The organism is Amycolatopsis sp. NPDC006131 (genome assembly GCF_040614175.1).
GTDB lineage: Bacteria > Actinomycetota > Actinomycetes > Mycobacteriales > Pseudonocardiaceae > Amycolatopsis_E > Amycolatopsis_E tucumanensis.
In genome coordinates, this window is record NZ_JBEXTX010000007.1 from 55,792 (window position 1) to 157,325 (window position 101,534).

At 72.7% G+C, this 101,534-nt stretch carries 88 protein-coding genes and 1 pseudogene (1 of these 89 running past the window's edge); 51 read left to right on the forward strand and 38 right to left on the reverse strand.

The annotated features are described in order from the left end of the window. Positions 1-64: the final stretch of an amidohydrolase family protein gene (locus ABZ215_RS06570; RefSeq protein WP_354948236.1), read on the forward strand. The gene continues 794 nt to the left of window position 1, outside the view; only the last 64 of its 858 coding nucleotides appear in the window; its start codon lies beyond the left edge, outside the window; the stop codon is at positions 62-64. On the opposite strand, the gene ABZ215_RS06575 is transcribed toward ABZ215_RS06570, so the two are convergent. Together ABZ215_RS06575 and ABZ215_RS06580 are read right to left on the reverse strand one after the other, a co-directional pair. Beyond that, positions 61-444, reverse strand: coding sequence for a VOC family protein (locus tag ABZ215_RS06575; RefSeq protein WP_020417005.1), 384 nt, complete (start codon positions 442-444; stop codon positions 61-63). The genes ABZ215_RS06570 and ABZ215_RS06575 overlap by 4 nt on opposite strands. Before the next feature lie 63 nt (positions 445-507). Beyond that, positions 508-960 carry a MarR family transcriptional regulator gene (locus ABZ215_RS06580; RefSeq protein ID WP_020417004.1) on the reverse strand — a complete coding sequence of 151 codons (453 nt, stop codon included), beginning with the start codon at positions 958-960 and terminating at the stop codon, positions 508-510. Between the two features lie 94 nt (positions 961-1,054). Here ABZ215_RS06580 and ABZ215_RS06585 point away from each other — a divergent pair, with 94 nt between their 5' ends. From ABZ215_RS06585 to ABZ215_RS06595, 3 genes are read left to right on the forward strand one after another with little or no spacing between them, the layout of a single operon-like run. Continuing rightward, positions 1,055-2,008 (forward strand): ring-cleaving dioxygenase, encoded by a 954-nt coding sequence (locus ABZ215_RS06585; protein WP_237336452.1) that lies wholly within the window; start codon positions 1,055-1,057, stop codon positions 2,006-2,008. Then, positions 2,005-2,607: an alpha/beta hydrolase gene (locus ABZ215_RS06590; protein ID WP_354948238.1), complete on the forward strand. Its 603-nt coding sequence runs from the start codon at positions 2,005-2,007 to the stop codon at positions 2,605-2,607. The genes ABZ215_RS06585 and ABZ215_RS06590 overlap by 4 nt, the downstream gene beginning before the upstream one ends. Before the next feature lie 50 nt (positions 2,608-2,657). Beyond that, positions 2,658-3,059, forward strand: a complete 402-nt coding sequence (locus ABZ215_RS06595; protein WP_020417001.1) for a DUF4259 domain-containing protein — start codon at positions 2,658-2,660, stop codon at positions 3,057-3,059. 557 nt (positions 3,060-3,616) lie between these two features. Here ABZ215_RS06595 and ABZ215_RS06600 read toward each other — a convergent pair. The 3 genes from ABZ215_RS06600 to ABZ215_RS06610 form a co-directional block, all read right to left on the reverse strand. Then, a complete protein-coding gene (locus ABZ215_RS06600) occupies positions 3,617-4,150 on the reverse strand; it encodes an SDR family oxidoreductase (protein WP_354948241.1) in 534 nt (177 codons plus the stop codon). 190 nt (positions 4,151-4,340) lie between these two features. Beyond that, positions 4,341-5,492, reverse strand: a complete 1,152-nt coding sequence (locus ABZ215_RS06605) for an NADH:flavin oxidoreductase (protein ID WP_354948243.1) — start codon at positions 5,490-5,492, stop codon at positions 4,341-4,343. Next, positions 5,489-6,061 (reverse strand): TetR/AcrR family transcriptional regulator, encoded by a 573-nt coding sequence (locus tag ABZ215_RS06610; RefSeq protein ID WP_237336457.1) that lies wholly within the window; start codon positions 6,059-6,061, stop codon positions 5,489-5,491. Before ABZ215_RS06610 ends, ABZ215_RS06605 begins: the two co-directional genes overlap by 4 nt. 62 nt (positions 6,062-6,123) lie before the next feature. Here ABZ215_RS06610 and ABZ215_RS06615 point away from each other — a divergent pair, with 62 nt between their 5' ends. From ABZ215_RS06615 to ABZ215_RS06665, 11 genes are all read left to right on the forward strand, one after another. Then, the gene (locus tag ABZ215_RS06615; RefSeq protein ID WP_354948245.1) at positions 6,124-6,939 is read left to right on the forward strand and encodes a methyltransferase domain-containing protein; all 816 of its coding nucleotides are present in this window, start codon (positions 6,124-6,126) and stop codon (positions 6,937-6,939) included. Between the two features lie 42 nt (positions 6,940-6,981). Beyond that, a complete protein-coding gene (locus ABZ215_RS06620) occupies positions 6,982-7,326 on the forward strand; it encodes a lipopolysaccharide assembly protein LapA domain-containing protein (RefSeq protein ID WP_027933766.1) in 345 nt (114 codons plus the stop codon). A 33-nt stretch (positions 7,327-7,359) separates the two neighbouring features. Next, the gene (locus ABZ215_RS06625) at positions 7,360-8,136 is read left to right on the forward strand and encodes an Abi-alpha family protein (RefSeq protein ID WP_020416995.1); all 777 of its coding nucleotides are present in this window, start codon (positions 7,360-7,362) and stop codon (positions 8,134-8,136) included. A 210-nt stretch (positions 8,137-8,346) separates the two neighbouring features. Continuing rightward, positions 8,347-8,847: a diaminobutyrate acetyltransferase gene (gene ectA / locus ABZ215_RS06630; protein ID WP_237336459.1), complete on the forward strand. Its 501-nt coding sequence runs from the start codon at positions 8,347-8,349 to the stop codon at positions 8,845-8,847. 68 nt (positions 8,848-8,915) lie between these two features. After that, positions 8,916-10,169, forward strand: coding sequence for a diaminobutyrate--2-oxoglutarate transaminase (gene ectB, locus ABZ215_RS06635; RefSeq protein WP_020416993.1), 1,254 nt, complete (start codon positions 8,916-8,918; stop codon positions 10,167-10,169). 24 nt (positions 10,170-10,193) lie between these two features. Then, positions 10,194-10,607 (forward strand): ectoine synthase, encoded by a 414-nt coding sequence (locus tag ABZ215_RS06640; RefSeq protein WP_020416992.1) that lies wholly within the window; start codon positions 10,194-10,196, stop codon positions 10,605-10,607. Between the two features lie 57 nt (positions 10,608-10,664). Further along, on the forward strand, positions 10,665-11,567 hold the full coding sequence (thpD, locus tag ABZ215_RS06645) for an ectoine hydroxylase (RefSeq protein WP_020486749.1): 903 nt from the start codon (positions 10,665-10,667) through the stop codon (positions 11,565-11,567). Between the two features lie 245 nt (positions 11,568-11,812). Next, entirely contained in the window at positions 11,813-14,518 is a 2,706-nt protein-coding gene (locus tag ABZ215_RS06650) for a BTAD domain-containing putative transcriptional regulator (protein ID WP_354948247.1), read from the forward strand. Positions 14,519-14,721: 203 nt separating this feature from the next. After that, positions 14,722-14,919, forward strand: a complete 198-nt coding sequence (locus ABZ215_RS06655) for a hypothetical protein (RefSeq protein ID WP_354948250.1) — start codon at positions 14,722-14,724, stop codon at positions 14,917-14,919. 496 nt (positions 14,920-15,415) lie between these two features. Next, positions 15,416-15,715, forward strand: coding sequence for a hypothetical protein (locus ABZ215_RS06660; RefSeq protein ID WP_237337859.1), 300 nt, complete (start codon positions 15,416-15,418; stop codon positions 15,713-15,715). A gap of 56 nt (positions 15,716-15,771) precedes the next feature. Next, positions 15,772-16,560: an SDR family oxidoreductase gene (locus ABZ215_RS06665; RefSeq protein WP_354948252.1), complete on the forward strand. Its 789-nt coding sequence runs from the start codon at positions 15,772-15,774 to the stop codon at positions 16,558-16,560. Here ABZ215_RS06665 and ABZ215_RS06670 read toward each other — a convergent pair. After that, positions 16,554-17,819 carry an alpha-amylase family protein gene (locus ABZ215_RS06670; protein WP_354948254.1) on the reverse strand — a complete coding sequence of 422 codons (1,266 nt, stop codon included), beginning with the start codon at positions 17,817-17,819 and terminating at the stop codon, positions 16,554-16,556. The two genes, ABZ215_RS06665 and ABZ215_RS06670, sit on opposite strands and share 7 nt — an antisense overlap. Positions 17,820-17,876: 57 nt before the next feature. On the opposite strand from ABZ215_RS06670, the gene malQ reads away from it, so the two are divergent. The 9 genes from malQ to glgB all read left to right on the forward strand — a co-directional run bounded on the left by malQ (position 17,877) and on the right by glgB (position 36,645). Further along, positions 17,877-19,817 (forward strand): 4-alpha-glucanotransferase, encoded by a 1,941-nt coding sequence (gene malQ, locus ABZ215_RS06675; protein ID WP_354948256.1) that lies wholly within the window; start codon positions 17,877-17,879, stop codon positions 19,815-19,817. Between the two features lie 58 nt (positions 19,818-19,875). Further along, positions 19,876-21,993 carry a glycogen debranching protein GlgX gene (glgX, locus tag ABZ215_RS06680; RefSeq protein ID WP_027936239.1) on the forward strand — a complete coding sequence of 706 codons (2,118 nt, stop codon included), beginning with the start codon at positions 19,876-19,878 and terminating at the stop codon, positions 21,991-21,993. Further along, positions 21,990-24,260, forward strand: coding sequence for a malto-oligosyltrehalose synthase (gene treY / locus ABZ215_RS06685; RefSeq protein WP_354712851.1), 2,271 nt, complete (start codon positions 21,990-21,992; stop codon positions 24,258-24,260). The genes glgX (ABZ215_RS06680) and treY overlap by 4 nt, the downstream gene beginning before the upstream one ends. Next, positions 24,257-25,963, forward strand: coding sequence for a malto-oligosyltrehalose trehalohydrolase (gene treZ, locus ABZ215_RS06690; RefSeq protein WP_354948258.1), 1,707 nt, complete (start codon positions 24,257-24,259; stop codon positions 25,961-25,963). Before treY ends, treZ begins: the two co-directional genes overlap by 4 nt. 475 nt (positions 25,964-26,438) lie before the next feature. Beyond that, entirely contained in the window at positions 26,439-28,574 is a 2,136-nt protein-coding gene (glgX, locus tag ABZ215_RS06695; RefSeq protein ID WP_237337865.1) for a glycogen debranching protein GlgX, read from the forward strand. Positions 28,575-29,169: 595 nt separating this feature from the next. After that, entirely contained in the window at positions 29,170-31,155 is a 1,986-nt protein-coding gene (locus tag ABZ215_RS06700; RefSeq protein WP_354948261.1) for a maltotransferase domain-containing protein, read from the forward strand. Positions 31,156-31,257: 102 nt separating this feature from the next. Beyond that, positions 31,258-33,069 (forward strand): maltose alpha-D-glucosyltransferase, encoded by a 1,812-nt coding sequence (gene treS, locus ABZ215_RS06705; RefSeq protein WP_027936240.1) that lies wholly within the window; start codon positions 31,258-31,260, stop codon positions 33,067-33,069. Position 33,070: 1 nt separating this feature from the next. After that, entirely contained in the window at positions 33,071-34,462 is a 1,392-nt protein-coding gene (locus ABZ215_RS06710) for an aminoglycoside phosphotransferase (protein WP_354712848.1), read from the forward strand. Further along, entirely contained in the window at positions 34,459-36,645 is a 2,187-nt protein-coding gene (gene glgB / locus ABZ215_RS06715; protein WP_354948263.1) for a 1,4-alpha-glucan branching protein GlgB, read from the forward strand. The genes ABZ215_RS06710 and glgB overlap by 4 nt, the downstream gene beginning before the upstream one ends. A 63-nt stretch (positions 36,646-36,708) precedes the next feature. Here glgB and ABZ215_RS06720 read toward each other — a convergent pair whose 3' ends face one another. Then, complete coding sequence (locus ABZ215_RS06720) at positions 36,709-37,449, reverse strand: TetR family transcriptional regulator (protein ID WP_027936241.1); 741 nt, start codon at positions 37,447-37,449, stop codon at positions 36,709-36,711. A 122-nt stretch (positions 37,450-37,571) separates the two neighbouring features. On the opposite strand from ABZ215_RS06720, the gene ABZ215_RS06725 reads away from it, so the two are divergent. Then, positions 37,572-38,024: a hypothetical protein gene (locus ABZ215_RS06725; RefSeq protein WP_237337868.1), complete on the forward strand. Its 453-nt coding sequence runs from the start codon at positions 37,572-37,574 to the stop codon at positions 38,022-38,024. Between the two features lie 477 nt (positions 38,025-38,501). Here ABZ215_RS06725 and ABZ215_RS06730 read toward each other — a convergent pair whose 3' ends face one another. Then, positions 38,502-38,819, reverse strand: a complete 318-nt coding sequence (locus ABZ215_RS06730) for a nuclear transport factor 2 family protein (protein WP_354948267.1) — start codon at positions 38,817-38,819, stop codon at positions 38,502-38,504. 9 nt (positions 38,820-38,828) lie between these two features. Beyond that, on the reverse strand, positions 38,829-40,385 hold the full coding sequence (locus ABZ215_RS06735; protein ID WP_354948269.1) for a helix-turn-helix domain-containing protein: 1,557 nt from the start codon (positions 40,383-40,385) through the stop codon (positions 38,829-38,831). Between the two features lie 96 nt (positions 40,386-40,481). Here ABZ215_RS06735 and pruA point away from each other — a divergent pair, with 96 nt between their 5' ends. After that, the gene (pruA, locus tag ABZ215_RS06740; RefSeq protein ID WP_354948271.1) at positions 40,482-42,107 is read left to right on the forward strand and encodes an L-glutamate gamma-semialdehyde dehydrogenase; all 1,626 of its coding nucleotides are present in this window, start codon (positions 40,482-40,484) and stop codon (positions 42,105-42,107) included. An 11-nt stretch (positions 42,108-42,118) separates the two neighbouring features. Continuing rightward, complete coding sequence (locus tag ABZ215_RS06745; RefSeq protein WP_354948273.1) at positions 42,119-43,027, forward strand: proline dehydrogenase family protein; 909 nt, start codon at positions 42,119-42,121, stop codon at positions 43,025-43,027. Here ABZ215_RS06745 and ABZ215_RS06750 read toward each other — a convergent pair. From ABZ215_RS06750 to ABZ215_RS06770, 5 genes are read right to left on the reverse strand one after another with little or no spacing between them, the layout of a single operon-like run. Then, the gene (locus tag ABZ215_RS06750; RefSeq protein WP_354948275.1) at positions 43,017-43,994 is read right to left on the reverse strand and encodes a serine hydrolase domain-containing protein; all 978 of its coding nucleotides are present in this window, start codon (positions 43,992-43,994) and stop codon (positions 43,017-43,019) included. The genes ABZ215_RS06745 and ABZ215_RS06750 overlap by 11 nt on opposite strands. Before the next feature lie 52 nt (positions 43,995-44,046). Further along, positions 44,047-45,204 carry an LLM class flavin-dependent oxidoreductase gene (locus ABZ215_RS06755; protein WP_354948277.1) on the reverse strand — a complete coding sequence of 386 codons (1,158 nt, stop codon included), beginning with the start codon at positions 45,202-45,204 and terminating at the stop codon, positions 44,047-44,049. A gap of 2 nt (positions 45,205-45,206) precedes the next feature. After that, positions 45,207-46,217 carry an ABC transporter substrate-binding protein gene (locus ABZ215_RS06760; RefSeq protein WP_354948279.1) on the reverse strand — a complete coding sequence of 337 codons (1,011 nt, stop codon included), beginning with the start codon at positions 46,215-46,217 and terminating at the stop codon, positions 45,207-45,209. After that, complete coding sequence (locus ABZ215_RS06765) at positions 46,204-46,914, reverse strand: ABC transporter ATP-binding protein (protein ID WP_020420597.1); 711 nt, start codon at positions 46,912-46,914, stop codon at positions 46,204-46,206. The genes ABZ215_RS06760 and ABZ215_RS06765 overlap by 14 nt, the downstream gene beginning before the upstream one ends. Then, on the reverse strand, positions 46,899-47,723 hold the full coding sequence (locus ABZ215_RS06770; RefSeq protein ID WP_354948281.1) for an ABC transporter permease subunit: 825 nt from the start codon (positions 47,721-47,723) through the stop codon (positions 46,899-46,901). Before ABZ215_RS06770 ends, ABZ215_RS06765 begins: the two co-directional genes overlap by 16 nt. Before the next feature lie 169 nt (positions 47,724-47,892). Here ABZ215_RS06770 and ABZ215_RS06775 point away from each other — a divergent pair, with 169 nt between their 5' ends. Further along, positions 47,893-48,231 carry a cupin domain-containing protein gene (locus ABZ215_RS06775; RefSeq protein ID WP_020420599.1) on the forward strand — a complete coding sequence of 113 codons (339 nt, stop codon included), beginning with the start codon at positions 47,893-47,895 and terminating at the stop codon, positions 48,229-48,231. Here ABZ215_RS06775 and ABZ215_RS06780 read toward each other — a convergent pair. Next, positions 48,224-48,640: a winged helix-turn-helix domain-containing protein gene (locus ABZ215_RS06780; RefSeq protein ID WP_020420600.1), complete on the reverse strand. Its 417-nt coding sequence runs from the start codon at positions 48,638-48,640 to the stop codon at positions 48,224-48,226. The genes ABZ215_RS06775 and ABZ215_RS06780 overlap by 8 nt on opposite strands. A gap of 88 nt (positions 48,641-48,728) precedes the next feature. Here ABZ215_RS06780 and ABZ215_RS06785 point away from each other — a divergent pair, with 88 nt between their 5' ends. The 3 genes from ABZ215_RS06785 to ABZ215_RS06795 all read left to right on the forward strand — a co-directional run bounded on the left by ABZ215_RS06785 (position 48,729) and on the right by ABZ215_RS06795 (position 51,705). After that, complete coding sequence (locus ABZ215_RS06785; protein ID WP_354948284.1) at positions 48,729-49,490, forward strand: IclR family transcriptional regulator; 762 nt, start codon at positions 48,729-48,731, stop codon at positions 49,488-49,490. Positions 49,491-49,573: 83 nt separating this feature from the next. Then, on the forward strand, positions 49,574-50,503 hold the full coding sequence (locus tag ABZ215_RS06790) for a PDR/VanB family oxidoreductase (RefSeq protein WP_354948342.1): 930 nt from the start codon (positions 49,574-49,576) through the stop codon (positions 50,501-50,503). A 14-nt stretch (positions 50,504-50,517) separates the two neighbouring features. Beyond that, complete coding sequence (locus ABZ215_RS06795; RefSeq protein WP_354948287.1) at positions 50,518-51,705, forward strand: cytochrome P450; 1,188 nt, start codon at positions 50,518-50,520, stop codon at positions 51,703-51,705. Here the strand turns inward: ABZ215_RS06795 and ABZ215_RS06800 are convergent. The 3 genes from ABZ215_RS06800 to ABZ215_RS06810 all read right to left on the reverse strand — a co-directional run bounded on the left by ABZ215_RS06800 (position 51,686) and on the right by ABZ215_RS06810 (position 55,384). Continuing rightward, the gene (locus ABZ215_RS06800; RefSeq protein WP_354948289.1) at positions 51,686-53,530 is read right to left on the reverse strand and encodes an FtsX-like permease family protein; all 1,845 of its coding nucleotides are present in this window, start codon (positions 53,528-53,530) and stop codon (positions 51,686-51,688) included. The genes ABZ215_RS06795 and ABZ215_RS06800 overlap by 20 nt on opposite strands. A gap of 2 nt (positions 53,531-53,532) precedes the next feature. Next, positions 53,533-54,303: an ABC transporter ATP-binding protein gene (locus ABZ215_RS06805; protein ID WP_354948291.1), complete on the reverse strand. Its 771-nt coding sequence runs from the start codon at positions 54,301-54,303 to the stop codon at positions 53,533-53,535. A gap of 226 nt (positions 54,304-54,529) precedes the next feature. Then, positions 54,530-55,384: a universal stress protein gene (locus ABZ215_RS06810; RefSeq protein WP_237338533.1), complete on the reverse strand. Its 855-nt coding sequence runs from the start codon at positions 55,382-55,384 to the stop codon at positions 54,530-54,532. 57 nt (positions 55,385-55,441) lie between these two features. Here ABZ215_RS06810 and ABZ215_RS06815 point away from each other — a divergent pair, with 57 nt between their 5' ends. Next, positions 55,442-56,380, forward strand: coding sequence for a zinc-binding dehydrogenase (locus tag ABZ215_RS06815; protein ID WP_354948293.1), 939 nt, complete (start codon positions 55,442-55,444; stop codon positions 56,378-56,380). On the opposite strand, the gene ABZ215_RS06820 is transcribed toward ABZ215_RS06815, so the two are convergent. Further along, positions 56,286-57,203, reverse strand: coding sequence for a DMT family transporter (locus ABZ215_RS06820; RefSeq protein WP_354948295.1), 918 nt, complete (start codon positions 57,201-57,203; stop codon positions 56,286-56,288). The two genes, ABZ215_RS06815 and ABZ215_RS06820, sit on opposite strands and share 95 nt — an antisense overlap. Before the next feature lie 52 nt (positions 57,204-57,255). Between ABZ215_RS06820 and ABZ215_RS06825 the strand changes: the two genes are divergently transcribed. Further along, on the forward strand, positions 57,256-57,924 hold the full coding sequence (locus ABZ215_RS06825) for a CGNR zinc finger domain-containing protein (protein WP_354948297.1): 669 nt from the start codon (positions 57,256-57,258) through the stop codon (positions 57,922-57,924). A gap of 170 nt (positions 57,925-58,094) precedes the next feature. On the opposite strand, the gene ABZ215_RS06830 is transcribed toward ABZ215_RS06825, so the two are convergent. Genes ABZ215_RS06830 through ABZ215_RS06845 form a run of 4 tightly spaced genes read right to left on the reverse strand, consistent with a single transcriptional unit; the run spans position 58,095 to position 62,023 of the window. After that, positions 58,095-59,129 carry a DNA polymerase IV gene (locus tag ABZ215_RS06830; protein ID WP_020420611.1) on the reverse strand — a complete coding sequence of 345 codons (1,035 nt, stop codon included), beginning with the start codon at positions 59,127-59,129 and terminating at the stop codon, positions 58,095-58,097. A 10-nt stretch (positions 59,130-59,139) separates the two neighbouring features. Then, positions 59,140-59,457 carry a hypothetical protein gene (locus ABZ215_RS06835; protein WP_027930615.1) on the reverse strand — a complete coding sequence of 106 codons (318 nt, stop codon included), beginning with the start codon at positions 59,455-59,457 and terminating at the stop codon, positions 59,140-59,142. Beyond that, positions 59,448-60,740: an acyclic terpene utilization AtuA family protein gene (locus ABZ215_RS06840; protein WP_354948300.1), complete on the reverse strand. Its 1,293-nt coding sequence runs from the start codon at positions 60,738-60,740 to the stop codon at positions 59,448-59,450. The genes ABZ215_RS06835 and ABZ215_RS06840 overlap by 10 nt, the downstream gene beginning before the upstream one ends. 8 nt (positions 60,741-60,748) lie before the next feature. Beyond that, positions 60,749-62,023, reverse strand: a complete 1,275-nt coding sequence (locus ABZ215_RS06845) for a citrate:proton symporter (RefSeq protein ID WP_354948302.1) — start codon at positions 62,021-62,023, stop codon at positions 60,749-60,751. Positions 62,024-62,122: 99 nt separating this feature from the next. Between ABZ215_RS06845 and ABZ215_RS06850 the strand changes: the two genes are divergently transcribed. Beyond that, the gene (locus ABZ215_RS06850; RefSeq protein WP_354948304.1) at positions 62,123-63,127 is read left to right on the forward strand and encodes a LysR family transcriptional regulator; all 1,005 of its coding nucleotides are present in this window, start codon (positions 62,123-62,125) and stop codon (positions 63,125-63,127) included. On the opposite strand, the gene ABZ215_RS06855 is transcribed toward ABZ215_RS06850, so the two are convergent. Next, positions 63,048-64,964, reverse strand: a complete 1,917-nt coding sequence (locus ABZ215_RS06855; protein WP_354948306.1) for a primary-amine oxidase — start codon at positions 64,962-64,964, stop codon at positions 63,048-63,050. The genes ABZ215_RS06850 and ABZ215_RS06855 overlap by 80 nt on opposite strands. 11 nt (positions 64,965-64,975) lie before the next feature. Continuing rightward, positions 64,976-66,376: an APC family permease gene (locus ABZ215_RS06860; protein WP_354948308.1), complete on the reverse strand. Its 1,401-nt coding sequence runs from the start codon at positions 66,374-66,376 to the stop codon at positions 64,976-64,978. Positions 66,377-66,618: 242 nt separating this feature from the next. Between ABZ215_RS06860 and ABZ215_RS06865 the strand changes: the two genes are divergently transcribed. The 4 genes from ABZ215_RS06865 (at position 66,619) to ABZ215_RS06880 (ending at position 70,286) form a co-directional block, all read left to right on the forward strand. Next, entirely contained in the window at positions 66,619-68,058 is a 1,440-nt protein-coding gene (locus ABZ215_RS06865; RefSeq protein ID WP_020420618.1) for an APC family permease, read from the forward strand. Beyond that, positions 68,055-68,801 carry an IclR family transcriptional regulator C-terminal domain-containing protein gene (locus tag ABZ215_RS06870; RefSeq protein ID WP_354948310.1) on the forward strand — a complete coding sequence of 249 codons (747 nt, stop codon included), beginning with the start codon at positions 68,055-68,057 and terminating at the stop codon, positions 68,799-68,801. Before ABZ215_RS06865 ends, ABZ215_RS06870 begins: the two co-directional genes overlap by 4 nt. Positions 68,802-68,870: 69 nt before the next feature. After that, on the forward strand, positions 68,871-69,356 hold the full coding sequence (locus ABZ215_RS06875) for a pyridoxamine 5'-phosphate oxidase family protein (protein WP_354948312.1): 486 nt from the start codon (positions 68,871-68,873) through the stop codon (positions 69,354-69,356). Between the two features lie 9 nt (positions 69,357-69,365). After that, complete coding sequence (locus ABZ215_RS06880) at positions 69,366-70,286, forward strand: ABC transporter substrate-binding protein (protein WP_354948314.1); 921 nt, start codon at positions 69,366-69,368, stop codon at positions 70,284-70,286. Here ABZ215_RS06880 and ABZ215_RS06885 read toward each other — a convergent pair. Then, entirely contained in the window at positions 70,241-70,744 is a 504-nt protein-coding gene (locus ABZ215_RS06885; protein WP_020420622.1) for an OsmC family protein, read from the reverse strand. The genes ABZ215_RS06880 and ABZ215_RS06885 overlap by 46 nt on opposite strands. A 150-nt stretch (positions 70,745-70,894) precedes the next feature. Between ABZ215_RS06885 and lysA the strand changes: the two genes are divergently transcribed. Genes lysA through ABZ215_RS06900 form a run of 3 tightly spaced genes read left to right on the forward strand, consistent with a single transcriptional unit; the run spans position 70,895 to position 73,079 of the window. Further along, positions 70,895-72,211, forward strand: a complete 1,317-nt coding sequence (lysA, locus tag ABZ215_RS06890) for a diaminopimelate decarboxylase (protein WP_354948316.1) — start codon at positions 70,895-70,897, stop codon at positions 72,209-72,211. A 23-nt stretch (positions 72,212-72,234) separates the two neighbouring features. Then, entirely contained in the window at positions 72,235-72,678 is a 444-nt protein-coding gene (locus ABZ215_RS06895) for a heme-binding protein (RefSeq protein WP_354948318.1), read from the forward strand. 17 nt (positions 72,679-72,695) lie between these two features. Next, positions 72,696-73,079: a VOC family protein gene (locus ABZ215_RS06900; protein ID WP_027936246.1), complete on the forward strand. Its 384-nt coding sequence runs from the start codon at positions 72,696-72,698 to the stop codon at positions 73,077-73,079. Here the strand turns inward: ABZ215_RS06900 and ABZ215_RS06905 are convergent. Then, positions 72,974-73,963 carry a LysR family transcriptional regulator gene (locus tag ABZ215_RS06905; protein WP_235716225.1) on the reverse strand — a complete coding sequence of 330 codons (990 nt, stop codon included), beginning with the start codon at positions 73,961-73,963 and terminating at the stop codon, positions 72,974-72,976. The two genes, ABZ215_RS06900 and ABZ215_RS06905, sit on opposite strands and share 106 nt — an antisense overlap. A gap of 86 nt (positions 73,964-74,049) precedes the next feature. Here ABZ215_RS06905 and ABZ215_RS06910 point away from each other — a divergent pair, with 86 nt between their 5' ends. From ABZ215_RS06910 to ABZ215_RS06930, 5 genes are all read left to right on the forward strand, one after another. Next, positions 74,050-75,837 carry a gamma-glutamyltransferase gene (locus tag ABZ215_RS06910; protein ID WP_354948321.1) on the forward strand — a complete coding sequence of 596 codons (1,788 nt, stop codon included), beginning with the start codon at positions 74,050-74,052 and terminating at the stop codon, positions 75,835-75,837. Positions 75,838-76,014: 177 nt separating this feature from the next. Further along, positions 76,015-77,655 (forward strand): ABC transporter substrate-binding protein, encoded by a 1,641-nt coding sequence (locus tag ABZ215_RS06915; RefSeq protein WP_354948323.1) that lies wholly within the window; start codon positions 76,015-76,017, stop codon positions 77,653-77,655. Between the two features lie 5 nt (positions 77,656-77,660). Next, positions 77,661-78,617 carry an ABC transporter permease gene (locus ABZ215_RS06920; RefSeq protein WP_354712960.1) on the forward strand — a complete coding sequence of 319 codons (957 nt, stop codon included), beginning with the start codon at positions 77,661-77,663 and terminating at the stop codon, positions 78,615-78,617. Beyond that, positions 78,614-79,486, forward strand: a complete 873-nt coding sequence (locus ABZ215_RS06925) for an ABC transporter permease (protein ID WP_354948325.1) — start codon at positions 78,614-78,616, stop codon at positions 79,484-79,486. The genes ABZ215_RS06920 and ABZ215_RS06925 overlap by 4 nt, the downstream gene beginning before the upstream one ends. Next, positions 79,483-81,066 carry an ABC transporter ATP-binding protein gene (locus tag ABZ215_RS06930; RefSeq protein ID WP_354948327.1) on the forward strand — a complete coding sequence of 528 codons (1,584 nt, stop codon included), beginning with the start codon at positions 79,483-79,485 and terminating at the stop codon, positions 81,064-81,066. Before ABZ215_RS06925 ends, ABZ215_RS06930 begins: the two co-directional genes overlap by 4 nt. Positions 81,067-81,070: 4 nt before the next feature. On the opposite strand, the gene ABZ215_RS06935 is transcribed toward ABZ215_RS06930, so the two are convergent. From ABZ215_RS06935 to cmk, 9 genes are all read right to left on the reverse strand, one after another. Next, positions 81,071-82,246: an ROK family transcriptional regulator gene (locus ABZ215_RS06935; RefSeq protein WP_020420632.1), complete on the reverse strand. Its 1,176-nt coding sequence runs from the start codon at positions 82,244-82,246 to the stop codon at positions 81,071-81,073. Positions 82,247-82,291: 45 nt separating this feature from the next. Continuing rightward, on the reverse strand, positions 82,292-83,722 hold the full coding sequence (locus ABZ215_RS06940) for an ABC transporter permease (protein WP_020420633.1): 1,431 nt from the start codon (positions 83,720-83,722) through the stop codon (positions 82,292-82,294). A gap of 14 nt (positions 83,723-83,736) precedes the next feature. Next, positions 83,737-84,510, reverse strand: a complete 774-nt coding sequence (locus tag ABZ215_RS06945) for an ATP-binding cassette domain-containing protein (RefSeq protein ID WP_017982028.1) — start codon at positions 84,508-84,510, stop codon at positions 83,737-83,739. 91 nt (positions 84,511-84,601) lie between these two features. Next, positions 84,602-85,720 (reverse strand): substrate-binding domain-containing protein, encoded by a 1,119-nt coding sequence (locus tag ABZ215_RS06950; RefSeq protein WP_354948330.1) that lies wholly within the window; start codon positions 85,718-85,720, stop codon positions 84,602-84,604. A gap of 243 nt (positions 85,721-85,963) precedes the next feature. After that, a complete protein-coding gene (locus ABZ215_RS06955) occupies positions 85,964-87,214 on the reverse strand; it encodes a M1 family metallopeptidase (RefSeq protein WP_020420635.1) in 1,251 nt (416 codons plus the stop codon). Continuing rightward, positions 87,202-91,062 carry a Pls/PosA family non-ribosomal peptide synthetase gene (locus ABZ215_RS06960; RefSeq protein WP_354948332.1) on the reverse strand — a complete coding sequence of 1,287 codons (3,861 nt, stop codon included), beginning with the start codon at positions 91,060-91,062 and terminating at the stop codon, positions 87,202-87,204. Before ABZ215_RS06960 ends, ABZ215_RS06955 begins: the two co-directional genes overlap by 13 nt. A 141-nt stretch (positions 91,063-91,203) precedes the next feature. Then, positions 91,204-92,628, reverse strand: a complete 1,425-nt coding sequence (gene der, locus ABZ215_RS06965) for a ribosome biogenesis GTPase Der (protein ID WP_020420640.1) — start codon at positions 92,626-92,628, stop codon at positions 91,204-91,206. After that, positions 92,625-93,302 carry a lysophospholipid acyltransferase family protein gene (locus ABZ215_RS06970; protein ID WP_020420641.1) on the reverse strand — a complete coding sequence of 226 codons (678 nt, stop codon included), beginning with the start codon at positions 93,300-93,302 and terminating at the stop codon, positions 92,625-92,627. The genes der and ABZ215_RS06970 overlap by 4 nt, the downstream gene beginning before the upstream one ends. Beyond that, positions 93,299-94,000: a (d)CMP kinase gene (gene cmk / locus ABZ215_RS06975; protein ID WP_237338570.1), complete on the reverse strand. Its 702-nt coding sequence runs from the start codon at positions 93,998-94,000 to the stop codon at positions 93,299-93,301. The genes ABZ215_RS06970 and cmk overlap by 4 nt, the downstream gene beginning before the upstream one ends. Before the next feature lie 114 nt (positions 94,001-94,114). Between cmk and ABZ215_RS06980 the strand changes: the two genes are divergently transcribed. After that, on the forward strand, positions 94,115-94,597 hold the full coding sequence (locus ABZ215_RS06980; protein WP_026153076.1) for a cation:proton antiporter regulatory subunit: 483 nt from the start codon (positions 94,115-94,117) through the stop codon (positions 94,595-94,597). Between the two features lie 4 nt (positions 94,598-94,601). Then, positions 94,602-95,801, forward strand: coding sequence for a cation:proton antiporter (locus ABZ215_RS06985; protein ID WP_020420643.1), 1,200 nt, complete (start codon positions 94,602-94,604; stop codon positions 95,799-95,801). 157 nt (positions 95,802-95,958) lie between these two features. Here the strand turns inward: ABZ215_RS06985 and ABZ215_RS06990 are convergent, their stop codons facing one another. Further along, on the reverse strand, positions 95,959-96,315 hold the full coding sequence (locus tag ABZ215_RS06990) for an arsenate reductase family protein (protein ID WP_237338555.1): 357 nt from the start codon (positions 96,313-96,315) through the stop codon (positions 95,959-95,961). Beyond that, positions 96,315-98,150, reverse strand: coding sequence for a DNA helicase RecQ (gene recQ, locus ABZ215_RS06995; protein ID WP_354948334.1), 1,836 nt, complete (start codon positions 98,148-98,150; stop codon positions 96,315-96,317). Before recQ ends, ABZ215_RS06990 begins: the two co-directional genes overlap by 1 nt. 138 nt (positions 98,151-98,288) lie before the next feature. Between recQ and ABZ215_RS07000 the strand changes: the two genes are divergently transcribed. The 3 genes and pseudogenes from ABZ215_RS07000 to ABZ215_RS07010 all read left to right on the forward strand — a co-directional run. After that, on the forward strand, positions 98,289-99,311 hold the full coding sequence (locus tag ABZ215_RS07000; RefSeq protein WP_354948336.1) for an RNA polymerase subunit sigma-70: 1,023 nt from the start codon (positions 98,289-98,291) through the stop codon (positions 99,309-99,311). 73 nt (positions 99,312-99,384) lie between these two features. Next, positions 99,385-100,141: pseudogene (locus ABZ215_RS07005) on the forward strand (DUF899 domain-containing protein). Next, on the forward strand, positions 100,138-101,534 hold a 1,397-nt coding region (locus ABZ215_RS07010; protein WP_354948338.1), incomplete at its 3' end, for a DHA2 family efflux MFS transporter permease subunit. The pseudogene ABZ215_RS07005 and the gene ABZ215_RS07010, both read left to right, overlap by 4 nt.

Here is a 101,534-nt window from a genome sequence, read left to right on the forward strand (position 1 = left end):
CGCCGTCGCGCGGGACGTGCTGTCCGGCAACGCCGCGAAGCTCTACCCGGGGCTGGGGATCTAACGCATCGCCTGGTGGAGGCAGAGCCAGTTGCCTTCGGTGTCGGCGAACCAGGCCGCCTTTTCCTTGCCGAGCGTGGCGATGTGCCCCTCGGTGCGCAGGTCGCCGGTGTCGTAGTCGGCGAAGCGCACCCCGCGTTCCTCCAGGTCGCGGACCTCCGCGGAGATGTCTTCGACCTCGAAGCTGAGGACCGTGTTCTCGCTCGGCTTGGTGTCCGGCAGCGGGCGCAGGCCGATCACGTGCCCGGAGCCTGCCTCGAAGTAGCAGGTGCCGTCGGGCCCCGTGTCGGTCTGGCGCAGGCCGAGCTGGTCACCGTAGAAGTGCCGGGCGCGATCGGCATCCTGCGCCGGGAGCATGTGCGTGATGGTCGACTTGGTGAGCATGGCCCGCCTCCTTCACGAGAGCACTAATCGTGCGCCGCGAATTCGCTGGAGGCAACGGGGGTTTCAGCTGGTGCCGTTCACTTCACGCAACGTCCGCATCGCGTCGGCGAGCGCCTGCGAGGCCTCCGGCCCCAGCGGCTCCAGCACACGGCGCCGCAGGATCTCGGCGCACGCCTGGCGCGCCTTTTCCGCCACCTCGCGCCCGTGCTCGGTGAGGCACGCGAACGTCACGCGCCGGTCGTCCGGGCTCGGCTTGCGGGTGATCAGCCCGGCCGCGACCAGCCGGTCCGCCACCTTCGTGAACCCGCCGCTGGACAGCGCCGCCTCGGTGGCCAGGCGCGTCATCGGCATCCGGTGGCCGGGCGTGCGCACCAGCCGCAGCAGGATGTCGAACGGCGCCGGCGCCAGGCCGAACCGCTCGGCGATCTCGCCCATGAGTCGATCCTGCGTGGCGAGGTACCCCTCGATCACGAGGCCCCACCAGGTCACGATCTCGTCATCGCCGGGAGTGGTCACCCCATGACTATACCGACCAGAACTCTTCTCGGAATATATCTTGCTGGCGAGAGGTTCTGCGGGTTAGGTTGAGGCCCCGGCAAAGGAGCAGACGATGTCCATCAAGACGAGCGGCTTGCACCACGTGACCGCGATCGGCGGCGACCCCCAGCGCAACGCCGACTTCTACCTGCGCACGCTCGGCCTGCGCCTGGTGAAGACGACGGTCAACTTCGACGATCCGGGCACCTACCACCTGTACTACGGCGACCAGTCCGGCAAGCCGGGCACGCTGATGACGTTCTTCCCGTGGCCGGACGCGCCCAGTGGCCGCCTCGGCACCGGCCAGGCCACCACGACCGCGTTCTCCGTGCCCGCCGACTCGATCGGCTGGTGGAAGGACCACCTCGCTGAGGCCGGCGTCACCACCGGTCGCATCGCCAACCGGGAGGGCGAGGACGTCCTGACCTTCCGCGACCCGGACGGCCTCCAGCTCGCGCTCGTCGCGCACCCGCAGGGCGACCCGCGCGACCCGTGGGACAACGGGCACGTCCCGGCCGAGCACGCCATCCGCGGCCTGCACTCGGTGACCCTCTCGGTCGCCAAGGAGGACGCGACCGCCGAGATGTTCGGCGAGCTGGGCCTGACCTTCAGCAGCCAGGACAGCAACCGCCTGCGCTTCACCGCCGGCGAGGGCGGGCCGGGCGCGATGGTCGACGTCCTGGTCACGCCGGACGCCCCGCGCGGGCTCGTCGCCGCGGGCACCGTGCACCACGTCGCCTGGCGCGCGCCCGACGAGGAGAGCCAGGCCGCGTGGCGCGAGGAGCTCGTCGACCGGGGCGTGAACGTCACCTCGATCCTCGACCGGCAGTACTTCCGCTCGATCTACTTCCGCGAGCCGGGCGGCACGCTGCTGGAGATCGCGACCGACCAGCCCGGGTTCGCCATCGACGAGCCGCTGCTGGAACTCGGCCGCGCGCTGAAGCTGCCGCCGTGGCTGGAGCCGGACCGCGAGCAGATCGAGCGCGCCCTGCCGAAGCTGGACATCCCGGGCGAGAACAACCGATGACGCTCGAGCACAAGTTCATCGAGGGCTCGCCGGATGCGCCGGTGCTGTTGCTGCTGCACGGCACCGGCGGCGGGCCGGACGACCTGGTGGGTCTCGCGCGGGAGCTGAGCCCGTCGGCCGCGTTGCTGGCCCCGGCCGGACCGGTGTCCGAGCATGGCGCCGCGCGGTGGTTCCGGCGGCTGGCGGAGGGCGTCTTCGACTACGACGACGTCCGCGCCCGCACTGAGGAGTTGGCGTCGTTCGTGCTCGACGCACGCCGGGAGTACGGACTGGACGGACGGCGGCTGGTCGCGGTCGGGTTCTCCAACGGCGCCAACATCGGCGGCGCGCTCACCCTGCTGCGGCCGGACGTGGTGCGGGAGGCGGCGTTGTTCGCGTCGATGCTGCCGGTGCCGGACCCGCCCGCGCACGACCTCAGCGCCACCCGGGTGTTCCTGTCCAATGGGGAACGCGACCCGATGGCGCCGTTGCCCTCGAACGAGCGTTTCATCCAGCTGCTGCGTGAGCGGTCGGCCTCGGTGACGGTGCACCGCCACCACGGCGGGCACCAGATCACGCTGGACGCCCTCCAGGCTGCGCAGGCCTGGCTGACAGCTTAGTTTTTGTCGGTGCCTCCTGCGAAGATCACGGCGACTTCGAGGAGGAACCAATGGGAACGTGGGGAATCGGGCACTTCGACAACGACGAGGCCGCCGACTTCGCGAACGAGCTGGACGACCTGCCTGCCGGTGAGCGCGGGGAGTTGATCCGGACGACGCTGGAGGCGGCGGCGGGCAACTCGGGGTACCTGGAGGCGCCCGAGGGAATGCTCGCGGTGGCGGCGGCCGCGCTCGTGGCGTCCCAGGTCCCGGGCGGCGATCCGGTGGACGACAGCTACGGGCCGGAGGAGCCGATCCCGGTGCTCCCAAGCGAGTTGAGAGCACTGGCGGTGCGCGCGATCGACCGGGTGCTCGCGGAGAAGTCCGAACTGGACGAACTCTGGGAGGCGCCGGACCGCCCGTCGTGGCTGTCGGAGATCGACCGGCTGCGCGAGGTGCTGGCGGGGGCTTGACGCCTCGACACTCGCAGCAGAGGCCGCCGCGGCAGCAGGCGGTTTGCCACTGGGGCGGCCTGCCACTGGGGCGGCCTGCCACTGGGGCGGCCTGCTAGTGGGGCGGCCTGCTAGTGCGGCGGCCTGCCAGTGCGGCGGCTTGCCAGTGCGGCGGCTTGCCACTGGGGCGGCTTGCTACTGGGGCGGCTTGCTACTGGGGCGGTTTGCTACTGGGGCGGTTTGCCAGTGGGGCGGTTTGCCAGTGGGGCGGCTTGCCAGTGGGGCGGCTTGCCAGTGGGGCGGCTTGCCAGTGGGGCGGCCTGTCAGTGCGGCTGCTTGCCACTGGGGCTGCCTGCCGCTGCGGGGGCCTGCCGCTGCGGCCGCCTGCTACTGCGGCCGCCTTCGGCGGGGTCGCCTGCCGCCGCAGCAGGGGGCCCGTTGCGCTGTGCTGGGCGCGAGCTGAGCCCGAGCAGCAGTGGCCCCCGGCCTGCTGCCGCTGTGGGGTGCGGCGAGCCCCTGCGGGCCGCCTGCCGCGGCAGGGCGCCGATCCTGCCGGTGCCCAAGCAAAGCGCCCCGGGTCAGAACTCCGTCGGCCGCAGCAATGCGTCCGATCCGCCGTCGATCATCAGCTGCGCTCCGTGGATGTAGCCCGCCCCCGGGCCGAGCAGGTAGCGGATCAGCGAGGCGATCTCCTCCGGCCGCCCCCGGCGCGGGATCGGCGCCTGGTAGTTCCGGATCGCGTCCCCGAAGCGGGATGCCAGGCCAGCCTGCAGCAGCGGGGTGTCCACCGCCCCGGGCGCCACCGTGTTCAGCCGCACGCCCGCCGCGCCCCACTGCGCAACCCGTTGCCGCACCGCGACCGTCAGCGCGTTCTTCGACCACGAGTACGCCAAGTGTCCCGCGAACTCGCCGGCCTCCGCCAGCGCGGCCGCCTCCTCGCCGCGCGCGATCGGGTTGTCCGCCCACTTCACCATCGTCGAGGCCGACGACGACACCGCCACCGCCGCGCCGCGCAGCGCCGGGAACAACCCGTCCAGCACCTCGACCGCGCCCCGGTAGTTGACCTCGACGATCCGCAGCGGATCCGGCACGTGCGGCCGAGCCCGGCGCACACCACGAGCCCGTCCAACGCAGGCGCCGCCGCGAGCACCCCGTCCACCGCCGCCCGCCGGCCGTCCGCAGTGGACAGATCCGCGCACACCTCCGCGTCCCGCAGGTCGACGCCGACCACCGAGTGCCCGTCCGCCCGCAACGCCGCCACCACGGCCGCCCCGATCCCCGAAGCGGACCCGGTCACGGCGATCACGTCAGCACACATCGCGTCCCCCGGTAGATCGTCGGCATGCAGCGGTTGCAGTGCACGCACAGCGAACGCGCCCCGGACCGCAAGCGCAGCGGCAGGTCCGGCTCACGCAGCAACGCCCGCGCCATCGCCACGAACTGGAACCCCTCGTCCATCGCCCGCTCCATCGTCTCCAGCCGCGTGATCCCGCCCAGCAGGATCAACGGCAGGTCCACCGCCGCGCGGAACTGGCGCGCCCGGTCCAGCAGGTAGGCCTCCTGGAACGGGTAGCTCTTCAGGAACGCCCCGCCCACGGCCCGGATGCCGAGGCGCACCGGCTGCGGGAACGCGGCCGCGAACTCCCGCACCGGCGCGTCCCCGGTGAACAGGTACATCGGGTTCAGCAGCGAACTCCCCGCGGTCAGCTCCAGCGCGTCGACGGTCCCGTCCGCCTCCAGCCACCGCGCGACCTGCACGCTCTCATCCAGCCAGAACCCGCCCGGCACACCGTCGTCCATGTTCAGCTTCGCCGTCACGGCGATGCGCGACCCGACCTCGTCCCGCACCGCCCGCGCGACCTCCAGCGCCAGCCGCGCCCGGTTCGCCAGCGACCCGCCGTAGTCGTCGCGGCGCCGGTTCAACCGCGGGCTGAGGAACGAGCTCACCAGGTAGTTGTGTCCGAAGTGGATTTCCACCGCGTCGAACCCGGCCTCGACCGCGAACCGGGCAGCCGACGCGTGCGCACGCACGACGCGCGCCAGATCGTCCACAGTGGCCGCTCGCGTCATCCGCATTCCCAGCGGGTTGGGGAACCGGCCGGGCGCCAGCGCCGGCAGCCGGTTCGACGCCGCGTTCGCGACCGGTCCCGCGTGCCCGATCTGCGCGCTCACCGCCGCGCCCTCCGCGTGCACGGCCTCGGTGAGCCGCCGCAGCCCGGGCAGCGCCTCCTCGCGCATCCAGATCTGGTGCCGGTCGGTGCGCCCCTCCGGCGACACCGCGCAGTAGGCCACCGTCGTCATCCCCACCCCGCCGCGTGCCGGCCGCCGGTGGAACTCGATCAGCCGGTCGGTGACCAGGGCGTCCGGGGTCGCGCCCTCGAACGTGGCCGCCTTGATGATCCGGTTGCGCAGCTCGACCGGCCCGAGCCGCGCGGGCGCGAAGACGTCGGTCATGACCCCGCCAATCCCGCCGCGACGAACGCCCGCAGCGTCTCCACCGGCACCTCGCCGGGCATCCCGTCGGCGAAGAACTGCAGCACCAGGCCGAACGCGAGCAGCCACCGCTGCGCCGCCTCCGCCTTCGCCAGCTCCGGCCGCGCGTCCCGGAGCAGCTCGATCCACGGACCGAGCCCGAACCACCGCGACGTCCACGCCGGCTCCCGCCTGCCCAGCACGAACCGCGCCAGCAGCCGCAGCCGCAGCGCTCCGACGGGGTCCGCGGCCAGCTCGGCCAGCGGGGTGACGACCAGGTCCACCAGTTCGGGCACCGTCGGCGTCCAGCCGCCGCGCCGCCGCTCGGTGACCTCGTCCAGCCGCCGCTGCCACACCGGTGCGAGCCGGGCCTCCAGCAGCGCGGCGATGAGCGCGTCCTTTGACCCGAAGTGGTAGTGCACCGCGGCCGGGTTCATGCCGGCCGCGCTGTTGATCGCCCGCACGGACACCGCGTCGTAGCCGGATTCGAGCAGCAGTCGTTCGGCGACGGTCAGCAGTCGCTCACGGGTGGAGGCGTCGGTGCTCGGCACTCCTCCAGGGAAGCACGGATCCATCACCGAATCAATCACTGATTGACCGGCACAATGAGGACATGGCCGACGCGTTGCGCAGGTGGTCCGAGCAGCTGGCGGACTGGGCGATCCCCGAGCACATCCTGGCCGCGGCGCCCGAATCGCCCTGGGTCGTGCCGAAGCAGGTGTTCGCCCGCCGCGCCGACCGCCAGATAGCGGCGGCCGCGACGCCGACCCACCAGGCCGTGCTGGACGCGTTGCCCGGCACCGTGCTGGACGTCGGCGCGGGCGCCGGGGCCGCGAGCCTGCCGTGCGCGCGGTCGATCACACGGGTCACCGCCGTCGACACCAGCGCCGGGCTGCTCGCGGAGTTCCGGCGGCGGGCCGAGGCGCTGTCGCTGCCGCACCACACCGTCGAGGGGCGGTGGCCGGACGTCGACGTCGAGCCCGCCGACGTGGTGGTCTGCGCGCACGTCATCTACAACGCCCCCGACCTCGCGCCGTTCGCCGACGCGCTGACCGCCCACGCGCGCCGGAAGGTCGTCGTCGAACTGGCCGAGGCCCACCCGCTGACCACCCTCAATTCGCTGTGGCGGCACTTCCACGGCATCGAGCGCCCGGACGGTCCGACAGCCGACGACGCCGTCGCCGCGCTGCGGGAACTCGGCCTGGAGCCCGCGGTCGTGCGCTGGCACAAGCCGGCCAGGCCGGAGTACGCCCGGTTCGATGAGCTGGTCGACGTCACCCGGCGGCGGCTCTGCCTGCCCGCGGACCGGGCGGGTGAGGTCGCCGAGGCGCTGCGTGGTCTCGGTGTCGACGAGCGGACGCCGCCGGACCTGGGCTCCTCGGGTCGCGATGTGGTCACGCTCAGCTGGCCGGTTAGCCGGTCCGTGTGATTTCGACCTGCGCGAATCCACCCACCCGAGCACAATCGGCGTATGACTCACGCGCAGGGGGACGAGCCGGCCACCGGCACCCCACCCCAGCCGCCCGTGACGGAACCCGCGCCCGCGAAGCCGGTCAAGATCAAACGGACCCGCGTCAGCGGGACCTGGGTCGCGATCATCGTCGCCCTGATCATCCTGGTCTTCCTGCTGATCTTCATCCTGCAGAACCTGGACTCGACGACGGTGGCCTTCCTCGGGATGGAGGGCAGCCTGCCGCTGGCCGTGGCCATGCTGTTCTCCGCGATCGCCGGCGCCGTCCTGGTCGCCCTGGTCGGCGGCGCGCGCATCTTCCAGTTGCGCAAGGCGACCCGGAAGGCGAACAAGGCTCTCCGTTGACCCGGCCGTAACATCATCCTGGGAAACGGGGTGATGTGGTTGACCAGCGAGAACCTGCCGAGTTCGCCGGAGGGCGGCGACGAGAACCTGCTGCGCCGGGCGGGCCGGTTCGCCGGGTGGGCCGCACGCACCGGGTTCACGATCGGCAAGCGGCTGCCGCTGCCGGGCCTCGAACTGGCCGGTGAGGGGCTGCGGCAGGTCGAGCGGCAGGTCCTGACCGGGCTGCGCCGGCGTCTCGACGAGGTCGACGACCCGTACGTGGTCGCGCTCAGCGCGGCCGGCACGGAGCACGCCCCGAACGGCGCCGGTGAGCTGGTCCCCGCGCGCGAGCCGCTGCGCGCCGCGATGAAGGAGCTGCTGGACCGGTCCGTCGGCTTCGGCCGCGAGCAGGCCCGCGAGTACCTCTACGCCACGGTGCTGCGCCAGCTCACCCCCGACGAGGCCCGCATCATCGCCACGCTCGCCACCGGCGCGGCGTTCCCTGTGATCGACGTCACTGAGCGTGGGTTCGGCGGCGGCCGCACGATCTTGCGCAACGCCTCCACGGTCGGCAAGGCGGCCGGCGTGACGCTGGCCGACGAGGTGCCCGGCTACCTGACGCGGCTGGCCGGGTTCGGCCTGGTCGAGCTGGACGACGAGTCCGCCGAGCTGGAGTCGCAGTACGAGATCCTGGCGACCGAGGACCTGGTCCGGTCGGCCGCGAAATCCGCGCGCCGCGCGCGGCTGGTGCGCCGGACCGTGCGCCTTTCGCGCTTCGGCGTCCGGTTCTGGGCGGCATGCGATCCCGGCGAGTGGACTCGCGTCCTGTGAGCGCTGCCACTACCGTGTAACGCGCAGCGCCGGACGAGCGCTCTACGTGATAAGGCCCCACCCAGGTAAGGGGCTATAGCACACCTGGGTTCCGCAGCGCCAGCTTTCTGTTGTCATTCTCACGTGTGTTTCGTCGTTGTTGCAGGTAGCCAGGCTGTGCGCACGAGGATGCGCTGAACGACGGAAACAACTCTGTTAGGTTGTTTTGACATGTCCGGAAAGCACTTGATCGAAAATCCGACCAAGGCCGACGGGGCTGCGCTTTGGCGAATCGCACGCGATTCGCAGAAGCTCGATCTCAACTCGCCTTATGCATATCTGTTGTGGTGCCGCGATTTCGCCGAGACCTCGGTGGTGGCGCGGGTGGACGGTGACGCGGTCGGATTCGTGATCGCTTATCGCCGACCAACGGCGCCGGACACCGCGCTCGTCTGGCAGGTCGCCGTCGACGCGTCGCAACGCGGGCAGGGGCTGGCCGGAGCCCTGCTCGACAACCTGTTCACGCGGTTGGTGGCCGACGGGGTGCGTCACCTGGAGACCACCATCACGCCCGACAACAAAGCGTCCATCCGCCTGTTCACCTCCTTCGCGGAACGGTGGGGAGCGGAGCTGGAGCGCACCGAGCTGTTCGGCTCGGCCGACTTTCCGGACGACGGCACACGGCACGAGCCGGAAGACCTTTACCGAATCGGGCCGCTGCTCCCGAGATAACGGCGGAATTGGGCGAGGACGCCCGTGCGATTAGCTGTCGACAAGCACCAGTGAGGGGAAAACCCAAAGTGAGCATCTTCGAAAAGCTCGAATCCGAAGTGCGCAGCTACAGCCGGGGATGGCCGGTCGTGTTCGACCGCGCGCAGGGCAGCCGCCTCTACGCCGAGGACGGCCGCCCGTACCTCGACTACTTCGCCGGCGCCGGCGCGCTGAACTACGGGCACAACAACCCCGTGCTCAAGAAGGCGCTGATCGACTACATCGAGCGCGACGGCGTCACGCACGCGCTCGACATGTTCACCGTCGCCAAGCGCGACCTGCTCGAGACGCTCGACGAGAAGATCCTCAAGCCGCGCGAGCTGGACTACAAGGTCATCTTCCCCGGCCCCGGTGGCGCCAACGCCGTCGAAGCCGCGCTGAAGCTGGCCCGCAAGGTCACCGGCCGCGAGTCGGTCATCAACTTCACCAACGCCTTCCACGGCATGACCATCGGCGCGCTGTCGGTCACCGGCAACTCGATGAAGCGGCACGGCGCGGGCATCCCGCTGGTGCACGCCACGCCGATGCCCTACGACCAGTACTTCGACGGCGTCTACCCGGACTTCCTGTACTTCGAGCGGCTGCTCGAGGACTCCGGCAGCGGGCTCAACGAGCCGGCCGCGGTGATCGTCGAGACCGTGCAGGGCGAGGGCGGCATCAACGCGGCAGGCATCGAGTGGCTGCGCGGCCTGTCCGACCTGTGCAAGCGGCACGACATCCTGCTGATCGTCGACGACGTGCAGATGGGCTGCGGCCGCACCGGCCCGTTCTTCAGCTTCGAGGAAGCCGGCATCAAGCCGGACATGGTGTGCCTGTCCAAGTCGCTGTCCGGCTACGGCATCCCGATGGCGCTGACCCTGATCCGCCCCGACCTCGACGTCTGGGAGCCGGGTGAGCACAACGGCACCTTCCGCGGCATCAGCCCGGCGTTCGTCACCGCCGCCGAGGCCATGCGCACCTACTGGAGCGACGACGAGCTGGAGAAGTCCGTCCGCGCCAAGGGCGAGCGCATCGGCGCGGCGCTGCAGGGCCTCGTCGACGCCTACCCGGAAGCGGAGCTGACCGCGAAGGGCCGCGGCCTCGCCCGCGGTTTGGAGTTCCAGAACGGGGAACTCGCCGGTCGGGTCTGCGCTGCCGCGTTCGAACGCGGCCTGCTCATGGAGACCTCCGGGCCGGACAGCGAGGTGGTGAAGCTGCTGCCGCCGCTGACCCTCACGGACGCCGAGGTCGGCGAGGGGCTGGAGATCATCGACGCCTCCGTCAAGGCCGTGCTCGGTAAGTAGAGAAGAACGAGAAGGGGATAAGTTTTGATCGTCCGGACCCTCGACGAGATCACCGACACCGACGCCGACATCAAGACGCCGAACTGGCGCTCGAAGCGGATCATCCTGGCGAAGGAGAAGGTCGGCTTCTCGGTGCACGAGACCACGCTGTACGCGGGGACCGTCAACGACTTCTGGTACGCCAACCACATCGAGGCGGTCTTCGTCTACGAGGGCGAAGGCGAGATCACCAACAAGGCGACCGGCGAGACGTTCCAGCTCAAGCCGGGTTCCCTGTACCTCCTCAACGACCACGACAAGCACCAGGTCCGCCCGAAGACCGACATGAAGACCGTGTGCGTCTTCAACCCGCCGGTCACCGGCCGGGAGGTGCACGACGAGAACGGCGTGTACCCGCTCGTCGTCGAGGAGGACGAGGCGGACGAGAAGTCCGCCTGAGCCACCACGGAGCGAGGCCCCTACCGAAAGGCAACGCATAAAAGGAGGCGAACCGATTTGACGATCATGGAAACCGGTGTCGAGGACAGTTACCCGACCAGGGTTCCTGCCCCGGCCGAGCCCTTCGATCGCGTCGACCCCACTGTCTGGGGCAGTGAGGCCGACGGCCCGATCGATGCGGCGACACTCGCTTCGCACGACGCGAAGGGGTACCACATCGTCGAGGGCCTGCTCTCGCCCGCCGAAGTGCAGGGCTACTGGCAGGAGCTCGTCCGGCTCTCCAGCGATGAGCAGCTGAAGGCCGACGAGCGGGTCATCACCGAGAAGAAGACCGGCAGCGTGCGGTCCATCTTCGAGGTGCACAAGATCAGCGAGCTGATCGCCGAACTCGTGCGCGACCCGCGTGTCCTCGACCGCGCCCGGCAGATCCTCGGCTCCGAGGTGTACATCCACCAGAGCCGCGTGAACTACATGCCGGGTTTCAAGGGCACCGGGTTCTACTGGCACTCCGACTTCGAGACCTGGCACGCCGAGGACGGCATGCCGCGTCCGCGGGCGGTGAGCTGCTCGATCGCGCTGACCGACAACTACCCCTTCAACGGCGGCCTGATGGTCATGCCGGGCTCGCAGCGGACGTTCGTCCCGTGCGTCGGCGAGACCCCGGACGACTACTACAAGTCGTCGCTGAAGGAGCAGGAGATCGGCGTTCCCAGCGAGAACGACATCACCAAGCTCGCCGCGGAGTACGGGATCGACCAGTTCACCGGGCCGGCGGGCTCGGCGCTGTGGTTCGACTCCAACATCATGCACGGGTCCGGCAACAACATCACGCCGTACCCGCGCTCGAACATCTTCCTGGTGTTCAACAGCGTCGAGAACGCGCTCGTCGAGCCGTTCGCGGCGGCGAAGCCGCGGCCGACCTTCATCGGCAGCCGGGACTTCACGCCTGTGACGCGGTAGACACCGGAAGAAGTGCGGGTCGGGTGTAGCCGCTTCATCGCGCCCTGTTACAGTGCCGCCACTGCGAACGGCGGCAGCATGGGTCTTCCTTGCTCGGGGTGAATCCCGTGTGACGCCGGTAGCGATGGCGAGGCGCACCCGGCCCCGTCACTTGTTTCACCGAGTGCGGCCCCGCACCATCAGATCGGGACTGATGGTGCGGGGCCGTACTCGTTTCCTCCGGCGCGGCGCTCGGGGAGGGGCCTGTGCTCAAAGGTTTGCGCGTCCAGCTGCTCGGCCCGGTGCAGCTGTGCGCCGGTGACCGGCCGGTGCCGATCGGCGGTCCCGGTGTGCGCGGGCTGCTCGCGTTGCTGGCGCTCCAGCCGAACCGGATCGTCGCGCTCGACGACCTGATCGACGCGCTGTGGGACCACGACCCGCCGCCGACGGCGCGGACGATCGTGCACGGCAACGTCTCCCAGCTGCGGCGCGTGCTGCGGTCGGCCGGCACGCCGGAGGTCCGGATCGACACGGCCGCGCCCGGCTACCGGCTGAACGTCGACCCGCTGCTGGTCGACGTCCACCGCGCCCGCGCGTTGTTCGAGCGCGCCGAGGCCGCGCCGCTGGTGGAACGGGCTTCGCTGCTGCACGAGGCGTGGGCGTTGTGGCAGGGGCCGGAGCTGGGCGGGGTGCCGGACTCGGTGCGCGCGCCGGAACTGGCGGACCTGCGGATCGCGGTGCACGGCGCCCGGGTCGACGCCGACCTCGCGCTGGGACGACACGAAGAGCTGATCGCCGAGCTGACCACGATCGTCCGGGCGGAGCCGCGGCGTGAGCGGACGGTCGGGCAGCTGATGCGAGCGCTCTACCACTCGGGGCGCCGGGCGGACGCGCTCGAGGTGTACCGGGAGGCGGCGCGGGCGGCGTCGGAGAAGTTCGGCCTCGACCTCGGGCCCGACCTGCGGGCGCTGCACGAACACGTGCTGAACGACGACTTGGCGCCGGTCGTGTCGGCGATCGACGTGAGCCGGGTGGTGCCGCGGCAGCTGCCGCCCGCGGTGCCGCTGCTGGCCGGGCGGTCGGCGGACCTGGCCTGGCTGGACGAGGTGGCGCCGGTCGGCGTGATCACCGGGCCACCCGGGATCGGCAAGAGCGCGCTGGTCGTGTCGTGGGCGCACGGCGCGGTGCCGAGGTTCCCGGACGGCGTCCTGTTCGCCGCGTTGCGCGGGTTCGAGGCGCCGGTGCCGGCCGCGGAGGTGCTGGCGCAGTTCTTGCTCGGGCTCGGCGTGCCCGCGGACGAGGTGCCGGAGCCGGAGGGGGAGCGGCTCGCGTTGTACCGGTCGCTCACCGGTGGCCGGCGGATGCTGGTGGTACTGGACGACGCGCGGTCGGCCGAGCAGGTGCGGCCGTTGCTGCCGCCGGGGCCGGGGTCGGTCGCGGTGGTGACCTCGCGGGCGCGGCTGGACGGGCTGACCGTTTCGCACGGTGCGCGGGTGCGGTCGCTGGAGCCGCTGGCGCGGCGGGACTCGGTGCGGCTCATCGCCGACGTCGCGGGCGGGGCGTTCGAGGAGTACCACTCGCAGGTGGCGGGGTCGTGCGGGGACCTGCCGCTGGCGCTGCGGATCGCGGGCGCGCGGCTGGCGGCCGGTCCGGCGTGGACGGTGCCGGAGTTCGTGGCCGAGCTGGCGAGCGAGCGGACGCGGCTGGCCGCGCTGGACGTGGACGACGCCGGGGTGCGTGCGGCTCTGGACGTGTCGGTGCGGGGGCTGCCCGCCGAGGTGCGGGCGATGTTCCGGGCGCTGGGGGCGTTTCCCGGGCCCGCGGTCGGTCCGTTCGTGGCGGCGGCGTTGTGCGGGGTGCCGGTCGTGGAGGCGCGGCGACGGTTGCGGGTGCTGGCGGCCCACCACCTGCTGACCGAGAGCGCGCCGGAGGTGTTCACGCGGCACGACCTGGTGCGGTTGTACGCGCGCGAACTGGCTGGTTCGTCGAGTCCGCGGCCGGCGGTGCGCTACTACCAGGCGGCGGCTGACGCGGCGCGCCGCCGGTTGCTGCGGATCGTGGACCCGCTGGACTTCTCGTTCGTCGAGGTGCCGGTGCCCGCGTTGTCCGGTTTCGATGACGCGCTGGCGTGGTTCGTGGCCGAGTGGCCGAACCTCTTGGCCGTGCTGGAGGCCGCGGCGGCGGCCGGTCTGCACGAGGACGTGTGGCAGCTGGCGCGGGTGGCGCACACGTACCGGGTGGTGCGCCCGCTGTGGGACGAGTGGCGGCGGCTGGTGGCGCTGGGGATGGCGGCGGCCGAGGCGAGCGGGGATCGGCGGGCGCGGTTCTGGATGTTGATCTCGCGCTGCGCGATGTTCCTGACGTTCGACCTGGGGGCCGACGCGCTGGCGGACGCGTCCGCGGCGCTGGCGATCGCGGCGGACGAGGGGAGCCGCACGTGCGCGATGATCCACCTGGGGTGCGCGTTGAACAGCTGCGGTCGCCACGACGAGGCGGTGGAGTGCCTGACGAAGGCGGCCTCGGCGGCGGGCACGGACGAGCTGCGGGGCCAGGCGCTGGCGAACTGCGCGGAGGCGGAGAAGGCGCGGGGCTGGTACGCGGAGGCGATCGCGCACCAGCTGTCGTCGCTGGAGATCGACCGCCGCCTCGGTGACGACAGCTATGTGGTCGTGTCGCTCAACAACCTGGCCGAGTCGTACCTCGGCCTCGGCGACGACGGGGCGGCGTGGAAGCACGCGTCCGCCGCGGTCGAGTTGGCGTCGCTGCGGGGTTTCCTGCTGCAGGAGGCGGTCGGCCGGTTGACGCTGGGACGGCTCTCCCGCCGCGACGGCGACCTCGACGGCGCACGCCTGCAGGTCGGGCTGGCGGCGGAGCTGCACTCGCGGGTCAGCCCCCGGCCGCCCGCGGAGGTCCTCGCGGAGATGGTGGAGCTGGGGCTACCGGTGGACGCTGCGCGGGGTCACGAGGGGTGACGCTTTCGAGTACAAGGTGCCCCCGCACTTAGCGAATTCTTAGCGATGGATCTTGCGGAGGGCGTATGGTCCGGCTTGGCCGTCTGGCGCAGTGGGGGAGCGTCAGACGGCCGCCTTGGGTTTCGGCTGGTTGGTCCTGGTGGTTGCTCCGCTGGACGGCTGGAAGCGGTGAACGGTCCATTCATCGCCGCATGGTGGTTTCGGTGACGGGCATCTGGGTGCGGCGCGACCGCGCCGGACCGCGCCGGACCGCACTCAGCGGCAGCCGAGTCGCGCCGCGCGGTGGCTGGACCGAGCCGGGTCGCGCGGTGGCTGGACCGAGCCGGGTCGCGCGGTGGCTGGACCGAGCCGGGCCCGCCAGCCGGGCCGCGCTGAACGGCGGCACGCCGAACCGCGTCTAGCGGAGCCGCGTCGCACCGAGCAGCGTCGCACCGAGCAGCGTCCCGCGGAAGCGGGCAGTGCCGGACCGCGCCACACCGTCCTGGGCCGCGCCAGGCCGAGCCGCACCGGGGTGGGAAGTGCCGGGGCGGGCTGTGCCGCACTGCACCACGGCACACCGTGCTGGGTCGAGCCGCACCGCGGCGTGCCGCATCGGGGCGAGCTGCCCCGTGCCGCATCGAGTCGGGCCGTGCTGGACCGCGCCGCACCGCATCAAGGCCGTGCCGTGCCGAGCTGCCCCATGCCTGACCGAGCCGCGCCGTACCGCATCAAGGTCGTGTGCCTGACCGTGCCACGCCGCCGGTCGAGCCGCGCGGGGCCGCGTCACGCCGCCGGTCGAGCCGCGCCGGGCCGCGTCAGGCCGCCGGTCGAGCCGCGCCGGGCCGCGTCAGGCCGCCGGTCGAGCCGCGCCGGGCCGCGCGGGGTGTGGCGGACCCGGTGATCGGGTAGCCCACCCGCGTGACACCGCGCAACGAAGAGCCACTGGATCTGGGCGCCACCGAGATGTCGCCCGCCGAGGAGGACCGCGTCCGCGCCGAGCACGACCTCGACCGGCCGCGGGTGTTCGACGAGCGCAACGCGGTGGACGACCGCGCGGAGACGCGCTCGACCCTGCTGCCCGAAGAGGAACACGCCGGCAGCGCCGACCCGGAGGCGCAGGCACGGGAAGTCCTGCGCGACTCCGACCTGCGCACCGAGGTTCCCGAGTCGGCCCCGGACACCATGATCGAGCGGCGCCGCCCGGAAGAGACCGCCTGAGCGCCCCTTCGGGACAGTCCCCGCCCCGGCGTCCGCGGCTCTGCTTCAATCCGGGAATGGATCTCGGGCTGGGCGGGAAGAAGGCCATCGTCACCGGCGGCAGCCGGGGCATCGGGTTCGCGGTCGCGCAGGCGCTGACCGCCGAGGGCGCCGACGTGGCGATCGTCGCCCGCGACGCGGGGGTACTCGCGGAAGCACGCGCCCGGATCGGCGGGAACACGCTGTCCGTGCCCGCGGACGTCACCGACGACGAGGCCGTGCGCGCCGCGGTCGCGCGCACCGTCGAGGAGTTCGGCGGGGTGGACGTCCTGGTCAACTCCGCGGCACAACCCGCCGACCCCACGAAACCCACCGCGCTCGCCGCTCTCGAGGACGACGACCTGCGGGCCGAGATCGAGACGAAGGTGCTCGGCTACCTCCGGTTCGCGCGCGCCGTCGCACCGCACATGGCCGAGCGCGGCTGGGGCCGGATCGTGAACGTCTCCGGCCTCAACGCGCGCCGCACCGGCAGCCCGTTCGGCTCGATCCGCAACGTGAGCGTGGCCGCCCTGACCAAGAACCTCGCCGACGAACTCGGCCCGCACGGGATCAACGTGACGGTCGTGCACCCCGGGCTGACCGTCACCGAACGCACCCCGGCGATGATCGAGGACGTCGCGCGCGCCCGTGGCGTGACCGCCGCGGAGGCCGAGGCACTGCTCGGGCGCGGCAGCGCGATCGGGCGGATGGTCACCGCGGCCGAGGTCGCCGACGTCGTCACGTTCCTCGCCTCCCCGCGCAGCGCGGCGATCACCGGCGACGCCATCCCGGCCGGCGGCGGCATGCCCGGCCCGATCTACTACTGAGACGCCCGGCCCAGCACCGCCCACCCGTGCGGCGGCAGCGTGGGCAGCGGCGCTTTCCCGTCCGGTGAGGACGAGTCGAGCACCCGCAGCCCGTCGATGTCCACCGGGAACCGGTACGCGTCGTCGCTGGTGTTCAGCAGCGTCAGGATCTCCTCGTCGCCGGAGCGGGAGCGGAACGCCATCGCCCGGTTGGTCAGGTGCTCGACCTCCGTCCGCGCCCGCACCAGCCACGCGTTCCGCCGCCGCAGCCCGATCAGCCGCTGGTGCAGGCGGTACACCGGCCAGCCGTAGGGCGCGAGCTGCCCCGCGTCGGCCGGGAACTCCGGGCGGATCTCGTCGTCGCCGCCCTCCCGTTCCTCCTTGACGCCGCGGAAGGCCTGCTCGTCGCCGTAGTAGACGCTGGGCACGCCGCCGACCGTGAACAGCACCGCCAGCGCGTGCGCCAGGTGCCGCTCGTCGGTCAGGCGGCTCGCCAGCCGCGTGACGTCGTGGTTGCCGACGAAGGTCTGCGGCACGAACGAGCCCATCAGCTCGTCGTGCCGCTTCAGCGCCCAGGACAGCTCGAAGAAGTTCCCGTCGTGCAGCGAGCTCCAGATCGCCTTCCACAGCTCGTACTGCGTCACCGTGTCCAGTCCGCCGCGCGCCACGTAGGAGGCGTAGTCGCCGTGCAGCACCTCGCCGGCGAACCACGCCTCCGGGTGCCGGCGCCGCACCCCGGGCAGCACCCGCGCCCAGAACTCCGGCCGCACCGCGTACGCCGCGTCCAGCCGCCAGCCGGACACGCCGCGGCCGAGCCAGTGGTCCAGCACCCGCGCCACGTAGTCCGCGACCGCCGGCTGGGCGTGGTCCAGCGCCACCAGGTGCGCGTGCCCCTCGAACACCGCGTGCTCCGCGCCCTCGCGGCGGAACCACTCCGGATGCCCGAAGGCGCGCGAAACGTGGTTGAAAACACCGTCCAGCACGATCCGCAGTCCGCGGCCGTGCGCGGCGGCGACCAGGCGGTCGAAATCGGCGTCGTCGCCCAGCCGCGGGTCGATCCGGAAGTGGTCGACCGTGTCGTAGCCGTGGGTCTCGGAGGCGAACACCGGCCCCAGCATCAGACCGGAACAGCCCAGTTCAACGGCGTAGTCGAGCCAGTTCTCCAGCCGCCGGAGCCGGTGCTGCGGCTCGCTGCCTGCCGGGAGCGCCCCGGCGGGCGCGCCGGTGAAGCCGAGCGGGTAGACGTGCCACCAGATCGCGTGATCGGCCCAGCGCCCCATGCGTTCTCCTCGTCTCGTCGTGTGGCGGCCCCCGGCCGGGACCGGGATCCTGAACGGGTGGAAACCGACCTGACCGCCCTCGCGCACGCTTACGGAGTGGCCACCCGGTACGAGAACGCCGAGCAACGCGAGGTCGAGGTCGAGCCGGACGTCGTCGTCGCCGTTCTCGCCCAGTTCGGGGTGGACGCCTCCGGGCCGGACGCGATCCGCCGCGAGCTGGCCGCGGTCCGCGAACGCCGGGCGGCCACGGTGCTGCCCCCGACGCTCGTGCTGCGAGAAGGTACCGAACACGACGCGGGCGGGCCCGCTGTCCTGCATTTGGAGGACGGCACCCGCCGGGAGATCGGCCGGATGCTTCCCGCCGATCTGCCGCTGGGCTGGCACCGCGTCGAGACCGCCGAGCAGGACGTGGTCCTCGCCGTCGTGCCGCACCGCCTGCCCGAGGTGCCCCCGGCCTGGGGCTGGATGCTGCAGCTCTACGCGCTGCGCTCGGAGCGGTCGTGGGGCGCCGGGGACTTCGGCGACCTGGCGGAGTTCGCCCGCCGCTCGGCCGCCGAGCTGGGCGCCGGCGTGCTGCTGGTCAACCCGGTGCAGGCGATCAGCCCGGTTCACCCGGTCGAGCGCTCGCCGTACTCGCCGGCGAGCCGCCGCTACGCCAACCCGCTCTACCTCCGGATCACCGACACGCCCGAGTTCGCGCGCGCGGACGACGACCTGCGTGCCCGGGTGCTGGCCCTGCGGCCGGACAACACGGACCTGATCGACTACGACGCGGTCTGGAGCGCCAAGCTGGCCGCGCTGGAACTGCTGTGGCCGCTGCACGAGCCGGCGCCGCTGGAGGACGCCGTGCACGACTTCGCGACCTTCTGCGCGCTGGCCGAACGGCACGGCCCGGACTGGCGCGAGTGGCCGGAGCCGCTGCGCGACCCGCACGGCCCGGAGGTCGCCGCCGCCCGCGCGGAGCTGGCCGACCGGATCGCCTTCCACGGCTGGCTGCAGCAGCTGTGCGAGGACCAGCTCGGCCGCGCCCGCGAGGCGGCCGCCGCCATGCCGGTGGGCATCGTGCACGACCTGCCGGTCGGCGTGCACCCGGGCGGCGCGGACACCTGGGCGCTGGGCGACGCGTTCGCCGCGCGGGTGACCGTGGGCGCGCCGCCGGACGCCTTCAGCCAGCAGGGCCAGGACTGGAACCTGCCGCCGTTCCGCCCGGACCGGCTCGCCGAACTCGGTTACGCGCCGTTCCGCGACGTGATCCGCGGCGTCCTGCGGCACGCCGACGGCATCCGGATCGACCACGTCGCCGGGTTGTGGCGGCTGTGGTGGATCCCGCCGGGCGAGCCGCCGTCGCGCGGCACCTACGTGCACTACGACGCCGAGGCGATGCTCGGCATCCTGGCGCTGGAGGCGCACCGCGCGGGAGCGGTCGTCGTGGGCGAGGACCTGGGCACGGTCGAGGCCGCGGTGACCAAGACCCTGCACGAGCGCGGGGTGCTCAGCTCCGCGGTGCTCTGGTTCCAGCGCGACTACGACTCGCCCGGCCACCCCTTCGTGCCGCCCGCGGAGTGGGACGCCGACGCGATGGCGAGCATCACCACGCACGACCTGCCGACCGTCGCCGGCTGGCTCGCCGGCGAGCACGTGCGGGTGCGGGCCGAACTGGGACTGCTCGACGGGCCCGCGGAGGAGGAACGAGCCGCCGCGGAGACCGAGCGCGCCGACCTGCTCGCGTTCGCGCGGGCGCAGGGCATCCCGGACGACGACCCGGTGGCGGCGTTGCACACCCTGCTCGCGTCGGCCGCGTCGCGGCTGCTGCTGACCGCGCCCGCCGACGTGGTCGGCGAGGTGCGGCAGCCCAACCTGCCCGGCACGACGGACGAGTACCCGAACTGGCGGATTCCCTTGCCCGTCACCGTGGAGGAGTTCTTCGCGGACGCACGACTGCGCCACTTCGTGAAGGAATTGCGCGCCGCGCGCCCGTTCACCGGGCGAAGTGCTTGAAGACCGCTAGATTGGGCACACGTCGGAACACGGCTCGCGAACGCAAAGAGGAGAACCTGTGCCGCCCTGGCCCGGATTGCCCTACCCGCTGGGTGCCACCTACGACGGTGTGGGCACCAACTTCGCCGTCTTCTCGGAAGTCGCGGATCACGTCGAGCTGTGCCTGGTCAACGAGGACGGCACCGAGGAGCGGCACCGCCTGACCGAGGTCGACGGTTTCGTCCACCACGGGTACCTGCTCGGCGTCGGCCCCGGCCAGCGCTACGGCTACCGCGTGCACGGCGAGTACGACCCGTCACGCGGCCTGCGCTGCAACCCGAACAAGCTGCTGATCGACCCGTACGCCAAGGCGATCGCCGGACACGTCGACTGGGACGAGGCGCTGTTCGCCTACCCGTTCGGTTCGCCGGACGAGCGCAACGACGCGGACTCCGCGGCGCACGTCCCGCACGCGGTGGTGGTCAACCCGTTCTTCGACTGGGGTGACGACCGGCCGCCGCGCACGCCGTACAACGAGACGGTGATCTACGAGGCGCACGTCCGCGGCCTCACGATGAACCACCCGGAGGTGCCCTCGCGGCTGCGCGGCACCTACGCCGGGCTCGCACACCCCGCGGTGATCGACCACCTCACGAAGCTCGGCGTCACGGCGATCGAACTGATGCCGGTGCACCAGTTCATCACCGACCACGGCCTGGCCGAGAAGGGCCTGCGCAACTACTGGGGCTACAACACGATCGGCTTCTTCGCCCCGCACGAGGGCTACGCGGCGCTGCCCGAGCAGGCCGGCCAGGTGCAGGAGTTCAAGGGCATGGTCAAGGCCCTGCACGAGGCAGGCATCGAGGTCATCCTCGACGTCGTCTACAACCACACCGCCGAGGGCAACCACCTCGGCCCGACGCTGTCCATGCGCGGCATCGACAACCAGGCCTACTACCGGCTGGTCGAGGACGAGCCGCAGTACTACATGGACTACACCGGCACCGGCAACTCGCTCAACGTGCGCAACCCGCACACGCTGCAGCTCATCATGGACTCGCTGCGGTACTGGGTCACCGAGATGCACGTCGACGGGTTCCGCTTCGACCTCGCGGCCACCCTGGCCCGCGAGTTCTACGACGTCGACCGGCTGTCCACGTTCTTCGACCTGGTGCAGCAGGACCCGACGGTGAGCCGGGTCAAGCTGATCGCCGAGCCGTGGGACGTCGGGCCGGGCGGCTACCAGGTCGGCAATTTCCCTCCACTGTGGACGGAGTGGAACGGCCAGTACCGGGACACCGTGCGGGACTTCTGGCGCGGCGAGCCCGCCACGCTCGGCGAGTTCGCCTCCCGGCTCACCGGATCGTCCGACCTGTACCAGGACGACGGCCGCCGCCCGTACGCCTCGATCAACTTCGTCACCGCGCACGACGGCTTCACGTTGCAGGACCTGGTGTCCTACAACAACAAGCACAACGAGGCCAACGGCGAGGACGGCCGGGACGGCGCCGACGACAACCGCTCGTGGAACTGCGGCGTCGAGGGCGAGACCGACGACGAAGAGGTGCTGGCGCTGCGGGCCAAGCAGCGCCGCAACATGCTCGCCACCCTGCTGCTGTCGCAGGGCGTGCCGATGCTGCTGCACGGCGACGAGATGGGCCGCACCCAGCAGGGCAACAACAACGTCTACTGCCAGGACAACGAGATCTCCTGGATGGACTGGTCGCTCGCCAAGGCCAACGCCGACCAGGTCGAGTTCACCGCCGCGCTGACCGCGTTCCGCAAGAAGCACCCGGTGTTCCGGCGCCGCCGCTTCTTCGCCGGGAAGCCGATCGGCAAGGGCGAGGAGCTGCGCGACATCGCCTGGTTCACGCCCTCCGGCGAGGAGATGAAGGAGCAGAACTGGGACGACGGCTTCGGCAAGGCCATCGTCGCGTTCCTCAACGGCGAGGGCATCAACGACCTCGACCCGCGCGGCATGAAGGTCACCGACGACTCGTTCCTGCTGGCGTTCAACGCGCACTACGAGGACATCGAACTGACCCTGCCGAACGCCGACTACGGCGCGGGCTGGGCGGTGGTGGTCGACACCGAGGCCGGGACGGTCGCGGAGGAGCCGGGTGAGCCGGTGGCCGCCGGCGGCACGATGAACCTGCCCGCTCGTTCGCTCGTGGTGCTGCAGCGGGTGGACGCATGAGACCCTCCGCCACCTACCGGGTCCAGCTGCGCCCGGAGTTCACCTTCGCCGACGCCGCCGACCGCATCCCGTACCTGCGCAAGCTCGGCGTCGGCGCGCTGTACGCCTCCCCGGTGCTGGACGCGACGCCGGGGTCCACCCACGGCTATGACGTGGTCGACCCGACGCGGGCGCGGCCGGAGCTGGGCGGCGAGGACGCGCGGCGGGAGCTGGCGAAGCGGCTGCGGGACGCGGGGCTCGGGTTCGTCGTGGACATCGTGCCCAACCACATGGCGGTCGAGGTCGCGAAGGCGAACCCGTGGTGGTGGGACGTGCTGCGGAACGGCCCCGGCTCGGCGCACGCCGACTACTTCGACATCGACTGGCGGCGCGGCAAGGTGCTGCTGCCCGTCCTCGGCGACGATGCCGACGTGGCGGAGCTGCGGGTCGACGGCGACGAACTCGTCTACTACGAGCACCGGTTCCCGATCGCGCCGGGCACCGGCGAGGGCAGCCCGCAGGAGGTGCACGCGCGGCAGCACTACGAGCTGGTGGGCTGGCGGCGGGGCAACGCGGAGCTGAACTACCGCCGCTTCTTCGACATCACCACGCTCGCCGCGGTGCGGGTCGAGCTGCCCGACGTCTTCCACGCCACCCACGGCGAGGTGCTGCGCTGGGTCGCCGAGGGCGACGTCACCGGCCTGCGCGTGGACCACCCGGACGGCCTGGCCGACCCCGGCGGCTACATGCGGATGTTGCGCGCCGGCGCGCCGGAGGCGTGGCTCGTGGTGGAGAAGATCCTGCACCCGGGCGAGGACCTGCCGCAGAGCTGGCCGGTCGACGGCACCACCGGCTATGACGCGCTGCGCGAGATCACCGGGCTGTTCGTCGACCCGGCGGGCGAGGCGCCGCTGACCGAGCTGGCGCGGTCGCTGGGCCAGCCGGTGGACTACCACGAGGTCGAGGACAGGGCCCGGCGGCTGGTGACCGACCGCATCCTGGTGGCCGAGGTGCGCCGGATCGCCGCGCTGGTGCGCGGCGTGGAGCCGGAGGCGGCGCAGGGAGCGGTGGCCGAGACGATGGTCGCGTTCCCGGTGTACCGGTCCTACCTGCCCGAGGGCGAGGCGCACTGGGCGGCCGCGATCGCCGCTGCCCGCGCGGCGCGCCCCGACCTGTCCGAGGCGATCGACGCGCTGGACTTCCAGGTGCGGGAGGACCCGCACGGCGAGCTGGCCACCCGCATCCAGCAGACCTCCGGGATGGTGGTCGCCAAGGGCACCGAGGACACCACCTTCTACCGCTACACGCGCTTCGCCGCGCTCAACGAGGTCGGCGGCTCCCCCAACGACTTCGGCGCCTCCGTGGACGCCTTCCACGCGATGGCCGCCGCCCGCGAGGCGGGCTGGCCCGCGGCGATGACCACCCTGACCACGCACGACACCAAGCGGTCCGAGGACGTGCGGGCGCGGCTGGCGGTGCTGTCGGAGGTGCCCGGCGAGTTCGCCGACGCGGTCCGGCGGTGGACCGGACGGCGCGGCATCGACGAGCCGTCGCTGAACCTGCTGGCCTGGCAGACGCTGGTGGGCGCCTGGCCGATCACGCCGGAGCGGCTGCGGGACTACCTGGACAAGGCGGCCAAGGAGAGCAAGCTCCGCACCACCTGGACCGACCACGACGAGGAGTTCGAGAAAGCGGTCGCGGCGTGGCCGGACGAGGTCCTCGGCGACGCGGACCTGGCGGCCGAGGTCGAGTCGTTCGTGGCGCGGGTGCGTGAACCGGGGTGGTCGAACTCCTTGGCGCAGAAGCTGATCCAGCTCACCGCGCCCGGCGTGCCGGACGTCTACCAGGGCACCGAGCTGTGGGACTTCTCGCTGGTCGACCCGGACAACCGGCGGCCGGTCGACTACGCGCTGCGGGCCGCGCTGCTGGAGGAGATCGAGGGCGGGTGGCTGCCGCCGGTCGACTCCTCCGGCGCGGCGAAGCTGCTCGTCGTGCACCGGGCGCTGACCCTGCGCCGGGACTCCCCCGAGCTGTTCACCGGCTACCGCCGCCTACACGCCGAGGGCCCGGCCGCGGCGCACGTGGTCGCCTTCGAGCGCACCGGGTTGATCACGGTGGCCACCCGGCTGCCCGTCGGGCTGGCCGAGAGCGGCGGCTGGCGCGGCACGGTGCTGCCGCTGCCCGCCGGTGAGTGGACGGACGCGATCACCGGCGCGGCGGTCACCGGCGAGCTGTCGGAAATGCTCGCGCGTTATCCGGTCGCGTTGCTGGTGCGAGGAGAGTCATGACCTTCCGGGTGTGGGCGCCCGCCGTCTCGCGAGTGCGCGTGCGCACCGGCGGCGCCGATCACGAGATGACGGCCGGTGGCGGCGGCTGGTGGTTCTCCGACGTGCCCGCGCCGCCGGGCGCCGACTACGCGTTCGTGCTCGACGACGACGAGAAGGCGCTTCCCGATCCGCGGTCGTCGTGGCAGCCCCAGGGCGTGCACGGGCCGTCGCGGATCTACGACCACTCCGCGTTCGACTGGACCGACGGGTCGTGGACCGGGCGGGCGCTGCCCGGCGGCGTGATCTACGAGCTGCACGTCGGCACGTTCACCCCGGAGGGCACCTTCGACGCCGCGATCGGGCGGCTGGACCACCTCGTCGACCTCGGCGTCACGTTCGTCGAGGTGCTGCCGGTCAACTCGTTCGACGGCACCGACGGCTGGGGCTACGACGGTGTGCTGTGGGGCGCGGCGCACGAGCCCTACGGCGGGCCCGACGGGTTCAAGCGGTTCGTCGACGCCTGCCACGCGCGCGGCCTGGCCGTGGTGCTCGACGTCGTCTACAACCACCTCGGGCCGTCCGGGGCGTACCTGGACCGGTTCGGTCCGTACTTCGCAGGCAGCAACGACTGGGGTCCAGGCCTCAATCTGGACGGCGAGGGCTCCGACGAGGTCCGCCGGTACGTGCTGGACAACGCGCTCGGCTGGCTGCGCGACTTCCACGTCGACGCGTTGCGGCTGGACGCGGTGCACGCGCTGAGCGACCGGCGGGCCACGCACCTGCTGGAGGAGCTGGCGGTGGAGGTGGAGGCGCTGTCGGCGGCGGTGCGGCGGCCGCTGACGCTGATCGCCGAGTCCGACCTCAACGACCCGCGGCTGGTCACCGCGCGCGGGGGCGGCGGGTACGGGCTGCACGCCCAGTGGTGCGACGACCTGCACCACGCGCTGCACGTGACGCTGTCCGGGGAGACCAGCGGGTACTACGCCGACTTCGGCGCGGCCGGGGCGCTGGAGAAGACGCTGCGGCAGGCGTTCTTCCACGCCGGCACGTGGTCGTCGTTCCGGGAGCGGACGCACGGGCGGCCGGTCGACACGCGGACGGTGCCCGGGCACCGGTTCCTGATCTACCTGCAGAACCACGACCAGATCGGCAACCGGGCCACCGGCGACCGGCTGTCCGCTTCGGTGCCGCTCGGGCGCCTGGCCTGCGGCGCGGCGATCGTGTTCTGCTCGCCGTACACGCCGATGGTGTTCATGGGCGAGGAGTGGGCGGCGCGCACGCCGTGGCAGTTCTTCGCGTCGTTCCCGGACCCGGAGCTGGCCGAGGCCGTCCGGACGGGCCGCCGCCGCGAGTTCGCCCGCCACGGCTGGGGCGAGGCCGAGGTGCCGGACCCGATGGACCCGGCGACGGTGGAGCGCTCGCGGCTGGACTGGTCCGAACCGGGCAAGGAGGGGCACCGCGAGGTACTCGACCTGTACCGGTCGCTGATCGCGTTGCGCCGGTCCCGGCCGGAGCTGGCGGACCCCTGGCTGGACCGGTTCGAGGTCCGCGCGGACGGCCCGCTCCTGGTGCTCGACCGCGGCGCCCTGCGGCTGGTGTGCAACTTCGGCCCCGAGGCCGCCGACCTGGGCGAACCGGCGGGCCAGGTGCTGCTCTCGTGGGGCGACGCCACGGCCACCCACCTGCCCCCGGACACGTTCGTCCTGATCGACACGCTCGGCTGATCACGCCAGGTCACCGACCGCCCGCGGGCTTGCCCGACCGCCACCGCCCGGCGGTGACCAAACCCGCACCGCCCCGCGCGGTCAGCCCACCGCCCTGCCATCCATCCCCGCCGAAGGGGCTGCCGGCCTGGGCGAACCCGCCGACCCGCCACACCCGGTCACCACCCACCCGGCCGCCCCACCTACCGACCACCATCCGCCCGCACAGAAGGCACCGACGTGCGCTGACAAACCCCACACCCCCCGCACCCCACCTGATCAACACTCTGCGGCGGTGACCAAACCCTCACCACCCCCGCGACCAGCCCCACCTACCCGCCACCCATCCCCCCGCGCAGAAGCCACCGACCTGCGCGAACCAACCCTCGTCCCCTTGCCGCGGCCACCCGCCGTCACTACCGGCTCCGGCACCCCCACCTGATCAACACCGTTCGGCGGTGACGAAACTGTCGGGGGGTGCTGGGAGAATCGGGGCATGGCCATCCGACCTGCCACCGACAACCTCGTCCTCGCCGGGCGCCCCTTCCCCTTGGGCGCGCACCCGGAGGGCGGGGGCGTCCGGTTCGCCGTCACCTCGACCGTCGCCGACGCCGTCGAGGTGTGCCTGATCAGCGAGGACGGCTCCGAACGCCGGGTCGAGCTCACCGAGCGCACCTTCGGCGTGTGGCACGGCCTGGTGCCCGGCGTGACGTCGGGCCAGAAGTACGGCTACCGCGTGCACGGCCCGTACGACCCGTCGCGCGGCCTGCGCTGCAACCCGGACAAGATCCTCGTCGACCCGTACGCCACCCGCATCACCGGCGCCCTCACCGACCTGACCGCCGCGCTCGGCCACGCGGGCGACCCGATGCACCACCGGCGCTCCAAGGTCGACTCGCTGGGCAGCGTGCCGCTGTCGGTGGTCACCTCGCACGGCGGCCCGGACACGGGCGTGAAGCCCGAGGTGCCGTTCGAGGAGTCGGTCATCTACGAGATGCACGTGAAGGGCTTCACGCAGCGCAACCCGGAGATCCCGGCGAACCTGCGCGGCACCTACCTGGGCCTGGCGCACCCGGCGGCGATCGAGCACCTGGTGCGGCTCGGGGTGACCGCGGTGGAGCTGCTGCCGGTGCACTGGTTCACCGAGGAGCCCTACCTGGTGCGCACCGGGCGGAAGAACTACTGGGGGTACTCGCCGTTGGGGTACTTCGCGCCGCACGCCGGGTACGCGAGCGAGCCGGGGCGCGAGGTCGCCGAGTTCCGCACCATGGTCGCCGCCCTGCACGCGGCCAACATCGAGGTCATTCTCGACGTGGTCTTCAACCACACCTGCGAGGGCGGCCTGGACGGGCCCACCCTGTCCTTCCGCGGGCTGGACGCCCCGGCCTACTACCTGCACGCCGGCCGCGGCAACGTCATCGACCTGACCGGCTGCGGCAACACGCTGGAGCCGCGTTCGCCGACGGTGATCCGGCTGGTCACCGACTCGCTGCGGTACTGGGCGACCGAGATGGGTGTCGACGGGTTCCGGTTCGACCTGGCCAGTACGCTCGGGCGGCCCGGCGGCGGCGCGTTCGACCGCGACTCGGCGCTGCTCACCGCGATCACCACCGACCCGGTGCTGTCCCGGTGCAAGCTGATCGCCGAGCCGTGGGACGTGACCGGCCACGGCTACCGCGTCGGCGACTTCGGGGCGCAGTGGGCGGAGTGGAACGGCCGCTACCGGGACACGGTGCGCGACTTCTGGCGCGGCGCGGTGGGCGTGGACGACCTGGCGTTCCGGCTGTCCGGGTCGTCGGACCTGTACGACCACAACCTGCGCCGCCCGTGGCAGTCGGTCAACTTCATCACCGCTCACGACGGCTTCACGCTGCGGGACCTGGTGTCCTACAACGAAAAGCACAACGAGGCCAACGGCGAGGACAACCGCGACGGGACGAACGACAACCGCTCGTGGAACCACGGCGCCGAGGGCGAGACCGACGATCCGGAGATCCGGCAGCTGCGGGCCAGGCAGGCGCGCAACCTGCTCGCGACGCTGCTGTTGTCGACGGGCACCCCGATGCTCGTCGCGGGTGACGAGCTGTGGCGCACCCAGGGCGGCAACAACAACGCGTACTGCCTGGACGACGAGACGTCGTGGCTGGACTGGTCCGGCGACCCGGACGCGACCGCGATGCTGGCCTTCACGCGACGGCTGGTGCACCTGCGGGCCGCGAGCCCCGCCCTCAGGCAGCCCGAGTTCTTCGAAGGCCGCACGACGCCCACTGGGCGGCCCGACCTGATCTGGTTCCGCCCCGACGGCGAGGAGATGACGGAGGAGGACTGGTTCGACGGCGGCCGCCGCACGCTGATGATGTGGATCGACGGGTCGAACAGCCAGTCCCGCACCCGTGAGGGCGAACTGATCGCCGACCACTCGTGGCTGCTGATCCTCCACTCCGGCGACGAGCCCGTGAAGGTCACCCTGCCCGGCCCGGAGTTCGGCGCGACCCTGAAGCCGACCCTGGACACCACGACACCGGACGGCAGCCCAGCCACCCCGGGTGCCCTCACGCCCGGCAGCAGGCTGACCCTGCCCGCGAGGGCGCTGCTGCTGCTCCGCGCCCCCCGCGACATCACGCCGAGGTAGACCGGCCGAGCGCTGTCACAGAGGTGGAGCACCGTGCGGCAGGAGCACGCCGCGCGGCGACACGTGTGGCGGCAGGTGGCACCGCGAACGCCAGCGCCGCGCTCCCCTCTTGCGGGCGCGGCGCCACAGGCGGTGCAGGCGAGGCGAGCACCATCCGCCCACGCCGGAGCGTGACCACCCCGGCAACCACCGCCCGATCCCCCTTCCCCACCAACCAGCACCACCCGCACCCCTCCACGCCCACCGGAACAGACCAGCGCCCCCAGGGTTACCGACGGGTACGACGGGGCACCCCGATCCCAGGCGTGGCAAGCCCTTCCGAGCTGACGCCCGTTGGTGTTACCCGACTTGCCTGAACGCCGTTGAGGGGTCGAAAGTGCGCGTGGAAGGCGCCGAAGCGAACCACGCCGTGACGCGTGGGTTACCAGTCGATGACCACACTGGACACACGTGGCCCGCCGACGGAGAGTGACACCCGAGGCGGTAGTTTGCGCACGTTCGCAGCTGGGTACCTCCTTCCGAAGACCTGTACGTCCCCACCGGGCCGTCGGGTGGGGCTGCATATTCGACAACAACGGTGAGAGGGGCGCTGCCGATGACCGGCCGGCTCGGCATCGACGACGTGACCCCAGCGGTCAGCTGTGGCCACTACCCGGCGAAAGCGGTGGTGGGGGAACACGTTCCGATCTCGGCGACGGTCTGGCGGGAGGGTCACGACGCGGTCGCCGCCACGGTGTCCTGGCGCGGCCCGCACGACCGGATCTCCCGCCGCACCCGGATGACCGAGCAGGGCACTGGTCTGGACCGCTTCGGCGCGGTCATCGTCCCGGACGCCGAGGGCCTGTGGACCTTCCGCGTCGACGCCTGGAGCGACCCCTGGTCGACCTGGAAGCACGCCGTCAAGGTCAAGGTGGCCGCCGGGCAGGACGCCACCGAGCTGGCCAACGACCTGGAGACCGGCGCCCGCCTGCTGGACCGCGTCTCCCGCCGCCCGGACCGCCGCCGCGAGCGCGCCCTGCTCACCAGCGCCGCGCACGCCCTGCGCGACACCGACCGCTACCTCGCCGAGCGCGTCGGCCCCGCGCTGTCGGTCGACGTGGACCGGATCATGCACGAGTACCCGGTGCGCGAGCTGGTCACCAAGGGCAAGCCGATGCGCATCTGGGTCGACCGGGAACGCGCCGCGTTCGGGTCCTGGTACGAGTTCTTCCCCCGCTCCACCGGCGGCTGGGACGAGCAAGGCCGTCCCGTGCACGGCACCTTCCAGACCGCGGCCAAGGCCCTGGACCGCATCGCGCGCATGGGTTTCGACGTCGTCTACCTGCCGCCGATCCACCCCATCGGCCGCGTGAACCGCAAGGGGCGCAACAACACCCTCACCCCGGACGAGACCGACGTCGGCTCGCCGTGGGCCATCGGATCCGACGAGGGTGGCCACGACGCGGTCCACCCGCAGCTGGGCACCATCGACGACTTCGACGACTTCGTCGCCCGCGCCACCGAGCTGGGCCTGGAGGTCGCCCTCGACCTGGCGCTGCAGGCCGCCCCGGACCATCCGTGGGTGCTGAAGAACCCGGAGTTCTTCACCACGCGCCCGGACGGCAGCATCGCCTACGCCGAGAACCCGCCGAAGAAGTACCAGGACATCTACCCGATCAACTTCGACAACGACCCCGAGGGCATCTACGCCGAGGTGCTGCGTGTGGTGCTGCACTGGGTTTCGCACGGGGTCCGCATCTTCCGGGTCGACAACCCGCACACCAAGCCGCCGGACTTCTGGGCCTGGCTGATCAAGACCGTGAAGGACGCGCACCCGGACGTGCTGTTCCTGTCCGAGGCCTTCACGCGCCCGGCCCGCCTGTGGGGCCTGGCCAAGCTCGGCTTCACCCAGTCCTACACCTACTTCACCTGGCGCACGACGAAGGAGGAGCTGACCGAGTTCGGTGTCGACCTGGTCGAGCACTGGGACGTCGGCAGGCCGAACCTGTTCGTCAACACGCCGGACATCCTGCACGAGTCGCTGCAGAAGGGCGGCCCGGCCATGTTCGCGCTGCGCGCCGCGCTCGCCGCGACCCTGTCGCCGACCTGGGGCGTCTACTCCGGTTACGAGCTGTACGAGCACGAGCCGGTGCGCGAGGGCAGCGAGGAGTACCTCAACTCGGAGAAGTACGAGCTGCGCCCGCGCGACTTCGACCAGGCGCTGGCGGAGGGCCGCTCGCTGGAGCCGTGGCTGACGAAGCTCAACTCGGTGCGCCGCGCCCACCCCGCGCTGCAGCAGATGCGCACGCTGCGGTTCCACCACGTGGACAACCCGGCGCTGCTGGCGTATTCCAAGCAGGATCCGGCGACGGGCGACACCGTCGTCGTGGTGGTGACCCTGGATCCGCACCAGGCCCAGGAGGGGACCCTCTGGCTCGACCTGGCCGCGCTCGGTTTCGACTGGCACGAGCGGCTGATCGCGCACGACGAGGTCACCGGCGAGACCTGGGACTGGGGCCAGGCGAACTACGTGCGGCTCGAACCCTGGCGTTCGGTCGCGCACGTCGTCGGCCTCCAGCGGCGCCTGGCCGGCCGCGACTGATCCGGCCCCGACACAACACGGTTTTTCCACGGAGAACCCCGCGCACCGACCGGCGCCGGGGTAGTCGAACGCACCCGGATGAGGTGGGGAGAGGTGGAGTTCATGGACGAAGACGCCCGGCCCGACGCGGCGCTCGGTCTGGAGGGCATCCCGCACACCGGTGAGGCGATGACCCCCGACGGGATGCTCGTCGAGCCGCAGGCCGACGACTTCAAGCACGCGAAACAGGCCCCGGACAACCCGCACTGGTACAAGAGCGCTGTCTTCTACGAGGTGCTGGTGCGCGCGTTCGCCGACTCCAACGGCGACGGCACCGGCGACCTGCGCGGCCTGGCCGGCCGTCTCGACTACCTGGAGTGGCTCGGCGTCGACTGCCTCTGGCTGCCGCCCTTCTACGCCTCGCCGCTGCGCGACGGCGGGTACGACATCAGCGACTTCCGCGCGGTGCTGCCGGAGTTCGGCACGGTCGAGGACTTCGTCTACCTCCTCGACGAGGCCCACCGGCGCGGTATCCGCGTGATCACCGACCTCGTCCTCAACCACACCTCGGACGTGCACCCGTGGTTCCAGCAGTCGCGGTCCGACCCCGACGGGCCCTACGGCGACTACTACGTCTGGAGCGACGACGACTCGCGCTACGCCGACGCGCGCATCATCTTCGTGGACACGGAAACGTCGAACTGGACGTACGACCCGGTGCGCGGCCAGTTCTACTGGCACCGCTTCTTCTCCCACCAGCCCGACCTCAACTACGAGAACCCGGACGTGCAGGAGGCCATGCTCGACGTCCTGCGGTTCTGGCTGGACCTGGGCATCGACGGCTTCCGCCTGGACGCGGTCCCCTACCTGTTCGAACAGGAGGGCACCAACTGCGAGAACCTGCCGCGCACGCACGAGTTCCTCAAGCGCTGCCGCAAGGTCGTCGACGACGAGTACCCGGGCCGGGTCCTGCTGGCCGAGGCGAACCAGTGGCCCTCCGACGTGGTCGAGTACTTCGGCGACCCGGCCACCGGCGGCGACGAGTGCCACATGGCGTTCCACTTCCCGTTGATGCCGCGCATCTTCATGGCCGTGCGCCGGGAGTCCCGCTTCCCGATCTCGGAGATCCTGGCCCAGACGCCGAAGATCCCGGACGGCGCGCAGTGGGGCATCTTCCTGCGCAACCACGACGAGCTGACGCTGGAGATGGTCAGCGACGAAGAGCGCGACTACATGTACGCGGAGTACGCCAAGGACCCGCGGATGAAGGCGAACATCGGCATCCGCCGCCGCCTGGCGCCGCTGCTGGAGAACGACCGCAACCAGCTCGAGTTGTTCACGGCTTTGCTGCTTTCGCTGCCCGGGTCACCCGTTCTGTACTACGGTGACGAGATCGGAATGGGCGACAACATCTGGCTGGGTGACCGCGACGCGGTGCGCACACCCATGCAGTGGACGCCCGATCGCAACGCCGGTTTCTCGGGTTGCGACCCGGGCCGGATCTACCTGCCGGTCATCATGGACCCGGTCTACGGGTACCAGGCGATCAACGTCGAGGCCCAGCGGGACAGCGCGTCGTCGCTGCTCAACTGGACGCGGCGGATGATCGAGGTCCGCAAGCAGCACCACGCGTTCGCCGAAGGCGACTTCGTCGAGCTCGGCGGGTCCAACCCGAGCGTGCTGGCCTACAAGCGGACCTGGATCCGGCCGGACGGGCGGCTCGACATCGTCCTGTGTGTGAACAATCTGTCGCGATTCCCGCAACCGGTCGAGCTGGACCTGTCGGAGCATCACGGTTACACGCCCCTGGAGCTCACCGGCGGTGTTCAGTTCCCCGACATCGGGGAACTGCCTTATCTGCTGACGTTGCCGGGGCACGGCTTCTACTGGTTCCAGCTGCTGGACGCGGACGCGAAGGCGAGGCGAGGTGAGTGACTTGACCGATCCCCGTGAGCTGGTCGGCGCGCTGGTGACCGAACTGCCGGAGTGGCTGCCCACGCAGCGGTGGTTCGCCGGGAAGGACCGCCCGATCACCGCGGTGCGCCCGCTGAGCACGACGGTCCTGATGCCGGGCGACCCGCTCCTGCTCCACCTCGTCGTCGAGGTGGAGCAGGACGACCGGCGCGAGCCGTACCAGCTCCTCATCGGGAGCCAGGCCCACCTGCCGGAGTACCTCGGGTCGAGCTGGATCGGCACCGAGAAGGGCCTGCCCTGCTACGAGGCCACCGGCGACGCCGACCTGACGAGCAAGCTGCTCGACCTGATCGCCGGGGACGCGCGGATCGGCTCGCTGCGGTTCGAGCGCGAACCGGGCACCGAGCTGCGGAGCGGGTTGCGGGCCCGGCCGGTGGGCGCGGAGCAGAGCAACACCTCGCTCGTGTTCGGTCACCACTACATCCTCAAGCTGTTCCGCAAGCTCACCCCGGGCGAGAACCCGGACCTGCGCCTGCACCGGGCGCTGCACGACGTGGGCAGCAAGCACATCGCCGACCTGCTCGGCTCGATCACCGGCGAACTCGACGGGGAGCCGGTCACGATCGGGATGCTGCAGAAGTTCGTGTCCGACGCGGTGGACGGCTGGGCCATGGCCACCACCAGCGTCCGCGACCTCATGGCCGATCCCGAGCTGCCCCCCGACGAGGTGGGCGGCGATTTCGCCGGGGAGGCGCAGCGGCTCGGCCAGGCTGTCGCCTCCGTGCACAGCGACCTGCGGCGGGCCCTCGGCGACGAGATCGCCGACGAGGGCGAGTTCGACCGCACGGTCAAGGCGATGCGGGATCGACTGGACACCGTCAGCCGCGCGGTGCCGCAACTGGCCGAGCACGCCCCGGCGCTGCGCGCCGCCTTCGAGAAGCTGCGGGAGGCGCGCGGACCGGTGTCCATGCAGTACATCCACGGTGACCTGCACCTGGGACAGGTGCTGCGCTGCGTCACCGGGTGGCTGCTGATCGACTTCGAGGGCGAGCCGGCCGCGCCGGCGGCCGAACGGGTGGCGCTGCGCTCGCCGCTGCGGGACGTCGCCGGGATGCTGCGCTCGTTCGACTACGCGGCGCACCAGATGCTGATCGGCCACGACGAGGACGATCCGCGGCTCACCGAGCGGGCGCTGGAGTGGGCGCGGCGCAACCGGTCGGCCTTCTGCGACGGCTACGCCAAGGCGGCGCCGGAGACGGTGGGCGACCCGCGGGCGCACGGCGACCTGCTGCGCGCGTTCGAGCTCGACAAGGCCGTCTACGAGGTGGCCTACGAACACGCCAACCGGCCGGAATGGCTGACCGTGCCGTTGGCATCCATCGCACGGATCACCGCAGGAGGCGAACAACCGTGAACGCGGTCCCAGCCGAACTGCCCGAGGCGGCCCCGCCGCCCGGCGACATCGACCGGCTGCTGGCCGGCTCGCACCACGACCCGCACTCGGTCCTCGGTGTGCACACCGTGGGCGACGCGGTGGTGGTGCGGGCGCTGCGGCCGGGTGCGCGCCGGGTGAGCGTGGTCGCCGCCGACCACAAGTTCGACCTGGAACGGGTCGTGGACGGCCTGTTCGCCGGAACGGTGCCCGAGCACCCCGGCGACTACCGGCTGGAGGTCGACTACGACGGGCAGGTGTGCACGCTCGACGACCCGTACCGGTGGCTGCCCACGGTGGGCGAGCTGGACCAGCACCTGATCGGCGAGGGCAGGCACGAGCGGCTGTGGGACGTGCTGGGCGCGCACCCCCGGTCCTACGAGACGCCGATCGGGGTCGTCACCGGCACGTCGTTCGCGGTGTGGGCGCCGACCGCGCGGGGGGTGCGGGTGATCGGCGACTTCAACGGGTGGGACGGCCGGTCGCACCCGATGCGCTCGCTCGGCTCGTCCGGGGTGTGGGAGGTGTTCATCCCGGGCGTGGAGATCGGCACGCACTACAAGTTCCGCGTCCTCGGCGCCGACGGGCAGTGGCACGAGAAGGCCGACCCGATGGCGTTCGCGACGGAGAAACCGCCCGCGACCGCGTCGGTGGTCACCGCGTCGGCCTACGAGTGGTCCGACGAGGAGTGGCTGGCCAAGCGCAACGCCACCAACTGGGCGAACGCGCCGATGAGCGTCTACGAGGTGCACCTCGGTTCGTGGCGGCCCGGGCTGGGCTACCGCGAGCTGGCCGAGGAACTGGCCGACTACGTGCAGGACATGGGTTTCACGCACGTCGAGCTGCTGCCGATCGCCGAGCACCCGTTCGGCGGGTCGTGGGGCTACCAGGTCACCTCCTACTACGCGCCGACCGCGCGGTTCGGCCACCCGGACGACTTCCGGTACTTCGTGGACCGGCTGCACCAGCGCGGCATCGGCGTGATCGTGGACTGGGTGCCCGCCCACTTCCCCAAGGACAACTGGGCGCTGGCGCGCTTCGACGGCACCCCGCTGTACGAGCACGCCGACCCGCGCCGCGGCGAGCAGCTGGACTGGGGCACGTACGTGTTCGACTTCGGCCGCAACGAGGTGCGCAACTTCCTGGTCGCGAACGCGCTGTTCTGGCTGGAGGAGTACCACCTGGACGGTCTGCGCGTGGACGCGGTGGCCTCGATGCTGTACCTGGACTACTCGCGGCCGGAGGGCCAGTGGGTGCCCAACCAGTACGGCGGCCGGGAGAACCTGGACGCGGTGCGGTTCCTGCAGGAGCTGAACGCGACCGTCTACAAGCGACACCCGGGCGCGGTGATGATCGCCGAGGAGTCGACGGCGTGGCCGGGCGTGACGCGGCCGACGCACCTGGGCGGGCTCGGGTTCGGGTTCAAGTGGAACATGGGCTGGATGCACGACACGCTGCACTACCTGGCGCACGATCCGGTGCACCGGTCCTACCACCACAACGAGATGACGTTCTCGCTGGTGTACGCGTGGAGCGAGAACTTCGTGCTGCCGCTGTCGCACGACGAGGTCGTGCACGGCAAGGGCTCGCTGTGGGGCCGCATGCCCGGCGACGACTGGAACAAGGCCGCCGGCGTGCGGTCGCTGCTGGCGTTCATGTGGGCGCACCCGGGCAAGCAGCTGCTGTTCATGGGCGGCGAGTTCGGGCAGGAGCAGGAGTGGTCGGAGGAGCGGTCGCTGGACTGGCACCTGCTGGAACAGCCGCTGCACGGCGGGATCCAGAAGCTGATGCGGGACCTGAACGCCGCGTACACGTCGTCGCCGGCGTTGTTCAGCGCGGACACCACACCGGAGGGCTTCGCCTGGATCGACGCGAACGACTCGGGCGGCAACGTGCTGAGCTTCCTGCGCATCGGCGAGGACGGCTCGCGGCTGGCGTGCGTGGCGAACTTCGCCGGGATGCCGCACCACGACTACCGGGTCGGGTTGCCCGCGGCGGGCCGGTGGCGCGAGGTGGTGAACACCGACGCCGAGATCTACGGCGGCTCCGGGGTGGGCAACTACGGCGCGGTCGAGGCCGAACTGGAGCCGTGGCACGGACAGCCGGCGTCGGCGGTGCTGCAGCTGCCGCCGTCCGGAGTGCTCTGGCTCGCGCCGGAGGAGTGATCGTCGCCACCAGCACTAATGGCACGGGGTGCCACTCCTGCGGGAGTGGCACCCCGTGCCGTTTCAGTCGGCGGAGCGCAGCGCCTGGCTGATCTGGCGGACCACTTCGGACAGCGGGGCGGAGGTCTTGAGCACGGCGACCACCGACTCGTCGTCGCGGTCCGCGCGCGGGGCGGCGGTGTCCGCGAAGGCGTCGATCACCAGCGCGAACGCCTCCTTCGCGTGCGCGTGGGCGTCCTCGGCGCCGCCGCTGCGCAGCCACCGGCGCAGGACGTGGTTGTGGGCCGCCGCGACCGCCGCCGCGGCGACCGAGCCGCGCAGGTCCCACAGCGGGTCGCCGGCCGCCTGGAACCGCGCGCGCAGGAAGGTCGCGAGCACACGCTGGTAGCGGTCGACGCTCGCGACCTCCTTGTCCCGCAACGAAGGCACGGTGCGGGTGAGGGCGAAGCGCTTCACCGAGACGTCCGGGTCGGCGAGGTAGGAGTCGAGCACCAGCCCGACGCCGGCGCACGCCACTTCGAGAGGGTTCTGCCGCTCGTCCGCGGTGGCGAAGAGCTGCTCGATGCGGCCGAGGACCTCCTCGTGGTTCGGGAAGATCGCGTCCTCCTTCGACCGGAAGTACCGGAAGAAGGTGCGACGGCCGACACCGGCGGCCGAGGCGATCTCGTCGACCGTGGTGGCGTCGTACCCCTGCTCGGAGAACTTCTCGATCGCCGCCACGGTGAGGGCGTGCCGCAGCCGCCTGCGCCCCGCGGTGGTCCTGCCCACCCGCGGTCGCGGCGCGGACCGGGACTCGTCGGACATGAGGACGAAACTAACAGGCCGGTCTTGCTAAGGGCACGCAGTGCCATTAGCATCACAGTCATCCACCGCCGACTCGGGCACTGCCGCTCTGGTGCCCCGCCTCACCGGGAAGGGGGCTCGTCATGAGCGTCGATCACGATCTGGGCACCAAGCGTCCGGCCAGCACGCCCGTGGACTACCGCCGCACGTTCGGCTGGCCGGTCCACTGGCAGAACGGCACCCTCAACTTCGTGATCGGGGCGGGCATCGGCGCGGTCGCCGTGCCGCGGGCCCGGGCCGAGCAGGTGCTGGAGAACCTGGCGCGCCAGGGCTGCCGCGGGCCCGCGCTGAGCGTGCCCACCAAGCACGGTTCGGTGGTCATCTTCCTGGTCGAGGCCGACATCCTGGGCAGCGACGCCGAGTTCCTCCCCCGCGACGTGCGGGTGCTGACGGCGGGCACCTCCATCCCGATGCCGGGCACCCACGGCCCCGCCGACCTCGCGCGGTGGATCGTGCCGCCGGACCCGCAGCAGCGCTGGCTGCCGAGCCTGACGGCGGTGCTGGCCGCGATCCGCTCGGCGGGCCGCTACCGCTGAGGCCCGTAAGCGGATTCCGGCCGCAGCGGGCTGTTCCTATCGCTTGGGCACGAGCGCTTCCCCGACGCGGAAACAGCGCCGCCGAGCGGGGGCGGCGCTGGCCGCCCCCGCTGCGTGAGCCACTACCGCTGAGCCTGTAAGCGTTTTCCAGCCGCAGGGGGCTGTTCCCCAATCGCTCAGGTACGAGCGCTTCCTCCGCGCGGAGGCAGCACCGCCGCGCAGCGCGGCGCTGGCGCCGTTCGCTCAGTGGGCCGCTGCCGCTGAGGCCAGTAGGCCCTTTCCGGCCGCGGCGGGCTGTTTCCTATCACTGAGGCGTGCGCGCTTCCCGGGCAGGAAGGCATCGCCGCCGCGGCGCGGCGCTGCCGACACGCACCCGGAGCGTCCTGAGCGGCGCGGTATAGATCGTTATACGCTCGGCCACCACGGCCCGAGGGCAGCGGCCGGGCCGTCCCCCTCGCCCGGGCGGCCGTCCGCGCGTCAGCGGATGCGCATGCGCGCCACGTGCTCGTCCCGGAGGACGAACTCGAACGTGCCGGGTCCGTTGAATCCGTTGCCGCTCACCTGGAGCGTCACCGTCGTCGTGTCGCCGGTCGTCCGGGCGTCCCGCACCTCGAAGTGCGCCTGCACGCCGATGTTCTCGCGGTCGTTCCAGCCCGCGATCTCGGCGCGGCCGGTGAAGGTGCGGCCCCAGTCGTCGACCTGGCCGTCCTCGGTGAAGGCGTCCACGAACGCTTCGCTGTCACCACGGTTGGTGGCGTCGAACACCTGCTGGACGGCGGGCGGCAGCTCGGTCATCACGCCAGCTTAGACACCCGGCGGCAACCGCAACTGCAACGACGCGAACAACCGCTCCAGCGGGTCCGCCAGGTCGATCCCCGCGACCTCCGCCGCTCGGCGGACCCGGTAGCGCACCGTGTTCGGGTGGACGTGCAGTGCGCGGGCCGCGGAACGGACGTCGCCCAGGGCGTCCAGGTACGCGAGCAACGACGAGGCCAGGTCCGGGTGCTCCGCGCGCAACGCCGTCAGCCTCGGGTCGCGCAGGCGCGGGTTGTCCGCCAGCACCGCGAGCGTTTCGCTCACCAGGACCTGCGACCGGACGTCCGCCAGCGTCGCCACCTCCAGGTCCAAGCCGCGCGCCATCGCGTCCAGCACCCGGTCCGCCTCCTGCCGCGACATTCCCACGTCCGCCACCGCCACCACCCGGCCGACCGCCGCCCGCACCGGCACCTCCGCCGACGCCACCATTTCCCGCGTCAGGTCCAGCAGCGACACCCCCGCGGGCAGGTCGGGCAGGAACGCGTAGGTCCGGTCGCCGAGCTGGGTCACCATCGCGCTGCGCCGGTACGCAGCGGCGTGCACCGAGATCACCGCCGCCAGCGCGGACCGCCGCAGCTCCAGCTCCGACCGGTCCACCGGCTCGGCCTCCCGCGGCGCGAAGGCGACCACGGCGGCCGGCTTCGCCGGGTCGGCCCCGATCTGCCGCGCCACCGACACCGGATCACTGCGCCCCTCGAGCATCCCGGCCAGCAGGTTCTCCCGGAACCGCGTGCCCGCCGCGCTGCGCCGCCGGACCAGGTGCAGCGCGGCCACCCGAGCCGCGCCGATCAGGGCCTGCTCCGCCCTGGCGGCCAGCGGCGCGGCGCCCTCCTGCACCCAGATCGACCCGAGCGGCCGCCCGCCCGCGTGCACCCCGATCGCCAGCCGCGTGCGGATTCCCAGATCCGGCCGCTCCTCGATGCGCACGACCTCCTCCGTCGCCCGCAACCGCTGGTAGACGCCCCACTCGTGCAGCATCTTCAGGTACGGCGCGGGCCCCTGCCTGCCCAGGATCGACAGCCGCCGCAGCTCGTCCACCTCGTCGTCGGACCGCGAGTACGCCAGCACCCGGCTCGCGGTGTCCTCGATGCTGACGATCCCGCCTGTCAGCGCGGCGATCGTCTGGGCCAGCGAGAACAGGTCGCCGAGCGTCTCCCCCGCGTCCTCGTCCGCCGCGCCGCGGGCGGCCTCCAGCACCCCGCGCACCAGCGTCGCGAGCTGCTCCCACCGCACGTCGGCCGCGACGGCCAGCAACGCGACCCCGGCGTCGGTGGCCGCGGACCGCAGCAGCGGCAACGCCGAATCGGACTCCACCTTGACCGCCACCGCGGCCGCGCCCCGGCGCCCGGCTGCCCGGATCAACGGCACCGCCGCCCGCCCGCGCGCCCCGATCACCAGCGCCAGATCGCCGCGCCGCAGCTCCGGGTCGTCGTCGGGCTCCAGCACCACGACGTCGCCGACCTCGCCGTCCAGGCCCTCCGGCGCGACCTCCACCTCGACCAGCGGATCGCCCAGCGCGATCAGGACCTGCCGCAGTTGTGCCACCGGACAAACAGTAGCGCCGGAACTGGCCGAACTCACAACCTTCGGAGACCACGGCGTTCCTACCGTTGAAACATCCGACACCGAGGAGGAGCTGCCGTGGATGCCGTGACGACCGTGCCCACCCTGGCCAACGAGCCGGTCCTGCAGTACGCGCCGGGCAGCCCGGAGCGCGCCGAGGTGCAGGCGGCGCTGGCCGAGCTGACGAAGGAGCCGCTGGAGCTGACCGCGACAATCGGCGGCGAGCAGCGGATGGGCGGCGGGCCGCGGATCGACGTCGTCCAGCCGCACAACCACCGCGCCGTGCTGGGCGTCCTCGGTTCCGCGACCCAGCAGGACACCCGCGACGCGCTGGCCGCCGCCCGCGAGGCCGCCCCCGCCTGGCGGAAGCTGTCCTTCGACGACCGCGCCGCGATCCTGCTCCGCGCGGCCGACCTGCTCACCGGCCCGTGGCGCGCGAAGCTGAACGCCGCCACCATGCTCGGCCAGTCCAAGACCGTGCACCAGGCCGAGATCGACGCCGCCTGCGAGCTGGCCGACTTCTGGCGCTTCAACGTGGCCTTCGCCCGCCGCCTGCTGGCCGAGCAGCCCGCCAGCTCCCCCGGCGTCTGGAACCGCACCGACCACCGGCCGCTGGAGGGGTTCGTCTACGCGATCACCCCGTTCAACTTCACCGCGATCGCGGGCAACCTGCCCACCGCGCCCGCGCTGATGGGCAACGTCGTGCTGTGGAAGCCCTCCCCCACCCAGAGCTTCGCCGCGCACCTGACGATGCGGCTGCTGGAGGAGGCCGGCCTGCCGCCGGGCGTGATCAACCTGCTGCCCGGTGACGGCCTGGCGGTCTCCGAGGTCGCGCTGGCTTCGCCCGACCTCGCCGGCATCCACTTCACCGGCTCCACCCGGACCTTCCAGCACCTGTGGTCGCAGGTCGGCGCGAACATCGCGAACTACCGCACCTACCCGCGGATCGTCGGCGAAACCGGCGGCAAGGACTTCGTGCTCGCCCACCCGTCCGCCGACACCGGCGTGCTGCGCACCGCGCTGGTCCGCGGCGCGTTCGAGTACCAGGGCCAGAAGTGCTCCGCCGCCTCGCGGGCGTACGTCCCCCGGTCGCTGTGGACGCGGATGCGCGACGACTTCCTGTCCGAGGTCGAGTCGCTGCCCATGGGCGACGTCACGGACCTGCGCAACTTCCTCGGCGCGGTGATCGACCGGCGCGCGTTCGACCGGCTGGCCGGGGTGCTGGACCGCGCCCGCGCCGACGACCGGCTGGAGGTCCTCGCCGGTGGCACCGCCGACGACAGCGAGGGCTTCTTCGTGCGCCCGACCGTGCTCGCCTCGGACCACCCGGAGCACGAGGTGTTCACCACCGAGTACTTCGGGCCGGTGCTCGCGGTGCACGTCTACGACGACGCCGCCTACGACACCGTGCTGCGCCAGCTGGAGGGCGTCGCGCCGTACGGGCTGACCGGGTCGATCATCGCGACCGACCGGGTCGCGATCGCCCACGCCACCGAGGAACTGCGGTTCGCCGCGGGCAACTTCTACGTCAACGACAAGCCGACCGGCGCGGTCGTCGGGCAGCAGCCCTTCGGCGGCGGGCGGGCGTCGGGCACCAACGACAAGGCCGGGTCGATCCACAACCTGCTCCGCTGGGTGAGCCCGCGCTCGATCAAGGAGACCTTCGTGCCGCCGACCACCGTCGGCTACCCGCACCAGGGCTGAGGAGGACCGCCGTGCTGCGCACCGCACTGCTCGCCGCGGCCGGGTCGCCGGCCTGCCGGTCCCTCGTCGAGCGGACCCCGCTGACCCGCCCGGTGGTCCACCGGTTCGTCGCGGGGTCCACTGTGGACGACGCACTCGCCGTGACCGCCAACCTGATCGGCAGCGGCCGGGCGGTCACGCTCGACCACCTCGGCGAGGACACCACCGACCCGTCGATGGCCGCCGCCACGGTGAAGGCGTACGCCGAACTGCTGACGCTGCTGGCCGACCACGGTCTCGCACCGGACGCCGAGGTGTCGGTGAAGCTGTCCGCTGTCGGGCTGCGCCTGCCCGACGGCGACCGCGTCGCCCTGGACAACGCGCGCCGCATCTGTGCGGCCGCGGCCGCCGCGGGCACCACGGTCACGCTGGACATGGAGGACCACACCACGACCGACGCCACCCTCGGCGTGCTGCGGGAGCTGCGTGCGGACTTCCCGTGGGTCGGCGCGGTCCTGCAGGCCTACCTGCGGCGCACCGAGCAGGACTGCCGGGACCTGGCGTACGCGGGCTCGCGGGTCCGGCTGTGCAAGGGCGCGTACGCCGAGCCCGCGTCCGTCGCATATCCAGACAAGTCCGAAGTGGACCGGTCCTACGTGCGCTGCCTGCGGGTGCTGATGGACGGGGCCGGGCACCCGATGGTCGCCACCCACGACCCGCGGATGATCGCGATCGCGGCAGAACTGGGGAAGGACCGTCCGGACTGGGAGTTCCAGATGCTGTACGGCGTCCGGGACGCCGAGCAGCGGCGGCTCGCGCGCGATCACGCGGTGCGGGTCTACCTGCCCTACGGCGACGAGTGGTACGGCTACTTCGTGCGCCGGCTGGCGGAGCGTCCGGCGAACCTGGCGTTCTTCCTGCGGGCGCTGGTCACGCGGTGAGCTCGGCGACCCGGCGCGCGACCGGCCACGCGCCGTCGGAGGTGTTGGACAGCACCGTCCAGGTCGTCGCGCCACTGTGGACGGTCCGGAACGACACGCCGGCGTCGTAGCCCTCCAGCCGGACCGCGTCGCCGTCGAGCCAGAACCCGAGCCCGTACCGCAGGCCCTCCTCCGGGACGTCGCTGCGGGGCGCGGTCAGCCGGCGCACCCGCGACAGCGGCACGATCCGCCCGGCGGACAACGCCGTCCAGAACGCGTGCACGTCGGCGGCGGTGGAGTAGATCCCGCCGTCGCCGCTGCCGAGCACGGGCAGGTGGAACACGTTGGTCCGCCGCTCGCCGACGTAGCCGAGGGCGACCCCGGCCGCGGGCTCGTCGGAGCGGAGGAACGCCGTGTCCGTCATGCCGGCGGGCACGCACACCAAGTCGTGCACCAGGCCGGCGAACGGGCGGCCCGCGGCCCGCTCCGCGAGGAGGGCGAGCACCACGTAACCGCTGTTGCAGTAGGAGAACCGCTGCCCCGGCGGGAACTTCGGCGGATGCCCGTCCAGGACGCGCAGGTAGTCCTCGGTGGCGGCCAGCTCGTGCACCGGCACGGGCAGGATGTGGTCGGTGATCGGCCGGTCGACGTCCTCGTCGCAGTAGTCGCCGATGCCCGAGCGGTGGGCGAGGAGGTGTTCGACGGTGACCTCGTCGCCGATCAGCGGCAGGTCGTCGCCGAGCAGTGACCGGGCTGTGGTGTCCAAGCCGAGCACACCGCGCTCGGCCAGCGCGGCGACGGTGAGCGCGGTGAGGCCCTTGGTGCCGCTGGCCAGCGCGAACCCGGTGCCGACCGTATTGGGCACGCGTAGCCCGCGGTGGGCGAAGCCGTAGGCCTTGGCGAACGTGCGGCCACCGGAGTCCACCCGGATCACCCCGGAGAACCCGGTGTCGTCAGCGAGCGCGTCGATCCCCTCCACCCGGGCCATCCTGCCGGGTGGAGGGGATCGGCTCACCTGGTTTTACCGAGCGGCCCTGAATTCACTGAGCTGCGACGTGCCGCTCCTCCCGCAGGGTGCTCCGCTGGTCGCGGGTGCCGCGCAGCAGGCCGCGGTGCGCCAGCTCGGGCAGCACGCCCTCGGCGAACCAGTACGCCTCCTCCAGGTGCGGGTACCCGGACAACACGAACTCCTCGATGCCGAGCGAGTGGTACTCCTCGATGAGGTCGGCGACCTCACCGTGGCTGCCCACCAGCGCCGTGCCCGCGCCGCCGCGGACCAGGCCGATGCCGGCCCACAGGTTCGGGTGGATCTCCAGCCCGCGCACGCCGCGGTCCAGGCCGCCGCCGTGCAGGGCGACCATCCGCCGCTGCCCCTCGGACTCGCTGGCGGCCAGCTGCGCCTGCGCCTTCGCCACCTGCTCCGGGCTCAGCGCGTCCAGCAGCTTCTGCGCCTCCGCCCACGCCTCGGCCGAGCTGTCCCGGGACAGGGTGTGCAGCCGGATGCCGAACCGGATCGTCCGCCCCTGCACCTCGGCCAGCTCCCGCACGCGCCGGATCTTGTCCGCGACCTGGGCGGGCGGCTCGCCCCAGGTCAGGTAGACGTCGGCGTGCCTGGCCGCGACCGGCAGCGCGGCCGGGGACGAGCCGCCGAAGTACAGCGGCGGCACCGGGTCCGGCGGGGCGAGCACCGTCGCGCCCTCGACCGAGAGGTGCTCGCCGGTGAAGTCGAACGGCTCGCCGCTCCACACCCCGCGGGCGATCGTGAGGAACTCGTCGGTGCGGGCGTAGCGCTGGTCGTGGTCGTGGAAGTCGCCGAACCGCTTCTGCTCGATCGAATCGCCGCCGGTGACGATGTTGAGCAGCAGCCGCCCACCGGAGATCCGCTGGTAGGTGGCGGCCATCTGGGCGGCCAGGGTCGGCGAGATGACGCCGGGGCGGAACGCGACGAGGTACTTGAGCCGCTTGGTCTCGCGGATCAGCGCCGCCGTGGTCAGCCAGGCGTCCTCGCACCAGGTGCCGGTCGGGGTGAGCACGCCCTCGAAGCCGAGCTGCTCGGCGGCGCGGGCGACCTGCGCCAGGTAGTCGATGGTGGGTTCGCGCTGCGCGACCGGCCCGAGGGACCGGTTGGCGTGGAACCGTTCCACGATGGTCCGGCCGTCGCCGGTGGTGGGCAGGAACCAGTGCGGTGTGATCGTCATCGTCATCCCCTCGCTGCGGCCAGGTCGGCGGCGAACCGGGTATCGGTGAACCCCGCGAAGTCGATCTTGCCGGGCAGCACCTTGTCGTCGGTGAACGCGTCGGCGAGCTCCTGCTCGGAGGCGATCACCTTGTCGTCCAGCGGCACGGGCAGGTCCGGGCCGCTCTGCACAGCCGCGAGCGTGACCTCCGGCTTCAGCCCGGTCTCCGCGGACCAGGCCTGGGCCCACTGCTCGCGGTGGGTGTCGGCCCACTGCTGCGCCTTGGCGATCCGCACGACGTAGTCGCGGATCGCGGCGTTCTTGCCGGCGTCGGACAGCGCATTGTGCCCGGCGACCTGGAAGGTGTAGCCGTTGGCGACGCCGGTGCCGTCGGCCAGCACGCGGGCGTTCGCCTCCAGCTTGGCCTGCGAGGTGTAGGGGTCCCACACCGCCCACGCGTCGATCTGGCGCTGGGTGAACGCGCCGTAGGCGTCGGCGGGCTGCAGGAAGGACAGCTTGACGTCCTTCGTGGACAGTCCGTTCCTGGCCAGGGTCAGCAGGATCTGGCCGTGCGCCGAGCTGCCCTTGGCCACGCCGATGGTCTTGCCCTTGAGGTCGGCGACGGTCCGCAGGGGCGAATCGGCGGTCACCAGCAGGGCGTCGCTGGCGACGTTGCCCTGCGCGGAGCTGACGATCGAGATCTTCGCCTTCGCGGCCGCGGCGAAGATCGGCGGCGTGTTGCCGACGCCGCCGATGTCGATCGCGCCGGCGGAGGCGGCCTCCAGCAGCGGCGGGCCGGAGGTGAAGGTGGACCACTCGATCTTGTACGGCAGGTCGTTCAGCAGGCCGGCGGACTTGAGCAAGGCCTGCGAACCACCCTTCTGGTCGCCCACCTTCAACGTCACCTTCGCCAGGTCGGCCGCGCTCACCGGCGGCGGCACGGACGGGCTCGACGACGGCTCGCTCGCCCCGCCGCACGCGGTGAGCGTCAGCGCGAGCGCGGTGACGGCGGCGAGGACTCTAGGCAATCGCATGGTCGGTCACTCCCAGATCGGCCAGCACCCTGGCGCGAACGTCGATGTGGTCGGAGACGGCTCGGGGCCGCGGGTGGTCCAGGACGTGCTCGGCGATGATCCGCCCCTCCCCCAGCACGAGGACGCGGTCGGCGAGCAGCAACGCCTCGTCCACGTCGTGGGTCACGAGCAGCACGCCCGGCCGGTGCTCGCGCCACAGGTCCTCGACGAGCCGGTGCATCGCCAGCCGGGTCAGCGCGTCCAGCGCGCCGAACGGCTCGTCGAGCAGCAGCAGGTCCGGTTCCCGCACCAGCGCCCTGGCGAGCGAGACCCGTTGCGCCTCACCGCCGGACAGGGTGCGCGGCCAGGCGTCGGCGTGGTCGGCGAGGCGCACCTCGGCCAGCGCGCGCTCGGCCAGCGCCCGGTCGCGGCCGCGGTCGCGCAGGCCGAGGACGACGTTGCGCCACACCCGCCGCCACGGCAGCAGCCGGGGTTGCTGGAACGCCACGGACACCGCGCCCTCGACCCTGGCCTCGCCCTCGATGGCGGTGTCCAGCCCGGCGAGGATCCGCAGCAGCGTCGACTTGCCCGAGCCGCTGCGGCCGAGCAGGGCGACGAACTCGCCGCGCCCGATTTCCAGGTCCACATCGGACAGCACGGCGCGCTCGCCGAAGCGCTTGGTCAGGCCGTGCACCCTGGCGATCAGTTCCCGCGCCACCGCAGCGCCCTCCGTTCGATCAGGCGGACCAGCGCGTCGGTGATCAGGCCGAGCGCCGCGTAGACGATCAGGCCGACCACGATCACGTCGGTGCGCAGGAACTCGCGCGCGTTGTTGATGAGGTAGCCAAGGCCCGCGTCGGCGTTCACGGTCTCACCGACGATCAGCGCGAGCCACGCGACGCCGAGCGCCTGCCGCAGCCCCACCAGCGTCTGCGGCACCGCGGACGGCAGCACCACGTGGACCAGCCGCTCCCAGCGGGTGTAGCCGAGCGCGGTGGTGGCCTCGACGAGGTGGTCGTCGACGTTGCGGATGCCGGAGTAGATGTTGAGGTAGAGCGGAAACGCGACACCCAGCGCGACCAGGACGATCTTCGGTTCCTCGCCGATGCCGAACCACAGGATGAACAGCGGGATCAGGCCCAGGAACGGCAGGGTGCGCAGCATCTGTACGGGCGGGTCGATGAGCACCCCGCCCCAGCGGGACAGGCCGGCGACCACGCCCAGCACCAGCGCGATGCCCGCGCCGAAGGCGAAACCGAGGCCGACGCGCACGATCGACACGGCGAACGCCTCGCCCAGCTCGCCGGACCGCGCGGTCTCGACACCGGCCTGCAGGACCGTCCACGGTGAACTCAGTTTGTCCGGGGACAGCACGCCCGTCGAGGACGCGAGCTGCCACAGGGCGAGCAGCGCGAGTGGACTGATCCAGCGGCGCAGGTCGGGCAGGCGGCGTCTCCGGGCCGGACGCGGCCGCGTCCCGGTTGCCTCCTCCGGGCGCGCGAGAACGTCCGTTGCGGAAAGCGACACGGATCTTCTCCCATTTTTTCGGGGGTTTCACCGAAAATGCTTCCCCCCACGATCGGGTGGGTCAACGTGCTCCCGGATCGCGGAACCGGTTCCGCTGAGCAGGCCGGAGTTTCTTTCACCACTTGGGGAAACGTTGACAGGACAGCCGATCGGCGGTCAGGCTGCCCCGGTGACCGACTTCCAGCCGCTGACCTCCGTCGAGGGACTCCCGCTCCTCGGAGGTTCCGGCCGCTTCCGCGTCCTGCAGAACACCGAGCGCGGGCTGCTGCTCGAACTGGAATACCCCGCCGGGGTGGCTTCGCCCGAGCACTTCCACGACCACGACAGCTTCATCTACGTGCTGTCCGGTGAGCTGACCGGCTCGGTGGACGGGCGGGAGGCGCGGCTCGGCGCCGGGGACACGCTGGTGCACCCGCGCGGGGTGCGGCACACGGTCGCCGCCGTGACGGACAGCCGGTGGCTGGAGTTCAAGGCGCCGCCGCCGGAGGTGGGGCGCGTGCTCAGGTGATGTCGGCGCGGCCGTCGAACCGGTAGCCGACGCCGCGCACGGTGGTGATCGAAAACCGGTCGATCTTGCTGCGCAGCTTGCGCACGTGCACGTCGATCGTGCGGCCGCGGCTCGGTCCAGGCAGGCGCCACACGTGCTCGGTGAGGGCCGCGCGGTCGAAGACCCGGCCGGGGTGGCGCGCCAGGAACAGCAGCAGCTCGTATTCGAGCCGGGTGAGCTCGATCTCGGCGCCGTGCGAGCGGACCCGGCGCGACGTGGTGTCGATGCGCAGTGCCGGTTCCGGCGCGGGTTCCAGCGCGCCGAGCGCTTCGCCGATCACCGCGCCGATGCGGTCCGGATCGCCGTGGACCACGATGTGCAGCTCGACCGCGCCGTCCGGCCGGTCGACCCGGGTGAGGGACTGCGTCATGATCCCAGCAAGCCACGACGGCCCTGGCCGGTCAATCGCGTCCCGGCAGGTGGGCCGGGCTCGCGCGGATCCGTGACACACTCGGGCCGTGCCCAGGCAGCCGACCGGTGAATCCGTCCTCTCCCGCGCGGTGCGGATCTTCGAGGCGTTCACGCCGGAGGAGCCGGTCCTGCAGGTCTCCGAAATCGCCCGGCGGACCGGGCTGCACCTGGCGACCGCGTCCCGCCTGGTCGCCGAGCTCACCGGCCACGGCCTGCTCACGCGCGACGACGACCGGCGGGTGCGGATCGGCGTGCGGATGTGGGAGCTGGCCCTGCGCGCCTCCCCCACGGCCACGCTGCGCGACGCGGCCATGCCGTTCATGGAGGACGTCCACGCGGTCGTCGGGCACCACGTGCAGCTCGGGGTCCGCGACGGCGACGAGGTGATCTTCCTGGAGCGCCTCTCCGCCCCAAAGGCGGTCATCAACTACACCCGCATCGCCGGGCGGCTGCCGTTGCACGCGTCCTCCTCCGGGCTCGTCCTGCTCGCCCACGGGCCCGCCGACCTGCGCGACCGCGTGCTCGCCGGGCCGATGCGGGCCTACACCGCGAACACGATCACCACCCCGGACCGCCTGCGGAGCACGCTCGCCGACATCCGCAAGCAGGGTTTCGCCTGGTGCCCGGGCCACATCCACGAGGAAGCGCTCGGCGTCGCGGTGCCGGTCAAGGACGCGCGCGGCGCGGTCGTCGCGGCGCTGTCGGTCATCGTGCCCAACACGGCCGAGAGCAGGGCGGTCACCGGCATCCTGATGGCCGCCGCGCGCGGCATCACCCGCTCGCTGCCGCCCTCGCCTCTCATTCATTGAGAACCCGGTCGCCGCCTGTCGTCGCGAAATCGCATCCTGCGTGCCAGCAACCCAGCGCAAGGAGGCGTCCGGTGAGCCAAGTCGTGACCCTGGAGGTCACCGCCCGCGAAGAACGCGCCGAGGGGGTGCTGGCGCTGACCCTGTCCCGTCCGGACGGCGGACGGCTGCCGGACTGGACCCCCGGCGCGCACATCGACCTCGTGTTGCCGAACGGGCTGACCCGGCAGTACTCACTGTGCGGCGACCGGTGGGACGCGCACCGCTACCGCATCGGCGTGCTGCGCGAACCGCGGGGACGCGGCGGCTCGGCCTACGTGCACGACCGGCTGCGGGTCGGCGACCGCGTCGGGGTGGGCGGGCCACGCAACAACTTCCCGCTCGTGCCCAGCGACGGCTACCTGTTCGTCGCGGGCGGGATCGGGATCACCCCGCTGCTGCCGATGATCCACCAGGCGGACCTGCTCGGCGCCAAGTGGACCCTGCTCTACGGCGGCCGCCGTAGAGCGTCGATGGCCTTCACCGACGAGCTCGCCTCCTACGGCGACCGCGTCCACCTGGTGCCCGAGGACGAACACGGCCTGCTCGACCTGGCGTCCTGGCTCGGCACGCCGCGCCCGGCCACGAAGGTCTACTGCTGCGGGCCCGCTCCCCTGCTGGCCGCCGTCGAATCCGCGTGCCGCGACTGGCCGCCGTTCTCGCTGCACGTCGAGCGCTTCACGGCACGCGAGCAGGCGCCGGCGCGGGACGAGCCGTTCGAGGTCGAGCTGCGGCGGACCGGGGCGACCGTCACCGTCACGCCGGGGACCTCGGTGCTGGAAGCGGTGCGCGGCGCGGGCGTGGACGTGCTGTCGTCGTGCCGGCAGGGCACCTGCGGCACCTGCGAAACCGGTGTCCTGGCCGGAGTTCCGGACCACCGCGACTCGATCCTCGCCGACCACGAGCGCGCCGCGGGCGAGGTCATGTTCGTGTGCGTGTCCCGCTCGTGCACCGACCGCCTCGTCCTCGACCTGTGACTTGAGGAGAATTCGTGATCACCGACGACACCGACCCGTTCGCGCCCGAGGTCCTGGCCGAACCGGAGCCCCTGCACGCCAAGCTGCGTGACGCGGGCCCGGTCGTGCGCCTGAGCCGCTACGACGTGTACGCCCTCGCCCGCTACGAGCACGTGCACACCGCGCTGACGAACTGGCAGGAATTCTCCTCCGCCGCGGGGGTCGGGCTGGCCAACTTCCACGTCGAGGAGCCGTGGCGGCCGCCGAGCCTGCTGCTCGAGGCGGACCCGCCGTGCCACGACGCCCCGCGCCGGGTGCTGTCCGGCATCCTCGGCCCGCGCGCGTTACGGAAGCTGCGCGAGGACTGGTTCGCCGCGGCCGAGGACCTGGTCGAGCGCGTGCTGGACACCGAGCTCGACGTCGTCCCCGCGCTCGCCGAGGCGTTCCCGCTGCGGGTGTTCCCGGACGCGGTCGGGATCGGCCGCGGGGGGCGCGAGAACCTGTTGCCTTACGGCAACTTCGCCTTCAACGCGTTCGGCCCGCGCAACGAGCTGGTCACCGCGCTGGCGCCAGACATGCCGCGGTGGTCGGGGTGGGTGAACGAGCAGTGCGCCCGCGACCGGCTCACCGGCGACGGGTTCGGCGCGGCGATCTGGGCGGCCGCCGACCGTGGCGAGATCACCCACGAGCAGGCGCCGCTGGTGGTCCGGTCGCTGCTCACGGCCGGGGTGGACACGACGGTGCACGGGCTGGCCGCGGTGCTCTACGCGTTCGCCACGCACCCGGGCCAGTGGGACCGGCTGCGCGCGGAACCCCGGCTGGCCCGCGCCGCCTTCGACGAGGCGGTGCGCTGGCAGTCGCCGGTGCAGACGTTCTTCCGCACGGCCACCCGGGACACCCGGGTCGCGGACGTGACGATCCCGGCCGGGCACAAGATCCTGATGTTCCTCGGCGCGGCGAACCGGGATCCACGCCGCTGGGCCGATCCGGACGTCTTCGACCTCGGCCGCGACCCGTCCGGCCACGTCGGGTTCGGGATGGGCATGCACCAGTGCGTCGGCCAGCACGTCGCCCGGCTGGAGGCCGAGGCGCTGCTGACCGCGCTGGCGAAGCGGGTGCGCCGGTTCGAACTGCTCGGCCCGGGCACCCGCCACCTGAACAACACGTTGCGTGCCTGGCGGTCGCTGCCGATGCGGCTGCACCTCACTCCGCCGCACCGGTGAGCGACACCGGGTTGGGCCGGGTCGCGGACAGCGCCGTCCACGCGCTGGTCGCGCCGACCACCGCGAACGCCCCCAGCACCACGACCGCGATCAGCGCCCACGGCACCACCAGGACGCTCTGCCCGGCGATCCGTCCCGCCGCGGCGGAGATCCCGATCAGGGTCGTGGTCGCGGCGAGGCCGCCCAGCACCAGTCCGATGCCGGTGACCGCGCCGGACTCCAGCACCGCGGACCGCACCACCTGCGCGCGGGTCAGGCCGGTCACCCTGGCCACGGCGAACTCGCGGCGCCGGTCGGCGGCGGCGATGACCACGGCGTTGACCACCGCGATCAGCGCGTACAGCCCGGACAGGCCCATGATCACGGTCATGATGCCCGTGCTGGTGTCCTGCTGCTCTGCGCTGTTGGCGGCGATCCAGTCGTCCACCGTGGTCACTTCGCCGCGGCCGGCGAGCGCGCTCGCGTCCGCGCCGGGCCCCAGCCGGACGATGGATTCGGTGGGCGCGGCGGACAGCACCGCGGCGGGCACGATCTCGCGCGGCAGCAGGAAGTCCGCGCCGCCGCCGAGGGTCGCCGGCAGCACGGCCACGACCCGCAGGTCCAGCTCGCTGTCGCCGATCCGGGCGGTGACGGTGCTGCCGACCGGCTGGAACCCGGAGGCGACGGCGATGGTCGGCCCCGTCAGGTCGGCGAGCGATCCCTGTTCCGGGCCGCGCACGTGGGTCGCGGCGTAGGCGGCGGGGTCGATCGCGGCGGCGTAGCCCTGTTCGGTGTCGGTGTCGTCGTCGCTGTAGGTGACGACCGAAACCGGCACCCGGGTCTGCGGGGACACCGCGGCGACGCCGGGACCGTCCAGATCGGACGGTCCGGTGGTGGTCACCACGAGGTCGCCGCGGATGTCGGCGCGCTGCTCGATTTCGGCGCCCTTGCCGATGGTGGCGAGGGTGCCCGCCTGGGCGACCAGCAGCGCGACGAGCACGATCAGCGGCGCGGCGGTGGAGGCGCTGCGGCGGACGCCGTCGCGCAGGTTGGCCTCGGCGAGCCGTCCCAGGGGCCCGCGCAGGACCAGCCCGGCCAGCCGCCCGGCCGCGGGCACGACCAGCGGGCTCAGCGCGGTCAGGGCGACCGCGGCGGCGAGTGCGGTGTTGATCGACAACGCGATGGCGCCCTCGGGCGGGGCGAACGCGGACACGATCGCCATGGCGACCGCCCCGGCCAGGAACAGCACGCCGAAGAACCAGCGGGCGCCGGTCATGACTCGGGCCGCCGCGCCGGTCTCGCGCAGGGCCTCCAGCGGGCGCACCTTCGCGGCGCGGCGGGACGCGGCGAGCACCCCGGCGACCGCGACACCGAGCCCGATGCCGGCGGACACGCCGAGGATCCAGTCCTGCCAGCGCGGGGTGAACGCGGACGGGACGAAGCCGAGTTCGCGCAGCAGCCAGGTCTGGATCCGCATCACCAGCAGGCCGAGCGGGACGCCGAAGGCGGTGCCGAGCACGCCCAGCAGCACGGCCTCGGACAGCAGCAGGCGGCGGACCTGGCCGCGCCCGCCGCCGACGAGCCGCAGCAGCGCCAGGTCGCGGCGGCGCTGGGCGACGGTGAAGGCGAAGGTGGAGCTGACGATGAACACCGCGAGGAACGCCGAGATGCCCAGGGTCAGGCCGAGCAGGGTGACCGCCTCGACGACCTCGCCGCCCGCGGTCGCCGCGGAGACGAGGATCAGCAGGGACGACTGGACGAGCGCGACGCCGAGGCAGACGGTGAGGATGGCGCCGAGGAACAGCGTCCAGCGGTCGGTGAAGGTGTTCCAGGACAGTCGCAACACGGTCAGGCCTCCAGCCTGGCGAGGCGGTCGGCGACCTCACGGGCGGTCGGGGTGACGGCGTGGTCGACGACGCGGCCGTCGCGGAGGAACACCACGGAGTCGGCGCTGGCCGCGGCGGACGGGTCGTGGGTGACCATGACGATGCTCTGGCCCGCGGTGACGAGGTCGCGCAGCAGGCCGAGGACCTTGCGGGCCGCGGCGGAGTCGAGGGCGCCGGTGGGTTCGTCGGCGAAGAGGACGCGCGGGCGGGTGACCATGGCCCTGGCGATCGCGACGCGCTGCTGCTGGCCGCCGGACAGCTCGCGGGGCCGGTGACGGCGGCGATCATCGAGCCCGACGGCGGCGAGCACGGCGCGAACGTCCTTCGTGGACGGCCGGGTGCCGGCGAGCTTGAGCGGCAGTGCGACGTTCTGCTCGGCGGTGAGTGAGCCGATGAGGTTGAAGCTCTGGAAGACGAAGCCGATCTCGCTGCGGCGGAGCGCGGTGAGGTGGGCGTCGTCGGCGGTGGTGATGTCCTCGCCGCCGAGGAGGACCTGCCCGGTGGTGACGCGTTCCAGGCCGGCGGCGCAGTGCAGGAGGGTCGACTTGCCGGAGCCGGAGGGCCCCATGACGGCGGTCCAGGACCCGGCGGGGAAGGCGACGGTGACCCCGTCGAGCGCGCGGACCTCGTGCTGGCCGGCGGCGTAGGTACGGGAAACGGCCCGAAGCTCCACGGCCGGCTCCCCGTGCGGCCGAAGCCGGCCGGCGACGGCGGTTTCCAGAGGCGTTGTCATGGGTTAGATCCCATCGCGGATCGGGGCGCCGGTCAGCGGTGCCGGCCACCGAATCCCCGGTGGGGCTGGCCCTACCCCCGGCTCCCTGCGCGGCCTGCGGGGGCGCACCGGCCGCCCGGCCGCACCGCCTCCCGAACTCGGCCCCCGCAGCGGGGCCTGAGTGTGCAGCCCGCCCAGCTGTGCGACCGAGCGACCCAGCTATCCGCTCCTCGCGCGACCTGCGCGCTCAGCCGGCCTGCGGCCGCACGACCAGCACGGGACAGTCGGCGTGGTGGATGAGCGCCTGGCTCGTCGATCCGAGCACCAGTCCCCGGAACCCGCCGCGGCCGCGGCTGCCCACGACGACCAGCTGAGCGTCCCGGCTGCGGGCCAGCAGCTCGTCCCGCGGGCGGTCCCGCACCACGACCCGCTCCACGCGCACGTCCGGGTAGCGCTCCTGCCTGCCCGCCAGGCGTTCGGCCAGCAGCCGCTGCTGTTCGCGCTCCACCTCGGCCCAGTCGAGGTCCGGGGCGGGCAGCGGGACACCGTAGTCGGCGTCGCTCCAGGCGTGGATCGCCACCAGCGGCACCTCCCGCCACGCGGCCTCGTCGAACGCCACCTTCAGCGCTTCCTCGCTGGTCGGGCTGCCGTCGACGCCCACGACCACCGGGCCGGCGGCGTCCGGGCGGCCGCGGACCACCGCGACCGGGCACGACGCGTGCGCGCTGACCGACACGGCCGTCGACCCGGCCAGCATCCCGGTGAACCCGCCCCGCCCGGACGAGCCGAGCACGACCATCCGCGCCGTCCGGGAGCACTCCAGCAGCAGGGGCACCGCCGGCTCCAGCGGCATCTCCGTCGACACTGGCACCTCGCCCGCGACGGCCGCCGCGTCCGCCAGCAGCTGCTGCCCGGCGCGCTGCAGCTCGTCGAAGAAGCTCTGTGGTACCGGCAGCCCGCCGTCGAACCGCCCACCGGTGACGTCGGCCGCGTAGACCAGGCGCAGCGCCAGCTTCCGCAACGCGGCCTCGCCCGCCGCCCACCGGACGGCGTCCAGCGCCGCCGCCGAACCGTCCACCCCGACCACGATCTCGTCCGCCATGCCGCCCACGCTACTCACGCTTGACCTCCAGCGCGGTGGAGGTTGCAGCCTGGCCCCATGCGCGTGATCGAGGCGGTGCGGTTCGGCGGCCCCGAAGTGCTGCGGGTGAAGCGGGTGCCCGACCCGCACCCGGGGCCCGGGCAGGTCGTGGTCGAGGTGAAGGTGGCCGGCGTGCTGTGGATCGACACGGTGATCCGCCGCGGCGAGGCCGGGCACCTGTTCCCGGTGACGCCGCCGTACGTGCCCGGCGCGGGCGCCGCCGGACAGGTCACGGAGATCGGCGCGGGGACGGACCCGTCGTGGTGCGGCGAGTGGGTGCTGGCCGACGTCCAGGGCGCGTACGCCGAACAGGTGCCGGCCACGCCCGGGCAGCTGATCCGCGTCCCGCCGGGCGTGGGGTTGCGGGAGGCGGTGGCGTTGCTGCACGACGGATCCACCGCGCTGGCGGTGTTCGAGCGGGCCGCGGTGCGGCGCGGTGAGCGGGTGCTGGTGCAGCCGGCCGCGGGCGGGCTGGGCACCCTGCTGGTGCAGCTCGCGCACGCGGCGGGGGCGCACGTGATCGGCGCGGCGCGGGGCGCGGAGAAGCTGGAGATGGTGCGCGCGCTGGGCGCGGACGCGGTGGCCGACTACAGCGAGCCCGGCTGGACCGACGAGGTGGGGCCGGTGGACGTGGCGTTCGACGGGGTGGGCGGCGACCTGGGCCGGGCGGCGGCCAAGCTGGTCGTGACGGGCGGGCGGTACTCGAACTACGGGTGGGCCGGTGGCGCGCCGGTCGCGGTGGACGAGGTGCGGCCGGACGTGACGGCCTACGGCCTGGAGCAGTTGCGGGAGTACGAGCCCGGCCGCTGCGCCCGCACCGAACGGATGCTGCGCCTGGCGGCCCGCGGCGCGGTGCGCACGGTCATCGGGCAGACCTTCCCGCTGAGTCGCGCCGCGGACGCGCACCGCGCGCTGGAGTCCCGCTGCGGCAAGGGGAAGACGCTGCTGGTGATCTAGTGGCCAGTACCGCGCCGGCCAGCACCAGGGCGCAGCCGAGCAGCTGCGGTGGCGACAGCCGTTCCCCCAGCACCAGTGCGCCCAGCACGACCGCGCCCACCGGGGTGAGCAGGAGCAGCACCGCCCCGACCGCGCTGGGCAGCCGCGGCGTGTTGGTCGCGACCAGGAGCCAGCCGACGACCTGCCCGCACACCGCGACGACCACCAGCCAGCCGATCGCGGCCCACCCCGGCGTCAGGTCGAGCCCGTAGCCGAGGAACCCGGCGGCCAGCGACACGACCGCGGCGGAGGCGGTGACGACCGGGTAGGACCGCCGGGTCCGCCCGTCCTGCCCGCCGCGGCGCAGCAGGTACAGGAAGCCCGAGTAGCACAGGGCGGCCAGCGACGCGTGGATCGTACCGGCCACCGACGCCGGGCCGCCGGTCACGCCCGCGGCGAGCACCACTCCCGGCAGCACCAGCGCGACTGCCGCGAAGTAGCGGCGGGACACCGGCTCTCGGTCGGCTGCCCAGGCGATCACCGGCACGAGCACGACCTGCAGGTTGACCAGCACGGTGGACAGCCCGGCCCCGATCTCGCCGATCGCCTGTGTCCACAGCAGACTGTCCCCGGCGAACAACGCGCCCGCCAGTACCGCGCGCACCCGTTCGGAATGGTCGAGCGCGCCGCCGTGTTCGGCGCGGGCGAGCACCGCCAGCGGGGCCAGCGCGAACAGGCACCGGTAGAACGAGGCGGTGCCCGGCGCCGTCCCGGACAGCTCGATCAGCACGGCCGACGCGGAGACGGCGAGCGCCCCCGTCGCGACACCCCAGGCAGGTCGCATACCCCTCGGCTACCCGTGGACCTAACGGCCAAACACCGGTTATGCTCGTTAGATGTTCGTCGGCGGTCATGTGGTGCTCGACCTGGTCAACACGGTCGCGTGGCGCCTGGACCCGGCACGCCGCGAGGAGCGGCTACCGGACGACGACGCGCTGCGGCGCTGGGCCGAGGCGGCGGGATTCACGGTGGCTCCGGACGGTGGCGTGGCGGAGGTGCGGGAGGCGGCCCACCAGGCGCCGGAGCCGCCCAGCGCGCTCCGGGACGGTGGCGCGGCCGAGGTGCGCGAGCTCCGGGAAGCGGCCCACCAGGCGCCGGAGCCGCCCAGCACGGTCCGGGACGGTTGCGTCGCCGAGGTGCGCGAACTCCGGGAAGCGGCCCACCGGGTGCTGGAGCCGCTGGCGACCGGCGCGGAGCCCGGGGACGTCGAACCGTTGCGGCGGCTCATCGTGGGTGCGCTGGCGCGGGCGGAGGTCGTGTCGGTGGCGCCGCTGGAGTGGCGGATCCCGCTCCACGGCACGCGGGACCTGCGCGACGCGCTCGCGCTGGAGACGTGGCGGCTGCTGCAGTTCGAGGACCTGACCCGGCTGCGCCGCTGCGCCGACGACGGCTGCGGCTGGCTCTTCCTGGACCGCAGCCGCAACGGCTCCCGCCGCTGGTGCAGCTCCGCCGACTGCGGCAACCGCGAGCGGGCTCGCCGCCACTACCACCGCGCCCGCCGCTGACAGGCCACGCCCCCGCGCGCGGCGCGCAGCGCCGGCAGGGTCAGACCGTCGCCCCGGGGCAGTGGCCTCGCTCGTCGCGGGCCGGCCGCCACTACCACCGCGCCCGGCGCGTGAGTGCGCGGCGGCGCGCAGCACCGGCAGAGTCCCGGGACTCACAACCGGGGCGGGACTCACTCGTCGCGGTTGAACTCGGCTCGTACGCCCAGCAGGCGCACCGGGCGGGTCCACTCGAAACGGTCCAACAACGACAGTGCCGCGCGCTCGATCTCCACCGGATCGCTCGTCGGCGCGGGCAGGGTCAGGCTGCGCGTGTAGGTGAGGAACGGCTTGAACCGCACCTTCACCCCGATCCGCACCGCGGGGCGCCCCTCCCCCACGACGTCCTCCGCCACCCGCGCCGCCAGTGCCGACACCTGCGCGTCCACCGCGGCGCGGTCGTCCAGATCCGTCTGGAACGTCGTCTCCCGGCTCCGCGACCTCGCCAGGTACGGCGTCGCCGTCACCTCGGTGTCCCCCGCGCCCTGGGCGAGCAGCCGGTACCACGGCCCCATCGTCGGCCCGAACCGCTTCGCCAGCTCGTCCGGGTCGGCCGTGCCGAGGTCCCGCACCGTGGTCAGCCCGGCCTCCGCCAGCTTCTTCGCCGTCTTGCGGCCGATCCCCCACAGCGCGTCGGTCGGGCGGTCGGCCATCACCGCTACCCAGTTCGCCCGCGTCAGCCGGTAGATCCCGCCCGGCTTGGCGAACCCGGTCGCGATCTTGGCCCGCACCTTGTTGTCCCCGATCCCGACCGCGCACGACATCCCGGTCTCCGCGGCCACCCGCGCCCGGATGTCCGCCGCCAGCGCCTCCGGGTCCGCCACCCGGGCGCCGACGAACGCCTCGTCCCACCCGATCACCTCGACGACCACCGGGAAGCCCCGCAGCGTCGCCATCACCCGCTCCGAGACCTCTTCGTAGGCCTCCTTGTCGACCGGCAGGAAGACCGCGTCCGGGCACCGCTTCGCCGCCGTCCGCAACGGCATGCCGGACTGGATCCCGAACTCGCGCGCCTCGTACGACGCGGTCGCCACGACCGCCCGCTCGGAGGGGTCCCCGTTCCCGCCGACCACCACCGGTTTCCCGCGCAGCTCGGGGTGCCGGGCGACCTCGACCGCCGCGATGAACTGGTCCAGGTCCACGTGCAGGACCCAGTCGTCCGCAGACACGCCACCCAGGCTAGCCGGACAGCTCGATCTCCATCGCCAGCAGACGCGAACTCAGCCCCTTGCCGTGGGTGTCCAGCGCGAGCGACGTCGTCACCCCGCCGTCGAGCGCCTGACGGCACCGGAACTGCAGCGCGCACAGCTTCGGCAGCACGTAACGCACCACCTCGCCACGCACCTGACCAGCGAGGTGTTCGCGCACCCGCTCCGCCGTCACCTCGCGCTCCAGGTCCGCGAAATGCCGGTCGTCGAAGGGGAACAGCGACAGGATCGACGTGTCGCCCTTGTCGCCGGCCCGGCAGTGCGCGACCTCGTGCAACATCACCCGCACGACGGAACTCCGATCACGGTCACCGCGGGCTCGACCCGGTCCCGGTCGATCAGCGTGGACACGATCCCGATCACCTCCGTCACGGCCGTCCGGACGCCTCCGCCCCCGGCCGGCCCGTTCGTGTAGAGCGCCTCCACCTCGTGGCACACGACCTCGGCCGACGCCCGGTCCGCGGCCGACGCGGCGATCCGCAACCGGCACTCCGGCGACCCCTCCGCCCCCAGCACGTCGGCCCGCACGCGGGTGCCCGCGAGCCGCCGCAGGACCACCTCACCGGCCAGCTCGGCGCGCGCCCGGGCGCCCGGTCCGGCGTAGGAAATCCCGGCTTCCGCCCGCCACCCGGCGCGGTAGCCGACGCTGACCTTGAACTTCTCCGGCCGCGCCCGCCCGACCGCGCCGCGCACCGCCACCCGGTCCGGCCCGGTCTCGGCGACGGTCACCTCGCGCAGGTCGAGCGTGACGTCCGGGGTGAGGTAGGCCGTCGGGTCGGTCACCTCGTACAGCAGTTGCTCCCGCACCGTCGCGCGGGACACCAGACCACCGGTGCCGGGCAGCTTCGACACCTCCACGTCGCCGTCGGCGGTCACGTCGGCGTACGGGAACCCCAGCTCGGCCAGCCCGGGCACGTCCTTGCGGCCGGGGTCGGCGAAGTACCCGCCGGTGAGCTGCCCGGCGCACTCCAGCAGGTGCCCGGCCACGGTCCCGGCGGCCATCGCCGCGGGATCGCGCAGGTCCCACCCGAGCCGCTGGGCCAGTGGCGCGGTGAACAACGAGGGATCGGCGACGCGGCCGGTGAGCACCACGTCCGCACCGGTCTCCAGCGCCGGCATGATCTGCTCGGCGCCGAGGTAGGCGTTGGCGGACACCAGTTCCCCGTGCTCGGCCAGCGGGCGGCCGGTTTCCAGCGCCGGGGCGGACGGGTCGATCCGGTCGAGCACGTCGTCCCCGGTCACCACCGCGACGGTCAGCCCGAGACCGATCCGTTCGACCAGGTCCGCCGTCACGCGACCGGCGGCCAGGGGATTCGCCGCGCCCATGTTCGTGATCACCCGCACGCCCCGCGCGGCGCAGAGGGGCAGCAGCCGTTCGAACCGGGCGAGCAGCCGCGGATCGTACCCCGTCGCGGGGTCGGCCAGCCTGCGCTGCTGGCCGAGCGCGATCGTGCGCTCCGCCAGGCATTCCAGCACGAGGTCGTCGAGCTCCCCGTCGCGGGCGAGCGCTTCCGCGGGCTCGAACCGGTCCCCCGCGAAGCCGGCTCCCCCGCCGATCCGTACGCAGTTCATGCTCTCCCTCAGATCGCGCCCACGGCCAGGGCGACGGCGGTCATCACGACGGTGGTCCCGAACGCCCACTTGAAGGCGAACCGCTGGTGCTCGCCCAGGTCCACGCCCGCCATGCCGACGAGGATGAACGTGGACGCGGTCAGCGGGCTGAGCGGGAACCCGGTGGTCATCTGCCCGAGCAGCGCGGCGCGGGCGATCTCGGCCGGGTCGCCGCCGAGCGCGGCGCTGGTCTCGGCGAGCACCGGCATCACCCCGAAGTAGTAGGCGTCGGGGGTGAACACGAGGCTCAGCGGCATCCCGGTCAACGCGGTCAACGCCGGCAGCGCGCCGCCCGCCCAGTCCGGCACGACGCTCACCAGCGCCCGCGCCATCGCCTCGATCATCCCGGTGCCGGACAGGATCCCGGTGAACACCCCGGCGGCGAAGATCATCGTGGTCACCAGCACCACGTTGTGCCCGTGCTTGTCGAACAGCTCCTGCTGCTGGCTCCACTTCGGACGGTTGATCAGCAGTGCCAGCACGAACGCGCCGACGAACAGCACCTCCAGCTTCGCCACCTGGGCCAGCAGGGCGGCCACCAGCGCGAGGGTGAGCACGACGTTGGCCCAGTACCGGACGCGCTCGGCCCGCGTGCGTTCCACGGCGGCGGCCGGGCCGTCCAGGTCGAGCACCCCGATCCGCTTGCGCTCGGCGCGGCCGATCAGCCACGCGGCGACGAGCACCCACGCGATCCCGGCCAGCATCGCGGGCAGCAGCGGCAGGAAGATGCGGCCGCTGTCGGCGTTCAGCGCGGCCATCGCCCGCGCGGTCGGCCCGCCCCACGGCACCAGGTTCATCACCCCGGCGCCGAGCGCGACGACCCCGGCGAGCACCAGCCGGCGCATCCCCATCCGCTGGTAGATCGGGAGCAGCGCGGACACCGTGATCAGGAACGTCGAGGCGCCGTCGCCGTCGAGGGCGACCAGCACGGTGAGCGCCGCGGTCCCGACCGTGATCTTCAACGGGTCGCCGCCCGCCCACCGCAGGATCCGCCGCACGGCCGGGTCGAACAGGCCGGCGTCGATCATCAGGCAGAAGTAGAGGACCGCGAAGGTGATCATGATCGCGACCGGGGCGACGGTGGTGAGCCCCTTGCCGATCAGCTCGCCCAGCCGCGGGGCCGCGCCCACGGCGAGCGCGGCGACGACCGGGACGACGGTCAGCGCCAGCAGGACCGAGACGCGGCGCGAGAGCACCCCGGCGAGGAACACGCCGATCGTCAGAAAGCCCGCCAGGGCAAGCATCTCGGGGACCTCCAGTGCGCTGTCGACGGTGACGTCTGCCGACTCTGCGGCATCACAGCTATCGAGGTCAAACAAAAGTTGGGCATAGACTCATGCACCATGCGCATGGATCTGACGGTGCAGCAGCTCCGGGCCGTGGTCGAGGTGGCCGACGCCGGGGGGTTCACCACGGCCGCCCAGCGGTTGCACCTGGCCCAGTCGTCACTGAGCCGCACGGTCGCCGAGGTGGAGCGCAAGGTGGGCGTGGCGCTGTTCGAGCGGACCACCCGGCGGCTGGTGCCCACCGCGGAGGGCGTGGAGTTCACCCGGATCGCGCGTGAGGTGCTGGCCTCGTTCGACGCCGGGCTGCGGCACTTCACCGGGTTCCTCGCCGGCACCCGCGGGCACGTCCGGGTGGCGACCCTGCCGTCGCTGGCGGCGATCCTGCTGCCCCCGGTCATCGCCCGCTACCGCCACGAATGGCCCGGCGTGGAACTGTCCATCGAGGACTGCCTGTCGGACGAGGTGCTCGCCCGGGTGCGGTCCGGCGCGGTGGACCTCGCGGTCACCGTCGTCGGCGAGGCCCCGGACGACCTGGAGGTGCAGCCGGTGGCCGCCGACGAGTGCTGCTGCGTCTTCCCGCCCGGCCACCCCTTCGCGGACGCGGAAACCCTGACCTGGCAACGGATCCAGGGCGAGCCGTTCATCGCCTTCTCCCCCGGCAGCAGCATCCGCCCGCTGGTCGACCACGCGCTCGCCGAGGCCGGGGTCGCGCCCGGCCACACGATCGAAGCACGCAACATCGCCGCCGTCGCCGGGCTCGCCGCCGCCGGGCTGGGCGTCTCCGCGATCCCCGGCCTGGTGCTGCCACTGGTCGCCTTCGCCGGGCTGCGCAGCCTGCCGCTGGACGGGCCGCGTGCCGAACGCACGATCGCGCTGGTCCGCGACCCGTCCCGGCCGCGCCCGCGGGCCGTCGCCGCGTTCACCGAGACCCTCCTCCAGGCCCGGGACCGCGGCGACGGCCTGCCGGCTCACACGCGCTGGCTCACCCGCCGTGGCAGTGACCGCCCGTCGACGGTGGCACGTCCAGCGTCGGGTTCCGGTCGAAGAACCCCACCGGCTTGAGCTTGAACCCGGTGTAGTCCACCGGCATCACCGGCCAGTCCTCCGGGCGCGGGAAGTGCGTCAGCCCGAAGGTGTGCCACAGCACGATGTCCTCGCCGTCGATGTCCCGGTCGGCCGCGGTCCACGCGGGCAGCCCGGCGCCGCCGGGGTTCTGGTTCACCAGGTCGCCGGCCGGGTAACGCTCGGCGCGGGAGTAGCGGGTCACCCACAGGTGCTTCGTGGCGAAGGTGGCCCGCGCGTGCACCGACGAGGACTCGTCCGCCAGCAGTGTCGGCTGGCCCTCCGGGTAGAGCACGTAGGCCGGGTTGCGGCCGAAGCGGTTCTGCCGCTCCGGGTTGACGATGTGCCACACCCGGCCGCGGGTGTTGTCGGCCGCCCGCGCCGCTTCGGACTCGCGGGTCAGCCGCGTGCGCGCCTCGCGGAAGGCGTTGCCGTACGGGTTGGCCTCGCTCACCGGAACCCGCACCGCGTCGACCTCGTCCACGGCGTTGCGGTCGCCGTCGACGCTGACGTCCAGCCGCGCGCAGAACAGGTGCTGGTGGTAGGGCGCGCCGAGGCCGGGCGCCATTTCGGTGGCGTACTCGTGCCCCTCCGCCGGGTAGGCCGAGGTGAACGTGATGCCGGTGGCCTTGGCCTCCAGCTCGATCGTGCCGTCGAGGTAGAAGTACCAGTAGAAGCCGTAGTCGTAGTTGCCGATCGTGGTGAAGAACGACACCACCAGCCGCCGCTGCCGCCGCGTCTCGTGGGAGCCGGCGAACATGTCGCTGTGCTTCCACAGCACGCCGAAGTCCTCTTCGTGCATGCAGATCGCGTTGCGGATGGTGCGCGGCTCGCCCAGGTCGTCGGCCACCACCGCGTCGAAGTAGCGGATCTCGCCGAGGCAGTCGCAGCCCAGCTCCAGCGAGTTGGTGTAGCGGGCGAACATGTACTCGCCGCAGTCGAAGTAGTTCTGCCAGAACCGCACCGGCGACGGGTCGGCGTAGGGCACCACCATCTCGGCCACCGACGCCCGGTACAGCACCGGCCGCTCGTGGAACGAGATCTCGTGCAGGGTGAGGCCTTCCCGCTCGTTGAAGCCGATCCGCAGGTCCCAGTTCTCCCACCGCACCCGGCTGCCCTCGACCGCGTAGCTCGGGCCGTCCGGCTGGGTGATCTCGATCGGCTTGAGCGTGGTGCGGTGCGGCCCGGTCTGCGCCGGGTCGTCGAAGTTGCCCGGCTCCTGCGGCACCGGCAGCTCGCGGTGGTCGATCACGGTCGTCACCGCGCGGGCAGTGAGGTCGACGTAGGCGACCAGCCCGTCCACCGGGTGCGCCCACGGGTGGTCCTTCTCGTGGAACTGCTGGAAGCCCAGCGCCCGCACCACGCGGCGGCCGGTCTCCCCGGGGTGGTCGTAGGAACCGGCGGACAGCGGCACAGCGCGCACGGTGGCCGGGTCCAGACCGCGCTTGCGCAGGGCATCGGTCCACCGCGGCTCGGCGTTGAGGATGTCCTCGATCAGCTCGAACTCGGTGTCGATGATCGGCGGCTGGCCGTCGGCGACCGGGTCGATCGCCCGCAGTTCGTCCACAGTGGACCGGGTGGCCGACACCACGACGTCCTTCGAGGAGCCGTCGGCCAGGTCGAGCAGGATCCCCCGGAACCGGCGGTCCACCTCGTCGCCCGGCCGGTGCGCGCGCACCACGGCCTTGCCCGGCTCCTCCAGCGCCAGGAAGGCGAACCGGACGGACTCCCCCAGCAGCCCGGCGGCGCTGAGCACCTCCCGGACCACGCGGACCTCGTCCTCGGTCATCGGGTCGAGCGGGTGCGTCGTGGTGGTGCGTTCTTCGGCGAGTGTCATCGGCGATCCTTTCAGGCGAGGGCGGGTTCGGTGGCGGGCGAGCGCAGGACGGCCGAGAGCACGGCCCCGAGGGCGAACGCTCCGGCGAGCACGGCGAAGATGACGGCGGCCAGGCCGAACGAGCCGCCGATGAGCGTCGGGAAGTTGAGCACGGTCAGCACCAGGCACGTGCCCAGCCCGGCCAGGCCGAGCACCGGCGCGGCGAACGTGTGCCAGGTGCGCCGGTCCACCCGCGTGCGGCGGAAGAACACCACCACAGCCGAGCACGTGAGCGTCATGAGCACGAGCACGCCGAGGGTCGCGGTGCCGGCCATCCACGAGAACACCTGGGTGACCGGGTCCATCCCGGCCAGGGCGAACACCGCGATCAGCACGACCGCACTGACCGACTGCGCGAGCGAGGAGACGTGCGGCGAACCGTGCCGGTGGTGGCTGCGGCCGCAGGCGGCGGGCAGCGCGCCGGAGTTGCCGAGCGAGAACGCGTACCGGGCGATGACGTTGTGGAACGACAGCAGCGCGGCGAACAGGCTGGTGATCAGCAGGACCTGCACGACGTCGGCGCCCGCGGCGCCCAGGTAGCGGCCGACCGTGGTGATCAGCATGTTGCCCGGGTCCGCGCCGGCCTGCTCGACCGCGCCCGCGTCGCCCCACGCGGAGACGACCGCCCAGCTGGACAGCGTGTAGAACCCGGCGATGAGCAGCAGCGACAGGTAGGTGGCGCGCGGGATGGTGCGGGCCGGGTCGCGGGCCTCGTCGCGGAACACCGCGGTGGCCTCGAACCCGATGAAGCTGGCGATGGCGAACATGATCGCGATGCCCACCGAGCCGGAACCGATCTGCGCCGGCTGCAGGAACGCCGTCGACAGGCCGCCATCACCACCGCGCGCGGTGACGACCGCGTCGAAGACCAGCACGATCCCGGCCTCGCACAGCAGCAGCACGCCGAGCACCTTGCTGCTCAGCTCGATGTGCCGGTAGCCGAACAGGCCGACCACGGCGAGCGCGGCCAGCGACCACACCCACCACGGCAGCGCGGGGCCGCCGTAGTGCTGCACCAGCCCGTCGAGGGCGGCGCCGAGGTAGCCGTAGACGGCCAGCTGCACCGCGGTGTAGGTGACCAGGGCGAGGAACGCCGCGCCGAGGCCGGGCGCGCGGCCGAGGCCCTCGCGGACGTAGGCGTAGAAGGCGCCCGCGTTGGGCACGTGGCGGCTCATCGCGCAGAACCCGACCGCGAACAGCAGCAGGACCACGCAGCACAGCACGAAGGTGGCGGGGAAGGCGGCGCCGTTGCCGAGCGCGACGCCCAGCGGCACGCTGCCGGCGACCACCGTGAGCGGCGCGGCGGCCGCGACGACCATGAAGACGATGGAGCCGGCGCCCAGTGAACCGGTCAGCGACCGTGGCGTATCCATGAGACCTCCGGGGACTCAGCGGGGATTTCCGGTGACGGCTGCACAGCGTTGAGCAGCAACGTTGCGCCGCCGTCAGCCGCCGGTCAAACCCCGGTCTCCGCCGCCGGGAAGTCCCGCGGTGGCGTTCTCCCAACGCGGGAACGGCTCCGGCGTTTTTCTCATTTGACGCTCGCGGCCATGTCCTCGGACGTAACCCCGGAGTTACAGTGCCGGGTTACCGTCCACAGAGGAGGAAATGCCGGATGTCCGTGCCACCCCGGGTGCTGCCGCCGTTGCGGCGCGAGTCCCCGATGTCCGGGCTCGACCGCCGCAACCTCGGTCCGCTGCAGGTGTTCGCGCAGTCGATCTCGGCCGCGGCGCCGTCGGCGGCCATGGCGGCCGCGCCCGCGGTCGCCGCCGCCGGGGCCGGGACCGGGGTGCTGTGGTCGTTCGTCGTCGCGACCGTGCTCGCACTGCTCATCGGGCTGGGGATCGCGCAGTTCACCCGCCGCATGGCGGCCGCCGGGTCGCTGTACAGCCTGACGGCGAAGGGGCTCGGCCCGGCCGCGGCGTTCGCGTGCGGCTGCGCGTTGCTGATCGGCTACGGCCTGCTGACGATGGCCGCGCTGACCGGGTCCGGCGTCTACCTGCAGGACCTGCTGCGGCGCGCCGGGCTGGACCTGGGCTGGGGGCTGGTCGCGGTGCTGGTGCTGGTGCTGGGCGGGCTGGCGACGGCGTGCGTGCTGCGGGGTGTGCGGTTGTCGGCGACGGTGGTGCTCGTCGCCGAGGCCGTGTCGATCTCGCTGATGCTGGTGGTGTTCGGGTTGCTGCTGGCCAGGGTCGGCCCCGGGCTGGCGCCTGCCGCGCCGGACCGGGGCGTCGGCGGGATCGCGGCCGGGGTGCTGCCCGCGCTCGGCGCGTTCATCGGGTTCGAGGCGGCGGCGTCGTACGGGGTCGAGGCCCGGCGGCCGTTCCGGACCGTGCCGCGGGCGGTGCAGGGCACGGCCGCGTTGTGCGGCGTGCTGTACCTGGTGGCGGCGTACACGCAGGTCATCGGCCTGGGCGCGCTGCCGGGCGGGCTCGCCGGGCAGGCCGAGCCGGTCAGCACGCTGGCCGCGCTGCAGCAGCTGCCGTGGCTGTCCTACCTGCTCGACCTCGGCATCGCGGCGTCGTTCCTGGCGTGCACGCTGGCGACCGGCAACGCGCTGGTGCGGGTGCTGCTGTCCATGGGGCGCGAAGGGGTGGCGCCGGCCGCGCTGGGCCGGACGCACCCGCGGTACCGGACGCCGCACGTCGCGATCCTGGCCGTGCTGCCGCCGGTCGCGGTCGTGCCGGTCGTGCTGATGGCCGCCGGGATGAGCACCACGTCGGTGTTCGTCACGCTGCTCAACGTCGCGGTGTTCGGCTACCTGGTGGCCTACCTGCTGGTGTGTGTGGCGGCGCCGGTGTTCCTGCACCGGATCGGCGAGCTGACCCGCGGGGCGCTGGTGGTCGGCGCGATCACCGCGCCCGCGCTGCTGGCGGCGCTGGTCGTGTTCACGGCCGACAACCTGGGCGGCCCGTACCCGGCGGTGTTCGGGCTGTGCGCGCTCGCCGGCCTGGCCTGGTTCGCCTGGCTGCGCCGGCGGCGGCCGCGGGACCTGGCGCGGGTCGGGATCTACGACGAGACGTCCGAGGCCGACCTGCTTGGCGGCGAGCGGTGAGCCCGGAGACGCCGCTGTCCGGCCGCCAGCCGAAGGCGGTCCGCAGCGCGCTGGCGGTGCTGGAGGAGGTCGTGGCGGCCGGGCCGGGGGTCACGGCGAAGGAGATCTCGGCCGCGTTGAAACTGCCCCCGGCGACGACCTACCGGCTGCTGAACCTGCTCGTCGGCGAGGAGTACCTGGTGCGGTTGCCGGACCTGCGGGGGTTCGCGCTGGGCCGTCGCGCCGGGCGGCTGGCGACCCCGGTGCCGGTGCGGCCGCCCGCGGCGGCCAGAGCGATCGTGGAACACCTGCGGCAGCGGGTGCGGTGGGGTGTGCACCTGGCGTCCTACCGGACCGGGCGGCTCACGCTCGTCGACCCGGACCCGGACCACCCGCCGTCGGACGGGGCGCTGCTCGCCCGCTACCCGCACGTGTCCGCGCTGGGCAAACTGCTGCTCGCCGAGCAGGCCGACTGGCGCGCGGTGGTGCGGGAGCTGCGATCGTTCACCGAGCGGACGATCGTCGACGCCGACCGCCTGGACGCCGAACTCACCGCGGTCGCGCGCGACGGGCTGGCCCGGCAGTGCGGTGAGCTGCTGGAACGCAAGGGCTGCCTGGCGGTGGCGATCCGGGACGTGGTCACCGGCGAGCTGGTCGCCGGGCTCGCGGTGAGCGGGCCCGCGGAACGGGTCGCCGAGCCGAACGCCGAACTGGTGGCGCTGGTGCGCGACCACGCCGGGCAATTGGCGCCACTTCTCGCGTGAGCGATGTCGAGAACGCGGAAGCGGCTCCGTCCCCGGCGTGACACACCCCGGAAACCGGAGGAGACGGACATGGATGTCACCGCTGAACTGGCCAAGCCGATCGCGCGGGAGCTGCTGCAGTCGAACATCCTCGCGCGGCTGGCGTACGACGGACTGGACGGCGAGCCCCGGGTGATCCCGATCGGGTTCTGGTGGGACGGCGAGCACCTGGTCATGGCCACCGTGCCGAAGTCGGCGAAGGTCGCGGCCCTGCGCCGCAACCCACGCGTGGCGATCACCATCGACCGCATGGACCCGTGGCCCCCGCGCGTGCTGCTGATCCGCGGCACCGCACGCCTGGAACTGGTCGACGGCGTCCCCGACGCCTACATCGAGGCGTCCCGGAAGGTGACGCCCGCCGAGGTGTTCGAGTCCTGGGAGCAGGGCGTGCGGGCGCTGTACGAGCAGATGGTGCTCATCACGATCTCGCCGGACTGGGCCAAGCTGCTCGACTTCGAGACGACGCTGCCCAAGGCGGTGGAGGACCTGCTCGCGGAGCACCAGGCGAGGGCCTAGGCTCGCAGCGTGCGGATCGTCTCCTTGCTGCCCGCCGCCACCGATCTGGTGGCCGAGCTGGGGCTGGCCGGGCAGCTGGTCGGGCGGACGCACGAGTGCGACTGGCCGCCCGGCGTCGAGGAGGTGCCCGTCGTCACCGGCAGCGGCCTGCACACCGCCATGAGCAGCCGCGAGATCTCGCAGACCGTCGGGGACGCCCACGCCGGCTCCGCGCTCTACGCCCTCGACGCGGCGAAACTCGCCGCACTCCGGCCCGACGTCGTGCTCACCCAGGACCTCTGCGAGGTCTGCGCGGTGTCCTACCGCCGGGTCACCGACGCCGTCCGCATGATGGACGCCGGGCCGCGGGTGCTGAGCCTCGAACCCCGCACGCTCGCCGAGGTGCTGGACTGCCTCCTGCTGCTCGGCGACGTCCTCGGCGTGCCGGACGTCGCCCGCGCGAAACACGCGGAACTGCTCGCCCGCCTCGCGGACCTCCGGGAGCGGACCCGGGACCTGCCCCGGCCCCGGGTCGCCGCGATCGAGTGGCTCGACCCGGTCTGGCCCGCCGGGCACTGGGTGCCCGAACAGATCGCCGCTGCCGGCGGGGAGCCCCTGCTGGCCCGGCCGGGCGAGCACACGAAGGCCATCGACTGGGCCGCGGTGACCGCAGCCGAACCCGACGTCCTCCTCCTGCTCCCCTGCGGCCTGCCGCCGGAGCGCACCGAGGCCGACCTCGGCCTGCTCACGAGCCGGCCGGGCTGGGCGGACCTGCCCGCCGTGCGCGCCGGGCAGGTGTGGATCCTCGACGGCCCGTCCTACTTCAACCGCCCCGGCCCGCGCGTCGTGCGCGGCGCGGAGGTCCTCGCCCACGTGCTGCACGGCATCGGGACCGTCGAGCCGGGTCAGGCGAGGCGCACCTCGATCTCCGGCGGCGTCCGCAACGTCTGATACACCACGCAGTACCGCTCGGTCAGCTTCCGCAGCGTCGCGAGCTGCTCCTCGGACGCGTCGGTGTCGAGGTCGAACGACAACCGGATCGCCTGGAAGCCCACCGGCGCGGACTTGTCGACCCCAAGCGTGCCGCGGAAGTCCAGGTCGCCCTCGGCCCGCACGGTCCCGCCGCGGATCTCCAGCCCCAGCGACGTCGCCACCGCCCGCAGCGTCACCCCGGAGCACGCGACCAGCGCCTCCAGCAGCATGTCGCCGGAGCAGGCGAGGCTGCCGTCGCCGCCGGTGGCCGGGTGCAGGCCCGCCTCGACCACCGCCCGCCCGGTCTCCACCTTGCACGAGATGCCCAGCCCGTCGAGCTCCGCGTTGGCGCGCAAGGTGATCAGCGCCTGAGCCGGGTCCTCCCGGTAGCGCTCCTTGAGCGGCGCCTGCAGTTCCCTGAGTTCGCCTGCGTCCATGCCCGCCAGTATGACCGCGTGAACGGGCTCACGCCGGTGTCAAGGCCGGATCAAGACCGGGCCCGCGCGTGTCATCGCCGCGTCAGCCCGGGGTCCGCGCGGCCCGCCGCGGAGATTTCCTTCGGTGCAGGGAAACCGAAGGAGGACGTCATGACACTCGCCGAAGTGCTGCCCAGTGTGGGGCTCGCCGGAGAACCGCCGCTGGAACCCGGCCTGTGGCCGCGCACCACCCACCTCGCCGAGGGCGGCGACCTGACCTGCGGCGGCGTGCGCCTGACCCGGCTCGCCGCGCGGTTCGGCACGCCGGTGCAGGTCTTCGACGAAACCGAGATCCGCGGCCGCGCCGAATCCCTGCGCGTCACGTTCCCCGGCGCCGAGATCGCCTTCGCCACCAAGGCCCTGCCGGTGCGCGGTGTGCTCCGGGTGCTGGGTTTCGGCGCGGACGTGTGCTCGGCCGGCGAGATCGCCATGGCGCGCTCGGCCGGCGTGCCGGGCGAGCGGATCCTGGTGCACGGCAACGTGAAGACCCCGGAGGACCTCAAGGCCGCGTTCACCGCGCAGGCCGGCCGGATCGTCGCCGATTCCGCCGACGAGATCGACCAGCTCGCCGCGCTCGCCCCCGCCGGGCAGCGGGTCCTCGTGCGGGTCACCCCCGGCGTCGACGCACACACGCACCGCGCGCTGGCCACCGCCGTCGAAGGCCAGAAGTTCGGGTTCTCCCTCGCCTCCGGCGCCGCGTTGAAAGCCGTCGGGCAGGTCCTGGCCCAGCCGGGCCTGCGCGCCGCCGGGTTGCACTGCCACCTCGGCTCGCAGGTGCGCGACACGGGCGCCTACGCCGAAGCCGTGCGCCGCATGGTGGGGCTGCTGGCCGAGGTCCGCGAGCGGCACGGGGTGCTGCTGGACCAGCTCGACCTCGGCGGCGGCTTCGCGGTCCCCTACCGTGCCGGCGAGCAGGCGTTCGACCTGACCGGCGCCGCCCGCCGGATCCTCGGCACGCTGCGCCTGGAGTGCGAGCGTCACCGGCTCCCGGTGCCGCGGCTGGTGCTGGAACCCGGCCGCTGGCTCGTCGCGACGGCCGGGATCACGCTGTACCGGGTGGCCGCGGTCAAGAACGGGTTCGTCGCCGTCGACGGCGGCATGAGCGACAACCCGCGCCCGGCGCTGTACGGCGCGCGCTACACCGCCCGGCTCGTCGGGCGGCACACCAAGGCGCCGCGCCGCCCGTGGATTATCGCGGGCAGGCACTGCGAGGCCGGCGACGTCCTGGCCGAGGACGTGCCGCTGCCCGCCGACATCCGCCCCGGCGACCTGCTGGCGGTGCCGGTGAGCGGCGCCTACCACCACGCGCTGGCCTCGAACTACAACCTGGTGGGCCGTCCGCCGCTGGTCGCCGTGGCCGACGGCGCACCGCGCGTGCTGGTGCGCCGCGAAACCGAGGAGGACCTGCTGCGCCGCGACCTCGGCTGACCGGGCGGGCTACGTTGAAGATCATGAACGACACCCCTCGCCTCCCCGGACTCCGGCTCGCCGACGCCGATGCGCTGGTGAACAGCGCGCTGGGCGCCGCCGCGGAGCGGGGCTTCCCGCCACTCGCGGTGGCCGTCCTCGACGTCGCCGGGGAGGTGATCGCGCTGCGGCGGGCGGACGGCGGCATGCCCATGACCAGCCGCATCGCGGTGGCCAAGGCGCGCACCGCGTTGCTCACGCTGCGGCCGTCCGGGGCGCTCGAGCTGCCCGGCGCGATCGTCGGCAGCATCCAGCACCTCTACGACGGCGACTACGTCCCGTTCGCGGGCGGGGTCCTGGTCACCGACGGGGATGTGGTCCTCGGCGCCGCGGGCGCCTCCGGCGGTCACGCCCGCGAGGACGACGAGGCCGTGTGCACCGCCGTGCAGCGCTGGCAGGAGGACCTGCTGCGCCGCGACCCCGGCTGATCGGGGAAGCTCGGCGCATGGTCTCGGTATTGCAGAACGTCGCGATCGACTGCGCGGACGCCTACGAGCTGGCCCGGTTCTGGAGCGCGGTGACCGGCCGTCCGCTCCACCCGGACGACCGGCCGGGCGAGCCGGAGACGCAGGTGCTGCTCACGGAGGGTCCGGTGCTGCACTTCAACCAGGTGCCGGAGCCCAAGACGATCAAGAACCGCATCCACCTGTGCCTGCGCCCGGAGACCTCGCGCGACGAGGAGGTGGCGCGGCTGCTGGGCCTCGGCGCCACGTTCGTCGCCGATCACCGGAACCCGGACGGGTCCGGCTGGGCCGTCCTCGCCGACCCCGAGGGCAACGAGTTCTGCGTGCTCCGCAGCGACTCCGACCGGGCCGCCATGGAGTCCTGACCGGCCTGGGCAGTCCCGAGCGTGGTGTCGATGAAGGCGCGCGTCGCCGCGGTCACCGGGCCGCCGCGGTGCACCAGCCACTGCGGCAGCCGCTCCGGCGGGTCGAACCGGTAGACGTCCGCGCCCGCCCGCACCGCGAGGTCGGACCAGCCGTCCGGCATCAGCCCGGCGCCGATGCCCTTGAGCACCATCGGCAGCACCACGCCCCGGTCCCCGGCCTCGGCCGCGATCGTCATGTCGCCGACGGTCGCGGCCAGCCGGTCGAACAGGGCCCGCACCGCGGTGGCCGGCTTGGTGACCACGAACCGCATGCCGCGCAGCACCTCCGGGCTCACCGACGGCCCCGGCACGTCCAGCGCGCCGGGCGGCACGACCAGCAGGAACTCCTCGTCCCGCAGGTGGTGCGTCACCAGCCCCTGCCCGGACGGGCGCTCCGCGCTGCCGCACACCCCGACCTCGCACCGGCCCTGCAGGACCATCGCGACCACCTCGGCCGCCGACATCGCCGACGAGGTGCTGACGGTGACCCCCGGGTGCCGCCGGGCCAGCTCGGCGATCACGCTGGTCACCGGTTCCAGCCCGGACGACGAGGTCGCGGCGACGTCCACCCGCCCGGCCGCGCCGTCCCCGATCGCCCCCGCCGCGGCCCGCAACGCGTCCAGGTCGCGCAGCACCAGCCGGGCCCGGTCGGCCAGCGCCTCCCCGGCGGTGCTCAGCACGGCGTGCCGCCCGACCCGGTGGAACAGCGTGACGCCCAGCTCGTGCTCGAGCTTGCCGATCGAGCGGGACAGCGAAGGCTGCGCGACGTGCAGCGCCTTGGCCGCCGCGGTGAACCCGCCGTGCTCGACGATCGCGACGAAGTACTCCAGCTGGCGGCGTTCCACCACACTCCCATCGATAGCGAACGGCTATGGCGATGGTGTCACAGATGTCTTGGACGTTCACCCGGTCGAGGGTGTCTACTCGAACCGTGTTCACCACCCGCCCGACGCTTCAGGGCACCCACGGCATGGTGTCGTCGACCCACTGGCTCGCCTCCGCCACCGCGATGGCGGTGCTGGAGGACGACGGCAACGCCTTCGACGCGGCCGTGGCCGCCGGGTTCGTGCTGCACGTCGTCGAACCGCACCTCAACGGCCCGGCCGGTGAGGTGCCGATCATCCTCGCGCCCGCCGGGCAGGCGCCGCGCGTCCTGTGCGGGCAGGGCCCGGCCCCGGCCGGGGCGACGGTCGCGCACTACACCTCGCTCGGCCTGGACCTGGTGCCCGGCACCGGCCCGCTGGCCGCAGCCGTGCCCGGCGCGTTCGACGCGTGGCTGCTGCTGCTGCGCGACCACGGCACGAAGACGCTGGCCGGGGTGCTGAAGTACGCGATCGGCTACGCCGAGAACGGGCACCCGGCGGTGGAGCGGATCGGCTCGACCGTCGCCAGCGTGCGGGAGCTGTTCGAGACGGAGTGGACCAGCTCCGCGGAGGTGTACCTGCGCGACGGGCGCCCGCCGGCGCCCGGCGAGATGCTGCGCAACCCGGCGCTGGCCGCGACCTGGCGGCGCGTGATCGCCGAGGCCGAGGCCGCCGGCCCGGGCCGGGAGACGCAGATCGACGCCGCTCGCCGGATCTGGCGCGAGGGCTTCATCGCCGAGGCGATCGCCGAGGCCGCCACCCGGCCCACCATGGACACCTCCGGCGAGCGGCACGCCGGCACCCTGACCGCCGACGACCTCGCCGCGTTCGAGGCGGGCTACGAGGACCCGGTCACCTACGACTGGCAGGGCTGGACGGTCGCGAAGTGCGGACTGTGGAGCCAGGGGCCGTCGTTCCTGCAGCAGCTCGCCCTGCTGCCGGACGGCCTCGAGTACGGCAACCCGGACTACCTGCACACGCTGATCGAGGGCACCAAGCTCGCCATGGCCGACCGCGAGGCGTGGTACGGCGACAGCGCGGACGTCTCCCTGGACACCCTGCTTTCCGTGTCCTACAACGAATCCCGCCGCGCCCTGATCGGCGAGCGGGCGTCGGCGGAGCTGCGGCCGGGTTCGCCGGACGGGCGCCGGCCGCGGCTGAGCAAGCAGGCCGAGCTCTCCGTGGGCGGCGCTGTCCCGCCGCCACCCGCCGCGGGCGCGGGTGAGCCGACCGTCGCCAAGGACGGCGCGACGCGCGGCGACACCTGCCACCTCGACGTGGCCGACCGGTGGGGCAACATGATCGCCGCCACCCCGAGCGGCGGGTGGCTGCAGTCCAACCCGGTCATCCCGGCGCTCGGTTTCCCGCTGGGCACCCGGCTGCAGATGTCCTGGCTGGACGAGGGGCTGCCCAACTCGCTGGTGCCGGGCCGCCGCCCGCGCACGACGCTGTCCCCGTCGATGGCGCTGCGCGACGGTGTGCCGGTGCTCGCGTTCGGCACGCCCGGCGGGGACCAGCAGGACCAGTGGAGCGTGCATTTCTTCCTCGCCGTCGCGTTGCGGCAAAAGGTGCGCGGAAGTCTCGATCTGCAGGGCGCCATCGACGCGCCGAACTGGCACACCGACAGTTTCCCGAGTTCGTTCTACCCGCGCGCGATGCGTCCCGGAAGTGTCACCGTGGAATCGCGGATCGGCGATTCCACGATCGCCGAACTGCGGCGGCGCGGGCACGACGTCGAAATCGCCGGCCCGTGGTCGGAAGGCCGCCTCTGCGCGGTCGCCCGCGACCCGGAAACCGGTGTCCTGTCAGCGGGTTCGAACCCGCGCGGCATGCAGGGCTACGCCGCCGGACGGTAGTCGGCGGCAATCCGGAAAACGGAAGACAGCGGTTCGGACCATCCCCCCGGACCGCTGTTTCTTCCTGCCCGCACCACAGCGGAAAATCGTTACCCGAATTAACCCGCCGGAAATCGATGACAAACAACGGGAAACTACCGTAAGCTGCGCACACGTTCGATCGCGCGGGAGTTTTCCATGGCCCTCAAGAATTCGCGGTGGCGCATTCTCGCGCCCTGCGTGGCGCTCACCGCGGCACTGGCGGCGTGCGTGCCGGTGCAGCACGTGGCGAGCACCGCCGAGCACACCGACGACTACGGGACGCCCGTCGGCGCCCAGCCGGTCCGCTCCGGGGGCGAGCTCGTGATGGGCCTGTCGTCCGAACCGGACCGGCTCGACCCGACCACGTCCAGCTCGCTCTACACCCGGTACGTGATGAGCACGATCTGCGAGAAGCTCTACGACCTCGACGCGAGCGGGCAGATCGTGCCGCAACTGGCCACCGGCCTGCCCACGACGTCGCCGGACGGGCTGACCGTGACGATCCCGGTCCGCACCGGGATCACCTTCGCCGACGGCACCCCGTTCGACGCCACGGCCGTGCGCACCAGCCTGCAGCGCCACCTCACGCTCAAGGGTTCCCAGCGCACCAGCGAGATGGGCCCGGTGCGCGCCGTCGAGGCGCCGGACCCCGGCCACGTCGTGCTGACGTTCAGCAGGCCGTTCGCGCCCATCACCGCCGCGCTGGCCGACCGCGCCGGGATGATCCTGTCTCCCGCGGCGCTGGCCGCGCAGGGCACGAACTTCGGCGATCACCCGGTGTGCGTGGGGCCGTTCAAGTTCGTCAAGCGGGTTCCGCAGACCTCGATCGAGGTCGAGCGCGACCCGCTGTACTACGACGCGGCGCAGGTCCACCTCGACCGCATCGTCTACCGGATCATGCCCGACGCCAACATCCGCGCGGCGAACCTGCGCTCCGGCGACATCCAGGTGGCCGACACGATCTCGCCGCAGGACGTGGACGCACTGGCCAAGGATCCGGACCTGAAGGTGCTGCAGTCCTCGTCGCTGGGCTACCAGGGCGTCACGATCAACACCGGCAACGTCGACGGCGCGGGCACCCCGGTCAAGCCGATCGACACCCCGCTGGCCCGCGATCCGCGGGTGCGCCAGGCGTTCGCGTCGGCTGTGGACCGGCAGACGCTCGTCGACACGGTCTTCAACAACTGGTTCGACGTCGCCTGCTCCCCCATCGCGCCGCAGTCGCCCTACGCCACCCCGGCCAGCGACGCCTGCCCGGCCTACGACCCGGCCCGCTCGCGGCAGCTGCTCGCCGAAGCCGGTGTGCCCACGCCTTTCACGGTGACACTGCAGGTGTCCAACACCCAGGACCAGCTGCGCTACGCCCAAGCGCTGCAGGCCAGCGTCGGCGAGGGCGGGTTCGACCTCAAGATCGTGCCGGTCGAGTACTCGACCCTGCTGGACGTGCAGAAGCGCGGGGACTTCGAGCTGCTGCAGCTGGGCTGGTCGGGCCGCATCGACCCGGACGGCAACACCGCGCGGTTCCTGTCCACCGGCTCCGGCGGCAACTACGGCGGGTTCTCCTCGGCCGAGCTGGACGACCTGCTCACCCGCGCCGCCCGCGCCGCCACCACCGCCGAACGCGCTGCTCTCTACGGCCAGGCGACGAGCGTGATCCAGCGGGAGAACCCGATCGTCTACACCTACCGGCTGCGCAACCTGACCGTCCACTCGGCACGGATCGCCGGCGTGGAGGTCTACTCCGACGGCGTGGTCCGGCTCGGCAGGGCCGCCTTCCGCGCGGACCAGGAGGGCTGAGACCGATGCTGCGTCACCTTCTGCACCGGCTCTGGCAGTCCGCGCTGACCCTGGTGCTCGCCTCGATCGTGGTGTTCGCCGGCGTGCGGGCGCTGCCCGGCGACCCGGCACTGGCGATGGCCGGTGAGGAGGCCGATCCGGAGACGCTCGCCGCGGTGCGTGCCCAGCTGGGCCTCGACGACCCGCTGCCGGTGCAGTACCTCAAGTTCCTCGGCCACGCGCTCACCGGCGACTTCGGCCGGTCGACCCGCACCGGCACCCCGGTGTCGGAGATGATCGGCACGACCCTGCCGGTCACCGTGCAGCTCGCGGTGTACGCGATGCTGATCGCGGTGCTGGCCGGGCTGTTGCTCGGCGTGCTCGCCGCGGTGTTCCGCGGGCGCTGGCCGGAGTGGGCGGCCAACGGGTTCTCGCTGTTCGCGCTGTCGGTGCCGACGTTCTGGCTCGGCATCCTCGCGGTGGTGTACCTGTCCGTCCAACTGGGATGGTTCCCGGCGTCGGGTTACGTGTCGCCGCTGAAGGATCCGGTGCGCGGCCTGTACTACCTCACGCTGCCCGCGGTGATCCTCGGCCTGTCGCACGCCGCGGTCGTGCAGCGGCAGACCCGGTCGTCGATGGTCGGCACGCTCACCGCCGACTACGTGCGCACCGCCCGCGCGAAGGGGCTCGGGCGCGGCGCGGTGGTCTTCCGCTACGGGCTGCGCAACAGCCTGATCGTGGTGACCACGATCGTCGGACTCCAGCTCGGCGGGCTGATCGCCGGTGCCGTGGTCACCGAGCGGATCTTCAGCCTGCCCGGCATCGGCAAGCTCACGCTCGACTCAGTGTTCAGCCGCGACTACCCGGTGATCCAGGCCGTCGTGCTGGTGATCACCTTCGCCTACATCGTCATCAACCTGCTGGTCGACGTCCTCTACACGGTCATCGACCCGCGGGTCCGGGTCTCCGGGAGGGCCGCATGACCGCGATCGCCGAACCGCCTGCCCCCGTGGGCCGGGTGCGCGGCCGGGTGCTGGGAAACCTGCTGCGCAACCCGATGGGCGTCACCGGCGGCGTGCTGCTGCTGATCGTGCTCGTCGCCGGGGTGTGCGCCCCCTGGCTCGCCCCCTACGCACCGTCCGAAGTGCACTTCACGACCCCGTTCCAGCAACCGGGAACCGTCGGGTTCGCGCTGGGCACCGACGACCTGGGCCGCGACGTGCTGTCCCGCGTGCTGTACGGCACCCGCACCTCGCTCGAGGTCGGGCTGTTGTCGGTGGCGCTCGCGATCGTGGTCGGGGTCCCGCTGGGACTGCTGTCCGGGTACTGGCGGTGGCTGGACGCGATCGTGTCCCGGCTGACCGACCTGATGCTCGCGTTCCCGTTCCTGCTGCTGGCGGTCGGGCTCGCCGCGATCAACGGCGGCGGCCTGGTCAACGCCGCGGTCGCGCTCGGCATCGGCAACATCCCGGCGATGATCCGCGTGGTGCGGGCCGAGACGCTGCGGATGAAGGACAGCGACTTCGTGCTCGCGGCGCACACCATGCACGCCGGGCCGTGGCGGATCCTCGGTCAGCACGTGCTGCCCAACGCGGCGTCGGCGATCATCGTGCAGGCCACGGTGATCATGCCGCAGGCCGTGCTCGGCGAGGCGATCCTGTCCTTCCTCGGGCTGGGCATCCAGCCGCCAGAGCCGAGCCTGGGGATCATGCTCTCCGACGCGCAGCAGTACCTGTTCCGCACCGTGTGGCCCGGGGTGTTCCCGGGCATCGCGCTGGCCCTGATCTGCCTGGGCTTCAACCTGTCCGGCGACGCGCTGCGCGACGCACTCGACCCGAGGAGCTCCCGATGACGGAACCGTTGCTGCGGGTCGAGGATCTGCGGGTGTCCTTCGGCGGCACCGAGGTGGTGCACGGCGCCGACCTGACGATCATGCCCGGCGAGCGGGTCGCCGTGGTCGGCGAGTCCGGGTCCGGCAAGTCCACGACGGCGCACGCGGTGCTGGGCCTGCTGCCCGGCGCCGGGCGGGTCACCGGCGGGCGGATCGCGGTGCGCGGCGAGGACGTCACCCACGCCGGCGAGAAGCGGATGCGGCGGCTGCGCGGCCGGGAGATCGGGCTGGTGCCGCAGGACCCGATGACCAACCTCAACCCGGTGGCGCGCGTCGGCAGGCAGGTCGCCGAAACGCTGGTGACGCACGGACTGGCGACCCGGCGGGAGGCGATGGCGCGGGCGGTGGAGATCCTCGGTGAGGCCGGGTTGCCCGAGCCGGCGCTTCGAGCGCGGCAGTACCCGCACGAGTTCTCCGGCGGCATGCGGCAGCGGGTGCTGATCGCCATCGGGCTGGCCTGCCGCCCGGACCTGCTGATCGCCGACGAGCCGACCTCGGCGCTGGACGTGACCGTGCAGCGGCAGATCCTCGACCACCTCGACGGGCTGACCCGCGAGCTGGGCACGGCCTTGCTGCTGGTGACCCACGACCTCGGCCTGGCCGCCGAACGCGCGGACCGCGTGGTGGTCATGTCGCAGGGCCGGGTCGTGGAGTCCGGGCCGGCCCGGCGGGTCCTGACGGCGCCGGAGCACGAGTACACGCGGCGGCTGATCGCGGCCGCGCCCTCGCTCAAGGACCCGATGCCCGCCGTGGACCCGGCGCCACCGGTGCTGGAGGTTTCGGGGGTGTCGAAGGAGTTCCGGATCCGCGGCGGCGGGGGCGTGTTCACGGCGGTGGCGGACGTGTCGTTCACCGTCGAACGCGGCCGCACCACCGCGATCGTCGGCGAGTCCGGCTCCGGCAAGACAACGACGGCCCGGATGGTGCTCGGGCTGGTCCCGGTGTCCGGCGGCACGATCCGCCTCGACGGCGAGGACGTGCTCGGCCTGCGCGGCGCCCGGCTGAAGGCGGCGCGCCGGGCGATGCAGCCGGTGTTCCAGGACCCCTACGCCTCGCTCGACCCGCTGTTCACCGTCGAGCGGCTGATCACCGAGCCGCTGCGGATCTTCCGCGTCGGTGACAAGGCGAGCCGGGCCGCGAAGGTGCGCGAGTTGCTCGACCAGGTGGCCCTGCCCGCGTCGACGGCGCACCGCTACCCCAATGAACTGTCCGGCGGCCAGCGTCAGCGGGTGGCGATCGCCCGCGCACTGGCACTGGGCCCGCGGCTGGTGGTGTGCGACGAGGCGGTGTCCGCGCTGGACGTCCTGGTGCAGGACCAGATCCTCACCCTGCTGCGCACCCTGCAGGAGGAACTGGGGCTGAGCTACCTGTTCATCTCGCACGACCTGGCCGTGGTGAAGGCCATCGCGCACGACGTGGTCGTGATGCGCGCCGGACGGGTCGTGGAACAGGGCCCGGTCGCGAAGGTGCTCGAAGCCCCCGAGGAGCCCTACACGCGGCAACTGCTGGACTCGATCCCCGGCGCGGGTGTGCTCGCCTGAGGCCTCAGCCGTCCGCGAGCACCGTCTCGAAGGCCAGCTCCGCGGCGCCCAGCAGCTTCGCGTCCGTGCCCAGCGCGGACGTCGCCACCCGCGTTCCGGCGAGGGCCCTGCTCACCAGGCTCCGCTCCCGCACGGTTCGCTCCACGTGCTCGACCAGCGCCGGGGGCAGGGCGGTGAACAGGTCGCCCAGCACGACCAGCTGCGGGCACAGCAGGTTGACCACGTTGCCGAGCCCGAGCGCGAGCCATTCGGTGAACTCGGCGAGCACGTCCGGCGCCTCGCCGTCGGCGGAGAGCAGCCGCAGCTCGTGCACGATCGCGCCGACCGGGCTGTCCTCGTCCAGCCCCAGCGCCCGCGCCAGCGCCCGCTCCCCCACCTCGGTTTCCCAACAGCCGTGCGACCCGCAGTAGCACTGCCGCCCCTGCGGCCGCACCACCATGTGCCCGACCTCGCCCACGTGGTGCCCGCCGGCGCCGCGCATGGACACCCCGTTGGAGATCACACCGCCGCCGACGCCGACCTCCGCGCCGATGTAGACGAGGTCGTCGTAGCCGCGCGCCACCCCGCGCAGGTGCTCGGCGAGCGCGCCCAGCTCGGCGTCGTTGCCCATGTGCACCGGCAGCTGCAGGGCCCGCGACAGCCAGGCGCCGAGCGGGATGTCGGTCCAGTGCAGGTTCGGCGCCTCGTGCACGAACCCGTCCTGGTGCCGCACCACGCCCGGCACCGACACGCCCGCCGCGACCGGGTGGACGCCCAGCTCGTCGATCAGCGGGCCGGCCGTGTCGACGATCTTGGTGAACACCTCGCGCGGGTCGTTGGTGGTGGAGCGGATGTTCCACCCGCCCCGCCCGAGGATCTCGCCGCCGATGCCGACCAGCGCCATCCCGGCCCGCTCCACCCGGATGTCGATCGCCAGCACCACCGCGGCCTGCGGCTGCGGCAGCACCAGCAGGGACGGGCGGCCGGCCCCGCTGCGCTGAGCGGGCACCCGCTCCTCGACGAGCCCGTCCTCGGCCAGCCCGTCCACCAGCGCCTTGATCGTGCTGCGGTTCAGCCCGAGGTCGGTGGCGAGACTGGCCCGTGTGGACGGGCCGTGGACGTGCAACCGGCGCAACAGGGCGGCCCTGTTGTGCCGGCGCACGTCGTCGGGGCGGGTGCCCGCGGTCGGTGTGGTCGTCACCTGCGCTTCCCTGCTGGCCGGTGGTCGGCGGTCCTCACCCGTGCCTCAGCGCGCGACCGCGGCACGCTTGCGGGACAGCGCGTCGACGGCTGCCGCCACCAGAAGGACCAGGCAGGTGATGATGTTAACCGTAGCCGCCTGGAACCCGAGCAGGCCGAGGCCGTTCTGGACGGTCGCCAGCACGAGACCACCGATCACCGCGTCGCGCAGCCGCCCGCGGCCGCCGAACAGCGACGTGCCACCGATGACCGCCGCGCCGACGGCGAACAGCAGCGTGTTGCCGCCACCGGAGTTGCCGTCCACCGCGCCGACCTTCGAGCTGTAGACGATGCCGCCGATCGCCGCGACCGCCGAGCAGATCAGGAACACGCTCATCCGGATCTTGTCGACCTTGATGCCGGCGCGCCGCGCGGCCTCCTTGTTGCCGCCGACCGCGTAGATGTGCCGGCCGTAGCGGGTGCGGTCCAGCACGAACGTGCCGGCCACCAGCAGCACCAGCACGATCGGGACGACGTAGGGCACGCCGGCGATCGTGGTCAGGTTCGGGTTGGGCGAGCGGTTGGTGTTGAGCAGGTAGGTCGCGACCGCGCCGAGCACCAGCACCGCGCCGGCCTTGACGACCACGATCGTCGTCGGCTGCGCCACCAGTCCGCGCCGCAACCGTCCGAAGTGGCGGGTCAGGACCACCGCGGCGTAGCCGCCGGCGGCGACCACGAACATGATCCAGCCGCCCAGGATGGACAGGTTGCCGTTGGCCACCTGGTAGAGCACGTCGCTCTGCCGGATGGAGATCGTGCCGCCCTCGCCGACCAGCTGCAGCAGCAGCCCGTACCAGCCGATGAACAGCGCCAGGGTCACCACGAACGACGGGATGCCGATCTTGGCCACGATGGTGCCGGTCAGCGCGCCGATGACGACGCCGACGCAGATCGCCAGCACGATCTCGATCCACGGGTTCGCGGCGAACCCGGCCAGCATGAACACCGGCACGACGAGCGAGAGCACCGCGCCGATCCAGACGCGCATCCACACGCACAGCGCGGCCGCCACGATCGAGCCGACGATGAAGCCGTAGAACACGGTGCTGCCGAAGTTGCCGAGCAGGTTGCCGTCCTGGGTGAAGTGCAACGCCATCACCGACGCGGCCAGGCCGGACGCGGTGCCCGCGGACAGGTCGATCTCGCCGAGCAGCAGCACCGGGACGATGCCCATCGCGATGATGGTCTGCCCGGCGCCCTGCGCGAACAGGTTCGCGATGTTGTTCAGCGACAGGAAGGTGTCCGACAGCCCGGTGAACACCAGCACCAGCACCAGCAGGCCGAGCAGCGCGGGCAGGGCGCCCAGCTCGCCGCCGCGCAGGCGCCCGAAGTAGTCGCCGATGGCTTCGCGGGTGGACCGCGAGGTGGTGTCGATGCCGAAGTCCGAGATCGCCGCCGGGGGCTGGCCCGAGCCGGGCTTCGTGGGGGTTTCAGTCATGGCCACTTCTTTCCTCACACGGCCGCGGTCTCGGGGCGGGCCAGGCCGAGGTCGCCGGACCGGCCCGCGGTGATCAGTTCGACGACCTGGCTGTTCGTGACGTCCTTGGTGGCGACGTCGGCGGCCAGCCGGCCGAGGTAGAGGGTGGCGATCCGGTCGGCCACCTCGAACACGTCGTTCATGTTGTGGCTGATCAGCACCACGCCGAGGCCCTGCTCGGCCAGGCGCCGCACCAGGTCGAGCACCTGCCGGGTCTGCGCGACGCCGAGCGCGGCGGTCGGCTCGTCGAGGAGCACGACCTTGCTGTTCCACAGCACCGCCTTGGCGATCGCGACGGTCTGCCGCTGCCCGCCGGACAGCGACGACACCGGCGTGCGGACCGACTTGACGGTGCGCACCGACAGCGACGCCAGCGTCTTGCGCGCGGCCAGCTCCATCGCCGCCTCGTCGAGCAGACCGCGCTGGTTGCGCTCACGGCCGAGGAACATGTTCTGGACGATGTCGAGGTTGTCGCACAGCGCGAGGTCCTGGTAGACGACCTCGATGCCGAGGGCGGCCGCCTCGCGCGGGTTGTGGATGTGGACCGGCTTGCCCTCGAAGAGGACCTCGCCGCTGTCGATCGGGTGGATGCCCGCGATGCACTTGACGAGCGTGGACTTCCCGGCGCCGTTGTCGCCGACCAGCGCGGTGACCTCCCCCGCGCGCACCTGGAAGTCCACGTCGTGCAGGACGTGCACCGGCCCGAAGCTCTTGTTGACGCCTCGCAGCGCGAGGACGGGCTCGTTCATGGAAGAACCTCCGCTATCCGTGGGAGACACGCGTGGAGGGGACGCGCGGTCCGGGGTTTCCGGGCCACGCGCCCCCAGGCGACGCGTGCCGTCAGGAGATGCCCAGCTGCTGGCAGACCGGGGCGGTGTCGCCGCCGCAGATCTCGCTCGCCTTGACGTAACCCTGGTCGACCACCATCTTCACGTTCTCCTTGGTGATGGAGAACGGCTGCAGCAGCACTGACTTGACCGTGCGGTTGCCGGTCGGGTCGGTGGAGGTCTGCTTGGCGATGGCGTCGGCGCCCGCGGTGTCGCCCTTGACCAGCGCGGCGGCCAGCTGCGCGGTGGCGTCGGCCTCCTGCTGGATCGGCTTGAACACCGTCGAGTACTGCTGGCCCTGCAGGATCGACTTCAGGCCGGCGGCGCTGGCGTCCTGGCCGGTGACCGGGACCGAGCCGGCGAGGCCGTTCTTCTGCAGCACGGTGATCACGGCGCCGGCCATGCCGTCGTTGGCGGCCAGCACACCGTCGACCTTGCCGCCGTTGGCGGACAGGAACTGCTCGAAGGTCGCGCCGCCGACCGCGTTGTCCCACTTGTCGATGCGCTGGCTGGCGACCTTCTTCAGCGCGCCCGAGCTGTAGAGCGGGCCGAGGATCTCCTGCTGCCCGTTGTAGAACAGGGTCGCGTTGTTGTCCGTCGGCGAGCCCTCGATCTCGATGACCTGGGCGCCCGGCTTGGTCTTCAGCGCGTCCGCGAGCGCCTGGCCCTGCAGGCGGCCGACCTGGACATTGTCGAAGCTGACGTAGTAGTCGGCGCTGCCACCGAGGTTGAGGCGGTCGTAGTTGATGACCGGCACGCCCTGCTGCTTGGCCTTCTGCTCGACCGTGGCGCCGACGTCACCGCTGGGCGCGGCGATGATCAGGACCTTCACGCCCTGGCTGAGCATGCTGTCGGCCTGCTGCGCGAACCGCTGGTTGTCGCCCTGGGCGTTCTCGATGATCGGGCTGAGCCCGGCCTTCGTGAGGGCCGACTGGAGCATCGGCTGGTCGAACCCGGCCCAGCGGGCCGAGGTCGCGGTCTCCGGCAGGATCACGCCGACCTTCGGGCCGCCGTTGTCCGACCCGCCGCTCCCACCGCTGTCGTTGTTGGCGCTGTTCGCTCCACACGCGGTCAGCGCCAGGACGAGCCCGGTGCCCGCGGCGGCCAGCGCGAGGGTCTTTCTCCGCTTCATTGCGTCCCCTTGGCAGGAATGTTGTGACTCACAACATTTGAATGTTGTGGCCGACAACATACGTCGTGACCGCGTGTGAGGGGAAGCCCGATCCGACACGTTCCGGTAACAAAAGGGCCGCGATCCTCAAGTCGCGGGCGGAAGCGGGATGAACGGCGGCGGCACGTTGCCCGAAAGGGACGTCCTCGCTGCTCAGACGGCCAGGAGCGGGCGCAACTCCGCCCGGGGCGAGAACGGGGTGGCTCAGCCGAGCCAGGAGGCGAACTCGTCACGGAGCGGCACACCGGCGGCGCGCTCCGCGTGCGCGATGAAGTCCTCGGTGGTGACGGTGCCGTGTGCGTGCCCGGCCACCCAGGTCCGCAGCAGGCCGAAGAACACCTCGTCGCCGACCCGGCCGCGCAGCTCGTGCAGGACCAGGCCGCCGCGCTTGTAGACCTGCTCGTCGAACAGGCGCGCCACGCCCGGGTCGCCGATCGCGACGTCGGTGCCGACGCGGGACCGCCAGTCGCGCGCCAGCGCCTCCGCGGACGGGCCGCCGGAGGCCTCCGACCACAGCCATTCCGCGTAGGTCGCGAAGCCCTCGTTGAGCCAGATGTGCCGCCAGCCTGCGACGGTGAGGCTGTTGCCGAACCACTGGTGCGCCAGCTCGTGCACCACCAGCCGCTCGAACGTGCGCCGGCCGTCGACGTGGTTGGCGCCGAAGATCGCCATGCCCTGCGCCTCGATCGGGTCGTCCAGGTCGTCGTCGGTGACCACCACGACGTACTCGCCGAACGGGTACGGCCCGAACCACTCCGTGAGCCCGCGCATCATCTCCGGCTGGCGGCCGAAGTCGTGCGCGGCCGCGGCACGCAGTCGCCGCGGCACCGCGATCCGTTGCACCCCATCGAGAACCAGCTCGTCGTACCGTCCGATCTGGACACTCATCAGGTACGGCGCCGTCGGCTCGCGCCGCTCGAACACCCACGTCGTCGCACTGCCCCCGGCGCGGCGGGTGACCAGGTCGCCGGTCACCAGCACCGTGTAGGCCGACGCGGTGGTCAGCGACACCCGGTAGGTCGCCTTGTCCCCCGGCCGGTCGTTGCACGGGAACCAGGACGGCGCCCCGGTCGGCTGGCTCGCCACGAGCGCGCCGTCGGTCAGCTCGTCCCAGCCGATCTCGCCCCACCGGCTCGCCACCGGCCGCGGGTTGCCGGAGTAGCGCACCTCGACGGTGAACTCGCCGCGCACCGGCCGCACCGGGCGCACCACCAGCTTGCCGCCGCGGTGGGTGAACTTCGCGGTCCGCCCGTCCACGCGCACGCCCTTGACCGTGAAACCGGCCAGGTCGAGCGGGATCCGGCTCAGCTCGCCCGCGGCGACCGCGGACAGGGCCGCCCGCGCGCTCAGCCGGTTCGGCCCGATCTTGTAGTCCAGCTCCAGGTCGTAGTGCGTGACCCGGTAGTCGTCGCTGCCGTGGCCGAGCGTGTAGTCGGCGCGGCTCACGCCCGCCACGCCGCGATCGGGTTGCCCAGCCAGCGGCTGTCGGCCGGGACGGCGTCGCCGCGGGTCACCAGCGAACCCGGGCCCACGGTGGTGCGCGCGCCGACGCTCGCGCCGGGCAGCACGATCCCGTGCGGGCCGACGGTCGCGCCCTCGGCCACGGTCACCTCGCTCATGCGCATGATCCGATCATGGAACAGGTGGGTCTGCACGACACACCCCCGGTTCACGGTCGCGCCGTCGCCCAGCCGCACCAGGTCGGTCTCCGGCAGCCAGTACGTCTCCAGCCACACCCCGCGGCCGATCTTCGCGCCCATCGTGCGCAGCCAGCACGGCAGCAGCGGCGTGCCCGCGCTCCAGCTCACCAGCCACGGCACCGCGAGCGTCTCGACGAACGTGTCGGCCAGCTCGGTGCGCCACACGAACGAACTCCACAGCGGGTGGTCCACCGCCCGGAACCGCCCGGTCAGCGCCCACTTCACCGCGGTGGTCACCACCCCGGCCACCAGACCGGCGACGACCAGCACCACCGGGGCGGCGACCGCGGCCACGAGCAGGCCCGCCGCCGACCACACCGCCGCCAGCGCGGCCAGCACGAGCACCGCGAGCGCGACCGCGCACATCACCGGCACGATCCGGCACAGCTCGACCGCGGCCCGCGCGGCCTTCAGCCGCGGCGGCGGCGCGAACGTGCGGCTGGAGTCCGCCGCCTCCACCGCGCGGCGCAGCGGCATCGGCGGCATGCCCAGGTACGACGAGCCCTTCTTCGCCTTGCGCGGCGCCGAGGACAGCACCCCGACCAGACCGCGCTTGGGCACCGCGCGCCCGGCCGCGGCCATGCCGGAGTTGCCGAGGAACGCCTGCTTGCCGATGCGCGTCGGCGCGACGTGCAGCCAGCCGTGGCCCAGCTCGTACGTGGCGACCATGGTGTCGTCGGCGAGGAACGCGCCGTCGTCGACCTGCGTCATCCGCGGGACCGCCAGCACGGTCGAGACCTCCGCGCCGCGGCCGACCTTCGCGCCCAGCAGCCGCAGCCACACCGGCGTGAACAGGCTGGCGTAGAGCGGGAACAGCACCTGGCGGGCCAGGTCCATCAGCCGCTCGGTGGCCCACACCTGCCAGGCGATCCGGCCGTGCACCGGGTGGTAGCCCTCGTGCAGGCCCAGCCCGAGCAGCCGCACGGACACCAGCACCAGCAGCGCGTAGGTGCCGAAGGCGGCCACCGTCGCCACCGGCACGGCGAGCAGCGCGGCACGCAGCGCGGCGCCGATCGTCGTGGTCCCCCCGACCGCGGCGCCCAGCACCAGCAGGCCGGGCACGGCGGCGAGCACCGGGAACAAGCCGAGCACGAACGAGGCGGCCCCGTAGGCGAAGGCCCAGAACCGCGACCGCGGCGGGCGGCTGGACGGCCAGCGCAGCGCGCCCTTGCCGTCGCGGCGCGCGGGCGAACCCGCCCAGCGCTGGCCCGCGGGCACCGCGCCCAGCACGGTCGACCCGGCGGCGATCTCCGCGCCCTTGCCGATCCGCGCGCCGGGCAGCAGCACGCTGCGCGCGCCGACGCGGGCGCCGGCGCCGATCCGGATCTTGCCGATGTGCACGACGTCGCCGTCCACCCAGTGCCCGGACAGGTCGACCTCGGGCTCCACCGCCGCCGCGCGGCCCAGCTTGAGCAGGCCGGTGACCGGCGGCGGGGTGTGCAGGTCGACGTCCTTGCCGACCTTCGCGCCCAGCGCGCGGGCGTACAGCGTCATCCAGCTCGCGCCCGAGATGCCGGCGGCGCCGGCGGCCTCGGCGAGCCGCTCCGCCGCCCACAGTCGCAAGTGGACCCGGCCGCCGCGGGGGTGCGCGCCGGGGCGCACGCCACGCAGGAGCAGCCGCGCGCCGCCGGCCGCGATGGCGATGCGGCCGGGCGGGCTGAACAGCACCAGCCAGGCCAGCGCGAGCGACCACCACGGCACGGACGGCGCCCAGGCGACGCCGGCCGTCGAGAGCACAGTGGACAGTGCGGCGAGCGCGGTCAGCCAGCGCAGGCCGGTCAGGGCGAGCACCGGCAGGCCCAGCACGGCCTGCGCGGCCCCGGCCCGCCGCGGAACCGGGCGGACGTCGCGCCGCCGCTCGGTTTCCCCGTCGAGGCCGTCGAGCAGCGCGGCGAGCTGGCCGAGCTTCGGGTGGCGGTAGAGATCGGCGACCGACACCCGCGGGTGGCGGGTGCGGATGCGCGCCACCAGTTGCGCGGCGGTGAGGCTGCCGCCGCCGGAGGTGAAGAAGTCGGCGCCCGGATCGGTCACCGGCACGCCCAGGATCTCCGCCCAGCCCTCGGCGAGCCACGACTCGGTCGCCGTCAGCGCGGCGGCACTGTCCACAGTGGCCAGCGGCCAGGGCAGCGCGGCGCGGTCGACCTTGCCCGAGGTGCGGGTCGGCAGGTCGTCGACCACCGCGAGCAGCGGCACCAGCGCGGCGGGCAGTTTTTCGCGCAGCTGAGCCGAAGCGCCGTCGGTGTCGAACTCGCCTTGCGGCACCACGTACCCGACGAGAACCTGGTTGCCCGCCTTGGTGGTGCGGATCGCCGCGGCGGCTCCGGCGACCCCGGGCAGCGCCTGCAGCGCGGCGTCCACCTCGCCCAGCTCGATGCGGCGGCCGCCGAGCTTGATCTGCTCGTCGGCGCGGCCGAGGAACACCAGCCCAGCGGGCTCGGCGCGCACCAGGTCGCCGCTGCGGTAGGCGCGCTCCCAGCCCAGCGCGGGCAGCGGCGCGAACTTCTCCGCGTCCTTCACCGGATCGAGGTATCTGGCCAGGCCGGCGCCGCCGATCACCAGCTCACCGGACTCCCCCATCGCCACCGGCTCACCCGCGGCGTCCACGACCACGAGGTCCCAGCCGGCCAGCGGCAGCCCGATCCGCACCGGGCCCTCCCCGGTCAGCGGGGTGGCGCAGGCGACCACGGTCGCCTCGGTCGGCCCGTAGGTGTTCCACACCTCGCGGCCCTCGACGGCGACCCGTTCGGCCAGCTCCGGCGGGCACGCCTCGCCGCCGAAGATGAGCAGCCGCACGTCCTCCAGCGCCTCGGCCGGCCACAACGCGGCCAGGGTCGGCACGGTGGACACGATCGTGATGCGCTGCGCGACCAGCCACGGCCCGAGGTCGACGCCGGTGCGCACGAGCGCGCGCGGCGCGGGCACCAGGCACGCGCCGTGCCGCCAGGCCAGCCACATCTCCTCGCACGAGGCGTCGAAGGCGACCGACAGCCCGGCCAGCACGCGGTCACCGGGGCCGATGGGCTCCTCGGTGAGGAACAGCCGGGCCTCGGCGTCGACGAAGGCGGCCGCGGAACCGTGGCTGACCGCCACTCCCTTGGGCTTGCCCGTCGAACCGGAGGTGAAGATGATCCACGCGTCGTCGTCCGGCGTGGGCACGCCGGTGCGGCGGCCGGGCTCGGCGAGCATCGTCAGCCCGTCGTCCATCAGCACCGCGCACACGCCGGCCTCGCCGAACACCAGCTCGGCCCGCTCGTCCGGGTCGTCGGCGTCCACCGGCACGTAGGCCGCGCCCGCGGCGAGCACGCCCAGGATCGCGACGTAGAGGTCGGCGGTGCCGGAGGAGATCCGGACGCCGACGCGGTCGCCGCGGCCGACGCCTTCGGCGGCGAGCCGCCTGCCCAGTGCCTGCGCCTCCTCGGACAGCCTGCGGTAGCTCAGCACCCGCTCGCCGTCGTCGAGCGCCGCCGCGTTCGGGTGACGCACGGCGGTGTCGGCCAGCACGTCCAGCAGCGTGCGCCGCGCCGCGGCCGGACCGCCGGGGAACAGGGCCCGCTCCGGGGTCAGCACCCCGGGCAGCGTCGGATCGAGAACGGGCGCGCCCATGGAGTTCACCTTCCGCCAGCGTTCGGGCCGGAACTCGCGAAAAGTGTGAGGCGCCCGCGCGGGACGATCACTCTACCCGAGGTGAACGGCAGGTGGCCGGGCGGTCTCACCGGGGTGTCGCCGCCGTCACACCTCGTTGCGTCACTTGCCCTTCTTGCCGGGCCGCGGCTTCTTTTCCCGCACCCGCACGTTGATGCGCACCGGGCTGCCCGCGAAACCGAAGCGCTCGCGGAACTTCCGCTCGATGAAGCGGCGGTACCCGGCCTCGAGGAACCCGGTGGTGAACAGCACCAGCGTCGGCGGGCGGATGCCGGCCTGGGTCGCGAACAGCACCTTGGGCTGCTTGCCGCCGCGCACCGGCGGCGGGGTGGCCGCGATCAGCTCGGACAGCCACGAGTTCAGCTGCCCGGTCGGGACCCGCTGGTCCCACGAGGCGAGCGCGGTCCGCAGCGCCGGCGCGAGCTTGCGCACCGAACGCCCGGTGAGCGCGGAGATGTTGACCCGCTCGGCCCAGGTGACGCGCACCAGGCCGCGGTCGAGCTCCTTCTCCAGCTGGTGGCGGCGGTCCTCGTCGACGAGGTCCCACTTGTTCAGCGCCAGCACGCACGCGCGGCCGGACTCCACGACAGACGTCAGCACGCGCAGGTCCTGTTCGGACAGCGGCTCGCTGGCGTCCAGCAGGACGATGACGACCTCGGAGGAGTCGATGGCGGCCTTGGTGCGCAGCGACGCGTAGTACTCGGTGCCGCTCGCGGTGTGCACCCGCTTGCGCAGGCCCGCGGTGTCGACGAACCGCCACACCTGGCCGTCCAGCTCCACCAGCGAGTCGACCGGGTCGACCGTGGTGCCCGCGACCGAGTCCACGACGGACCGCTGCTCACCGGTGAGCTTGTTGAGCAGGCTGGACTTGCCCACGTTCGGCTTGCCCACCAGCGCGACGCGGCGCGGCCCGGCGACGGCCTCGCGCTCGCGCGGGGCCTCGGGCAGCACCTTGATGATCGCGTCGAGCAGGTCGCCCGAGCTGCGGCCGTGCAGGGCGCTCACCGCGTGCGGCTCGCCGAGGCCGAGCGACCACAGCGAGGCCACGTCGGCCAGCAGCCGCTCGTCGTCGACCTTGTTGGCCGCCAGCAGCACCGGCCGCTTCGACCGGCGCAGCACCTTCGCCACGGCCTCGTCGGTCGCGGTCGCGCCGACTGAGGCGTCCACCACGACCAGCACCGCGTCCGCGGTGTTCATCGCCAGCTCGGCCTGCGCCGCGACCGCGGCCTGCAGCCCGGTCGCGCTCGGCTCCCAGCCGCCCGTGTCGACCACCGTGAACCGGCGGCCGGACCACTGCGCGTCGTAGGCCACCCTGTCCCGGGTCACGCCGGGCGTGTCCTGCACGACCGCCTCGCGGCGGCCGAGGATCCGGTTCACCAGGGTGGACTTGCCCACGTTCGGGCGCCCGACGACGGCCAGCACGGGCTGGCTCAGCTCGGCTTCCTCCTCGGACGCCGCGTCGTCGGCCTGGCTGTCGAGCGCGGTGAACTCCGCCTCGTCCGACCAGGTCCCGTCAAGCTCCGTCATAACTCCGCTTTCTTCCCGCGCACGGGCTCGCCCTGCGCTGCACGCCATTCGTCGAGGGTGCGGACCAGGCCCGCGAGTTCGTCCCGCAGCCGCCCGGTCGCCTCGTCCAGCCCGGCCCGGCCGCGGCCGACCTCGAGCGTGAACGGCTCACCCACCAGGATGTCGACCCGGGGCCGGAACCGCCGCCCGCTGCCCGCGGGACGCCGCGTCCCGCGCACCGCGATCGGCAGGACCACCGCGCCGGAGGCCCGGACCAGCCAGGCCGCGCCGCGCTCGGCGCTGGTGACATCGCCCTCGCCGCGGGTCCCCTCCGGGAACACCGCGACGACTCCGCCGCCCTTGAGCACGTTCGCCGTGGTCAGCAGGGGCGCCCGGTCGGGCTCACCCCGGCGCACCGGCACCTGGCCGATGCGCCGGAGGAACCACCCGACCGCCCCGGTGAACATCTCCTCCTTGACGAGGAACACCGAACGGCGCGGCAACATTCCGAAGATGATCTGCGGCTCGACCATCGAGCTGTGGTTGGCCACCACCAGCACCGGCCCGGTCTTGGGCACCCGCTCGAGGCCGCGGATCCGCAGCCGGTATGCCGGCTTGAACAGGTGCGTCCCGACGAACCGGGCGGCGTCGTGCAGCCGGGCCGACGCGCCGTCCGGCAGACCGGCAGGGCTCACCGCGTTACCTGCGCGCACGTGCCCAGCAGCCCGCGCTGGCCGGCCAGCTCGGACAGGGCGACGAGCACCTGGTCGATGGACAGCTCGGTGGTGTCCAGGTGCACCGCGTCGTCGGCGGCCTTCAGCGGCGCGACGGCACGCGTCGAGTCGAGCCGGTCCCGCCGGTCGACCGACGCCAGCGCCTCGGCCTGGCTGCTCTGCCGCCCGGCGGCGGTGTCCTGGGCGCTGCGGCGCGCGGCCCGCACCGCCGGGTCCGCGGTCAGGTAGACCTTGAGCGGGGCGTCCGGCGTGACGACGGTGCCGATGTCGCGGCCCTCGACGACGATGCCGCCGATCTCGTCCAGCACCTCGCCGATGATCCGCCGCTGCCGCGCGACCAGCAGCTCACGCACCTCGGGCACCGCCGAGACCGGCGACACCGCGTGGTTGACCTCGGCGCCGCGGATCTCGGCCGCCACGTCCTCGCCCGCCAGGTGGACGCTCGGCGCCGAGGGGTCGGTGCCGAGCGCGAAGTCGGTGGTCCGGGCCAGTTCGGCGACCGCGAGGCCGTCGGCCGGGTCGACGCCCGCGCGCAGCACGGCCAGCGTCACCACCCGGTACATCGCGCCGGTGTCGAGGTAGCCGGCCGACAGGCGCCCGGCGAGCTTGCGCGCCACCGTGGTCTTCCCGGTTCCCGAGGGTCCGTCCAGAGCGACCACGCCGCGTAGGGCTCCCGCCACCGATGCTCTCCTCGCCGTCTCGATCGGTCCGTACCTGCGGTTCTCCATTGTGCCTGGCCCACCCGGTGACGGCCGCACCGGTACCGTGGCGGTGTGAACGTGGAAGTAACGCCCCTACCGGGCATCGGTGTGCGGAAGGACTTCGCGACCCGGAACGGACGCCGCATCGGCGTGGTCACGCACCGGGACGGGCAGATCGAGCTGATCGTGTCCAAGTCCGACGACCCCGACGCGTGCCTGGCGTCCCTGCCCCTGACCGCCGACGAGGCCGGCGCGCTGGCCAACCTGCTCGGCGCCCCGCAACTGGTCGCGCAGCTCACCGAGGAGCACCGCGAGGTCCCCGGGATCAACACCAAGCAGCTGCCCATCAAGGCGAACTCCCCGTTCGACGGCCGCACCCTCGGCGACACGGCGATGCGCACCCGGACCGGCGTGTCCGTGGTCGCCGTCATGCGCGCCGGCCAGGTGCACCCTTCCCCCACCCCGGACTTCACGTTCACCGCCGGTGACGTGCTGGTCGCGGTCGGCACGTCGGAAGGCCTGGAGGGCGCCCTCAAGATCCTGAAGAACGGCTGAGCCCTTGGAGCACACCGCACTGGCCCTGATCGAACTCGGGGCCGTCTTCTTCGTGCTCGGCGTCCTGGGACGCCTCGCCGGGAAGATCGGCCTCTCCCCCATCCCGCTCTACCTCCTCGGCGGCCTGGCCTTCGGGCAGGGCGGACTGATCCCGCTCGGCGACATCGGCGACTTCACGCACCTGGCCAGCGAGATCGGCGTCGTGCTGCTGCTCTTGCTGCTGGGCCTGGAGTACTCCGCGGCCGAGCTGTTCACCGGGCTGAAACGCTCGTGGATGGCCGGCCTGCTGGACATCGTGCTCAACGCCGCGCCCGGCGCGGCGGTCGCGCTGCTGCTCGGCTGGGGCCCCATCGGCGCCATCGTGATGGCGGGCGTCACCTACATCTCCTCGTCCGGGATCATCGCGAAGGTCCTCGGCGACCTCGGCCGTCTCGGCAACCGGGAGACCCCGGTGGTGCTGTCGATCCTGGTGTTCGAGGACCTGGCGATGGCGCTGTACCTGCCGATCCTGACCGCGCTGCTGGGCGGGGTCAGCTTCCTCGGCGGCCTGGAGGCCGTCGGCATCTCGCTGCTGGTGATCACCGTCGTGCTGGTGATCGCGCTGAAGTACGGCCGGTACGTGTCGGCGATCGTGGACTCCGACGACCGCGAGGTGTTCCTGCTCAAGGTGCTCGGCGCGGCGCTGCTGGTGGCCGGCCTCGCGTCGGCGATGCAGGTGTCGGCCGCGGTCGGCGCGTTCCTGCTGGGCATCGCGATCTCCGGCTCGACGGCCCACAACGCGACGCGGCTGCTGGAGCCGCTGCGGGACCTGTTCGCCGCGGTGTTCTTCGTGGTGTTCGGGCTGAACACGAACCCGGCGTCCATCCCGCCGGTGCTCGGCTGGGCCGTGCTGCTCGCGGTGGTGACCACCCTGACGAAGGTGGCGACCGGCTGGTGGGCCGCGCGGCGTCAGGGTGTCGGCAAGCTGGGCCGCGCCCGCGCCGGTGCCGCGCTGGTGGCGCGGGGTGAGTTCTCGATCGTCATCGCCGGGCTGGCCGTGTCGGCCGGCGCGGTGGTCGACGAGCTGGCCGCGCTCGCGACCGCGTACGTGCTGCTGATGGCGATCCTCGGCCCCATCGCGGCCCGCGTGGTCGAGCCGCTGGCGAAGGGCCTGCAGCGGCGCCGCGGACACGGCCACGAGCCGGCGACCTCCCGCGCGGGCTGAATTCCCCCGGGTCGGCGACAGTGTGGTCGCCGGCTCCACTCAAGGCAGACCGAGCGCACGGCTTGGTTCGTCCGCCCCGCCGGCGGCACCCCTCACAGCAGAACCGGGCGCAGCACCTCGGCCATCCGCCCCACCACTCCGTCGCCGGCGGCTCCACTCAAGGCAGAACCGAGCGCACGGCCTCTTCCGTCCGCCCCACCACCGTCGTCCCGTCGTCGGCGGTGATGATCGGGCGCTGGATCAGCTTCGGGTGCTCCGCCAGCGCCGTCAGCCAGCGGTCCCGCGTCGCCTCGTCGCGCGGCCAGCTCTTGACGCCCAGCTCGGCGGCCTCGGGCTCCTGCAGGCGCGCGATGTCCCACGGGTCCAGGCCCAGCCGCTTGAGCACGGCGTCCAGCTCCGCCACCGTCGGCGGCTCCTCCAGGTACCTGCGCACCTCGTAGGACACCCCCGCCTCGTCCAGGATCGACAGCGCCGAGCGGCACTTCGAGCACCGCGGGTTGACCCAGATCTCCACTACTCGCCTCCCGCCAGGGTCGCCAGCACCTGCTCGCCGTACCGGGCGAGCTTGTTCTCCCCGACGCCGCTCACCCCGGCCAGCTCGTCCAAAGTAGACGGCTGCTCGGTGGCGATCTGACGCAGGGTCGCGTCGCTGAAGACAATGTAGGCCGGCACGCCCTGGTTCTTCGCCTCCTCGAACCGCCAGGCCCGCAGCTTCTCGAACACCGGACGGGCCTCTTCCGGCATCTCCGCCGCCGCCTTGCGCTTCGCGGTCGCCGTGGCCGCCCGGCCGGCGCGCTTGGGCTCGCGGCGCATCCGCACCTCGCGCTTGCGGCCCAGCACCTCGCCGCTGGCCTCGGTCAGCAGCAGCGTCCCGTAGTCGCCTTCGACGGCCAGCAGCCCCTGCGCCAGCAGCTGCCGCACCACGCCGCGCCACTCGCTCTCCGACAGCTCCTGCCCCACCCCGAACACGGTCAGCTGGTCATGCCGGTGCTGCGTCACCTTCGGCGTCTGCTTGCCCAGCAGGATGTCGATGATCTGCCCGGCGCCGAACTTCTGGCCCCGCTCGTGCTGCAGCCGGTACACCGCGGACAGCAGCTTCTGCGCGGCGATCGTGCCGTCCCACGACTCCGGCGGCGTCAGGCAGGTGTCGCAGTTGCCGCACGGCTGCCCGGGCTGGCCGAAGTAGTTCAGCAGCTGCGCGCGACGGCACTCGACGGTCTCGCACAGCGCGAGCATCGCGTCCAGGTGCTGCGACAGCCGCCTGCGGTGCGCGTCGTCGCCCTCGGAGGTCTGGATCATCCGCCGCTGCTGCACGACGTCCTGCAGCCCGTAGGCCAGCCACGCGGTCGACGGCAGCCCGTCCCGGCCGGCTCGCCCGGTCTCCTGGTAGTAGCCCTCGACCGACTTCGGCAGGTCCAGGTGCGCCACGAACCGCACGTCCGGCTTGTCGATGCCCATGCCGAACGCGATCGTCGCCACCACGACCAGCCCGTCCTCACGCAGGAACCGCGCCTGGTTGCGCGCGCGGGTCCGGGAATCGAGGCCGGCGTGGTAGGGCACCGCACTGATCCCGTTGGCCACCAGGAACTCCGCGGTCTTCTCCACCGAGTTGCGTGACAGGCAGTAGACGATGCCCGCGTCGCCGGGGTGCTCGGTGCGGATCAGGTCGAGCAGCTGCTTCTTCGGCTCGGCCTTCGGCACGATGCGGTACTGGATGTTGGGCCGGTCGAAGCTCGCCACGAACTGGCGCGCCTCGCCGAGGTTGAGCCGCGACACGATCTCGGCGTGCGTGGCCTTCGTGGCGGTCGCGGTCAGCGCGATGCGCGGCACGTCCGGCCAGCGCTCGTGCAGCTCGGACAGGCCCAGGTAGTCGGGCCGGAAGTCGTGGCCCCACTGGGACACGCAGTGCGCCTCGTCGATGGCGAACAACGCGACCTTGCCCCGGTCGAGCAGGTTCCGCGTGGACTCCATCGACAGCCGTTCCGGCGCCAGGTACAGCAGGTCCAGCTCGCCGGCGAGGAACGCGGCCTCGACCTCGCGGCGCTGCTCGAAGTCCTGCGAGGAGTTGAGGAACCCGGCGCGCACGCCGACCGCCAGCAGCGCGTCGACCTGGTCCTGCATGAGCGCGATCAGCGGCGAGACGACCACGCCGGTGCCGGGGCGCACCAGCGACGGGATCTGGTAGCACAGCGACTTCCCGCCGCCGGTCGGCATCAGCACGACCGCGTCGCCGCCGCCGATCACGTGCTCGACGATCGCTTCCTGGTCACCGCGGAAGGAGTCGTAACCGAAGACGCGGCGCAGCGTCTGCAGCGCGTCGCTCACGGGGATGGTTTCAGCGGAGGCCACGCCGCGATCCTAGGGGCTCGGCGCGGCCGCCGGGCGCCGCCACACGAGATGCCCGGTCGTGCCGCGCGCGGAGCGACCATTTTCCCGGACCGGCGGTGTCCACCACAGTGAGGACCACGCGCGAACGAAGGAGCCGCCATGCACCCGACCCACCACGAGGAACTCCTGGACCTGGCGCGCGGCGGCGACGGCGAGGCCTTCCGCGCGCTCGTCGAACCGTTCCGGGCCGAGCTGCAGGTGCACTGCTACCGCATCCTCGGCTCGGTCCAGGACGCCGAGGACATGCTGCAGGAGACGTTGCTGGCGGCGTGGCGCGGCCTCGGCGGCTACGCGGGCCGCGCTTCCGTGCGGACCTGGCTGTACCGGATCGCCACCAACCGTTGCCTGAACGCGCTGCGCGCCGAGGCGCGCCGCCCGCGGGATCACCCGAGCCCCCGAGGAGGCGTTCCGTTGCCCGAACCATCCCGCCGCCGGCCGGAGCCGAGCTGGCTCGAACCGTGTCCCGAGGAGCTGCTGGAGGCCGCCGTCGGTCACCTGGCCGGCCCGGAGGCCCGGTACGAGGCCAGGGAGTCGGTGTCGCTGGCGTTCCTCGCCGCGCTGCAGCACCTGCCACCGAGGCAACGGGTGGTGCTGGTGCTGCGGGACGTGCTGGGCTTCCGGGCCGCCGAGGTGGCGGAGATGCTGGACACGACCGAGAACGCGGTGACCAGCGCGCTCACCCGGGCACGCGCCGCGCTGGCCGGCGAGTTGCCCGGCCGGGCGGACGCGCCGCTGCCGGGCTCGCCCCGGGAACGCCGCATCGTGGACACCTTCGCGCGCGCGTTCGAGGCCGGGGACGTCGAGGCGATCGTGGCCCTGCTGACCGACGACGCGTGGCTGACCATGCCGCCGCTGCCGCTGGAGTACCAGGGGCTCGACGCCATCCGGACCTTCCTGGACACCGTCGTGATGCGCGACGGCCGCCGGTACGTGCTGTACCCGGCCAGGGCGAACGGCCAGCCCGCGTTCGGCTACTACGTCCGCGACCCGCGGACCCCGGTGGTGCACGCGCACGGGGTGCTCGTGCTGACGCTGAGCGGCGACCGGATCGGCGCTCTGACCCGGTTCTCCGACACCGCGCTGCTGGCCCGGTTCGGTTTCCCACGCACGCTGCGCCCGTGATCCGGCCTCCCCGACCAGTTCCCGCTCCCGCCGGTGTCGGTACCGGTATCCGACGAAACGGGAAGGCGGACACATGCACACACCACCGATCGTGTCACCGGCCGAGTGGGCGGCCGCGCACCGGCGGATGCTGGTCAAGGAGAAGGAACTCACCCGCGCGCGACGCGCTGGCCGCCGAGCGACGGCGGATGCCCTGGCTGGAAGTGACGAAGCCCTACACGTTCCACGGGCCGGAGGGCGAGGCGAGCCTGCTCGACCTGTTCGACGGCCGCCGCCAGCTGATCGTCTACCGCGCCTTCTTCGAACCGGGCGTGCACGGCTGGCCGGACCACGCCTGCCGCGGTTGCTCGATGATGGCGGACAACCTCGGCCACCTCGCCCACATCAACGCGCGGGACACCACGCTGGTGTTCGCCTCGCGTGCCCCGCAGGCCGACATCGAGCGCGTGCGGGCGCGGATGGGCTGGCAGATGCCCTGGTACACCATCACCGACGACTTCGACGCCGATTTCGGCGTCGACTCCTGGCACGGCACCAACGCCTTCATCCACCACGGCGACCGGGTGTACCGCACCTACTTCGTCAACAACCGGGGCGACGAGGCGCTGGGTACCAACTGGAGTTACCTGGACCTGACCGCGCTCGGCCGCCAGGAAACCTGGGAGGACTCGCCGGAGGGCTACCCGCAGACGGCGCCCTACGAGTGGTGGGACTGGCACGACGAGTACGGCCGGCACGCCCCGTCGCGGTGGTTCGGCGAGCCCGACCCGGACGACCCGGACGATCAGCGCCCGCCGCTCACCCGCGCCGAACCGCGCGGCGCCCGGTGACCCCGCGGCAGGCCTGGGTACTGGGCCTGGCGTCGACGGCGTCGTTCATGATGGCCCTGGACAGCCTGGTGGTGACGACGGCGCTCACGTCGATCCGGCAGGACCTGTCGGCGTCGCTCGAATCGCTGGAGTGGACGGTCAACGCCTACAACCTGGCGTTCGCGGTGCTGCTGCTGACCGGCGCGGCGCTGGGTGACCGGTTCGGCCGCCGCCGCGTGTTCGTCGCCGGCCTGGCGTTGTTCACCGTCGCGTCGGTGGCGTGCGCGCTGGCACCGGGCATCGGTGCGCTCGTCACGGCCCGGGCGTTCCAGGGGGCCGGGGCCGCGATGGTGCTGCCGCTGTCGCTCACCCTGGTCAGCGCCGCGTTCCCGCCGAACGAGCGGGGCAGGGCGATGGGGCTGTACCTGGGGATCACCGGTCTGGCCACCTTCAGCGGCCCGTTCATCGGCGGTGCCGTCGCGCAGGGCCTGGCCTGGCAGTGGATCTTCTGGCTGAACCTGCCGGTCGGGTTGATCACGATCCTGCTCACCGGGCGGCACGTCGGCGAGAGCTTCGGCCCGGCCAAGCGGTTCGACCTTGCTGGCGTGGGGCTCGTGACCGCGGCGGGGTTCGGCATCGTGTGGGCCCTGGTCCGCGGGAACGCGGCGGGCTGGGGCAGCGCCGAGGTCCTGAGCGCGCTCGTGCTCGGGGTCGCGCTGGTGGTGGCGTTCGTGTTCTGGGAACGGCGCGCCGAGGCCCCGATGCTGCCGATGCGCTTCTTCCGGTCCCGGGCGTTCGCCACCGCCAACCCGGCGAACTTCCTGGTGTTCGCCTCGCTGTACGGGACGATGTTCTTCCTGGCGCAGTACTTCCAGATCGTCCACGGTGACGGGCCGTTCGTCGCCGGTCTGCGGCTGGTGCCGTGGACCGCGACGCTGATGGTGTGCGCGCCGATCGCGGGGCGGCTGGCCGACCGGTTCGGCGAGCGCGCGTTCGTGGCGGGCGGGCTGCTGCTCCAGGCGGTGTGCATGGGCTGGATCGCCCTGATCACCGACGCCGCCACCGGCTACCTGGAGATCCTGCCTGCCCTGGTCGTCGGCAGCGTCGGCGTGACCATGGCCATGCCGGCGGCGCAGCGGGCGGTGGTCGCCGCGGTGAGCCCGCCGGAGATCGGCCAGGCGTCCGGCGCGTTCATGATGCTGCGGATCTTCGGCGGCGTGTTCGGCACGTCGGTCACGGTCGCGGTGTTCGCGGCCGCGGGCGGCGGCTACACCTCGCCCGGGGAGTTCAGCACGGGGTTCTCGGCGGGGATGGGCGCGGTGGCCGTGCTCGCGTTCACCGGCGTGCTCGTCGCGCTCGGCATTCCGGGGCGGGGGGGGGCGGCCCCCCCCCCGCCCCGGGGCCCCCCCCCCGA

What these genes read in the sequence shown, in the direction of transcription:
- ABZ215_RS06575 (WP_020417005.1), bottom strand. Translation starts at nt 444, where the DNA reads ATGCTCACCAAGTCGACCATCACGCACATGCTCCCGGCGCAGGATGCC.
- ABZ215_RS06585 (WP_237336452.1), top strand. Translation starts at nt 1,055, where the DNA reads ATGTCCATCAAGACGAGCGGCTTGCACCACGTGACCGCGATCGGCGGC.
- ABZ215_RS06590 (WP_354948238.1), top strand. Translation starts at nt 2,005, where the DNA reads ATGACGCTCGAGCACAAGTTCATCGAGGGCTCGCCGGATGCGCCGGTG.
- ABZ215_RS06595 (WP_020417001.1), top strand. Translation starts at nt 2,658, where the DNA reads ATGGGAACGTGGGGAATCGGGCACTTCGACAACGACGAGGCCGCCGAC.
- ABZ215_RS06605 (WP_354948243.1), bottom strand. Translation starts at nt 5,492, where the DNA reads ATGACCGACGTCTTCGCGCCCGCGCGGCTCGGGCCGGTCGAGCTGCGC.
- ABZ215_RS06615 (WP_354948245.1), top strand. Translation starts at nt 6,124, where the DNA reads ATGGCCGACGCGTTGCGCAGGTGGTCCGAGCAGCTGGCGGACTGGGCG.
- ABZ215_RS06620 (WP_027933766.1), top strand. Translation starts at nt 6,982, where the DNA reads ATGACTCACGCGCAGGGGGACGAGCCGGCCACCGGCACCCCACCCCAG.
- ABZ215_RS06625 (WP_020416995.1), top strand. Translation starts at nt 7,360, where the DNA reads ATGTGGTTGACCAGCGAGAACCTGCCGAGTTCGCCGGAGGGCGGCGAC.
- ectA (WP_237336459.1), top strand. Translation starts at nt 8,347, where the DNA reads ATGTCCGGAAAGCACTTGATCGAAAATCCGACCAAGGCCGACGGGGCT.
- ABZ215_RS06665 (WP_354948252.1), top strand. Translation starts at nt 15,772, where the DNA reads ATGGATCTCGGGCTGGGCGGGAAGAAGGCCATCGTCACCGGCGGCAGC.
- ABZ215_RS06670 (WP_354948254.1), bottom strand. Translation starts at nt 17,819, where the DNA reads ATGGGGCGCTGGGCCGATCACGCGATCTGGTGGCACGTCTACCCGCTC.
- treY (WP_354712851.1), top strand. Translation starts at nt 21,990, where the DNA reads ATGAGACCCTCCGCCACCTACCGGGTCCAGCTGCGCCCGGAGTTCACC.
- treZ (WP_354948258.1), top strand. Translation starts at nt 24,257, where the DNA reads ATGACCTTCCGGGTGTGGGCGCCCGCCGTCTCGCGAGTGCGCGTGCGC.
- glgX (WP_237337865.1), top strand. Translation starts at nt 26,439, where the DNA reads ATGGCCATCCGACCTGCCACCGACAACCTCGTCCTCGCCGGGCGCCCC.
- ABZ215_RS06700 (WP_354948261.1), top strand. Translation starts at nt 29,170, where the DNA reads ATGACCGGCCGGCTCGGCATCGACGACGTGACCCCAGCGGTCAGCTGT.
- treS (WP_027936240.1), top strand. Translation starts at nt 31,258, where the DNA reads ATGGACGAAGACGCCCGGCCCGACGCGGCGCTCGGTCTGGAGGGCATC.
- ABZ215_RS06720 (WP_027936241.1), bottom strand. Translation starts at nt 37,449, where the DNA reads ATGTCCGACGAGTCCCGGTCCGCGCCGCGACCGCGGGTGGGCAGGACC.
- ABZ215_RS06725 (WP_237337868.1), top strand. Translation starts at nt 37,572, where the DNA reads ATGAGCGTCGATCACGATCTGGGCACCAAGCGTCCGGCCAGCACGCCC.
- ABZ215_RS06730 (WP_354948267.1), bottom strand. Translation starts at nt 38,819, where the DNA reads ATGACCGAGCTGCCGCCCGCCGTCCAGCAGGTGTTCGACGCCACCAAC.
- ABZ215_RS06750 (WP_354948275.1), bottom strand. Translation starts at nt 43,994, where the DNA reads ATGGCCCGGGTGGAGGGGATCGACGCGCTCGCTGACGACACCGGGTTC.
- ABZ215_RS06755 (WP_354948277.1), bottom strand. Translation starts at nt 45,204, where the DNA reads ATGACGATCACACCGCACTGGTTCCTGCCCACCACCGGCGACGGCCGG.
- ABZ215_RS06760 (WP_354948279.1), bottom strand. Translation starts at nt 46,217, where the DNA reads ATGCGATTGCCTAGAGTCCTCGCCGCCGTCACCGCGCTCGCGCTGACG.
- ABZ215_RS06780 (WP_020420600.1), bottom strand. Translation starts at nt 48,640, where the DNA reads ATGACGCAGTCCCTCACCCGGGTCGACCGGCCGGACGGCGCGGTCGAG.
- ABZ215_RS06805 (WP_354948291.1), bottom strand. Translation starts at nt 54,303, where the DNA reads ATGACAACGCCTCTGGAAACCGCCGTCGCCGGCCGGCTTCGGCCGCAC.
- ABZ215_RS06810 (WP_237338533.1), bottom strand. Translation starts at nt 55,384, where the DNA reads ATGGCGGACGAGATCGTGGTCGGGGTGGACGGTTCGGCGGCGGCGCTG.
- ABZ215_RS06815 (WP_354948293.1), top strand. Translation starts at nt 55,442, where the DNA reads ATGCGCGTGATCGAGGCGGTGCGGTTCGGCGGCCCCGAAGTGCTGCGG.
- ABZ215_RS06820 (WP_354948295.1), bottom strand. Translation starts at nt 57,203, where the DNA reads ATGCGACCTGCCTGGGGTGTCGCGACGGGGGCGCTCGCCGTCTCCGCG.
- ABZ215_RS06825 (WP_354948297.1), top strand. Translation starts at nt 57,256, where the DNA reads ATGTTCGTCGGCGGTCATGTGGTGCTCGACCTGGTCAACACGGTCGCG.
- ABZ215_RS06840 (WP_354948300.1), bottom strand. Translation starts at nt 60,740, where the DNA reads ATGAACTGCGTACGGATCGGCGGGGGAGCCGGCTTCGCGGGGGACCGG.
- ABZ215_RS06845 (WP_354948302.1), bottom strand. Translation starts at nt 62,023, where the DNA reads ATGCTTGCCCTGGCGGGCTTTCTGACGATCGGCGTGTTCCTCGCCGGG.
- ABZ215_RS06850 (WP_354948304.1), top strand. Translation starts at nt 62,123, where the DNA reads ATGCGCATGGATCTGACGGTGCAGCAGCTCCGGGCCGTGGTCGAGGTG.
- ABZ215_RS06855 (WP_354948306.1), bottom strand. Translation starts at nt 64,964, where the DNA reads ATGACACTCGCCGAAGAACGCACCACCACGACGCACCCGCTCGACCCG.
- ABZ215_RS06860 (WP_354948308.1), bottom strand. Translation starts at nt 66,376, where the DNA reads ATGGATACGCCACGGTCGCTGACCGGTTCACTGGGCGCCGGCTCCATC.
- ABZ215_RS06865 (WP_020420618.1), top strand. Translation starts at nt 66,619, where the DNA reads ATGTCCGTGCCACCCCGGGTGCTGCCGCCGTTGCGGCGCGAGTCCCCG.
- ABZ215_RS06875 (WP_354948312.1), top strand. Translation starts at nt 68,871, where the DNA reads ATGGATGTCACCGCTGAACTGGCCAAGCCGATCGCGCGGGAGCTGCTG.
- ABZ215_RS06885 (WP_020420622.1), bottom strand. Translation starts at nt 70,744, where the DNA reads ATGGACGCAGGCGAACTCAGGGAACTGCAGGCGCCGCTCAAGGAGCGC.
- lysA (WP_354948316.1), top strand. Translation starts at nt 70,895, where the DNA reads ATGACACTCGCCGAAGTGCTGCCCAGTGTGGGGCTCGCCGGAGAACCG.
- ABZ215_RS06895 (WP_354948318.1), top strand. Translation starts at nt 72,235, where the DNA reads ATGAACGACACCCCTCGCCTCCCCGGACTCCGGCTCGCCGACGCCGAT.
- ABZ215_RS06900 (WP_027936246.1), top strand. Translation starts at nt 72,696, where the DNA reads ATGGTCTCGGTATTGCAGAACGTCGCGATCGACTGCGCGGACGCCTAC.
- ABZ215_RS06915 (WP_354948323.1), top strand. Translation starts at nt 76,015, where the DNA reads ATGGCCCTCAAGAATTCGCGGTGGCGCATTCTCGCGCCCTGCGTGGCG.
- ABZ215_RS06920 (WP_354712960.1), top strand. Translation starts at nt 77,661, where the DNA reads ATGCTGCGTCACCTTCTGCACCGGCTCTGGCAGTCCGCGCTGACCCTG.
- ABZ215_RS06925 (WP_354948325.1), top strand. Translation starts at nt 78,614, where the DNA reads ATGACCGCGATCGCCGAACCGCCTGCCCCCGTGGGCCGGGTGCGCGGC.
- ABZ215_RS06930 (WP_354948327.1), top strand. Translation starts at nt 79,483, where the DNA reads ATGACGGAACCGTTGCTGCGGGTCGAGGATCTGCGGGTGTCCTTCGGC.
- ABZ215_RS06940 (WP_020420633.1), bottom strand. Translation starts at nt 83,722, where the DNA reads ATGACTGAAACCCCCACGAAGCCCGGCTCGGGCCAGCCCCCGGCGGCG.
- ABZ215_RS06945 (WP_017982028.1), bottom strand. Translation starts at nt 84,510, where the DNA reads ATGAACGAGCCCGTCCTCGCGCTGCGAGGCGTCAACAAGAGCTTCGGG.
- ABZ215_RS06950 (WP_354948330.1), bottom strand. Translation starts at nt 85,720, where the DNA reads ATGAAGCGGAGAAAGACCCTCGCGCTGGCCGCCGCGGGCACCGGGCTC.
- ABZ215_RS06960 (WP_354948332.1), bottom strand. Translation starts at nt 91,062, where the DNA reads ATGGGCGCGCCCGTTCTCGATCCGACGCTGCCCGGGGTGCTGACCCCG.
- der (WP_020420640.1), bottom strand. Translation starts at nt 92,628, where the DNA reads ATGACGGAGCTTGACGGGACCTGGTCGGACGAGGCGGAGTTCACCGCG.
- ABZ215_RS07000 (WP_354948336.1), top strand. Translation starts at nt 98,289, where the DNA reads ATGCACCCGACCCACCACGAGGAACTCCTGGACCTGGCGCGCGGCGGC.